The organism is Cedecea sp. FDAARGOS_727 (assembly GCF_012273235.1).
Classification (GTDB): Bacteria; Pseudomonadota; Gammaproteobacteria; order Enterobacterales; family Enterobacteriaceae; genus Cedecea; species Cedecea davisae.
This window is the reverse complement of the sequence record NZ_CP050966.1, coordinates 2,073,075-2,188,417: the sequence shown is the minus strand read 5'-3', so window position 1 is coordinate 2,188,417 and position 115,343 is coordinate 2,073,075. Positions and strand designations below refer to the sequence as shown.

99 protein-coding genes (2 of these 99 cut by a window edge) are annotated in these 115,343 nt (G+C 55.7%); 34 read left to right on the top strand and 65 right to left on the bottom strand.

Annotated elements, in window-relative coordinates:
• From FOC35_RS10360 to FOC35_RS10270, 19 genes are all read right to left on the bottom strand, one after another.
• Nucleotides 1-789, bottom strand: the 5' portion of a protein-coding gene (locus FOC35_RS10360) for a YhfT family protein (protein WP_016538504.1). Its footprint begins 516 nt before the window's first position; 789 of the gene's 1,305 nt are visible here — the first part of the coding sequence; the start codon lies at nucleotides 787-789; its stop codon lies off the left edge, out of view.
• A gap of 10 nt (nucleotides 790-799) precedes the next feature.
• On the bottom strand, nucleotides 800-1,153 hold the full coding sequence (locus FOC35_RS10355) for a DUF2620 domain-containing protein (protein ID WP_016538505.1): 354 nt from the start codon (nucleotides 1,151-1,153) through the stop codon (nucleotides 800-802).
• A 9-nt stretch (nucleotides 1,154-1,162) separates the two neighbouring features.
• Nucleotides 1,163-2,053 carry a phosphotriesterase-related protein gene (locus FOC35_RS10350; protein WP_172568866.1) on the bottom strand — a complete coding sequence of 297 codons (891 nt, stop codon included), beginning with the start codon at nucleotides 2,051-2,053 and terminating at the stop codon, nucleotides 1,163-1,165.
• Complete coding sequence (locus tag FOC35_RS10345) at nucleotides 2,040-3,284, bottom strand: phosphopentomutase (RefSeq protein ID WP_172568865.1); 1,245 nt, start codon at nucleotides 3,282-3,284, stop codon at nucleotides 2,040-2,042. Before FOC35_RS10345 ends, FOC35_RS10350 begins: the two co-directional genes overlap by 14 nt.
• A complete protein-coding gene (locus FOC35_RS10340; protein WP_172568864.1) occupies nucleotides 3,277-4,449 on the bottom strand; it encodes a YhfX family PLP-dependent enzyme in 1,173 nt (390 codons plus the stop codon). The genes FOC35_RS10345 and FOC35_RS10340 overlap by 8 nt, the downstream gene beginning before the upstream one ends.
• A 90-nt stretch (nucleotides 4,450-4,539) precedes the next feature.
• Entirely contained in the window at nucleotides 4,540-4,896 is a 357-nt protein-coding gene (locus FOC35_RS10335; protein WP_172570350.1) for a PRD domain-containing protein, read from the bottom strand.
• A gap of 14 nt (nucleotides 4,897-4,910) precedes the next feature.
• Nucleotides 4,911-5,816, bottom strand: a complete 906-nt coding sequence (gene yhfZ, locus FOC35_RS10330) for a GntR family transcriptional regulator YhfZ (protein ID WP_016538510.1) — start codon at nucleotides 5,814-5,816, stop codon at nucleotides 4,911-4,913.
• 136 nt (nucleotides 5,817-5,952) lie between these two features.
• On the bottom strand, nucleotides 5,953-6,957 hold the full coding sequence (gene trpS / locus FOC35_RS10325; RefSeq protein WP_016538511.1) for a tryptophan--tRNA ligase: 1,005 nt from the start codon (nucleotides 6,955-6,957) through the stop codon (nucleotides 5,953-5,955).
• Entirely contained in the window at nucleotides 6,950-7,663 is a 714-nt protein-coding gene (locus FOC35_RS10320) for a phosphoglycolate phosphatase (RefSeq protein ID WP_172568863.1), read from the bottom strand. Before FOC35_RS10320 ends, trpS begins: the two co-directional genes overlap by 8 nt.
• Nucleotides 7,656-8,333 (bottom strand): ribulose-phosphate 3-epimerase, encoded by a 678-nt coding sequence (rpe, locus tag FOC35_RS10315; protein WP_172568862.1) that lies wholly within the window; start codon nucleotides 8,331-8,333, stop codon nucleotides 7,656-7,658. Before rpe ends, FOC35_RS10320 begins: the two co-directional genes overlap by 8 nt.
• A 46-nt stretch (nucleotides 8,334-8,379) precedes the next feature.
• Nucleotides 8,380-9,204 carry an adenine-specific DNA-methyltransferase gene (gene dam / locus FOC35_RS10310; RefSeq protein ID WP_172568861.1) on the bottom strand — a complete coding sequence of 275 codons (825 nt, stop codon included), beginning with the start codon at nucleotides 9,202-9,204 and terminating at the stop codon, nucleotides 8,380-8,382.
• 63 nt (nucleotides 9,205-9,267) lie between these two features.
• The gene (gene damX, locus FOC35_RS10305; protein WP_172568860.1) at nucleotides 9,268-10,572 is read right to left on the bottom strand and encodes a cell division protein DamX; all 1,305 of its coding nucleotides are present in this window, start codon (nucleotides 10,570-10,572) and stop codon (nucleotides 9,268-9,270) included.
• Nucleotides 10,573-10,645: 73 nt separating this feature from the next.
• The gene (aroB, locus tag FOC35_RS10300; RefSeq protein WP_016538516.1) at nucleotides 10,646-11,734 is read right to left on the bottom strand and encodes a 3-dehydroquinate synthase; all 1,089 of its coding nucleotides are present in this window, start codon (nucleotides 11,732-11,734) and stop codon (nucleotides 10,646-10,648) included.
• 57 nt (nucleotides 11,735-11,791) lie between these two features.
• Nucleotides 11,792-12,313 (bottom strand): shikimate kinase AroK, encoded by a 522-nt coding sequence (gene aroK, locus FOC35_RS10295; RefSeq protein ID WP_016538517.1) that lies wholly within the window; start codon nucleotides 12,311-12,313, stop codon nucleotides 11,792-11,794.
• Between the two features lie 317 nt (nucleotides 12,314-12,630).
• On the bottom strand, nucleotides 12,631-13,878 hold the full coding sequence (pilQ, locus tag FOC35_RS10290) for a type IV pilus secretin PilQ (RefSeq protein ID WP_172568859.1): 1,248 nt from the start codon (nucleotides 13,876-13,878) through the stop codon (nucleotides 12,631-12,633).
• Entirely contained in the window at nucleotides 13,817-14,203 is a 387-nt protein-coding gene (locus FOC35_RS10285) for a HofP DNA utilization family protein (RefSeq protein ID WP_172568858.1), read from the bottom strand. Before FOC35_RS10285 ends, pilQ begins: the two co-directional genes overlap by 62 nt.
• Nucleotides 14,190-14,660, bottom strand: a complete 471-nt coding sequence (locus FOC35_RS10280; protein WP_172568857.1) for a hypothetical protein — start codon at nucleotides 14,658-14,660, stop codon at nucleotides 14,190-14,192. Before FOC35_RS10280 ends, FOC35_RS10285 begins: the two co-directional genes overlap by 14 nt.
• A complete protein-coding gene (locus tag FOC35_RS10275) occupies nucleotides 14,644-15,198 on the bottom strand; it encodes a PilN domain-containing protein (protein ID WP_172568856.1) in 555 nt (184 codons plus the stop codon). The genes FOC35_RS10280 and FOC35_RS10275 overlap by 17 nt, the downstream gene beginning before the upstream one ends.
• Nucleotides 15,198-16,013, bottom strand: a complete 816-nt coding sequence (locus FOC35_RS10270; protein WP_172568855.1) for a pilus assembly protein — start codon at nucleotides 16,011-16,013, stop codon at nucleotides 15,198-15,200. Before FOC35_RS10270 ends, FOC35_RS10275 begins: the two co-directional genes overlap by 1 nt.
• Before the next feature lie 142 nt (nucleotides 16,014-16,155).
• Here FOC35_RS10270 and mrcA point away from each other — a divergent pair, with 142 nt between their 5' ends.
• Nucleotides 16,156-18,708 carry a peptidoglycan glycosyltransferase/peptidoglycan DD-transpeptidase MrcA gene (gene mrcA / locus FOC35_RS10265; RefSeq protein ID WP_172568854.1) on the top strand — a complete coding sequence of 851 codons (2,553 nt, stop codon included), beginning with the start codon at nucleotides 16,156-16,158 and terminating at the stop codon, nucleotides 18,706-18,708.
• 52 nt (nucleotides 18,709-18,760) lie between these two features.
• On the opposite strand, the gene nudE is transcribed toward mrcA, so the two are convergent.
• Nucleotides 18,761-19,321, bottom strand: a complete 561-nt coding sequence (nudE, locus tag FOC35_RS10260; protein WP_016538524.1) for an ADP compounds hydrolase NudE — start codon at nucleotides 19,319-19,321, stop codon at nucleotides 18,761-18,763.
• Between the two features lie 336 nt (nucleotides 19,322-19,657).
• Between nudE and FOC35_RS10255 the strand changes: the two genes are divergently transcribed.
• The 4 genes from FOC35_RS10255 to hslO all read left to right on the top strand — a co-directional run bounded on the left by FOC35_RS10255 (nucleotide 19,658) and on the right by hslO (nucleotide 23,855).
• Nucleotides 19,658-21,793, top strand: a complete 2,136-nt coding sequence (locus tag FOC35_RS10255) for an intracellular growth attenuator family protein (RefSeq protein WP_172568853.1) — start codon at nucleotides 19,658-19,660, stop codon at nucleotides 21,791-21,793.
• Nucleotides 21,794-21,868: 75 nt separating this feature from the next.
• Complete coding sequence (gene yrfG, locus FOC35_RS10250; RefSeq protein ID WP_172568852.1) at nucleotides 21,869-22,549, top strand: GMP/IMP nucleotidase; 681 nt, start codon at nucleotides 21,869-21,871, stop codon at nucleotides 22,547-22,549.
• Complete coding sequence (gene hslR, locus FOC35_RS10245) at nucleotides 22,549-22,950, top strand: ribosome-associated heat shock protein Hsp15 (protein ID WP_016538527.1); 402 nt, start codon at nucleotides 22,549-22,551, stop codon at nucleotides 22,948-22,950. The genes yrfG and hslR overlap by 1 nt, the downstream gene beginning before the upstream one ends.
• Nucleotides 22,951-22,976: 26 nt before the next feature.
• Nucleotides 22,977-23,855, top strand: a complete 879-nt coding sequence (gene hslO / locus FOC35_RS10240; protein ID WP_172570349.1) for an Hsp33 family molecular chaperone HslO — start codon at nucleotides 22,977-22,979, stop codon at nucleotides 23,853-23,855.
• Between the two features lie 38 nt (nucleotides 23,856-23,893).
• Here hslO and FOC35_RS10235 read toward each other — a convergent pair whose 3' ends face one another.
• Both FOC35_RS10235 and FOC35_RS10230 read right to left on the bottom strand, forming a co-directional pair.
• A complete protein-coding gene (locus FOC35_RS10235) occupies nucleotides 23,894-25,642 on the bottom strand; it encodes a DUF4153 domain-containing protein (protein ID WP_172568851.1) in 1,749 nt (582 codons plus the stop codon).
• A 198-nt stretch (nucleotides 25,643-25,840) separates the two neighbouring features.
• Complete coding sequence (locus tag FOC35_RS10230; RefSeq protein WP_172568850.1) at nucleotides 25,841-30,877, bottom strand: inverse autotransporter beta domain-containing protein; 5,037 nt, start codon at nucleotides 30,875-30,877, stop codon at nucleotides 25,841-25,843.
• Between the two features lie 875 nt (nucleotides 30,878-31,752).
• Between FOC35_RS10230 and pckA the strand changes: the two genes are divergently transcribed.
• Nucleotides 31,753-33,372 carry a phosphoenolpyruvate carboxykinase (ATP) gene (gene pckA, locus FOC35_RS10225; RefSeq protein ID WP_172568849.1) on the top strand — a complete coding sequence of 540 codons (1,620 nt, stop codon included), beginning with the start codon at nucleotides 31,753-31,755 and terminating at the stop codon, nucleotides 33,370-33,372.
• Nucleotides 33,373-33,434: 62 nt separating this feature from the next.
• Here pckA and envZ read toward each other — a convergent pair whose 3' ends face one another.
• The gene (gene envZ / locus FOC35_RS10220) at nucleotides 33,435-34,784 is read right to left on the bottom strand and encodes a two-component system sensor histidine kinase EnvZ (RefSeq protein ID WP_016538533.1); all 1,350 of its coding nucleotides are present in this window, start codon (nucleotides 34,782-34,784) and stop codon (nucleotides 33,435-33,437) included.
• Nucleotides 34,781-35,500 carry a two-component system response regulator OmpR gene (gene ompR, locus FOC35_RS10215; RefSeq protein WP_006177890.1) on the bottom strand — a complete coding sequence of 240 codons (720 nt, stop codon included), beginning with the start codon at nucleotides 35,498-35,500 and terminating at the stop codon, nucleotides 34,781-34,783. Before ompR ends, envZ begins: the two co-directional genes overlap by 4 nt.
• A gap of 238 nt (nucleotides 35,501-35,738) precedes the next feature.
• Between ompR and greB the strand changes: the two genes are divergently transcribed.
• From greB to feoC, 5 genes are all read left to right on the top strand, one after another.
• Nucleotides 35,739-36,218, top strand: coding sequence for a transcription elongation factor GreB (gene greB / locus FOC35_RS10210; protein ID WP_172568848.1), 480 nt, complete (start codon nucleotides 35,739-35,741; stop codon nucleotides 36,216-36,218).
• A 112-nt stretch (nucleotides 36,219-36,330) separates the two neighbouring features.
• Nucleotides 36,331-38,664, top strand: a complete 2,334-nt coding sequence (locus FOC35_RS10205; RefSeq protein ID WP_172568847.1) for a Tex family protein — start codon at nucleotides 36,331-36,333, stop codon at nucleotides 38,662-38,664.
• A 462-nt stretch (nucleotides 38,665-39,126) separates the two neighbouring features.
• The gene (feoA, locus tag FOC35_RS10200) at nucleotides 39,127-39,351 is read left to right on the top strand and encodes a ferrous iron transporter A (RefSeq protein ID WP_016538536.1); all 225 of its coding nucleotides are present in this window, start codon (nucleotides 39,127-39,129) and stop codon (nucleotides 39,349-39,351) included.
• 52 nt (nucleotides 39,352-39,403) lie between these two features.
• Nucleotides 39,404-41,722 carry a Fe(2+) transporter permease subunit FeoB gene (gene feoB / locus FOC35_RS10195; protein WP_016538537.1) on the top strand — a complete coding sequence of 773 codons (2,319 nt, stop codon included), beginning with the start codon at nucleotides 39,404-39,406 and terminating at the stop codon, nucleotides 41,720-41,722.
• Nucleotides 41,723-41,732: 10 nt separating this feature from the next.
• Nucleotides 41,733-41,969, top strand: coding sequence for a [Fe-S]-dependent transcriptional repressor FeoC (gene feoC, locus FOC35_RS10190; protein ID WP_016538538.1), 237 nt, complete (start codon nucleotides 41,733-41,735; stop codon nucleotides 41,967-41,969).
• Nucleotides 41,970-42,015: 46 nt separating this feature from the next.
• On the opposite strand, the gene FOC35_RS10185 is transcribed toward feoC, so the two are convergent.
• Together FOC35_RS10185 and bioH are read right to left on the bottom strand one after the other, a co-directional pair.
• Nucleotides 42,016-42,294, bottom strand: a complete 279-nt coding sequence (locus FOC35_RS10185) for a YdgH/BhsA/McbA-like domain containing protein (protein WP_016538539.1) — start codon at nucleotides 42,292-42,294, stop codon at nucleotides 42,016-42,018.
• A 130-nt stretch (nucleotides 42,295-42,424) separates the two neighbouring features.
• Nucleotides 42,425-43,201 (bottom strand): pimeloyl-ACP methyl ester esterase BioH, encoded by a 777-nt coding sequence (gene bioH / locus FOC35_RS10180; protein ID WP_172568846.1) that lies wholly within the window; start codon nucleotides 43,199-43,201, stop codon nucleotides 42,425-42,427.
• A 38-nt stretch (nucleotides 43,202-43,239) separates the two neighbouring features.
• Here bioH and gntX point away from each other — a divergent pair, with 38 nt between their 5' ends.
• Complete coding sequence (gene gntX / locus FOC35_RS10175; protein ID WP_055696379.1) at nucleotides 43,240-43,923, top strand: DNA utilization protein GntX; 684 nt, start codon at nucleotides 43,240-43,242, stop codon at nucleotides 43,921-43,923.
• A gap of 58 nt (nucleotides 43,924-43,981) precedes the next feature.
• Entirely contained in the window at nucleotides 43,982-44,557 is a 576-nt protein-coding gene (gene nfuA, locus FOC35_RS10170) for a Fe-S biogenesis protein NfuA (RefSeq protein ID WP_016538542.1), read from the top strand.
• A gap of 122 nt (nucleotides 44,558-44,679) precedes the next feature.
• Here the strand turns inward: nfuA and malQ are convergent, their stop codons facing one another.
• Complete coding sequence (malQ, locus tag FOC35_RS10165; protein WP_172568845.1) at nucleotides 44,680-46,758, bottom strand: 4-alpha-glucanotransferase; 2,079 nt, start codon at nucleotides 46,756-46,758, stop codon at nucleotides 44,680-44,682.
• 9 nt (nucleotides 46,759-46,767) lie between these two features.
• Nucleotides 46,768-49,170, bottom strand: coding sequence for a maltodextrin phosphorylase (malP, locus tag FOC35_RS10160; RefSeq protein ID WP_172568844.1), 2,403 nt, complete (start codon nucleotides 49,168-49,170; stop codon nucleotides 46,768-46,770).
• A 421-nt stretch (nucleotides 49,171-49,591) separates the two neighbouring features.
• Here malP and malT point away from each other — a divergent pair, with 421 nt between their 5' ends.
• The gene (gene malT / locus FOC35_RS10155; protein ID WP_172568843.1) at nucleotides 49,592-52,297 is read left to right on the top strand and encodes an HTH-type transcriptional regulator MalT; all 2,706 of its coding nucleotides are present in this window, start codon (nucleotides 49,592-49,594) and stop codon (nucleotides 52,295-52,297) included.
• Between the two features lie 713 nt (nucleotides 52,298-53,010).
• On the opposite strand, the gene glpD is transcribed toward malT, so the two are convergent.
• The gene (glpD, locus tag FOC35_RS10150; RefSeq protein ID WP_172568842.1) at nucleotides 53,011-54,519 is read right to left on the bottom strand and encodes a glycerol-3-phosphate dehydrogenase; all 1,509 of its coding nucleotides are present in this window, start codon (nucleotides 54,517-54,519) and stop codon (nucleotides 53,011-53,013) included.
• Between the two features lie 195 nt (nucleotides 54,520-54,714).
• Between glpD and glpE the strand changes: the two genes are divergently transcribed.
• The 3 genes from glpE (at nucleotide 54,715) to FOC35_RS10135 (ending at nucleotide 56,715) form a co-directional block, all read left to right on the top strand.
• Entirely contained in the window at nucleotides 54,715-55,041 is a 327-nt protein-coding gene (gene glpE / locus FOC35_RS10145; protein WP_016538548.1) for a thiosulfate sulfurtransferase GlpE, read from the top strand.
• 76 nt (nucleotides 55,042-55,117) lie between these two features.
• A complete protein-coding gene (glpG, locus tag FOC35_RS10140) occupies nucleotides 55,118-55,939 on the top strand; it encodes a rhomboid family intramembrane serine protease GlpG (protein WP_172568841.1) in 822 nt (273 codons plus the stop codon).
• Nucleotides 55,940-55,956: 17 nt separating this feature from the next.
• Nucleotides 55,957-56,715, top strand: a complete 759-nt coding sequence (locus FOC35_RS10135; RefSeq protein WP_039899456.1) for a DeoR/GlpR family transcriptional regulator — start codon at nucleotides 55,957-55,959, stop codon at nucleotides 56,713-56,715.
• Nucleotides 56,716-56,778: 63 nt separating this feature from the next.
• Here the strand turns inward: FOC35_RS10135 and glgP are convergent, their stop codons facing one another.
• The 6 genes from glgP to asd form a co-directional block, all read right to left on the bottom strand.
• A complete protein-coding gene (glgP, locus tag FOC35_RS10130) occupies nucleotides 56,779-59,226 on the bottom strand; it encodes a glycogen phosphorylase (RefSeq protein WP_172568840.1) in 2,448 nt (815 codons plus the stop codon).
• A 26-nt stretch (nucleotides 59,227-59,252) separates the two neighbouring features.
• Nucleotides 59,253-60,686, bottom strand: a complete 1,434-nt coding sequence (gene glgA, locus FOC35_RS10125; RefSeq protein WP_039898903.1) for a glycogen synthase GlgA — start codon at nucleotides 60,684-60,686, stop codon at nucleotides 59,253-59,255.
• Between the two features lie 111 nt (nucleotides 60,687-60,797).
• A complete protein-coding gene (gene glgC, locus FOC35_RS10120) occupies nucleotides 60,798-62,081 on the bottom strand; it encodes a glucose-1-phosphate adenylyltransferase (RefSeq protein WP_039898904.1) in 1,284 nt (427 codons plus the stop codon).
• Nucleotides 62,082-62,094: 13 nt separating this feature from the next.
• A complete protein-coding gene (gene glgX, locus FOC35_RS10115) occupies nucleotides 62,095-64,077 on the bottom strand; it encodes a glycogen debranching protein GlgX (protein WP_172568839.1) in 1,983 nt (660 codons plus the stop codon).
• A complete protein-coding gene (gene glgB, locus FOC35_RS10110) occupies nucleotides 64,074-66,260 on the bottom strand; it encodes a 1,4-alpha-glucan branching enzyme (protein WP_039898905.1) in 2,187 nt (728 codons plus the stop codon). The genes glgX and glgB overlap by 4 nt, the downstream gene beginning before the upstream one ends.
• 259 nt (nucleotides 66,261-66,519) lie before the next feature.
• On the bottom strand, nucleotides 66,520-67,626 hold the full coding sequence (gene asd / locus FOC35_RS10105) for an aspartate-semialdehyde dehydrogenase (protein WP_016538558.1): 1,107 nt from the start codon (nucleotides 67,624-67,626) through the stop codon (nucleotides 66,520-66,522).
• Nucleotides 67,627-67,800: 174 nt separating this feature from the next.
• On the opposite strand from asd, the gene FOC35_RS10100 reads away from it, so the two are divergent.
• The gene (locus tag FOC35_RS10100) at nucleotides 67,801-68,394 is read left to right on the top strand and encodes a YhgN family NAAT transporter (RefSeq protein ID WP_016538559.1); all 594 of its coding nucleotides are present in this window, start codon (nucleotides 67,801-67,803) and stop codon (nucleotides 68,392-68,394) included.
• 76 nt (nucleotides 68,395-68,470) lie between these two features.
• Here the strand turns inward: FOC35_RS10100 and FOC35_RS10095 are convergent, their stop codons facing one another.
• The 6 genes from FOC35_RS10095 to FOC35_RS10070 form a co-directional block, all read right to left on the bottom strand.
• Nucleotides 68,471-68,905 (bottom strand): hypothetical protein, encoded by a 435-nt coding sequence (locus FOC35_RS10095; protein WP_172568838.1) that lies wholly within the window; start codon nucleotides 68,903-68,905, stop codon nucleotides 68,471-68,473.
• Between the two features lie 116 nt (nucleotides 68,906-69,021).
• Nucleotides 69,022-70,362, bottom strand: coding sequence for a gluconate transporter (gene gntU / locus FOC35_RS10090; RefSeq protein ID WP_039898906.1), 1,341 nt, complete (start codon nucleotides 70,360-70,362; stop codon nucleotides 69,022-69,024).
• Nucleotides 70,359-70,892: a gluconokinase gene (gene gntK, locus FOC35_RS10085; protein WP_172568837.1), complete on the bottom strand. Its 534-nt coding sequence runs from the start codon at nucleotides 70,890-70,892 to the stop codon at nucleotides 70,359-70,361. Before gntK ends, gntU begins: the two co-directional genes overlap by 4 nt.
• A gap of 149 nt (nucleotides 70,893-71,041) precedes the next feature.
• Nucleotides 71,042-72,037 (bottom strand): gluconate operon transcriptional repressor GntR, encoded by a 996-nt coding sequence (gene gntR / locus FOC35_RS10080; protein WP_016538563.1) that lies wholly within the window; start codon nucleotides 72,035-72,037, stop codon nucleotides 71,042-71,044.
• A 94-nt stretch (nucleotides 72,038-72,131) separates the two neighbouring features.
• Entirely contained in the window at nucleotides 72,132-72,827 is a 696-nt protein-coding gene (locus FOC35_RS10075) for a pirin family protein (RefSeq protein ID WP_172568836.1), read from the bottom strand.
• Nucleotides 72,828-72,950: 123 nt separating this feature from the next.
• Entirely contained in the window at nucleotides 72,951-73,988 is a 1,038-nt protein-coding gene (locus FOC35_RS10070; protein ID WP_172568835.1) for an oxidoreductase, read from the bottom strand.
• Between the two features lie 551 nt (nucleotides 73,989-74,539).
• Here FOC35_RS10070 and FOC35_RS10065 point away from each other — a divergent pair.
• Entirely contained in the window at nucleotides 74,540-75,037 is a 498-nt protein-coding gene (locus tag FOC35_RS10065; protein ID WP_172568834.1) for a GNAT family N-acetyltransferase, read from the top strand.
• Nucleotides 75,038-75,147: 110 nt separating this feature from the next.
• Here FOC35_RS10065 and ggt read toward each other — a convergent pair whose 3' ends face one another.
• Nucleotides 75,148-76,890, bottom strand: coding sequence for a gamma-glutamyltransferase (ggt, locus tag FOC35_RS10060; protein ID WP_172568833.1), 1,743 nt, complete (start codon nucleotides 76,888-76,890; stop codon nucleotides 75,148-75,150).
• Nucleotides 76,891-77,011: 121 nt separating this feature from the next.
• Here ggt and FOC35_RS10055 point away from each other — a divergent pair, with 121 nt between their 5' ends.
• Nucleotides 77,012-77,374 carry a DUF2756 family protein gene (locus FOC35_RS10055; RefSeq protein ID WP_172568832.1) on the top strand — a complete coding sequence of 121 codons (363 nt, stop codon included), beginning with the start codon at nucleotides 77,012-77,014 and terminating at the stop codon, nucleotides 77,372-77,374.
• Nucleotides 77,375-77,377: 3 nt separating this feature from the next.
• Here the strand turns inward: FOC35_RS10055 and ugpQ are convergent, their stop codons facing one another.
• The 10 genes from ugpQ to livK all read right to left on the bottom strand — a co-directional run bounded on the left by ugpQ (nucleotide 77,378) and on the right by livK (nucleotide 87,403).
• Nucleotides 77,378-78,118: a glycerophosphodiester phosphodiesterase gene (ugpQ, locus tag FOC35_RS10050; protein WP_172568831.1), complete on the bottom strand. Its 741-nt coding sequence runs from the start codon at nucleotides 78,116-78,118 to the stop codon at nucleotides 77,378-77,380.
• Nucleotides 78,115-79,185: a sn-glycerol-3-phosphate import ATP-binding protein UgpC gene (locus tag FOC35_RS10045; RefSeq protein ID WP_016538570.1), complete on the bottom strand. Its 1,071-nt coding sequence runs from the start codon at nucleotides 79,183-79,185 to the stop codon at nucleotides 78,115-78,117. The genes ugpQ and FOC35_RS10045 overlap by 4 nt, the downstream gene beginning before the upstream one ends.
• Before the next feature lie 3 nt (nucleotides 79,186-79,188).
• The gene (gene ugpE, locus FOC35_RS10040) at nucleotides 79,189-80,034 is read right to left on the bottom strand and encodes a sn-glycerol-3-phosphate ABC transporter permease UgpE (protein WP_172568830.1); all 846 of its coding nucleotides are present in this window, start codon (nucleotides 80,032-80,034) and stop codon (nucleotides 79,189-79,191) included.
• Complete coding sequence (gene ugpA, locus FOC35_RS10035) at nucleotides 80,031-80,918, bottom strand: sn-glycerol-3-phosphate ABC transporter permease UgpA (RefSeq protein WP_172568829.1); 888 nt, start codon at nucleotides 80,916-80,918, stop codon at nucleotides 80,031-80,033. Before ugpA ends, ugpE begins: the two co-directional genes overlap by 4 nt.
• 88 nt (nucleotides 80,919-81,006) lie before the next feature.
• Complete coding sequence (ugpB, locus tag FOC35_RS10030) at nucleotides 81,007-82,323, bottom strand: sn-glycerol-3-phosphate ABC transporter substrate-binding protein UgpB (RefSeq protein WP_172568828.1); 1,317 nt, start codon at nucleotides 82,321-82,323, stop codon at nucleotides 81,007-81,009.
• A 225-nt stretch (nucleotides 82,324-82,548) separates the two neighbouring features.
• Nucleotides 82,549-83,262: a high-affinity branched-chain amino acid ABC transporter ATP-binding protein LivF gene (livF, locus tag FOC35_RS10025; RefSeq protein ID WP_172568827.1), complete on the bottom strand. Its 714-nt coding sequence runs from the start codon at nucleotides 83,260-83,262 to the stop codon at nucleotides 82,549-82,551.
• Between the two features lies 1 nt (nucleotide 83,263).
• Nucleotides 83,264-84,031: a high-affinity branched-chain amino acid ABC transporter ATP-binding protein LivG gene (gene livG / locus FOC35_RS10020; protein WP_016538575.1), complete on the bottom strand. Its 768-nt coding sequence runs from the start codon at nucleotides 84,029-84,031 to the stop codon at nucleotides 83,264-83,266.
• Entirely contained in the window at nucleotides 84,028-85,305 is a 1,278-nt protein-coding gene (locus tag FOC35_RS10015) for a high-affinity branched-chain amino acid ABC transporter permease LivM (protein WP_172568826.1), read from the bottom strand. Before FOC35_RS10015 ends, livG begins: the two co-directional genes overlap by 4 nt.
• Nucleotides 85,302-86,228 (bottom strand): high-affinity branched-chain amino acid ABC transporter permease LivH, encoded by a 927-nt coding sequence (livH, locus tag FOC35_RS10010; protein WP_008457946.1) that lies wholly within the window; start codon nucleotides 86,226-86,228, stop codon nucleotides 85,302-85,304. The genes FOC35_RS10015 and livH overlap by 4 nt, the downstream gene beginning before the upstream one ends.
• Nucleotides 86,229-86,293: 65 nt before the next feature.
• Nucleotides 86,294-87,403: a high-affinity branched-chain amino acid ABC transporter substrate-binding protein LivK gene (gene livK, locus FOC35_RS10005; protein WP_172568825.1), complete on the bottom strand. Its 1,110-nt coding sequence runs from the start codon at nucleotides 87,401-87,403 to the stop codon at nucleotides 86,294-86,296.
• A 398-nt stretch (nucleotides 87,404-87,801) separates the two neighbouring features.
• On the opposite strand from livK, the gene panM reads away from it, so the two are divergent.
• A complete protein-coding gene (gene panM, locus FOC35_RS10000; protein ID WP_016538579.1) occupies nucleotides 87,802-88,182 on the top strand; it encodes an aspartate 1-decarboxylase autocleavage activator PanM in 381 nt (126 codons plus the stop codon).
• Between the two features lie 79 nt (nucleotides 88,183-88,261).
• On the opposite strand, the gene FOC35_RS09995 is transcribed toward panM, so the two are convergent.
• From FOC35_RS09995 to FOC35_RS09985, 3 genes are all read right to left on the bottom strand, one after another.
• Nucleotides 88,262-89,365, bottom strand: coding sequence for a branched-chain amino acid ABC transporter substrate-binding protein (locus tag FOC35_RS09995; RefSeq protein WP_072145787.1), 1,104 nt, complete (start codon nucleotides 89,363-89,365; stop codon nucleotides 88,262-88,264).
• 256 nt (nucleotides 89,366-89,621) lie between these two features.
• Entirely contained in the window at nucleotides 89,622-90,866 is a 1,245-nt protein-coding gene (locus FOC35_RS09990) for an amino acid permease (protein ID WP_172568824.1), read from the bottom strand.
• Between the two features lie 149 nt (nucleotides 90,867-91,015).
• A complete protein-coding gene (locus FOC35_RS09985; RefSeq protein WP_172568823.1) occupies nucleotides 91,016-92,281 on the bottom strand; it encodes a 4-aminobutyrate--2-oxoglutarate transaminase in 1,266 nt (421 codons plus the stop codon).
• 118 nt (nucleotides 92,282-92,399) lie between these two features.
• Between FOC35_RS09985 and FOC35_RS09980 the strand changes: the two genes are divergently transcribed.
• Nucleotides 92,400-93,890: a PLP-dependent aminotransferase family protein gene (locus FOC35_RS09980; RefSeq protein WP_039898915.1), complete on the top strand. Its 1,491-nt coding sequence runs from the start codon at nucleotides 92,400-92,402 to the stop codon at nucleotides 93,888-93,890.
• Between the two features lie 37 nt (nucleotides 93,891-93,927).
• On the opposite strand, the gene rpoH is transcribed toward FOC35_RS09980, so the two are convergent.
• The 4 genes from rpoH to ftsY all read right to left on the bottom strand — a co-directional run bounded on the left by rpoH (nucleotide 93,928) and on the right by ftsY (nucleotide 98,425).
• Nucleotides 93,928-94,782, bottom strand: a complete 855-nt coding sequence (gene rpoH, locus FOC35_RS09975) for an RNA polymerase sigma factor RpoH (RefSeq protein ID WP_016538584.1) — start codon at nucleotides 94,780-94,782, stop codon at nucleotides 93,928-93,930.
• Between the two features lie 256 nt (nucleotides 94,783-95,038).
• The gene (ftsX, locus tag FOC35_RS09970) at nucleotides 95,039-96,094 is read right to left on the bottom strand and encodes a permease-like cell division protein FtsX (RefSeq protein WP_039899458.1); all 1,056 of its coding nucleotides are present in this window, start codon (nucleotides 96,092-96,094) and stop codon (nucleotides 95,039-95,041) included.
• A complete protein-coding gene (ftsE, locus tag FOC35_RS09965; RefSeq protein WP_016538586.1) occupies nucleotides 96,087-96,755 on the bottom strand; it encodes a cell division ATP-binding protein FtsE in 669 nt (222 codons plus the stop codon). Before ftsE ends, ftsX begins: the two co-directional genes overlap by 8 nt.
• A 2-nt stretch (nucleotides 96,756-96,757) precedes the next feature.
• A complete protein-coding gene (ftsY, locus tag FOC35_RS09960; RefSeq protein WP_172568822.1) occupies nucleotides 96,758-98,425 on the bottom strand; it encodes a signal recognition particle-docking protein FtsY in 1,668 nt (555 codons plus the stop codon).
• A gap of 181 nt (nucleotides 98,426-98,606) precedes the next feature.
• Between ftsY and rsmD the strand changes: the two genes are divergently transcribed.
• Together rsmD and FOC35_RS09950 are read left to right on the top strand one after the other, a co-directional pair.
• Nucleotides 98,607-99,194 (top strand): 16S rRNA (guanine(966)-N(2))-methyltransferase, encoded by a 588-nt coding sequence (gene rsmD, locus FOC35_RS09955; protein WP_172568821.1) that lies wholly within the window; start codon nucleotides 98,607-98,609, stop codon nucleotides 99,192-99,194.
• A 5-nt stretch (nucleotides 99,195-99,199) separates the two neighbouring features.
• A complete protein-coding gene (locus FOC35_RS09950) occupies nucleotides 99,200-99,469 on the top strand; it encodes a DUF1145 family protein (protein ID WP_115586373.1) in 270 nt (89 codons plus the stop codon).
• Here the strand turns inward: FOC35_RS09950 and FOC35_RS09945 are convergent.
• The gene (locus tag FOC35_RS09945; protein ID WP_172568820.1) at nucleotides 99,457-99,828 is read right to left on the bottom strand and encodes a DUF2500 domain-containing protein; all 372 of its coding nucleotides are present in this window, start codon (nucleotides 99,826-99,828) and stop codon (nucleotides 99,457-99,459) included. The two genes, FOC35_RS09950 and FOC35_RS09945, sit on opposite strands and share 13 nt — an antisense overlap.
• A gap of 122 nt (nucleotides 99,829-99,950) precedes the next feature.
• Here FOC35_RS09945 and FOC35_RS09940 point away from each other — a divergent pair, with 122 nt between their 5' ends.
• Nucleotides 99,951-100,577 (top strand): lysoplasmalogenase, encoded by a 627-nt coding sequence (locus FOC35_RS09940; RefSeq protein ID WP_172568819.1) that lies wholly within the window; start codon nucleotides 99,951-99,953, stop codon nucleotides 100,575-100,577.
• 2 nt (nucleotides 100,578-100,579) lie between these two features.
• On the opposite strand, the gene FOC35_RS09935 is transcribed toward FOC35_RS09940, so the two are convergent.
• The 3 genes from FOC35_RS09935 to FOC35_RS09925 form a co-directional block, all read right to left on the bottom strand.
• Nucleotides 100,580-101,950, bottom strand: a complete 1,371-nt coding sequence (locus FOC35_RS09935) for a PTS transporter subunit EIIC (RefSeq protein ID WP_254065387.1) — start codon at nucleotides 101,948-101,950, stop codon at nucleotides 100,580-100,582.
• A gap of 55 nt (nucleotides 101,951-102,005) precedes the next feature.
• Nucleotides 102,006-103,076 carry an SIS domain-containing protein gene (locus tag FOC35_RS09930; RefSeq protein ID WP_172568817.1) on the bottom strand — a complete coding sequence of 357 codons (1,071 nt, stop codon included), beginning with the start codon at nucleotides 103,074-103,076 and terminating at the stop codon, nucleotides 102,006-102,008.
• Nucleotides 103,077-103,239: 163 nt separating this feature from the next.
• Nucleotides 103,240-104,286, bottom strand: a complete 1,047-nt coding sequence (locus FOC35_RS09925) for a LacI family DNA-binding transcriptional regulator (protein ID WP_172568816.1) — start codon at nucleotides 104,284-104,286, stop codon at nucleotides 103,240-103,242.
• Between the two features lie 184 nt (nucleotides 104,287-104,470).
• On the opposite strand from FOC35_RS09925, the gene zntA reads away from it, so the two are divergent.
• From zntA to FOC35_RS09910, 3 genes are all read left to right on the top strand, one after another.
• On the top strand, nucleotides 104,471-106,684 hold the full coding sequence (gene zntA, locus FOC35_RS09920) for a Zn(II)/Cd(II)/Pb(II) translocating P-type ATPase ZntA (protein ID WP_172568815.1): 2,214 nt from the start codon (nucleotides 104,471-104,473) through the stop codon (nucleotides 106,682-106,684).
• 144 nt (nucleotides 106,685-106,828) lie between these two features.
• Nucleotides 106,829-107,140: a type II toxin-antitoxin system HigB family toxin gene (locus FOC35_RS09915; protein ID WP_172568814.1), complete on the top strand. Its 312-nt coding sequence runs from the start codon at nucleotides 106,829-106,831 to the stop codon at nucleotides 107,138-107,140.
• Nucleotides 107,137-107,547, top strand: a complete 411-nt coding sequence (locus FOC35_RS09910) for a type II toxin-antitoxin system HigA family antitoxin (RefSeq protein WP_016538597.1) — start codon at nucleotides 107,137-107,139, stop codon at nucleotides 107,545-107,547. Before FOC35_RS09915 ends, FOC35_RS09910 begins: the two co-directional genes overlap by 4 nt.
• Nucleotides 107,548-107,553: 6 nt before the next feature.
• Here FOC35_RS09910 and tusA read toward each other — a convergent pair whose 3' ends face one another.
• Nucleotides 107,554-107,799: a sulfurtransferase TusA gene (tusA, locus tag FOC35_RS09905; protein ID WP_008458604.1), complete on the bottom strand. Its 246-nt coding sequence runs from the start codon at nucleotides 107,797-107,799 to the stop codon at nucleotides 107,554-107,556.
• Nucleotides 107,800-107,973: 174 nt separating this feature from the next.
• On the opposite strand from tusA, the gene FOC35_RS09900 reads away from it, so the two are divergent.
• The 3 genes from FOC35_RS09900 (at nucleotide 107,974) to FOC35_RS09890 (ending at nucleotide 110,450) form a co-directional block, all read left to right on the top strand.
• A complete protein-coding gene (locus tag FOC35_RS09900; protein WP_016538599.1) occupies nucleotides 107,974-108,639 on the top strand; it encodes a 7-cyano-7-deazaguanine/7-aminomethyl-7-deazaguanine transporter in 666 nt (221 codons plus the stop codon).
• 72 nt (nucleotides 108,640-108,711) lie between these two features.
• Nucleotides 108,712-109,269, top strand: a complete 558-nt coding sequence (locus FOC35_RS09895) for a DcrB family lipoprotein (protein ID WP_016538600.1) — start codon at nucleotides 108,712-108,714, stop codon at nucleotides 109,267-109,269.
• A gap of 131 nt (nucleotides 109,270-109,400) precedes the next feature.
• Nucleotides 109,401-110,450: an AI-2E family transporter gene (locus FOC35_RS09890; RefSeq protein ID WP_172568813.1), complete on the top strand. Its 1,050-nt coding sequence runs from the start codon at nucleotides 109,401-109,403 to the stop codon at nucleotides 110,448-110,450.
• Nucleotides 110,451-110,457: 7 nt separating this feature from the next.
• Here the strand turns inward: FOC35_RS09890 and FOC35_RS09885 are convergent, their stop codons facing one another.
• On the bottom strand, nucleotides 110,458-111,099 hold the full coding sequence (locus tag FOC35_RS09885; protein ID WP_172568812.1) for an FMN-binding negative transcriptional regulator: 642 nt from the start codon (nucleotides 111,097-111,099) through the stop codon (nucleotides 110,458-110,460).
• A 96-nt stretch (nucleotides 111,100-111,195) separates the two neighbouring features.
• Between FOC35_RS09885 and FOC35_RS09880 the strand changes: the two genes are divergently transcribed.
• From FOC35_RS09880 to FOC35_RS09870, 3 genes are all read left to right on the top strand, one after another.
• Entirely contained in the window at nucleotides 111,196-112,725 is a 1,530-nt protein-coding gene (locus FOC35_RS09880) for a PLP-dependent aminotransferase family protein (RefSeq protein WP_216845786.1), read from the top strand.
• A complete protein-coding gene (locus tag FOC35_RS09875; protein WP_039898919.1) occupies nucleotides 112,703-113,308 on the top strand; it encodes an ATP-dependent Clp protease proteolytic subunit in 606 nt (201 codons plus the stop codon). The genes FOC35_RS09880 and FOC35_RS09875 overlap by 23 nt, the downstream gene beginning before the upstream one ends.
• Before the next feature lie 177 nt (nucleotides 113,309-113,485).
• Nucleotides 113,486-115,343: the 5' portion of a TonB-dependent receptor gene (locus tag FOC35_RS09870; protein ID WP_172568810.1), read on the top strand. 710 nt of this gene lie beyond the right edge of the window; only the first 1,858 of its 2,568 coding nucleotides appear in the window; the start codon lies at nucleotides 113,486-113,488; its stop codon lies off the right edge, out of view.

Sequence of the window (115,343 nt, the reverse complement as noted above, 5' to 3'; positions counted from 1 at the left end):
TTTGTAGGCTTTCTCCAGCGTGAAGATAGACACCTCGCTACCGGCGAACAGCTTCATGCTGGCAACGGCGGCGATCAGCCCGCCAACGATGGCGATATATGGCAGATTTTTAATTATCCTGGAGGTTCGCTCCTCGAATACCGACTGCCCGTGAGCGTCATGCTCATTCTCGCCGCGAGAACGCAGATCCTGAACAATGGCGATAGCCAGCAGCATAATCATGCCGACGAAAATCTCGATAGACTCCGGGTTAAGCAGCGGGAAGAAACGCACCACCAGCACGCGGGTCAGCAGCACGACAACCGCCGCGAACAGGCTGTTCTTCCAGCCGAACTGATAAAAAATCGCTACCAGCGGGAAGAGTGCAAAAGCCGAAACAACCGGAGAGCTTAGCTCGCCTAGCGAGCCGAGAACGTCCACCGGCAGCGCGGTAAGCAGGTGGTTAACCGGCACCAGGCAGGTGAGGATCAGCACGCCCCAGATGGCCCCAAGCCCGAATGCCAGCAGGCTGTTAGCCGCCAACACGCCGAGAATATCTGTAGGCAGGAACAGCAGCCAGCTATTCAGCAGCCCGGTCTTCAGGGTGAACGAAATACCCACCGAAGCCACAAAGCCGATGCTCAGACCAAAGGCGATGCTCCCCGCCTCGCGGCGGTTCATATTGCCTTCAATCAGCTGCGGCAGGATCGGACGAATACCGTCGTGAAATACCGCCGCAGAGCGATGCGCCAGCAGCGCCGTCATCCCGGTGAGCAAGGCAACAACTACAAGGTGAAGGTAAAATTCCATACGGATGCCTTTATTTTAAATGGTTAACCAGCAGCGGAATGGCATGCTCGATATGTTCGACGGAGAGGCCAAATGCCACCTTGCCTTCGGACACCAGGCGGGCAATTTGCTCCTCTTTTGCTTTAATGCCGGGCTTGGCAATGGTGCAGCTGCGGTTATAGCCAATCACCGCGATGGCAATCGACAAGGCCGCACCTGCCCCGGTATTGCAGGCGCCAATGTAGTAATCAAGCTGGCCGGATTTCACCTTCAGCGCGGCATCCATGTCGTTATAGATAAACACTTCGAAGCAGCCCGGAGCGGCCGTTTCGATGGTTTGTTTGATGAGTTCGCGCTGTAAGCCAGCGACACCGATCTTTTTCATGGAAAATCCTTACTTAAAGAAGACAGAGGGGTTGTCACGCAACATCAAATCGATATCTGGCTGGCTGAAACCGGCCTCCAGCAGCATCGGCACAAACGTGGTAAGCAAATATTCAAAACCGGGACCGCCGTTGGCTTTCAGATGAGAGCGGCGGGTAATATCCATCGACAGCATGACATGGTCGAGCAGCCCACGATTCTTTAGCTCGCTCAGCATCCAGATGCGCTTCTCATCCGGGTAATAGCTGTTTTTTCCGATGGTATCGAACTGAACGTAGGCTCCCTGGTCAATCATCCGCAGGATGTTGTCGAGGTTATCTTTCAGGTCGCAGTGGCCGACGGTGACGCGGGAAAGATCCACGCACCACGATTTCAGCAGCGCCAGCTGCTCAAGCCCCATGGTGCTGAAAGAGGTATGGGTCGAAATCGGTCTGCCTGTTTCGTGATGAGCAATAGCCGCCGCCTGGAAAACGCGGGCTTCAACGGGCGTGATGACATCCACGCTGGAGCCAATTTCCGCGATAATCCCGGCTTTTAACTCCGTGCCGTCGATACCGATTTCAATTTCGTCGATCATCTCCTGAGCCAGCACCTTTACCGGCGTCGTCGCCACATGCGGCGGGAAGAAGTCGTGCTGATAGTAGCCAGTGCAGGCCATCACATTGATGCCGGTATCACGCATGATATCCAGCATAAACTGAGGGTTACGCCCCATATAGCGGTTAGTCATCTCAATGATGTTGCGCACGCCCCGCTGGTAAAGCACCTTCATTTCCCCGCAAATCAGCTCATACCGATCGAGGCGGCAATCAATGTTGTCCTTGAAGCTGGAAAGGTCGATGTGAAGATGCTCATGGGCATAGGTATAGCCCGATGGATCGATATGCTTATGCCCCGTCATGATTGACTCCACTTGCAGAAGAGAGATTCAGCAGCGGCAGGAACGAAACGCCGTTCTGCGGCGCTGCCGCCCGGAAAAAGTCACAAACCGTCGCGCCTACATCAGAAAGCGTAGCGCGTGCCCCAAGATGAGCGCCGACGATGCCCGGCTGCCACACCAGCAGCGGGACGTTTTCACGCGTGTGTTTGCTGTGGCCGATGGTCGGGTCGTTGCCGTGGTCGGCCATCACCACCAGGCAGTCTCCGGCCTGCATATCCGCCATCAGCAGAGCCAGATTTTTATCAACCAGCTCCAGCCGCTCGGCGTATCGTTCGACGTCCTGGGCATGGCCCGCCAGGTCGGTTTCCTGGATATTGGTGCAAATAAATACGTTACCGGGCTTATTCAGCTCATCCCGCGTGATATCGAGAATCGCCTGCGAGTCGACCAGGTTTTGGTAGCTGACGCCATGCGGATTAATCGCGATATCGGCAACTTTGCCGACCAATACCGTTTTTACCCCGACCTGATGCAGCTGCTGCGGAGCCTGAACGCTGGCGTCAACGCCATAGCCCATATGCACGACCTGGAACCCGCTTTTATATACCCCGGAACGCGGCGCATTAATGCCGATATAACGGCCCTGTTTTTCTTCAGCGGCTTGAATCAACTGTTCGCTGCTCTCAAGCAGGCCGCCAAAGGCAATCACCCGCCCGACTTTAACGCAGCGGCGCACCACTTCGCCAATCGCCCGCACCTGCTCAAACGGCACGGCGTTAAGATTGGCGCTGATATTAAAAACCTGCCCGAGATCGGCCTCGAGGTTATCGCCAACGGCCACCGCCTGGTTTACCCAGAGGAATTGCAGCTCCGCGCCTTTTCGTTCCGTATGCCAGCCCTCGGCCAGCAGCGCTTGCTCTACCTGGTCGATAACTTCTGAGAACGGCATGCGCAGAGGCGTTTGCGGGCGCGTACCCAGAATTTCCTGGTGCCCCATAAAGGTGTCGCCGCCTTCATGCTGTAGCGCTGCGGTGCCATAAACCGCGTCGGCGTTTGGCTGCATTACGTTAGCCGCAAAGCCCAGAGCGTTGATCAGCCCCAGCTTTTCCAGGGTCGGCAGGCGCAATTGCGGGAGGTGCTGCAAAATATGCCCGCAGGTATTCGCCCCAACATCCTGGGGGCGGACTTCAGGTACATCGTCCATCGCCCCCACGCCGAAGCTGTCTATCACCAGAACCAAAAACTTACTCATGCTGCCCTCCCGAAATGGGGTGCCCAAGGCTGTCGTACAGCGCTTCCAGCACCGGGTTTCCGCTCTGAATGCCGGAAACCAACGCTACGTCGCTGCGGGTAACAAAAATCTGGGTGCGGAAACACATCACCACCGGGCTGCCCACCGGATAGCTACCTTCGAGCGCCAGATGGTAATCAATACTGGTGTCGTCTATCGGCAGCAGGCGTGCTTCAACCGGCGTATCGGGGGCGGTAAACACCAGCGCTTGCCGGGCGTGCCCCCGGCGATAATAGCCGCCGCCGAAGCAGTAGCTCTTGCCCTGAAACTGGTGAGAAACCTCGGTCAGATAAAGCATGGCTATAGCTTCAGGCTGGTCGCCGTGCTGGTTAGCCGGAATTGTGCCGGTCAGCGCATGGCCCGGTTCGGCATGGGTAACGCCGTACTGCGCCAGAATCGGCAGCGTGCTGCAACTTGAAGCCGAGGGAGCATTGATCTGCTCAACCGCAATCCCACGCTCTTTCAGCAGGTCACGAGCCTTTAAGAGCGTCATCAGGTTGCGGGTCGGCTGCGTCTGCTGTTGCTCATCGTTCCACAGCAAGCAGGGAAAATGCGTCAGGCCGGTCAGCCGAATTCCCGGCATCGCAAGGATTTCACGCACGACATCGTCCAGCTCTTTTAGCGGGAACCCCGCTTCCTGGCCTGGATAAAGGCGGTCATATTCGGCAAAAACTTTCAGCATCACCGGCTGAACCCGCCCGCAGGCCAGCGCGGCGGCAGAAACCTCGCGTGCTTTTTCGAGCGAGAATAGCGTGATAATTTCCGTCGAGCCGCTGACGCTTTCTTCCACCTGCGCCACGGGAACCTGTACTAAATGGCCGACGTGGGAAACCGCTATCCCGGCGTCACGCAGGGTTCTGGCCTCTTTGAAATCCACCGCCACCGCCCCGTGAAACCCCAGCTCGATAAGTTTCCCGGCAAGCCACGGGTTACGCCCAATCTGCTTGGTCATAAAATAGAGCGTGATGCCGTGGCGCTGCGCGGCGGCGAGCAGCTTACGCCCGTTATCCAGCAGTCTATCGACGTCGATAACATAAGTGTCCGGCAGGATTTCGCCCCGCTGCCAGAGGGCCTGAGCCGCCTTAATTAGCGCCGGATTCTGTGCCTTGAGTGCCTCAATAAACATGCCTTGCCTCGCGACCTGGGAAACAAATCAGCCTAAATAATCATTTTTTTGAATATTTAAATTAAGAGATACTGCCGCAAACAACATCCGTTAGCTCTTGTGGATCAGCCACAGGCTGAACAGGTTTGCCAGCAGGTAACCCTCTTCATTCGGGTGCAGCTGAACGCTAAACGGCACCAGTAAAGCGTGGTGTACCTGTTCAACTTCGCCAAACACGCTGTCGGCTTTAATCTCCGCCAGCAGCTCGGGATCCAGCGGGCCAACCTCTTCTCCACGACGGCTGCGCATCAGCGCGTTCGCCATATGGGTGATGGCCATCGTGCCCTGGTCATTTTGCAGCGGAATGGCCCAGCGGGTTTCCAACTGCGCCACCACCTGTTTCATGCCATCGCAAATATCCCGGTCGATGACGCCTGCATCACATAGCAGGTTGAGCCGGTCTTCCATACTGATTACCTCTGTCAATAGCTCGGTTCCTGTTCGCCGCTCAGCACGCTTTGCTGATGGGCCAGCAGTTCATTCTTATCCACCACCGTTCTCAGCAACTGCTGGATAGGGATATCTTCGCTTCGCGTCAGCACCACCGCCTCTGAAGCCTCAAGGAAACAGGCATCGCCGCTGAGCGGCAGCGCGGTTAGCCCCAGGGCCTCCAGGCTCGACTCATTGCTGACGTTCCAAATCACCGCATCCACGTCGCCTTTAGCAATCCGGTGCAAGCATTCGTGGTAAGAAACATCCAGCAATTCAACATCCTGCCCGGCAAAATAAACGCCCGTCATGATGCGCTGGTCGGCAGAGCGCGGGTCAATGCCGATGCGGCGAATCTTATCCTGCTGCCCGGTTCGGCAAATCAATTTGTGCTCGCCGACATAGGTATGTGGCCCGAGGGACAGCGCGATAAAAATCTCAGGGTTGCTGAGGTAACTTTGCGCCGCCAGCCGGGAGACCACCGCCAGGTCATAAACGCCGTTCAGCAGGCACTCCACGCGCACATCCGACCCTCGCATATGGGCGTAGTAAAACGGAATGCCGTCAAACTGCGCCTTCAGGCCGCTGGCCAGCCCTTCATAAAGCCGGGTGTACGGCAGCGGCATAGCACACACTACATTGCCGATATCGGCGAACGCTAATAGGGCTTTGTTATCCATGCTCATCAGGTAACTACCGTTGCGCCCCCGGCGCTCAACGGCTACCGCTCCTGCCTTCTCCAGCGTCTTTAAAGCCGCCTGCGTCAGGCCAACGGAGAAACCGCACTCACCCGCCAGTTCATCGATGGTTTTCAGTCGGTTACCACATTTTTCACCCAGTAAATAACGGGCCAGACTGGATTGGGCTACGCCCTCTTTTTTTATAAAGCTGCGGCTCATTGGTTATCTTCAATTTATTGAATGAATATATCTTCATAAAATTGAATATAGATGGCAAAGGGGAAAATGACAAAAGGAGAATGGGGTCACAAAAAAGAAATAACCCGCCTGGCGACGGGTTATGCATAGGGAAAAGTTATGGCTGGGCGACGAAACCTATCGCTTCGTACACCTTTTTCAGCGTCTCGCTGGCGCGAGCGCGGGCTTTCTCAGCACCCTCTTTCATCACCTGCTGCAGGAAGGCTTCGTCGTTACGATAACGGTGATAGCGCTCCTGAAGCTCGGTCAGCATGCCGGATACGGCTTCCGCCACTTCGCCTTTCAGGTGACCATACATTTTACCTTCGAAGCTGGCTTCCAGCTCGGCAATCGGCTTGCCGGTCACGCCGGAGAGGATATCAAGCAGGTTAGAAACGCCGGCTTTTTCCTTCACGTCATAACGCACCACTGGCGGCTCTTCGGAGTCGGTTACCGCACGTTTAATTTTCTTCACCACCGACTTCGGATCTTCCAGCAGGCCGATAACGTTATTGCGGTTATCGTCCGACTTGGACATCTTTTTGGTCGGCTCCAGAAGGGACATTACGCGCGCGCCGGACTTAGGAATAAACGGCTCAGGCACTTTGAAAATATCGCCGTACAGCGCGTTGAAGCGGCTGGCAACATCGCGGCTCAGCTCCAGATGCTGCTTCTGGTCTTCGCCCACCGGCACCTGAGTGGTCTGGTACAGCAGGATATCTGCCGCCATCAGCACCGGGTAGTCGAAGAGACCGGCGTTGATGTTTTCTTCATAACGTGCGGATTTGTCTTTGAACTGAGTCATGCGGCTCAGCTCGCCGAAGTAGGTGTAGCAGTTCAGCACCCAGCTCAGCTGCGCGTGCTCCGGTACGTGAGACTGAACGAAAATGGTGCTTTTCTTCGGGTCGATACCGCAGGCAAGATACAGCGCCAGCGTATCCAGCGTGGCTTTACGCAGCGCGGCCGGGTTCTGGCGAACGGTGATAGCGTGCTGGTCAACGATGCAGTAAATGCAGTGATAATCATCCTGCATATTCACCCATTGACGCAGCGCACCCATGTAGTTACCGATGGTTAATTCACCTGAAGGCTGTGCGCCGCTAAAGACGATGGGCTTACTCATGTTCTGCTTCCTGATTTGCTAATGGTGGTAGCCCGAAAGCGGGCAGTAATTCATCGAAACGGTTAAACACAACGTCCGGTTTGCTCAGTTCAATCGCTTCGCCATAGTTATAACCCCAGGTCAGCCCGACGCTCGGGCAGCCTGCCGCCTGCGCGGCCTGGATATCATTGCGGGAATCGCCAACAAAAAGCAATTCGTCCGCGGCCAGACCCATGTTTTCCATCACCTTGAACAGGGCTTCCGGATGCGGTTTTTTCTCTTTCACATCGTCGCCGCCGATGATGACCTGGAAGTACTGCGCAATGCCGAGATCTTCAAGCATCGGCACCACAAACGGCGTCGGTTTGTTGGTCACCACGCCAAGCGGTAGCCCCTTTTGCTTCAGGGCCGCCAGCGTATCCGCTACGCCCGGGAACAGGAAACTCCCCTGTTCAACCGTTTCGGCGTAATAGCGATCAAACAGTTTGCGCGCAATATTCAGCTGAGCGAGATCGGGTTCTTTATCTTTCAGCGCCCACTTCAACGCCCTTTGCATCATGACATCCGCGCCGTTACCCACCCAGGTCACGACACGCTCTTCTCCCGCCGTCGGCAGTTCAAGCGCATAAAGCGCCAGATCCACCGCCTGGCTCAGGCCAAGTGCAGTGTCGATTAACGTGCCGTCAAGGTCGAAGGCGATACCGCGAATTTTTTGAAACTTATCCATGACTTACCTTAGCCAGTTCAGAGCGCATGCGGTCGATAACCGTTTTATAATCAGGCTGGCCGAAGATAGCAGAGCCGGCAACGAACATGTCGGCACCCGCCGCTGCGATTTCGGCGATATTATCGGCCTTCACGCCGCCGTCTACTTCGAGGCGAATATCATACCCGGAGGCGTCAATACGCTCGCGCACCTGACGCAGCTTTTCAAGCGTGTGGGGAATAAACGACTGACCGCCAAAGCCCGGGTTCACGGACATCAGCAGGATAACATCCAGCTTGTCCATAACGTGGTCAAGCCAGGAGAGCGACGTCGCCGGGTTCAAGACCAGGCCAGCTTTACAGCCGTGTTCTTTAATCAGCTGCAGGGAGCGGTCAACGTGCTCGGAGGCTTCCGGATGGAAGGTGATAATGCTGGCACCGGCGGCGGCAAAATCGGGAATGATGCGATCGACCGGCTTCACCATCAGATGCACGTCGATAGGGGCGGTCACGCCGTAGTCGCGCAGCGCTTTGAGCACCATCGGCCCCATCGTCAGGTTGGGAACATAGTGGTTGTCCATGACGTCAAAATGGACGACGTCGCCACCTGCGGCCAGCGCTTTAGCCGTGTCCTCGCCCAGGCGGGCGAAGTCGGCAGAGAGGATTGAGGGGGCAATCAAATACTGTTTCATCCGCTTCTCCATGAGTCATTCATCTTTCGGCGGCGGGCGAAACGGCTCAGGCAAGCTTTACTTTATAAAGCGCCAGAAGTTCGTCCACCTTGTTACGGGCTCCACCGTTTCGGCTGATGCTGCGTCTTACCTGCAGCTTGCGGAAATCGGTAGCATTCTTATACCACTCGCGAGTGAGTTCGGTGTCGTGATTGGAAATCACCACCGGGATGCTCTGCTCGCGCAGTTTTTCAGCCAGGTCCGCCAGATGTTTCTGCTGTACCATGCTGAAGCTGTCGGTGTGATAAGCGGTGAAGTTGGCGGTTGCGGAAAGCGGCGCATAAGGCGGGTCGCAATACACTACCGAACCTGCGGCAACGTTTATCATACTGACGTCATAAGACTGGCAGAGAAAAGTGGCATTTTTGGCCCGTTCGGCAAAGTGGTACAGCTCCTCCTCAGGGAAGTAAGGCTTGCTGTAGCGGCCAAACGGAACGTTAAATTCACCGCGCAGATTATAACGGCACAGACCGTTGTAACAATGGCGGTTGAGATACAAAAACAGCACTGCACGGCGGAATTCATCCCGGCATTGATTAAATTCGGTGCGAAAACCGTAGTAGGTGGCCTCTTCATTCATCGCTTTGGTGAATAGCTGGCGAGACTCCCGCACGTATTCGTCCGCGCGGTTTTTTACGATGTTGTAGAGGTTAATCAGGTCGCTATTGATATCCGCGAGGAGATAGCGCTGATAGTCGGTATTGAGGAATACCGAGCCCGCACCAACAAAGGGCTCGATTAGACAGTCGCCTTCCGGCAGATGCTTTTTTATATCGTCCAGCAGGGGGAATTTCCCCCCTGCCCATTTCAGAAAAGCGCGATTTTTTTTCATGCTGTCTTACTATTTACACCTTATCCAGCTGTGGAAAGGCTCCGACAGCGACTGCGCTTATTTTCACTTGAGGTCAGACTGCACCTGATGAATAGGTTTTGCCCACGGGTTTTTCGCCTGCACGTCTGCCGGTAGCGTAGAAACCGCGCGTTTAGCGTCATCCTTGGTTGCATAAACACCACTTACCAAGACATACCACGGCTGGCCGTTACGCTGAGTCTGATAAACCACATAGTGCTGCAGGTTCTCTTTCTTCGCCCAGGCATTCAGGTTAGCCGAGTTGGAAGAGGAGCTAAGTTGCAGAGTGTAATGGCTACCCGGAGCGCCTTTAATCGCGCTGGCATCGCCGGTCACGCTGGCACCCGCTGGTGCCGCTGCAGCAGATTTAGGCTCGGCCTTAGCTTCAGCTTTTGGCGCTACAGAAGCCGTGGCTTTCGGTGCCTGAGTCGGAGCCGCTGCGCTGGTAGATGGCGCTTTCACCGGAGCAGATACCGCCGGAGCAGGTTCGCTATGCTTAGCGGTTGCTACAGGCTTGCTTTCGGCTTTAACCTGCTGCTTAGGCTCAGCTTTACGCACCGGCTCAATGACCGTTTTCTTACGTTCTGGACGCGACTCAACGTTACGGGTCGGCTCCTGAGTCCCGGCCAGCTTACGCGGCTCGGTTTTGACACCGGCAATCGGCGCTACGGTTGCAGGCTCGGTTGGCAGCGTGGAGTTGCTGACCACGTTATCAATCTGACCCTGCTGCTGAGGCTGAGTCAGCGCATTATTCAGATTCCCCGGGACTTCAACGCGCTGCTGGCCTTCCGGCTGCGGCTGGTTTTGAGCCTGGGTCGGGGTAGAAGAAATCGGCGGCAGGGAAACATCCTGCGGGTTCTGCTGACCAGAGGCTGGAGCAGTGCCCGGCTGAGGCTGCGCGCCGTTAGCCTGGTCCGCCGGAGCCGCAGAACTGGAGCCGGAGAGATCGATGCTCTTTTCAGCGCCCGGCTTCTGCTCGGCGCTATCAGGGCTGGATGAAGGTGCTTTAAGGGCAGAACCGATGCCAATAATCAGCAGCAGCAGAACCAGAATACCAATCCCCATCATCATATGCTGGCGTGAAACTGGCACCTTCTGTTTTGCTGCCTTTTTGCGTCCACGAGCAGGACGAGGTTCTGCGGCCATGCCGTCATCACCTTCGTACTCGTCTTCAACTTCTTCTTCACGCTCGCGGCGTGAACGAGAAGGACGACGTTCGTCAGCGTCAAGATCGACGTCATCAACGTTGATCTGCGGCTCTTTATCAAACTCGTCAGGTTTGCGGGAACGCCCAGGACGACGATCGCTCGGATCGGGTTTCAGCTCGTCTTCTGGTTTGAACTCATCCATTTAACACCCCACTCAAAGACGCATGCCCATGTCCGCATAGCGCCCGAAGTTAAAAACTATAAGATTCTAATTGTTAAGCCTGCTGGCAATCAGCAATGGCTGACAGAACAACGTCGTGCGGTACTCCACCGCGCACTTCACTCTTCCCTATCGCCAGCGGCAGGATTAAACGCAGCTCACCGGCTAATACTTTTTTGTCACGCATCATGTGGGGCATATACGCGTCAGGCGACATTTCCTGCGGCCCGTTAACCGGCAACCCGGCACGCAGCAGCAGCGCGATAACTCGCTGAACTTCAGCCTCACTGAACTGACCAAGGCGCTGAGCGGTACGCACCGCCATCACCATTCCGGCTGCGACGGCCTCACCGTGCAGCCAGTTGCCATAGCCCATTTCGGCTTCAATGGCATGGCCAAAAGTATGACCCAAATTCAGTAAAGCACGTAAGCCGCTTTCGCGCTCGTCGGCAGCGACAACTTCGGCTTTCAGCTCACAACAACGGCGAATACAGTAAGCCATCGCCTTGCCGTCAAGCTTCAGCAGCGCGTCGATATTCTCTTCCAGCCAGTCAAAGAACTCGCCGTCGAGAATGATGCCGTATTTAATGACTTCGGCCAGGCCAGAAGCCAGCTCCCGCTTAGGCAGTGTAGAAAGGCAGTCCAAATCAACCACAACCGAAGCCGGCTGGTAGAAGGCGCCAATCATATTTTTACCCAGGGGATGGTTGACGGCCGTTTTGCCGCCTACGGAAGAGTCCACCTGCGACAGCAGCGTGGTTGGAACCTGAATAAAGCGCACCCCGCGCTGATAGCTCGCCGCAGCAAAACCGGTCAGATCGCCCACCACGCCGCCGCCTAAGGCAATCAGTGTGGTATCACGACCGTGAGGTTTTTCCAGCAGCGCCGTAAACACGGTATCGAGCACCGAGAGGCTTTTAAACTGCTCGCCATCCGGAAGAATGACGGTATCGACTTTAACGCCTGCCTGTTCCAGAAGACCACGAACCCTGTCCAGATACAGCGGTGCCAGAGTTTCGTTAGTGACCAGCATAGTCTGGTCGCCAGCTTTTAGCGGCCAAAAGGAAGCCGGGTCATTAAATAACCCGGCGGCAATGGTAATAGGGTAACTACGTTCCCCGAGAGTGACTGTCAGCCTCTCCATTACGCGGAGCCCACCTTATGTTGCTTTGCCCGCAGGCGTTACTTGATTAAGCCAGAATCAGTTGCTTTCCAGCATATGAATAATCTGGTTGGCAACCACTTTGGCGCTTTGGTCGTCAGTGCGAATCGTCACATCGGCAATCTCTTCGTACAGAGGATTGCGTTCGTGCGCCAGCGCTTCCAGAACTTCACGAGGTGGAGTCTCAACCTGCAGCAGCGGACGCTTTTTATCGCGCTGAGTACGAGCAAGCTGTTTCTCAATAGTGGTCTCAAGGTAAACCACTACGCCACGGGCGGAAAGGCGGTTACGGGTTTCGCGAGACTTCACAGAGCCGCCACCGGTAGCCAGCACAATGCCCTGTTTTTCAGTGAGTTCATTGATGATTTTTTCTTCGCGATCGCGGAAGCCTTCTTCGCCTTCAACGTCGAATACCCAGCCCACATCAGCTCCGGTACGTTTCTCAATCTCTTGATCAGAATCGAAAAATTCCATATTGAGTTGCTGAGCTAACTGACGCCCAATAGTGCTTTTGCCGGCACCCATAGGCCCAACCAGAAAGATATTGCGTTTCTCTGCCATTTTTTCGGTACTACTAAGACAATTCGTTGATGATAAACCCGCCCGATAACAACCTGCTGTGGCGGGACATGAACTGAAACCTCATAAGCGTGAGTGCGAGAATCAGACTAAAAATTATCTCAACACTCAAGGGGGTTTGGCAACCGAATAAATCACCACCGCCCGGCTCGGGGCGAAAAGCGTGCTTCGGCTTCCCGGCCGCAGGTTCTCTTTACCCTGCCTCCCGAAACGGTACACCTTGTAAGCTAATTCCTCTCTGCCGTCAAACACCTGGCGTCCGTTTAGCAGAAAAATACCCAGACTGGAGAAGAAACGCGCTAGGGCGCGGCAATCAGTCTTGGGGTGATAAACACCACTAATTCTCGACGTTGGCGTTTTTTACCCTCATGCTGGAACAATTGGCCAATAAGGGGAATATTGCCCAACAGCGGCACGCTATCACGGGTGTTATTGCTCTGCTGCTGGAAGATCCCGCCCAGCGCCAGGGTCTCGCCATCCTGCACCTCCACCTGTGTTTCAATTTCCTGTTTATCGATAGTCAGCACTTCGCCATCCACATGCTGGATGCTGCGGCCTGGCATATTTTGGCTAATGCGTAATTTCAGGCGAATACTGCCGTGCTGGCTAATGGTCGGCGTCACCTCCATCCCCAGCACCGCTTCTTTAAATTCCACTGAAGTGGCTTCATTTTTACCGTTTGAGACCTGGTAGGGAATTTCGGTACCCTGCTTAATACTGGCCGAGTGCTGGTGCGCAACCAGCAGACGCGGGCTGGCGATAATCTCCAACTGGTGCTGCTGTTCAAGTGCGCTAAGCTCCAGCTCCAGCATGCGGCCATTCAGCCGCCCGATGTTAAAACCAAGCGTAGTGGTTGCCGCCGCAAACGCCAGGTTGCTGGAGACGGTTGTCGACTGATACAGACCGGGCGCGCTTTCTGCCTCGGCTGCGCTCCACTTCACGCCAAGCTCTCGCAGCTTCTCCCGATTGATGGTGACAATATGCGCCGACAGCTCCACCTGCCCCATCGGCACGTCCATGTCGGCTACCCAGGCGGCAATTTGCTTTTGCGCCTGCTTGTTGTCCCTCACAACCAGCCGATTGGTGCGCTTATCAACGGTTACGTTGCCGCGCGGCCCAAGCAATTTTTCGCCGCTGCCTTTGAGCCCTGCCGCCAGTTCCACAACGTCCGCATAGCGTGGCATATAAACTTGTTGCACTAACGGCTGCTCAAGTGCTCTCTGTTTGCGTGTCGCCTCCTGCTGGGCCCGCAGCATAGCCGGGTCCTGCTTTGGCTGGATCTGTAACACATTCCCCACTTTTGAAGCGCTAAGATCTGCCAGCTTGAGCATCAGTTGAAACGCCTGCTCCCACGGAACCTCAACCAGGTGCAGAGAGAGCTTGCCCTGCACGCCAGGGGCTACCACGACGTTCAGCTTCTGCTGCTCTGCCAGCATCTGCAACACCTGAACAACCGGAGCTTCATCAATCATGAGCGTCACGGTTTTATTTGCCCAGCCCGCCAGCGGCAATAGCGTCAGCGCGAATACTGCGACGATCCTTATCATTGATTCCTCCCGGTAAACTCCAGTGGTAGTAACTTGCTTCGCACGCTCCACTCAGGGATGCGGTTACCCGCTGCCCGGCAATCGCCAAAACCCGAACGCCCGGCTCAAGCTCCTGCCACGTGCGCACTCTGCGCCATTGCTGCGCTGGCAGGCCAAGCAGCGCCATACTGTTTCCCGGCTGATAAAACACGCCGCGTAATTGCCAGCGGTCAAGGCGCTTCAACAGCGCCTCACAGGGGGATGAAAGTGCGATAAATGGATTTCGTGGCTGCGCATATGAAACCGAGCACAGGAGCAGAACCAAAAGCCCGCTAGCTGCTTTCATCGATGAACTCCAGCGTCAGCACGACTCTGACCCGCTCTCCGGCTGCGCCTAAATCGAAAGCAGGCAGCCTTAGCCGCTGGTAGCCCGCCAGTTGCTGAAAGAGTGCCGGGACTTTTCGCCACGGCAGCAAAATCTCCAGCAAAGAGTGTTTTATGCCCGGTTGCCATTTCACCAATCTCCCTCCCGACTGCCTGACCGCCTCCATTGCTGAAAACGGCTTTGCCGGAGCAGCGGCAGGCAGGGGGTCAATGCCTGGTAATGTTGCAATGCTTTTTTGCAGCGCCGCAGTCTGCTGCGCGGCCTGCTGGCATTGCGATATCAGCTCAAGCCTCAAGTGCCGCTGGGGCTGAACCAGCAGCCATTGGCAGATAAAAGCCACGGTGAGCAGGCAAACCAGCAGGGCGGAGATACGCAGGCCGAAATACCTGCCGGGAAGCCGTTTAAGGTAGCGGTTCACTCGCTTCTCCTTCCGGCTCTAAGATGAAATTAAAGGAAACGCCCTTATTTTCCTCGTCGCGTAACTCCCCGGGTTTAATCGTAAAATTCCCCGGCAAAGCGCTAAGACTCGCCTCGAACCGGCTCAGCTCGCCGGCATCCCCCGCTACGCCCTGTACGGCGACCTTTCTGTTGCGCCAGCTCAGGCTGCTAAGCCAGCTGTTTTCCGGCAGCCCGGCCGCCAGCGCGTTAAGCACCTTTTCCCAGCGGGAAATATTTGCCCTTACAGCCTCTGCGACCCGCAGCCGCTCCCGCGACTGTTGAGACTCTTTAAGCGCACGCTGGCGGCTTTGCAGCAGCACCTGCAACGTCTGCTGCTGCAAAGCCATACTGCTGCCCTGAACACGCAGCAGTCTAACCTCCAGCTTCAGCAGTTGCGTATGCCAGGCCGCCAGGGTAAGAACCAATAGCATGCCGAGCAGCGTGGTTCCGCCCCACAGCCTCAACCTTCTCTGCCGCCTTTGGCTGCGCCACGGCAGCAGGTTGATAAGCGCCGCCATTAGCGACTGAGCCCCAGCGCCAGACCCAGCGCGATGGTATATAGCCCGCCGTGAACCGGCAGCGGCGGCTGATGGCGTATAATCGGCTGCCAGGCATTCAGGATTTTTGCATCGGCGGGCATAGCACCGGTACCGTTCGCACGGCTAATCGCTACCTCCCCTGCGCTTACGCCCAGTTGCAGGCAGAGCGCCGCAAAATCAGCCACCTGCCGCTTATCAAGCCAGCCGGAGCGCCCCGGTTCCAGAACCGATGCCCACAGCCAGTATCGTTCTTCTTCATGAGCTAAAAAGCGGCAATCCGCCGGATAACATGCCGCTGGCAAAGCGCTAAGCGCCTTGTCTCCGGGCGTGATGCATGCGGGAAATAATTTTGCGTTTGCCAGGCTCGCCAGCAGGTTTTTCAGATCCTGCTGGCGGGCAGCCGTTACGTTCAGCGGCTCGCCGTAATCCGGGTAGTCATAGCAAAGCTGTGAGGCAGGCATTTGCAGCTGGCGAGCGGTAGCACCGGCGATATACTTCTCTTGTGCCGACTCCTGCAGGCGGCTGTCCGGCGCGGGAACCTGCCGCTGCAAAGTGCGCTGAACGGGAAAGCCTACCCGCAAGTGATGGCGTATCGGGATCTCTTTGCGCCATGCGCTAAGCGCCTCGCACAGCGTGCCGGGTTCGGGTAACATGCCGTCCGCAAGTCCCTGTTCCGGGAAGGGTAAAAACCACCAATGCCGCAATTGCCACCCTTGCCGGTGCCATTGCACCGCCGCGGCGCGTACGCCCTCCGCCTGGATGTCCAGGCCAATCCGCCAACCAGGAAACATCATGGTTTCGATCTCCTTATCAAGCTAGTGATGAAAGGCTCTGATCCCGAAACGGCAACGGGTATATCAAAGCTCCAGGCTTGCCTTTATACTACCGCGCGGTTGATTAGAAACTGCCCAATTGAAACCTAATGGGAAATTTAAGGTGAAGTTCGTAAAGTACTTATTAATCCTTGCAGTCTGTTGCGTTCTGCTGGGAGCTGGCTCGATATTCGGCCTATACAAATACATTGAGCCGCAGCTTCCCGACGTCGCGACGTTAAGAGACGTGCGGCTGCAAATTCCAATGCAGGTTTACAGCGCTGACGGAGAGCTTATCGCCCAATACGGCGAGAAACGTCGTATTCCGCTGACCCTGAACCAAATCCCACCGATTATGGTAAAAGCGTTCATCGCCACCGAGGACAGCCGTTTCTATGAACACCACGGCGTTGACCCGGTAGGGATTTTCCGCGCCGCAAGCGTAGCGCTCTTCTCCGGCCATGCTTCTCAGGGGGCGAGTACCATCACCCAGCAGCTGGCACGTAACTTCTTCCTTAGCCCTGAACGCACTCTGATGCGTAAGGTCAAGGAGGCGTTTCTCGCCGTGCGTATTGAGCAGATGCTGAGTAAGGATGAAATCCTTGAGCTGTATCTGAATAAAATCTATCTCGGCTACCGCGCTTACGGCGTAGGCGCCGCCGCTCAGGTCTACTTCGGCAAGACTGTCGATCAGTTGACCCTAAGCGAGATTGCGGTGATTGCCGGGCTGCCTAAGGCGCCTTCGACATTCAACCCGCTTTACTCCATGGATCGTGCCGTCGCGCGGCGCAACGTAGTGCTCTCGCGCATGCTGAGCGAAGGCTATATCACCCAGGCGCAGTATGACGAAGCGCGTAGCCAGGCTATCGACGCCAGCTACCACACGCCGGAAATTGCTTTCTCCGCGCCTTATCTGTCCGAGCTGGTGCGCCAGGACCTGGTAGCCCGCTACGGCGATAAAGCCTATGAAGATGGCTATAAGGTTTACACCACTGTCAGCCGTAAAATTCAGCAGGGCGCGCAGGAAGCGGTTCGCAATAACGTCATGGCTTACGACATGCGCCACGGCTATCGCGGCCCGTCAAACGTGCTGTGGAAAGTGGGTGAAAGCGCGTGGGACGAGAAGAAAATCATCGACTCTCTGAAAAACCTGCCGGTTTATGGTCCGCTGTTCCCGGCAGTTGTTACCCGCGCAACGGCAGAAGAAGCCACGGCTTTACTGGCGGACGGCAGCTCCGTCTCGCTGGGTATGGAAGGCATGCGCTGGGCTCGCCCTTATCGCTCCGACACCGCTCAGGGCTCTACCCCGCGTAAAGTGACCGACGTGGTTCAGGCCGGCCAACAGATTTGGGTTCGTAAAGTTGATACCGCCTGGTGGCTTGGTCAGGTGCCGGATGTTAACTCCGCGCTGGTTTCGCTTAACCCACGCGACGGTGCCGTACTGGCGCTGGTCGGCGGTTTTGACTTCAACCAGAGTAAATTTAACCGCGCTACCCAGGCGCTGCGCCAGGTAGGTTCTAACATCAAGCCGTTCCTCTACACCGCGGCGATGGATAAAGGCCTGACGCTTGCCAGCATTCTTAACGACGTGCCGATTTCGCGCTGGGATGCGGGTGCAGGCTCCGACTGGCGGCCGAAAAACTCCCCGGCGCAATATGCAGGGCCAATTCGACTGCGCCAGGGCCTCGGCCAGTCTAAAAACGTCGTGATGGTGCGCGCGATGCGTGCGATGGGCGTAGATTACGCGGCAGAATATCTACAGCGCTTTGGCTTCCCGGCGGCAAATATCGTTCACACCGAATCACTGGCGCTGGGTTCAGCTTCATTTACGCCAATGCAGGTTGCTCGTGGCTATTCGGTAATGGCCAACGGCGGCTTCCTGGTTGATCCGTACTACATCACCAAAATCGTCGATGACACCGGCAATACCGTGTTTGAGGCAAAACCAAAAGTTGCCTGTGCCAGCTGCGACCTGCCGGTTATCTACGGCGACACGCCGAAATCAACGGTGCTGGAAAATCAGGATGTGGAAGACGTAGCAGTTTCGCAGACGCCGCAAAACAGCAACGTGCCGATGCCTCAGCTGGAGCAGGCGAACAAAGCGCTGGTGGAAAAAGTTCAGGGCGAAGAGTATGCCCCGCACGTGATAAACACCCCGCTGTCGTTCCTGATCAAAAGCGCGCTCAACAGTAATATTTATGGCGAACCGGGTTGGCAAGGTACTGGCTGGCGAGCGGGGCGTGATCTGAAACGCCGGGACATCGGCGGTAAAACCGGGACCACCAACAGTTCGAAAGATGCCTGGTTCTCCGGCTATGGACCGGGTGTGGTGACTTCGGTATGGATTGGCTTTGACGATCACCGCCGCGATCTTGGCCGCACCACGGCTTCAGGCGCAATCAAAGATCAGATTTCAGGTTACGAAGGCGGCGCGAAGAGCGCTCAACCAGCCTGGGACGATTTTATGAAGGTCGCCCTTTCCGGCGTACCGGAAGAGCCGCTAACGCCACCGCCGGGAATTGTCACCGTAAATATCGACCGCAGCTCCGGTCAGTTAGCCAACGGCGGTAACAGCCGTGAGGAATACTTTATCGAGGGCACCCAGCCTACTCAGCAGGCCGTGCATGAAGTAGGCACTACGATTATCGACAATGGCGAAGAACACGAGCTGTTCTAAACCAAACAAAAGGGCCGCTTCTCGCGGCCCTTTCTCATTCTCTCTTTGTTAACTAGAGCCTGCCCTGTTGTTTTAACCACTCGCGTACCAGGAACAGAGCGCTGACGTTGCGCGCCTCGCTGAAGTCTTCTTCATTCAGCAAATCCAACATTTTTGCCAGCGGCCAGCGCTCCTGCACCAGCTCTTCCGGCTCGTCCCCTTCCAGCGACTCTGGGTAGAGATCCTCAGCGATAACGATGTTCATTTTGCTTGAGAAATAGGACGGCGCCATGGTCAATTTTTTCAGGAATGTCAGCTGGTTTGCACCAAAGCCAACTTCCTCTTTCAGCTCGCGGTTAGCGGCTTCAAACACCGTTTCACCCGGGTCAATAAGGCCCTTAGGGAAACCCAATTCATAGGATTCGGTGCCTACGGCGTATTCACGAATAAGGATCAGGTGGTCATCAACAATAGGCACGATCATCACCGCCTCACGCGAGGAAGGTCGCATCCGCTCGTAAACGCGGCGCACGCCATTGCTAAACTCCAGATCCACCGTTTCGACGTTAAAAAGTCGCGAACGCGCCACGGTTTCTACATGTAAAATCGTTGGTTTTTTAAGAGATTTGCTCATGTGGCTGGGATCAACAGTGAAAGAGGTAAGTTATTGTGCGGCATGCCGCACATATTGCGCAACGAGCATTGGCTATTATTTACATTTTTGCAACTTGATGTTTTTCCAAAACACGTAATGCGCGCCCCTGTCAAGACAGGTAGTATGGAATAGGAATTTACTTGTATTTCAGACGAAGTCGCTTTGCTAACATTGTGTTACTGCAGGTTGTTTATTATAAAAACAGCTTAAGTTAGCACTCTCACCTGCCGATAATGATTTCTGATCTCTTAACCTTTTGAAGGGCCGATCTTTTGCCGCGCTTGATGAAAAAGACGATTGTTTGATGGGGAAAGCATGAGCACCTTATTATTTCTGTTAGCTGCTATGCTGGCCTGCGCCCTGATTGCCGGATGGCTAATCTGGCGGAGCCTGAGGCTGCGCGCCCGGGTTCCGCGTGAACATTCGTTCCCCGGAGCCACAACCCGCAAACTGACTCCGGAAGAGCGTATTGCCGTCGAAAATTATCTTGAGCGCTATTCACGCACCCAGGAGCTGATTGGCCCCTCAGGTGCAAGCAATCCGCCGCCAAAACTGACGCTGACCGCGCAAAGCAACACGGTTATCTCACTTACCCGCTCGATTACCCGCTACGGTCTGTCTGCCGACGACGCCAATAAATGGCGCTACTATCTGGACTCGGTTGAAGTCCATTTGCCGCCGTTCTGGGAACAGTACATTACCAACGATAACGACGTGGAGCTTATCCGCACCAGCACTATTCCGCTGGTTATCTCTCTCAACGGCAATACGTTGCAAAATGACGCTCTGGACAGCCAGCAATATGCTATCGAAGGCTATTCCGGCACGCAGGCCTCGATTCGCGGTGAAGAAAGCGAGCAAATTGAGCTGCTGAATATTCGTCAGGAAACCGAGGAAGAGTATTCCCTGAGCCGCCCGGACGGGATCCGCGAGGCCGCGCTTATCTGCGTCGCATTCATTATGCTGTTCCTGAGTCTGGTTACGCCGCCGGTATTTCTGCCGTGGCTGCTCGGTGGTTCAGCGCTGCTGGTAGCCGCTGGTTTGTGGGGGCTGTTTGCGCCACCGGCCAAAAATGCGCTGCGCGAGATCCACTGCCTGCGCGGTACGCCCAAACGCTGGGGGCTGTTTGGCGAGTCCAATCAGGAGCAGGTCAACAATATATCCCTCGGCATTATCGACCTTATCTATCCGCCGCACTGGCAGCCTTTTGTTACCCAGGATCTCGGGCAGAAAACCGATATTGATATCTACCTCGACCGCCACGTTGTGCGCCAGGGGCGCTTCCTCTCGCTGCATGACGAGGTGCGCAATTTCCCGCTTCAGCACTGGGTGCGCAACCTGCTGATCGCCTCCGGTGCGCTGCTGGTTCTGCTGATGATGACGCTTTGGGTGCCGCTGGAGATGCCCATCAAGCTCAGCGTTTCCTGGTTAAAAGGCGCGCAGTCCATCGAGGCAACTAGCGTTAAAGAGCTGGAGCAATACAAGCTACAGGTTGGCGACACGCTGAGAGTGAACGGCACCGGCATGTGCAACATCCATACTCCGGGCGGGTACAGTTCGCGTCAGAGCTTCCCGTTCACCCCGTTCGACTGCTCGCAAATTATCTGGAATACCGCGCGCCCTCTTCCGCTGCCGGAGTCCGAGGTCATGAACAAGGCGGTTGCGTTGACGAAGGCGGTTAGCGGGCAAATCCACCCTCAGGGCGACGAAGCCGACAGCAAGGTTAACCCGCAGCTGGCGGATGCTATCCAGAAGTCGGGCATGGTGCTGCTGGACGATTTCGCCGGTATTGTGAAAAAGACACAGGCGCTGTGTACCGCAGAAGATGAATGTGTACGCCTGAAAAATGCGCTGGTGAATTTGGGCAACACCAAAGACTGGGACTCGCTGATAAAACGGGCAGATTCGGGCAAGCTGACCGGCGTGAACGTTCTGCTGCGGCCGGTTAGCGCCGAATCGCTGGATAATCTGGTCACGACGTCCACCGCGCCATTCTTTATTCGTGAAACCGCGCGCGCCGCGCAGTCGCTGAACAGCCCGGCGCCGGGCGGCTACGTGATAATTAATGATGAAGGTGGCGACCTTGTCGATCAGCCGCTGCCGCCGGTTTCACTGTATGACTTCCCGGCCCAGGAGCAGTGGACAGAGTTCCTTCGCCTGGCGGATATGCTGCTGCAAACGCCTTTCCACGCCGAGGGGATAATCACCGGGGTCTATACCGATGCCAACGGCACTCAGCACGTTACCCTGCACCGTATCTCCGACACGCATAGCCTTTGGAGCTACATCAGCATTTCTCTGATGCTGATAGCGATGCTGGCATGTTTCGTCATCAATACCGTGCTGGCTATTACCCGCTATCGCCGCGCCAGCACAAGACTGGCCGAAATTCATCGCTACTACGACAACTGCATCAACCCGACGCTGACTCCGCCATCCCTTTTGCGGTAGCCGTTACGGGTAAACTTTGCGTACCGGGTTGTGCTACCCTGGTACGCAAATTTTCCTCTACCGAGACTGAAACCTATGCCTGGTACAATAGCCTGGCAGGACGTTGACACCCTGCTGCTGGATATGGACGGGACCCTGCTGGACCTGGCCTTCGATAACCATTTCTGGAAAAAGCTGGTGCCGGAAACCATCAGTCTTAAGCGAGGCATTCCGCTACAGGAAGCCCATCAGCTCATATCGCATGAGTACCACGTCGTACAGCATACGCTAAACTGGTACTGTCTCGATTACTGGAGCGAAAAGCTCGGGCTGGATATCCGCGAGATGACAACGGAACAGGGGCCAAATGCCGCGCTGCGCGATGATACGGTGCCGTTTCTGGAGGCGTTAAAAGCCAGCGGAAAACGCCGTATTCTGCTGACCAACGCCCATCCGCACAACCTGGCGGTGAAACTTGAACATACCGGTTTAGACCAGCACCTTGATTTATTGCTTTCGACCCACACATTTGGTTATCCGAAAGAAGATAGACGTTTATGGCAGGCGGTGGCCGGGCATACCGGATTCGATCCGGCCAGAACGGTGTTTATCGACGATAGCGAAGCGATTCTTGATGCCGCGGCAAATTTTGGTATTCGTTACTGCTTTGGCGTGCTGAACCCGGATTCCGGTGAAGCGGAAAAAACCTTCACCCGCCATCCCGGCCTTAGCGATTACCGAACTCTGATCCCATCGCTTTCCGTCAAGGAGGCGTGATGAAAGACAAAACGGCCGAAGGTGTGCGCCTGGATAAATGGCTGTGGGCCGCCCGTTTCTATAAAACCCGAGCCGTGGCGCGGGAGATGATTGAAGGCGGCAAAGTGCATTATAACGGGCAGCGTAGCAAACCCAGCAAGCTGGTGGAGCTGAATGCGGTTCTCACGCTGCGCCAGGGTAACGACGAGCGCACCGTTAACATCCTCGCGATTACCGAACAGCGTAGGCCGGCGACTGAAGCCACCCAGCTTTATGAAGAGACGGCGGAAAGCATCGCCAAACGGGAAAAAGTGGCGCTGGCGCGCAAGATGAATGCGCTGACCATGCCGCATCCCGACCGCCGCCCGGATAAAAAAGAGCGCCGGGATTTGATGAAATTTAAACACGGTGGCGAGGAGTAGCCCGCCCACCAGCAAGAGAGATGACGATGACTCAACACGACCAACTACACCGCTATCTGTTTGAAAACTACGCCGTACGCGGCGAGCTGGTGACGGTTTCTGAAACCTGGCAGCAGATCATGGAAAACCATGATTACCCGCAGCCGGTCAAAAAAATCCTCGGCGAGCTGCTGGTTGCGACCAGCCTGCTGACAGCCACCCTGAAGTTTGACGGCGACATTACCGTTCAGCTGCAGGGCGATGGCCCGATGACTCTGGCGGTGATCAACGGCAATAACAAACAGCAGATGCGCGGCGTAGCTCGCGTTCAGGGTGAAATCCCGGCTGAAGCCGAGCTGAAAGACCTGGTAGGCAACGGCTATCTGGTTATCACCATCACTCCGAGCGAAGGCGAACGCTACCAGGGCGTTGTAGGCCTGGAAGGCGACACGCTGGCGGCATGCCTTGAAGATTACTTCATGCGTTCAGAGCAGTTGCCAACCCGCCTGTTCATTCGCACCGGCGAATTTGAAGGGAAAGCGGCCGCTGGCGGCATGTTGTTACAGGTCCTTCCTGCGCAAAATGCCCAGACCGACGACTTTAACCACCTGGCAACGCTGACAGAAACTATCAAGGCTGAAGAGCTGCTGACGCTTCCGGCTAATGATGTGCTGTGGCGCCTGTACCACGAGGAAGAAGTCACCCTGTACGATCCGCAGGCGGTAGAGTTCAAGTGCACCTGCTCCCGCGAGCGCTGTGCGGACGCGCTGCGCACTCTCCCGGACGAAGAGATCGACAGCATCCTCGCGGAAGATAATGAAATAGACATGAACTGTGATTACTGCGGTAGCCACTACGTGTTTGACGCTATGGATATTGCGGCTATCCGCAAAAATGCCTCTCCGGCTGACCCTCAGATCCACTAAATCTGTTAAACGCCTCCGCCAGCGGAGGCGTTTTTTCCTTAGCGGTAGTAATCAACCTTGACCCGCTGACCATCCACCATCACGTCCTGCCATGCCTTCGGGGCCGCCGTTAACTTACCTTCCGTTGCCGCCTGTTTCAGGGCCGCCATCATCTGGTTTTTATCCAGGTCTCGGGCCTGGCCAATGTCCTTCCAGCCGCCGTCTATTTTCCCATACACTTTGCAGTAGCTCATTTCCGGCTGGCAAAGCAGCCATTCGTCCTTGCCGTCGCCGTTAAGATCCATCCCCACCAGCAGGCATTTGTCATCGTCGTCCAGACACTCTCTTGCCTGGTAGCTTTCGTCTTTTACCATTGCCTGCCACCAGGCGTTTTCCGGTACGCGGTTCTTATCCGCCAGTACAATGCGCTGGCGCAGCGATTCAACCGTAAGTTTCGCGGCGGCAAAGCCGTTCGCCTTACTGTCGCTTAAAATCCTGGCGAGCTGCCTTTTACGTTCCGGGCTGGCGCCGAATAGCGGGTCTTTTTGCAGCTCACGCATTGCATCGTAACCGCGCCGCCCGGAGGATTGCAGCATCGACAAGCTCAGTTTCTCCGGCTTCAGCACGCCGCTGTGGTAGCGAGCCATTTGATTGTTCACGCTAATGCGATAAGGGTCGAGCAACGGGGAGTTAACGGCAACCAGCAGGGCAAGAGCCAGCAATAAAACCGCACGGTTAATATAACCTGGCTGCAAAATAGCTTCACGGCGGTGGCGAATAAGAGTCACCGCATAGCCGAAGGCCCACACCACGACAGCTAAGGTTATCAGCGCTGCATATACCCGGGCAGGTGTCCAACCGTATGCCGAAACGCGCTGCCAAAGCGCATAACTTGCCAGCAGGGCATAAACCGGAGAAAGCAGCAGCGAGAGCTTAATCAGGCCATCCAGCCAGGTCGGGTAAGGCCGCGCCTCTCTTTCCGGGTGCCAGACCACTGCGGCGGTAACCATCACCATCAGCGTCAGGGTGTTCAGCAGCGCGTTGCAGGAAACGTGCTGTGAAATGGACCCCAACCCGACCACCGGCAGCGTTGCCAGAAACATCAACGCAATCAGCGACAGCAGCGGCAGAAGGCCGGTGGCAAACACGCTGAAGAAGTGCCTGACAGCGCTAATTGCCCGCTTCTGATCGCGGCAGAGGGTAACCGCAAGCGCCGCCGCCGTACAGGAAGCAATCCAGGCAAAAGCTGGCGTGCTAAAAAACAGACGATCGAAAAAGGTAATATCCACCAGCTTGAAGAGCACGGCCCATAGCGCCAGCACGCCCCAGAAAAAGAGCACCAGCAGCCCGGTCAACAGCAGCGTTATCCCGTTACGCCACAGCTGGCTGTAAAACTCGCGCCAGCTTCCCCAGCAGTTACCCGGGCGCAAGCGCCCCTGCAACCACGGCAGCGCCAGCAAGACCATCGCCACGAGCGTGCACTGGTAGCCAAGAAGAACATCATGACGAACCCAGCGCTCCAGGCCGTGGGCATTCCAGTTGATCCAGCCGCTCATCAGCGCTACGAAAGGCAGCGGCAGCAACGCCAGCCCCCAAAATCGCCGATCGCCAAACCGCACGACAAGAAGCGCTACCGTAGTAGCCAACACGACCGAGAGGGTACGGAGATACAAAGCCAGATTTTCTCCCGGCAGCCACAAACCGCTCTCGCGGCCAAAATCGGTGAGATACAGCACGATACCGAGGAGAAATCCTGCCAGCAGAATACCCCAGCGGGTTGCCCTGGGCAGCGGTTCAGACAAGAACATGGTAGCAATCCTTTGTTAGTCAGATTCAGTGTTGATTGTAGAGGGTCATTCCCCGCCAGAGTTCATTGTGCGGTATTAAAATGTACGTTAGTAGGGAGGGCCACGCTTCAAAAGCACGTTAGCTGGCAGGCATAAAAAAGCTTCTGGCAGTTTGCACCGCCAGAAGCTATAGATAAGCTACTTTTGCTCTATATTACATTATAAATGCCAATTTTGGCCTTTATTCGCAGCAGACTGAGAGTTACCCGAAATACCCACGCTAAAGACGGTTGTATCTTCCGAGCGGCCATCAAAAGTAATAGAAATCTTTGAATTAAATGTTCTTTCGTGGTCCATCCAGCAGTCTTCCTGCAGCGCAGGATAGCTTAATGGATCACGTTGATTGCTTGCATCACTGCTTGCTGACAACTCGGCAAAAGTCTGCGCCCCGCCCCCAGACTGCGGGATAACGCCTGATAATGTGGCTGCTATCGGAGCAATCAACGTCTTACCGTTCAGATTTATATCTATACGGCCTTTTCCACGCCAGTCCACCGCGTTACTCGTCAGTGCCCCTCTACAATACGTCGTAGCGGCCCCATTCTGGTATGTCGTGTAGACAGACGTCGTACCTGAAATGAAGGTCTTAATATCATCAATTGTTGGTGTAGATACAAAAATAGCGCTGCCGCTCGAAGCACTGGCTTCCAGGTCGTCATATCCTTTTGCTAATAGCTCAACGCGAATACTTTCGCCCCAGAAATCTCGCGAAGGTGCAAACTGGGTCGTCACACTTCCAGAGGGAGAGCGCTCGGTCTTATATGTCAATGTTCTACCGGCACTGTTTTTCAACGTAATCACAACACTCTCTGGTACAGTAAATTTATTGGACGTATCAGCGCTCCACGTTACAGAGAAGCCATCAGTGGTATAGAGCGGCTTCCAGCTACCAGAACTGCTTGTCGAACCTTTGCTGGTATAGCTGATATTACCCATGCTTATCGAGGGCTTACTATAAACCAGGACATCGTAGTAACCAACGCTGGCGTTATAATAATCGTTGGCGACAATATTGAGCGTTAACCGGGACTGGCCTTTACTCACCTTGCCCTGAATAGCACCTGATTTGGAGAGGCTTACAACGCTACTGTCGCTGGACTCCCAGACAGTTTGTGCATCTGAAGGTATAGTTCTGGCGGGCTGCTGGAGTGTAAACGTTTGTTCATCCTTCATTTTTACTTCTGGCTTGCTAAAGCCGATGTTGAGGGAAGCCTTCTTAAGTACATAGCTCACCTCAACTGACTCACCATAAAACTGTTCCGTTTCCGGAGTAGTAAACGTAACGGTCGTTTCACCCGGTTTAATCGCCTTTAATACTCCTTCGCCATCAACCGTCACAACGCTGGTATTATCACTCACGTATTTTGGGGTGAGAGTAGTTGCCGCATCACCGTTAGTGAACTTCGCCTTCACCGTATAGTTTTTGCTGTCAGCCCATTCAGCCGTAACCAGGCTCCCACCTTCTGCACTCATTCCCGGACGCGCTTTGTCTACGACCAGGTTATAGCTGGCCATTGCAGGGTTATATTGCTCACTTCCTGGTGTGGTAACAGTAATATTCGCTTCACCAGACTTCAACAAGGTCACCGTCCCTTTTTCACTGTCCACGCTCGCAATATCGGGAGCCGAGCTTGACCAGTGCTGCGTTAACCCATCCGGTATACCGCGAACAGACTGCGACTGCGTATAGTTGCGGGTATAGACCGCCTGCTGCTGTGCGTTGTCGAAGCGTAGATCAAGGGTTACTGCTCCAACGACCACATCAATTGATGATCCAATTTGTTTACCCTCGGAGCTGGCACTTAGCGTCACCTTCCCCTTAGAGGTTGAAGTTGCCTCAGATGTATAGGTCCCATCCTTATTATCGACCACTTTAGAAAGGTTAAACCCGGAGAGTGCAGAGCCGCCGCCCAGCGTTATCGTTTTACCCACGATGGCGTTATCGTAGCTATCCTTAAGCACTACCGTCAGGCTCGACTTCTCTTTACCATCCGCGCCAATGGTTGTTTTATCTGCGGTAAATGAAGAATGTGCTAAATCTATGGCCGCAGCTTTGACTTCCACAGGCCCAGCCTGAAGGTTATTTCCCATATCAAGCCAGGCTTCCATCATCAACGTACCAGCGGTATTACTTTTCACCGTGGTGGCCGCAACCCCTTCCGAGTTTGTCCGTGAAGTAGGTTCAAAACTCTCTGATGCCCCTTTCAACTGCCAGGAAACCACCACGTCAGAAAGTTTGTTGCCAAATCCGTCCGTCACCGTCGCGCTGTAGGTCACGCCTTTGGCGTCACCGGCCACAAAGCTAGTGGTATCTGGCTTCACGCTGATAATCTTCCAACTGCTGGTATCGGCCGAGGCTTCAACGGGCAGCGTCTCTTTTTGCCCATTTGCCAGACCGGCCGTAACTAAAATACTGCCCGATTTTTTTGTGACCAGCGTGGCTTTGATGAGCCCGTTTTGATCGGTCTGCGGCGCAAGCGGCGTTAGCGTGGCACCGCCATTAGCCGACAACGTGACCGGGATATTTGGCAGCGGATTCCCCAGCGAATCGGCAATTTTGGCCGTAATAGTGGCGCTATCTTTACCATCCGCAACAATCGCAGGCTTATCGCTTACCAGGCGGGCAATCAGGCCCTTAGTGATGTCGGCAACGAAGGTAATGGGGTCCGCCGTTTTTGATGAGGCATTGGTGAAGGCCGTGATGGAAACCGGGTAGGCGCGCGTGCTGGTAACGTCAGTTTTGGCTATCCCTTTATCATCAGTTACGGTTTGCAGGGCGCTAAATTTAACTTCTTTACTGTCCCTGTCGGACTTCCAGTCCACCGCGATATTCGGCAGCGGGTTACCGTTATCGTCATTAATCAATGCGCTAAAGGTCACGGCCGATGCCCCATCCGCCGTATATGGAGGGTTGGCCGGAGTCACCTGAACCACCGAGGCCTTATCGCTATTACCGGTAAACATCGTGTCTTTCGTAACGCTGTGTTTGTTCACCTTCACCGTCACCTGAGAAACACCGGCAGTCAGGCTGGTTAAGCTTGTTGTGGCCTCTCCCTGCGCATTTGTTTTCAGCGAAGCGTCTTTCAGCTTTGCGTTATTGCTGGCGCTCAGCGCGACGGTAACATTGGGCACTGGGTTGTTTTTTGCATCGGTCACCAACACGCTTACCGTTTTTTCTGCTTTGCCGTTGGCAGATGAAATCTCCGGCGTTACCGCCAGATTGCCGCTGGCGATCTGCGCGCTTCCCTCATCAGCAACAAACACAACCTTTGCCGTTTTACTTTCACTGCCCTCGAACCCTGCCGTTACCGTCACTTCACCGGAGCGGACATGGGTCAGCGATACCGCAGCCTCGCCTTTGCTGTCGGTCGTTACGCTTTTAGCAATAATCGCCCCATCGCTGGCCGCTAAATTAACGATTTGAGACGGGACTTTATTGCCTGCCCCATCAATGACCACAACGCTGAGCTGATTCTGGTCTTTACCGTCAGCTTTAGCGTTGTCATGCACGACGGATAGTTCCCGGACATGGGCAGTTGTGCTATCCGCGCTAATCGCCACACTGGCCGCAGCCAGGCTCATGTTGCGCACCACGGGGGTCATGGTGAACGTTTCCGCCATAGTCCCGGCGGTGAGCGTAGCAACATATTCTCCTGCTGCGCGGCGGGTGAAGGCCGTCAGTGAGTGGTCAACGCTATCCTGCGGCTTAATCCCGGCCTTCTGAGGACTTTGGGTCTGTTGTGCCTGAGTTTTCACCGTTATTTCATCGGCAGCGATGTCAACGGGGCTTCCGTCCTTATCGCTTACCTTCAGGACAAACACCTGCTGCGCCGTTCCGTTGGCGGTAAGCGTCGCATCCGTTGGCGTTAGCGAACTGCTGTTTACGCTGATCGCCGCCTGGGTCACCGTTACCTGGGTCTCGGCACGCTCTGAAGCATTGCCTTTTTTATCAAAAGCTATCCCGGAGACAGTGTAGGTGTTCACGCCGCTCTCACCCGGCTGCCAGCCCGGCAGGATAACGCTGTAGCTGGCTTCGCTTTCCCTGAGAATTTGCCCACCGGCCGCGAGCAGCGAAGGCGCAGCCCACTCGATCCTGTCCAGCCCGTTCTTCGCGTTAACCGAGACATTTAGCGACTTCTGCTCACCCGCATAGCCCGCCAGAAGATCCGCAGTTTGTAAGCGGATAACCTCTTTTTTGCGGTACTCCAGCACGATGTTGTTATTGCGATCGACCAGATCGTAGCGGCTGCCCGCCAGGCTACGCATGCTGCCAACGGCATCCGGACTGATTTGCTGCTGCCACGGCATACCGAACTGATAATTTAGCTGTACGCCAAACTGCGTCGCCTGTTCACCCGCTTTACCCTGCCGCTGATCTACATTGAAAGTGACGAGCGGAACCGGCGTGTAGCTCAGCCCCGCAGTGAGAGCATAGGGGTCGCTCTGGCGATTATCTTTGCCAAAGAGCGCGACTTCTTTGCCGTAATATTGCTCATACGTCAATTTCCCGCCCAGCTGTGGTAAAGCCGGCAACCAGCCTTCTGCGCGAAGATCCCATCCGTTTGCCGGGCGTTCTTCGTAATCTTCGATATCTTTGGAATTCTTCCAGCCGGTTAAACGCAGATAGCTGTTGGCGCTGAGCTTTAAGAAATCTCGCCAATACTCCCCCCCCAGGCCAAGGCGCGCATGCGCCCGCGACCAGTCATAGTCGAGGAAGGTGTTACCCCCCAGCATATAACCATCGTTAAACCAGCGCAGGCCTGCCCCTAAATTCGATTGCAGCCGGTCGTCCGTCTCATGCAGGCTACCCTGGGCAAAAAGCAGTTTGTTTTCCTGTTCATACCATGGAATCAAAAGGTCGAGCTGGGAGTTTTCGAGCGAGAAGTTTTTGTCGGCATTAAGCTGTACGCGAGCGGTACCAAATTGGCTAAGCCATTGCTGGAGATGGCTGCTGGCCTCGCCTGTTGCCATACCGCGTGCCATTGAACTCGCGGCATCACCGTCAGGATTTGCCGATAAAAAAGCCCCGGTACGGCTCGCCAAAGAGGCCCACTTTTGTACCTGGGCCTCTTTCTCCGCAGAGGCACTCTCATCCGAACGCCACTTATCTGCCGGAAGCGGCGCAAGAGGAACGACGAGGGTGTCGCCGGACTTAACGTTGTTAAATCCTTTAGCAAAAACCTGCGACTGATTCATTACACGTAATGACGCCAGGCTCATATTATATTTTCTGGCAACGGATGCCGCATTCTCACCCGGTTGCAGAATATATAATTCCGTAGCCGCTTGAGAAACAATTGATTTTTGAGCTGCAGCTCCGGCCGATGCGGGTGCCAGCGTACAGGCGAGAGGAAACAAAATCTGTACACCGATCTGCAGCCAGGCAAAGGATTTAAGATAAAACGGAATGGGGATTTCTGTATGCTTGTTCACTGCGCTAACCTTCACTAAGTCCTTATGAAAGTACGGCCCTCCATGGGTCATTATTTATAGCAGTAAGCACTTCATCCGTATGGGAAATATGATATCTTACAGACCGGCTACGATGTTCGGAGAGCGACGTTTCAGGGAGTTTATAATGGAAGGCGAAATCTAGCCCGGCCATTAATTCCTAACTATAAAAAAACGCTCATTAAAAATATATCGCAGAAAAATAAAAAATAAAAAAACAACTCAAAACACTGATAAACAATGAGTTCTCATTCAAACATGATGCAATAATCATCAAAAAAAAACGCAACAACAACAAATATTCATTATAATTATTGAGTTTCTCTATCCACCTCCCAAAATAAACAAAAAGCAATCGCCCAGCGCTATTAACAAATAGAATATTAAATTAATATTTACTTTGAATACAAACATCAATTAAATACTTTTAAATACAATTAAATATTAGAACAATAAAACGACAGCAAGGCACAACCGTTTCAGCCTGCAATTAATCTTATTTATTGATTCGAAATATCAATTTTTTGGCGGATCCCCAAATCTATGATGATGGTCGCGGTTAACAACCCCTAAACAATTCTACAATATTGGGCACTATAAATTGGCTAAGGAGCAGTGAAATGCGAGTTAAAGGCATAACCCCGCAAGATCTCAAGGCTTATGGCATTAATGATGTTAGCGAAGTCGTCCACAACCCCGATTATGACACCCTCTACCGCGAAGAGCTCGACCCCAAACTGGAAGGTTACGAGCGTGGCGTAGTGACAAATTTAGGCGCAGTTGCCGTCGATACCGGGATCTTCACCGGCCGCTCGCCGAAAGATAAATACATCGTTCGCGATGACACCACCCGCGACACGCTCTGGTGGGCCGATAACGGCAAAGGCAAAAACGATAACAAACCCCTTTCTGAAGAGACCTGGCATCAGTTGAAAGGCCTCGTCACCGGGCAGCTTTCCGGCAAACGTCTGTTTATTCTCGATGCATTCTGCGGCGCCAACGCCGACACGCGCCTCTCGGTCAGGTTTATTACCGAAGTCGCCTGGCAGGCTCATTTCGTTAAAAATATGTTCATTCGCCCGACCGACGAAGAACTGGCAACGTTCGAGCCGGATTTTGTGGTGATGAACGGTGCAAAATGCACCAACCCAAACTGGAAAGAGCAGGGCCTGAACTCCGAAAACTTCGTGGCGTTTAACCTTACTGAACGCATGCAGCTTATCGGCGGCACCTGGTACGGCGGCGAAATGAAAAAAGGGATGTTCTCTATTATGAACTACCTGCTGCCGTTGAAGGGTATTGCCTCTATGCACTGCTCGGCAAACGTTGGCGAGAAAGGCGATGTGGCCGTGTTCTTCGGCCTCTCCGGTACCGGTAAAACCACCCTTTCTACCGACCCGAAACGCCGCCTGATTGGCGATGATGAGCACGGCTGGGACGATGACGGCGTATTCAATTTCGAAGGTGGCTGTTACGCCAAAACTATTCGCCTGTCGGAAGAGGCCGAGCCGGATATCTACCACGCTATCCGCCGCGACGCGCTGTTGGAAAACGTCACCGTTCGGGCAGATGGTACGATCGATTTTGATGACGCATCCAAAACGGAGAACACCCGCGTCTCTTACCCGATTTACCACATCGACAATATCGTTAAGCCGGTTTCGAAAGCGGGTCACGCGACCAAGGTTATCTTCCTGACGGCGGATGCATTCGGCGTACTGCCTCCGGTCTCACGCCTGACGGCAAACCAGACCCAGTATCATTTCCTGTCCGGCTTTACCGCCAAGCTCGCGGGCACCGAGCGCGGCGTTACCGAGCCAACCCCCACCTTCTCCGCATGCTTCGGCGCAGCCTTCCTGTCGCTGCACCCAACACAATATGCCGAAGTGCTGGTTAAACGCATGCAGGCCGCTGGCGCGCAGGCTTACCTGGTCAACACCGGCTGGAACGGCACCGGCAAACGTATCTCAATTAAAGATACCCGCGCCATCATCGACGCTATCCTCGATGGCTCGCTGGATGATGCCGAAACCTTCACCCTGCCGATGTTTAACCTGGCTATCCCGACCTCGCTAGCCGGCGTGGACAGCCATATTCTGGACCCGCGTAATACCTACGGCTCCCCGGAACAGTGGCAGGAAAAAGCAGAACAGCTGGCGAAACTGTTTGTAGAAAACTTCGAGAAATACACCGATACCCCTGCCGGGGCGGCGCTGGTTGCGGCCGGTCCTAAGCTTTAATTAGCTGATACAGGCGAAAAAAAACGAACCCTTCGGGGTTCGTTTTTTATTTAGCCTGGCGATTAACTTTCGCGATGAGCCACCACGCGGACTATTGGCAGCGGTAAATAAGCACGAATACGCAGCCCACCCCGCTCGCTTTTCCCTAAGTCCAACATCCCGTTATGGTTATCGATAATCCGCTGTACGATGGCTAAGCCAAGCCCGGTGCCGCTGGTACTGCGAGCGCTATCGCCGCGCACAAACGGTTGGAACAGATGCTGGAGCTGATCCGGCTCAATGCCCGGGCCATCATCCTCCACCTGGAACCAGGCGCGATTTAGCTCGCTGCCGCTGCTAACCTTGATCCAACCGTTACCGTAGCGGGCGGCGTTAACCACCATATTCGCCACCGCGCGCTTAATTGAAAGCGGGTGAATATTAAGGCGAATTTCCCCGTCCATCAGGTCGGTATCAATTTCGCGCTCATAGCCACTCTCGGCGGCAATCACTTCGCCCAGCACGCTGTTAAGATCGGCCATTTCCAGCGGCATTTCCTGCCCGGTGCGCAGGTAGTCGATAAACTGCTCGATAATCGCATTACACTCTTCGATATCTTTGTTTATCGACTCCGCCAGATAGCCATCTTCCTGGCCCATCATTTCCGTCGCCAGGCGAATACGCGTCAGCGGCGTACGCAGGTCATGGCTCACGCCCGCCATCAGCAACGTGCGGTCATCGGCAAGCTGCTTAACGCCCGCGGCCATGTGGTTAAACGCCCGGGTTACCGACCTCACTTCCGAAGCCCCGTATTCACGCAGCGGCGGAGGAATTATGCCTTTACCGACCTGCAGCGCTGCGTGCTCCAGGTCGACCAGCGGTCGGTTCTGTATTCGGATAAATAGCCAAGCCCCGCCGATTGCCAGCAGCATAATCGCCAGCGTATAGCGGAACAGCGGGGAGAAATCGCCCTGATGGATTTCGGTAAGCGGCACCCGCACCCAGATATTTGGCGACAGCCAGGTTTTCAGCCAGACGACCGGCGAGCTTTTGTTAACCTCAACGCGTACTTCCGTCGGGCCGCCAAGCTGCTGCGCCATCTGCTGGCTGAGAAACTCATAATGCTGCGCCCAGCGCAGGCCTGCATCTTCCGCCGCCTCGTTAGAGTAAAGCGAAATCCCCAGCTCGCGGTAAATCTCACGACGAAATGCAGGCGGCACCACAAGCTGGGTGCCGTCTTCAAGCTGCAGTTTGTCGGTCATCAGCATCCTGACTTCGTACGCCAACACCTTATTAAACTGCTGCAGGCTCGGCAAAATCGCGAAGTTCAGGACCACAAGATAGGTCGTCACCAGGCTGACGAACAGCAAGGTGACGATCAGCAACAGCGTACGGGCAAACGAGCTTCTGGGTGAGAAGCGGACTCGCCTCATGCCTTAGCGCCGTCCGGGACGAATACGTAGCCAAGACCCCAAACGGTCTGGATATAACGCGGATGCGCCGGGTCCTCTTCCACCATGCGGCGCAGGCGGGAGATTTGTACGTCGATGGAACGTTCCATCGCGGAGTATTCACGACCGCGCGCGAGGTTCATTAACTTATCGCGGGACAGCGGCTCACGCGGGTGGCTCACCAGTGCTTTCAGCACCGCAAACTCACCGCTGGTCAGCGGCATAGGCTCGTCTTCGCGGAACATTTCGCGAGTACCGAGGTTCAGCTTGAATTTACCGAACGCAATAACCGCTTCTTCCTGAGAAGGCGCGCCCGGCAGTTCATTGGCCTGACGGCGCAGCACGGCACGGATACGAGCCAGCAGTTCACGTGGGTTAAACGGCTTAGGAATATAGTCATCCGCGCCAATTTCCAGGCCAACGATGCGGTCGACTTCTTCGCCCTTGGCGGTCACCATGATAATCGGCATCGGGTTGCTCTGGCTGCGCAGACGGCGGCAGATAGAAAGGCCATCTTCGCCCGGCAACATCAGGTCCAGCACCATCAGGTGGAAGGATTCGCGGGTCAGCAGGCGATCCATTTGTTCGGCGTTGGCTACGCTGCGAACCTGGAAGCCCTGCTCGGTGAGATAACGCTCTAACAGCGCGCGCAGGCGCATGTCGTCATCGACGACCAGAATTTTATAGTTCTCTTGCATCGTAAGTACTCCCAAAGGCTCGAACAGTTGAGTGTCTATTCTTAAAAAACTGCGTTAATACGACCAGTCAATTCTGGTATACATTCTAGTCGAAATTGTTACAAAGCATATTAAACAGTAGGTTATCAACGTTTTAAATCAAAATTTGGTGACTTGCTTCCCAAATTACGGCGGTTGCATTCCTCATTGAGCATCGGTTTAAATCACACTCTGATTTTACAGGCAGCAGGGCAGAAAAATGAAAACGCCGTTAATCACCCGTGAAGGCTACGAAAAGCTCAAAAAAGAGCTGGATTATCTGTGGCGTGAAGAGCGCCCCGAAGTGACCAAAAAAGTCACCTGGGCGGCAAGCCTCGGCGACCGCAGTGAAAACGCCGACTACCAGTACAATAAAAAGCGGCTCCGCGAGATAGACCGTCGGGTTCGCTATATCACCAAATCCCTTGAGCGGCTGAAAATCGTCGATTATTCGCCGCAGCAGGAAGGCAAAGTCTTCTTTGGCGCCTGGGTCGAAATTGAAAACGACGACGGCAACCTGCTGCGCTTTCGCATCGTCGGTTACGACGAGATTTTTGGCCGCAAGGATTACATTTCTATCGATTCACCGATGGCCCGCGCCCTGCTAAAGAAAGAAGTCGGCGACCAGGCCGTGGTGCAAACCCCGTCCGGGGAGATGCAGTGGTACGTCAATGAAATTGAGTACCCTAAGCCAGAATAACGAGCGGCAAAACAGTCCGAAACCCGATATTCGTCGGTCGGCGGCTGGCAATTTTGCGCCCCTATCCGTATAACTGTTTGCTGAATTTTCCGTATTACACAGATGAAAAGCCATGATGAATGATTCGCTTTGCCGCATTATTGCGGGTGAGCTTCACGCCAGAAACGAACAGGTAGAAGCCGCCGTTCGCCTGCTGGATGAAGGGAATACCGTGCCGTTTATCGCACGTTATCGTAAGGAAGTCACCGGCGGTCTGGATGACACGCAACTGCGTCAACTGGAAACTCGTCTTAGTTACCTGCGTGAACTTGAAGAGCGCCGTCAGACCATCCTCAAGTCGATTGCCGACCAGGGTAAACTGAGCGACGAGCTTGCAGGGGCGATTAACGGGACTTTAAGCAAAACCGAGCTTGAAGACCTCTACCTGCCGTATAAACCGAAACGCCGCACCCGCGGGCAAATCGCCATTGAAGCGGGCCTTGAGCCGCTGGCCGACTTGCTGTGGAACGAGCCTTCCCACGAGCCGGAACAGGAAGCAGCCCGCTTCGTTGATGCCGATAAAGGTGTTGCCGACGTCAAAGCCGCGCTGGATGGCGCACGCTATATCCTTATGGAGCGCTTCGCGGAAGACGCTGGGCTGCTGGCCAAAGTGCGTGACTATTTGTGGAAAAATGCCCATCTGGTTTCCGTTGTTGTCAGCGGTAAAGAGGAAGAAGGCGCTAAATTCCGCGACTACTTCGACCACCATGAACCGATTTCTACCGTACCCTCACACCGCGCGCTGGCGATGTTCCGTGGCCGCAACGAAGGTATTTTACAGCTGTCGCTCAACGCCGACCCGCAGTTTGATGAGCCGCCGCGCGAAAGCTACTGCGAGCAGTTGATCATCAACCATCTCGATCTGCGCCTGAATAACGCGGCGGCAGACGCCTGGCGTAAAGCGGTTGTCAGCTGGACGTGGCGCATTAAGGTGCTGATGCATCTGGAAACCGAGCTGATGGGCAGCGTGCGCGAACGTGCGGAAGACGAAGCGATTAACGTCTTTGCCCGTAACCTTCACGATCTGCTGATGGCCGCTCCGGCCGGGCTGCGCGCCACAATGGGCCTCGACCCTGGCCTGCGTACCGGCGTGAAGGTGGCGGTAGTTGACGCCACCGGCAAACTGGTCGCGACCGACACGATTTACCCCCATACCGGCCAGGCGGCCAAAGCGGCTGTCGCCGTTGCGGCACTGTGCGAGAAGCACAACGTCGAGCTGGTCGCCATCGGCAACGGCACCGCTTCCCGCGAGACAGAACGTTTCTTCCTCGACGTGCAAAAACAGTTCCCGAAGGTCACGGCGCAGAAAGTTATCGTCAGCGAAGCTGGAGCTTCCGTCTACTCGGCTTCAGAGCTGGCCGCGCTGGAATTTCCGGACCTGGATGTGTCTATTCGCGGCGCTGTTTCCATCGCCCGCCGCCTGCAGGACCCGCTGGCAGAGCTGGTGAAAATCGATCCAAAATCTATCGGCGTTGGCCAGTACCAGCACGACGTGAGCCAAACGCAGCTGGCGAAGAAGCTGGATGCGGTGGTGGAAGACTGCGTAAACGCCGTTGGCGTAGACCTGAATACCGCCTCCGTTCCGCTGCTGACCCGCGTTGCAGGGCTAACGCGCATGATGGCGCAGAATATCGTGAGCTGGCGTGATGAAAACGGCCGCTTCCAGAACCGCCAGCAGTTGCTGAAAGTCAGCCGTCTGGGGCCAAAAGCCTTCGAGCAATGTGCGGGCTTCCTGCGTATTAACCACGGCGACAACCCGCTTGATGCTTCTACCGTCCACCCGGAAGCCTACCCGGTGGTCGAGCGTATTCTGGCTGCAACCCAGCAGGCGCTTGCCGACCTGATGGGCAACAGCAACGGACTGCGCGACCTGAAGGCCAGCCAGTTCATCGATGAGCGTTTCGGGGTGCCAACCGTCACCGACATCATCAAAGAGCTGGAAAAACCGGGCCGCGATCCACGCCCTGAGTTTAAAACCGCGCAGTTTGCTGAAGGCGTTGAAACCATGAACGACCTGACGCCGGGCATGGTGCTGGAAGGTGCGGTGACCAACGTCACTAACTTTGGCGCTTTCGTGGATATCGGCGTTCATCAGGACGGGCTGGTGCATATCTCGTCCCTGTCCGACAAGTTTATCGACGACCCGCATAAAGTGGTGAAAGCAGGCGATATCGTGAAGGTCAAAGTGCTGGAAGTCGATTTGCAACGTAAACGCATCGCTTTAACCATGCGCCTTGACGAGCAGCCGGGCGAAAGCGGTAGCCGTCGCAGCAGCAGTAACAGCGCCCCTCGCGAGCAGAAAGGCCGCCCTGCGGCACAGCCGAAACCGCGCGGGCGTGACAACGCCAGCGGCGGCAACAGCGCAATGATGGATGCGCTGGCGGCGGCAATGGGCAAGAAGCGTTAAATCATGCTCCTCTTCCTGCAAAGGGAGAGGAGTTATTTTCATTTGCGGTGTAAAGACGAAAAAAATAAGCCTGGCTTGATCTAAATCAATTCTCAATAAATACTCAACGCGGAAACCAGCAATTATCACCTTCGTAACATCAGCGATACCTGAATAACATCGCAATAATAATTTAACGCCACAAATTAAAAATAAATTATAACTATTCAAATAGTTACAGATAACCCCCATCATCAATGCATTACGCCCCCTCTCTAATCATCAGAAAAAAATAATTAAATTCGTTAAATCCGGCCTCAAAAATAAATATTGTGGGCGGTAACCATTCTCATTATCATTGCATTGAACGTTATTTCTTCTCTTTCTCCCGACAGTTTAATTGGCATTCATCGTGCGAATACATCGCCATTGAAACGAGAATTCAGCCAGAGTCAATGCAGAGCCCAGCTCTAAGTAGGTCCTATGCAATTCTTACCGAATAGCGCGTGGAAAATTACCGGCTTCGCCCGCGAAATCAGTCCGGCTTATCGCCAGAAATTATTGTCCCTCGGCATGCTTCCGGGTTCCTCGTTTAACGTGGTACGCGTAGCCCCACTCGGCGACCCCATTCATATCGAAACTCGCCGCGTTAGCCTGGTGCTGCGCAAGAAAGATCTCGCGCTGGTTAATGTCGAAGCCGTTTTCTAACGGCAGGTGAGCGCTCGCGCTTGTTCCAAACTCAACGAAGTCCACGAATAAAATGAAAAACTTAACCATTGGTTTAATCGGTAATCCCAACTCGGGGAAAACCACGCTCTTCAATCAGCTGACGGGTGCCCGGCAGCGCGTGGGCAACTGGGCTGGCGTGACCGTAGAACGTAAAGAAGGTCAGTTTTCCACCCTTGAGCATCAGGTGACGCTGGTTGATTTACCCGGCACCTATTCACTCACCACTATTTCGTCCCAGACTTCTCTTGATGAGCAAATCGCCTGCCACTACATCCTCAGCGGCGATGCAGACTTGCTGGTAAACGTGGTTGATGCTTCCAACCTTGAGCGCAATCTGTACCTCACCCTGCAACTGCTGGAGCTGGGTATTCCATGCGTAGTCGCGCTTAACATGCTCGATATCGCCGAGAAGCAGGCCATCCGTATTGATATCGATGCCCTCGCCGCACGCCTGGGCTGCCCGGTCGTGCCGCTGGTCTCAACCCGCGGTCGCGGCATCGAAAGCCTGAAGCTCGCCATCGACCGCAAACAGCCCAACCAACAAAGTGACCTGGTGCATTATCCGCAGGTCTTGTTGCAGCAGGCAGACAGCCTGGCCGCAGACATGCCGCAGGAGATGCCCGCCAAACAGCGCCGCTGGCTGGCGCTTCAAATGTTGGAAGGCGATATCTACAGCCAGGCTTACGCTGGCAACGCTTCCGACAAGCTGGAAATTGCTCGCGCCCATCTCGCGGAGACGATTGAAGATCCGGCCCTGCTGATTGCCGATGCGCGTTATCAGAGCATTGCTTCGGTATGCGAGGCGGTCAGCAACAGCCTGACGGCGGAGCCAAATCGCCTGACCGTAGCGATGGACAAAGTCATCCTCAACCGCTATCTCGGCCTGCCGGTATTTATGCTGGTGATGTATCTGATGTTCCTGCTGGCGATTAATATCGGCGGCGCGCTACAGCCAATATTTGACGCAGGCTCGGTCGCTATCTTTATCCACGGCATTCAGTGGCTGGGGTATACGCTGCACTTCCCGAACTGGCTCACCGTCTTCTTAGCTCAGGGCGTGGGCGGCGGGATCAACACCGTGCTGCCGCTGGTGCCGCAAATCGGCATGATGTATCTGTTCCTCTCCTTCCTTGAGGACTCCGGCTACATGGCTCGCGCCGCATTTGTGATGGACCGCCTGATGCAGTCTCTCGGTCTGCCGGGCAAATCATTTGTGCCGCTAATCGTTGGCTTCGGCTGTAACGTGCCTTCGGTTATGGGCGCACGTACTCTGGATGCCCCACGCGAACGCCTGATGACCATCATGATGGCACCGTTTATGTCCTGCGGCGCTCGGCTGGCAATTTTCGCGGTATTTGCCGCTGCCTTCTTCGGCCAGCAGGGCGCGCTGATTGTGTTCTCCCTTTATATTCTCGGCATCGTGATGGCGATTCTCACCGGCCTGATGCTGAAACACACCATCATGCGCGGCGAGGCGACCCCTTTTGTTATGGAGCTGCCGGTTTATCACGTTCCGCACCTTAAGAGCCTGCTGCTGCAAACCTGGCAACGCCTGAAAGGCTTTGTACTGCGTGCCGGTAAAGTGATTGTCATCGTCAGTATTTTCATCGGCGCGTTGAACAGCTTCTCGTTCAGCGGCAAAGCGGTAGATAACATCAACGACTCGGCTCTGGCATCCGTCAGCCGTGTGTTAACACCGCTGTTGAAACCTATCGGCGTGCATGAAGACAACTGGCAGGCTACCGTTGGGCTGTTTACCGGCGCGATGGCAAAAGAAGTTGTGGTCGGTACCCTGAACACCCTTTACACCGCCGAAGATATTCATAACGAAGAGTTCGACGCGGCCAGCTTTAATCTGGTTGACGAACTCGGTGCCGCCGCCGATGAAACCTGGCAGAGCCTGAAAAATACCTTCAGCCTCAGCGTGCTGGCAAACCCGATAGAGGCCAGCAAAGGCGATGGGGAGATGTCCTCCGGCCCGATGGGCGTGATGAGCAGCAAGTTTGGCAGCGAAGCCGCGGCCTACAGCTACCTTATCTTTGTCCTGCTCTATATCCCGTGCATCTCCGTAATGGGTGCGATTGCCCGTGAGTCCAGCCGCGGCTGGATGACCTTCTCGGTGCTTTGGGGGCTGAACATCGCCTATTCGCTCTCCACTCTGTACTACCAGAGCGTCACCTTCAGCGCCCATCCTCGGTTTAGCCTGGTCTGTATTCTTGCGGTGGTGCTCTTCAACGTGCTGCTGCTTGGCGGCCTGCGCCGCGCCCGCAGCCGGGTTGACGTGTCGCTGTTGGCAACCAGAAAAACGCCGTCCACCTGCTGCCAGAGCAGCGCGGGCGACTGCCATTAAGGAGCTAATCATGGCGAGCCTGATTGATATCCGCAACGCGTTGGCGCTCCAGGGCCGCCTGGAAGCCTCGCAGATAAGCCAGCAGCTCGCTACGCCCCTGCCAATGGTTACCGCCATGCTGGGGCGACTTGAAGCCATGGGCAAAGCGATGCGCATCAGCGAAGACCCGAGTAGCTGCCTGACGGGGAGCTGCAAAAGTTGCCCGGAAGGAAAGAAATGCGTGCGGGAGCTTTGGGCCTTACGCTAGATAAAAAAAGGCGGGTCATCCCCGCCTTGCTTCATTCCTGAGTTTGTTACTTCGCTATTTTGTACACGTCCGCAGTGGCATGCACGTTTTTGGTGTATTTCTCAGCGCTGGTCACGACAAAGTAGTCCCCGCCCAGCTTATCGGCCTTTTTGGTTAGATCTCTTCTTGCGTCCATCGGCGCGGAGGTTTTATCCGTCACGATAGTGCCGATTTTAGTTAACTTCATGCCTGCAACTTTATCTTTTTCAAGTTCTTTAGCCGCAAAAGCGCCAAAGGAAACAGCACTAACCAACAATGTCGTAACGATGCCTGTTATCAATTTCATAGCCAGCACTCTCCGTAGGTATCTGTTTTTTTCAACCGGGATTCACCCCGTAACGGTTAATTATTCACCCTTTGCACGGTGAATAATTGAGTATTGGCACAAAATGATTTTTTCGCCACGGATGAACAGGTTACTCCTCGAGCTGTTGATTAAGCTCAAGTAGCGTCTGGCAAAACTCATTCGGATGAGAGATAAACGGCGCATGAGCCGCTTTAGCGAATATCTGCGAACGCGACTGCGGCCAAAGTTCGTCGAGCAAAGGTACGATTTTGCGCGGCACCAGCCCGTCCAGGCGACCATACAGGCGTAAATGTGGAATGGTTGAATGAGCCAGAGCGGCTCGCAGGTCGGCCGTTCTCAGGATCTCCAGCCCGCCGTTTAATACTTCAACCTCCGGCATCGGCTGCTCAAGCACCACCGATTTAAGCAGGCGCGCGTCCTGGCGAGCCGTTTCCGTACCCATAGTTTGCAGCGCGAGGAAGCGCTCGACCGTGCGCTGAAAATCTTCGCTAAGCTGCTGCTGGAAACCGGCCAGCACCTCAGGCTTGATCCCCGGCCAGTCGCCGCTGGCGGTGAAGCAGGGAGAGGAAGCTACGGTAACCAGACCCCGCACTCGCTCCGGCTGTAAAAGCGAAATCTGGCTTGCCACCAGCCCACCCAGACTCCAGCCCAGCCAGATAGCGCGCTCCGGTGCCTGAGCCAATACGATTTCCGCCATTTGCTCCAGGGTTAACGAGCCAAAACCTTTGCTCCTGCCGTAGCCCGGCAAATCAACAAGGTGAAGCCGGAAATGCGAGCCGAGTTCCGCCGTAATGTTATGCCACACTCCGGCATTCAGTCCCCATCCGTGCAACAGCACAAGATCGTCTTTTCCTTCACCTTTTGTTTGCCACCACAGGTCGCTCATCAGTTACCGTTCTCGTTTTAATCCGCAAGGAGGCCGCTATGCTAACAATCCCTGGCCGCTGTTGGCTATGCCAGTTACCGCTCGCGTGCCCAGGGTGGGGAATTTGCTCACGCTGCACCGGCTCGCTTCCACAACCTCCGCCCTGCTGCTCGTGCTGCGGCCTGCCCGCATTAAGCGGAAAATTGCTCTGCGGGCGCTGCCTGCAAAAACAGCCGGAGTGGGACAAGCTAACCTTCGTGACAGATTACCTTCCGCCGCTGAATAAGCTTATCCACCAGCTAAAATTTAACGGTTCACCTTCCCTCGCCCCGGCGCTGGCCCGGCTTTTACTGCTGAGCGTGCTGGCCGCCAGGCGCGAAGGCAAAATTAGCCTGCCGGACCTCATCCTCAGCGTGCCGCTGCACCACACCCGGGCATGGCGGCGCGGCTATAACCAAAGCGCACTTATTGCCACCCCGCTGGCACATTGGCTGGGGCGAGAACATTTGCCTTTTGCTATCAAACGTATACGTTCATCACCCGCGCAGAGCCGGCTGACGGCCAGGCAGCGAAAGAAGAATTTGAAAGGCATCTTTAGGGTTGAAATCCCGGTGGCAGGTCGCCATATCGTTGTTGTGGATGATGTCGTGACGACGGGTAGCACTGTTGCGGAGATAGCGCGCATGCTGAAGAGGCAGGGCGCGGCGACTGTCCAGGTATGGTGCCTGTGTCGAACCTTGTAGACCCTCGACGATGGGCGTATTATAACCGACTAAAATAGTCAACTATTGAGCAATCGTTATGATCCGTATTTCCGATGCTGCACAATCCCACTTTGCCAAACTGCTGGCAAATCAGGAAGAAGGGACGCAAATCCGCGTATTCGTAATCAATCCTGGCACCCCAAATGCGGAGTGTGGTGTGTCTTATTGTCCGCCGGATGCGGTTGAAGCTACCGATACCGCCCTGCCGTTTGAGCAGTTAACCGCTTATGTGGACGAGCTGAGCGCACCTTATCTTGAAGATGCCGAAATTGACTTCGTCACCGACCAGCTTGGCTCCCAGCTGACGCTGAAAGCGCCAAACGCGAAGATGCGTAAAGTTTCCGACGATGCGCCGCTGATGGAGCGCGTTGAGTATATGCTGCAGGCCACCGTTAACCCACAGCTGGCAGGCCACGGCGGCCGCGTAACGCTGATGGAAATCACCGACGAAGGCTACGCTATTCTGCAATTTGGCGGCGGCTGTAACGGCTGTTCAATGGTAGACGTAACGCTGAAAGAAGGGATTGAGAAGCAGCTGCTGAACGAGTTCCCTGAGCTGAAAGGCGTGCGTGACCTGACCGAGCACCAGCGCGGCGAGCACTCTTATTACTAATTAGATAAACCCCTCACCCCGGCCCTCTCCCCAAAGGGGAGAGGGAGGAAAGAGATCTCGTAGGTTTCACCATGCTGTTCCCTCTCCTTTCCAGGGAGAGGGTTAGGGTGAGGGTCGTCAAATCACATTTTCTTACGCCGTTTATCTAAATCCTTCAGCAGCTTATTCACTCTCTCATCGCCAAACATCTGCTCAAGCGAATGAGTTAACTTGCGACGCCAGTTTTTATACTGATCGCTGGTTCCCGGAATATTCACCGGTTCCGCCATATCCAGCCAGTCTTCCGGCTGGAGCCCAAGTAAGGCGCTGTTGCTGTCGGCTATATAGCGCTGCATCCCGCGACTTAATGTATCGGTCATGGTCATCAAGCTGGCTTTGTGCCCTGCGCGTTTCGGCAGGCAGCCGTACTTATGCAGGCTGTCCAGCAGGCCCTGTTTAGCCCTTTCGCGATCCTCATACAGTCCTTTCAGAACGGCTTCATCGGGATAAAGCCCGAGCGTTTTGCCGAGCGTTAAATCGCCGCTGTTCCAGTAGCCCCGCAGGGTCGGCAAGTCGTGAGTCGTTGCGACCGCCATAGACTGTTTCAGCCACGCGGCAGGTGCGCGGAACTGCTTCTCGCCGTCATGTTCGAAATACAGCACTTTGTACGAGTAAACCCCGCTGTCGCGCAGCTTGCCGATAATTTCCACCGGCACGGTTCCCAAATCCTCGCCAATCACCATGCAGCGGTGCCGCTGGCTTTCAAGGGCCAGAATGGCAAGCAGATCGTCTATCGGATACTGAACGTAAGCCCCTTTATCCGCCGTTTCGCCGTAAGGGATCCACCACAGCCGCAGCATAGACATAACGTGGTCTATGCGTAACGCGCCGCAGTGCGTCATATTGGCACGCAGCAATTCGATGAAAGGCTGGTAGGCACGAGCCACCATCACATGAGGATCAACCGGCGGTAGCCCCCAGTTCTGCCCAAGCGGCCCGAGAATATCAGGCGGCGCGCCCACGGAGGCTTTCAGGCAGTAGAGTTCACGGTCGCACCAGGTTTCAGACCCGCCTTCCGCCACGCCTACCGCCAGATCGCGGTAAAGGCCAATCGGCATGTTATAGCCCTGGCTCAAGTCCCAGCAGGCTTTAAACTGACGCCAGGCAAGATATTGCAGCCAAAGCCAGAAGTTAACCTCGTCGCGATGTTCCTCGCAGAACGTCTTAACGTCGGCGCTGTGGGCATCACGATAGCCTTCCGGCCAAACCGGCCAGCCCCAGCGCATTGTGTCCTGCTTCACCTGGTTTGCATGCAGCGCGTCATAAGCCGCCTGATAAAACAGCCCTTCACCGCCGTCGGCAACAAACTGGTTAAACGCCGCAACCTGCGGGTCTTGAGCCTTCCGCTGAGAAAACTGCTGCCACGCCATGCGCAGAGCGGAAATCTTGAGCGCCGTAACGGCAGAATAATCTACCCACTCGGCGTCCCTGGCCGCACGAAGCTGCTGCTGAGTCGAGCTTTTTTTCCACCACGCCTGCGCCTCTTCGCTGCTCTTAAAATCTTCAACCGCGTTAACGTCGATATAGATAACGTTCAGCCAGCGGCGAGATGAAGGACTATACGGGCTGGCGCTCTCCGGGTTCGCCGGGTATAAAGCATGGATAGGGTTAAGGCCGATAAACGATCCGCCGCGGGCCGCAACATCTGCCAGCATGCGCTTTAAATCGCCAAAGTCCCCAATTCCCCAGTTTGCGTCGGAGCGCAGAGTGTAGAGCTGCACGCAGGCGCCCCACAGTTTTTTATCCTGCAATAAAGCATCCGGCTCATAGCAGCGCTGCGGCGCAACGATAACCCGGCAGGCCCAGCGGCGGCCACCCTGCTCCACCCTCAGGTCGTGATAACCTTCAGGGAGTTTGGCTGGCAGCACCAGGTTCTTCCCGGCCACCGCGCTGCCGTGATGCTGCTCTCCGTCTTCGGTCGTCAGCAGCCAGCTAAATTCCCCTTCGCCCACCAGCGCCAGCTGCATACGCTGCCCGGCGGTAAAGACCTTAACGCCTGCCACCGGGCCAGGCCCGGATTCAGGTGCCGCAGTGCGGTTCATCGCCTCCAGCAGACGCCTTTTAGTGTCCTCAGGAATATCCTGCGGCTTACCGTGCGCGTTGATGTAGTTCGGGCTAATTCCTGCCGCCAGAGCAGCATTATCAAGGCGTTTGCGTTCCATGGCGCTCCCTTAGCGTTTTGCCTGCCAGATACGTTGCTGGTAATCGCGAATCGAGCGATCGGAGCTAAACATTCCGCAGCGGGCGCTGTTCAGAATCGCCGCACGAGTCCAGGCTTCCTGGTCGAGATAGAGCTTGTCGGCAAGCTTTTGCGCTTCGGCGTAGGCGCTGAAGTCCGCCATCACCAGATACGGGTCGCCGCCTTCTTTACCCATGCTGTGCAGCATCTGATCGAAAGCGTGTTTATCGCCGTCGCTATATTTACCCTGCTCAAGTTCTTTGAGCACCGCATCCAGCACCTTGTCTTTCTTGCGCCATTTCAGCGGATCATAGCCTTTCGCTTTCAGCGCTTTAACCTGCTCCACCGTATGGCCGAAGATAAAGATATTCTCGTCGCCGACCTTCTCGGCAATCTCAACGTTAGCGCCGTCCAGCGTGCCGACCGTTAACGCGCCGTTAAGCGCCAGCTTCATGTTGCCGGTACCGGAGGCTTCTTTGCCTGCGGTAGAAATCTGCTCTGAGATATCCGCCGCCGGGATCATCACTTCCGCCGCTGAAACGCAGTAATCCGGCAGGAACACGACCTTCAGCTTGTCTCCAACCAGCGGATCGTTATTCACCGCTTCGGCCACTTTGTTAATCGCGAAGATGATATTTTTAGCCAGGTAGTAGCCCGGCGCGGCTTTCGCCCCAAACAAATAGACGCGCGGCACGCGGTCTGCATTCGGGTTTTCACGGATTTCTTTGTACTGCGCCAGGATATGCAGCAGGTTCAGGTGCTGGCGTTTGTACTCGTGCAGGCGTTTTATTTGCACATCAAACAGCGCGTCCGGGCTAATCACAATTCCGGTTCGCGCCTTCACGAACGCGGCCAGCTTCACTTTGTTCTGGTATTTAATCTCGCGCCAGGTCTGGCGGAATTTGGCGTCATCGGCGTATTTTTCCAGCCCTTCCAGCACGTCGAGATTGTTGGCCCACTCTTTTTTCAGCGTTTTGTCGAACAGCGCGGCCAGCGCCGGGTTGCACTGCTTGATCCAGCGGCGCGGCGTAATGCCGTTGGTCACATTGTGGAATTTGTTCGGCCAAAGCTGGTGATACTCAGGGAACAGATCTTTTACCACCAGCTCAGAATGCAGCGCCGCAACGCCGTTCACCGCGAAGCCGCCCACTACGCAAAGGTTAGCCATGCGCACCTGTTTGTTGTGCACCACGGCAAGCTTCGCCCAAACGGCTTCGTCACCCGGCCAGGTTTTATCGACCAGCACTTTAAACCGCTTATTGATTTCAGTGATTATCTGCATATGCCGCGGCAACAGCGCCTTAACCAGCTTTTCATCCCAGCACTCGAGCGCTTCCGGCATCAGAGTGTGGTTGGTGTAGGCGAAAGTTTTGCTGGTGATTACCCAGGCGTCGTCCCAGCTCAGCTGATGCTCGTCAATCAGCACGCGCAGCAGCTCAGGGATAGCGATAGTCGGGTGCGTGTCGTTCAACTGGATAACTTCGTAATCCGGCAGCTCGGCAAGCTTGCGGCCCGCCAGATGATGACGGCGAAGAATGTCTGCCACCGAACAGGCGCACTGGAAATACTGCTGCATCAGGCGCAGCTTTTTGCCGTTCAGGTGGTTGTCGTTCGGGTAAAGCACTTTAGTCAGCTTTTCGGCATCAATGCCCTGCTGCTCGGCCTTCAGGAATTCGCCGTCGTTAAATTTAGTCAGATCGAACGGATGGGCGTGTTTGGCCTGCCAGAGGCGCAGCGGCTGAGCCACGCCGTTACGGTAGCCAAGCACGGGCAGATCCCATGCTTCACCGTGAAAAATAAAGGCTGGCTCCCAGCGCTGAATTTTCCCGGCTTTCACTACTTTGCCTCCCACGCCAACCTGGACGTCAAGCTGGGTATTATGGCGGAACCAGGGATAGCTTCCGCGCAGCCAGTCGTCCGGGGCTTCCATCTGCTTGCCGTCCTTGAAGGACTGGCGGAACAGGCCGTACTGATAGTTAAGGCCATAGCCAATTGCCGACTGCCCAACCGTCGCCATTGAATCCAGGAAACAGGCTGCAAGCCGCCCCAGTCCGCCGTTACCCAGCGCCGGGTCAATCTCTTCTTCCAGCAGGTCGGTGAGGCTAATCTGGTGCTCCTGAAGCACCTCACTTACCTCAGAGAACCAGCCCAAATTAAGCAGGTTATTTCCCGTCAGGCGGCCAATCAGAAACTCCATAGAGATGTAGTTTACATGGCGCTGTTTAGCTGCGGGTTTGGCGGCAGGAGAAGCAGCCAAAAGCTCGGCCAGCGCTCCGCTAACCGCATGCCACCACTGGCTACGGGTCATTTCACCGGCATCATGAAGCCCATAACGCTGCCACTGACGCGTCAGAGCGGCCTGAAACTGTTGTTTACTGAAGATCGGCTGTGACATAGGAAATCGGTCCTGTAATGTTCGAAAATCATTACCCGTTAGTGTGCCGGGCAGCCTGGTTGACTTCCTCATCCCGCTGCGGATTAGGCGGGGAGGAGTAGCGAGGATGAGCGAAAAATGTGATCTCTGCCACCCGCCGACTCGATGTAACAGGTTTCATTCGTTCCGGAGCAAGGAGTGAGCAATCGCATTCATGAAAAAATGGAACTGTGACAGGGTGCAACTTACCGAGCACGGAAAGTTCAACAATCTTGCAATAAAGAACGTTCTGGTCGACCTTATCCGTAAGCATTAATTACGAAGCGTAAAAAAAATCGCATCCTTGAACATTTTCCCTCCTTTATTGTCTACGCGGCCGCGCGAAACGGCGCTGCTGCGTGCAATATGTCGGGGAAATTTATACACAGTGAAGTGATCAACTATGTTAATCCCATCCAAATTAAGTCGCCCTGTTCGGCTGGAAAACACTGTGGTTCGCGACCGCCTGTTGGTGAAGCTTTCGACTGCCGCCAACTACCGGCTGGCGCTGATCGCCAGCCCCGCAGGTTACGGTAAAACTACCCTGGTCTCACAGTGGGCGGCGGGGAAAAAAGAGCTGGGCTGGTACTCCCTGGATGAGGGGGACAACCAGCAAGAGCGCTTTGCCAGCTACCTGATCGCCGCCGTTCAGCACGCCACCGGCAGCCACTGTGTCAGCAGCGAAATCATGGCGCAAAAACGCCAGTACGCCAGCCTTTCGTCGCTATTTTCCCAGCTGTTTATCGAGCTGGCAGGATGGGATAAACCGCTGTATCTGGTGATTGATGATTATCACCTGATAAGCAACCCGGTTATCCACGAAGCGATGCGTTTCTTTATTCGCCACCAGCCGGAAAACCTGACGCTGGTTATTTTGTCGCGTAATTTACCCCAGCTTGGTATTGCCAACCTGCGGGTGCGCGATCAACTGCTGGAAATCGGCAGCCAGCAGCTCGCCTTTACCCATCAGGAAGCCAAGCAGTTCTTTGATAACCGTCTGGCGAGCCCGATAGAGCACGCCGACAGCAGCCGTCTGTGCGATGACGTTGCCGGATGGGTTACCGCCCTCCAGCTTATCGCCCTTTCCGCACGCCAGAGCAACACGCCCGCCCAGCATTCGGCGCGCCGCCTGTCGGGTATCAACGCCAGCCATCTGTCGGACTATCTGGTAGATGAGGTGCTGAATAACGTAGACGCGGATACCCGCAACTTCCTGCTGCGCAGCTCTATTTTGCGCTCGATGAACGACGCGCTGATTGTCCGGGTCACCGGCGAAGAAAACGGCCAGATGCGCCTGGAAGAGACCGAGCGCCAGGGCTTGTTCCTGCAGCGCATGGACGATTCGGGAGAATGGTTCTGTTTCCACCCGCTGTTCGGCAGCTTCCTGCGTCAACGCTGCCAGTGGGAGCTGGCCGCTGAACTGCCCGATATTCACCGCGCGGCGGCAGAAAGCTGGATGGTTCAGGGCTTCCCGAGCGAGGCGATTCACCACGCGCTGGCGGCCGGTGATGCCAATATGCTACGCGATATCCTGCTGGGCCACGCCTGGGCGCTGTTTAACCACAGCGAACTGACGCTGCTGGAAGAGTCTCTCAAGGCGCTGCCGTGGGAAAGCCTGCTTGAGAACCCGAAGCTGGTGCTCCTCCAGGCCTGGCTGATGCAAAGCCAGCATCGTTACAGCGAAGTAAATACCCTGCTGGCTCGCGCCGAGCAGGAGATGGATTTAGTCATCGACGATACGCTACACGGCGAATTCAACGCCCTGCGCGCTCAGGTGGCGATTAATGCTGGCGACCCGGCAGAAGCCGAGCGTCTGGCGATGGTGGCGCTGGAAATGCTGCCCCTGGCCAATTTTTACAGCCGCATAGTGGCAACCTCCGTTCATGGCGAAGTGCTGCACTGCAAGGGCGATCTCACTAAGTCGCTCTCGGTAATGCAGCAAACCGAGCAGATGGCGCGCCGCCACGATGTCTGGCACTACGCGCTTTGGAGCCTGATCCAGCAAAGCGAAATTCTGCTGGCGCAGGGCTTCCTGCAGGCGGCCTGGGAAACCCAGGAAAAAGCCTTTGTCTTAATCCGCGAGCAGCATCTTGAGCAGCTCCCGCTGCACGAGTTCCTACAGCGTATTCGCGCTCAACTGCTTTGGGCGTGGGCGCGACTGGATGAAGCAGAAGCCGCCGCTCGCTGCGGGATGGAGGTGCTTTCCAGCTTCCAGCCGCCTCAGCAGCTACAGTGTCTGGCACTGCTGGTTCAGTGCTCGCTGGCCCGAGGCGACCTGGACAATGCCCGCAATCACCTTAACCGTCTTGAAAATTTACTCGGGAACGGTCCCTGGCACAGCGACTGGGTGTCTAATGCCGACAAGGTACGAGTTATCTACTGGCAAATGACCGGCGACAAGAAGTCGGCCGCCAACTGGTTGCGCCAGACGCCGAAGCCGGAGTTCGCCAATAACCACTTCCTGCAAAGCCAGTGGCGCAACATCGCCCGGGTGCAGATCCTGCTCGGCGAATATGATCCTGCGGAAATGGTGCTGGAAGAGTTAAACGAAAACGCCCGCAGCCTGCGCCTGATGAGCGATCTCAACCGCAACCTGCTGCTGCTGAACCAGCTTTACTGGCAGGCTGGGCGTAAGAGCGACGCCCAGCGCGTTCTGCTTGAGGCGCTGGCGCTGGCAAACCGCACCGGGTTTATCAGCCACTTTGTGATTGAAGGTGAGCCGATGGCCCAGCAGTTGCGCCAGCTGATCCAGCTCAATACGCTGCCGGAGCTGGACCAGCACCGCGCCCAGCGTATTCTGCGCGAAATTAATCAGCATCATCGCCACAAGTTCGCGCACTTCGACGAAAGCTTTGTTAACCGCCTGCTGAATCACCCCGAGGTGCCGGAGCTTATCCGCACCAGCCCGCTTACCCAGCGCGAATGGCAGGTGCTGGGGCTGATTTATTCTGGTTACAGCAATGAGCAGATAGCGGGCGAGCTTGATGTCGCCGCGACCACGATAAAAACGCACATTCGTAATTTATATCAGAAGCTTGGCGTGGCACATCGCCAGGAAGCGGTGCTGCACGCGCAGAAATTGCTGAAGATGATGGGATATGGGGTTTAAATAGGGCGCATTCAATGCAGCTCCAGGCATACATTGGCCTGGCTTTCAGAAATGTGTAAATAGCAATAATCTAAAGGCATTGCCTCTATAAGCCTGCAATTTTTCCGTTCACCCGTAGTACTTTTCCCCTGCACGTTCCGCGAACGGTGAACGTGTCAGGGGGAAATACGCCTTTCCCCCTGACCACCCCCGGCGCCGGCAAGCTCATCGCCGCTAAAGCGGTAAACCCCCGGCTATCACCCAAACATTCGGGGTCGTTCGCGATCCGTTCCCGACGATCGCTCTCTTTCGCTGCTCCCGGCAGCTCAACCCCGCCTGTTTGGGTCAAAGCCGGGGGCGCTGAGAGCCGGGGACAAGGGCGTGGCTTTTGGACTTAACGCGACGTGGAGTTTCAGAGTGGCTGTGGGCTTAAAGCGCGGCACTTGTTCCGGCTTAAATCGCCTCCGTTTTCTCTCCGACTGACCAGGGTCCGGGCGTCCGGAACGACCGGAGGCTGTGAGTGTCGGGAACGCATCTCAGCCGACCCAGGGCTGGGAGATAAAACGGGGGTTTACCGCTTGCGGCGATTTATCTCGCCGGGAGTCCGGGTTCTCAGGGGAGTGACGGTGACTCCCCTGAGACGTTCACCGGTTCGGTGGCTACTTAAGAAGCAGCGCTGGAAGTGAACGGAACATTTGCAAGACAGATATAAACGTCAGGGAATACCCACAGTTTTAAGACGCCAACGACAACCCAGCTTTAGCCGCGCGCTTTACCAGCCACTGCGACACTCGAGTTTGCTGCTCTTCATCCAGCCACATCCCCAGCTTGGTTCTGCGCCAGAGCGCATCTTCCGCGCATTTCACCCATTCGTGATCCGCAAGGTAACGCAGCTCGGCTTCGTAAAACTCATGGCCAAAATCTTCGCCCAGGTCGCTCACGCTGGTTGCTTCCCCGAGGACTAAATCGCTGTTGCTGCCGTAGGTACGCGCCAGGCGGCGAGCCAGGCTCTCGGTCAGGAAGCCGTAACGGCGGCGCAGTTTTGCCGCGTAATCATCACGGTCACCGCCGATATCCCCGCCGGGCAGGCGGCTTTCTTTGGTCCAGGCCGGGCCGATGTTCGGGTAGTAACGCTCCAGCTTATCAAGCGCATGCTCGGCGAGCTTGCGGTAGGTCGTCAGCTTGCCGCCAAACACCGACAGCAGCGGAGCCTTGCCGTTTTCGTCGTGAATATCCAGGGTGTAATCACGGGTTACGGCCTGCGGCGAGTCGGACTCATCGTCACACAGAGGGCGAACACCGGAGTAAGTCCAGACAATATCTTCTTTGCTCAGCGACTTTTTAAAGTGCGCGTTATAGACGTTCAGCAGATAGTTAATTTCTTTGTCATCAATCTGCACCGCTTTCGGGTCACCGTGATATTCAACATCGGTGGTGCCGATGATGGAGAACTCATCCATCCACGGAATAACAAACACGATACGTTTATCTTCGTTTTGCAGAATGTAGGCCTGCTTCTGGGTATGCACGCGCGGCACCACGATATGGCTGCCTTTAATCAGGCGGATACCGTAAGGAGATGGCAGCTCCAGCCCTTCATCAAAGAAGGTTTTCACCCACGGGCCGGTCGCATTGACCAGGCCTTTCGCACGCCAGGTAAAGGTTTCGCCGGTATCGATATCCTGAGCCTCAACCACCCAAACGCCATTTTCGCGGGTCGCTTTGGTAGCCCGGGTACGGGTTTTCACTTCACCGCCTTTGCGGGTCACCATCTGGGCGTTTGCCAGTACCAGGCGAGCATCATCAACCCAGCAGTCAGAATATTCGAAACCGCGCACGATTTCCGGCTTCAGCACCGAGTCCGCGCCAAAACGCAAGCCGGTGGAGGCCGGCAGGCTGGTGCGTTTCCCGAGATGGTCGTACATAAACAGACCGGTACGGATCATCCACGCGGGGCGAAGATGCGGGCGGTGCGGTAAGCGAAAGCGCATAGGGAAGGCAATATGGGGAGCCATTTTCAGCAGCACTTCACGCTCGGCGAGCGCTTCGCTCACCAGACGAAATTCGTAATGCTCCAGATAGCGCAGGCCACCGTGGATAAGCTTGGAACTGGCGGAAGAAGTGGCGCACGCCAGATCCTGCCCTTCCAGCATTAACACGGATAACCCGCGGCCCGCGGCGTCGGCCGCAATACCGGCGCCGTTTATGCCACCGCCAATTACAATCAGATCTTTGGTTTCCATGTTGCCCTCACGCACTTTCGTTAAAGCTCAAAAATGTTCGATATCGCTCATAATAGCAATTGTTCATCCGCTTTGGTAACGAAATAAAAACATTTCTACGTGATATGGATAACATATTGGCGTTAATATCAGCGCCAGCGGGGTGCAATGCCTTAACATGCCCCTTGTTTCCTTTCATTCTCGACGAGTAAAACCATGGATCAATTTGAATGTATTGGTGTGGAAGAAGCCCACCAGAAACTCCAGCAGCAGCAGGCGGTATTAGTGGATATCCGCGATCCGCAAAGCTTTGCCATGGGACACACGCCGGGGGCTTACCACCTCACCAACGACACGCTGGTGACTTTTATGCAGCAAGCCGACTTCGACACGCCGGTAATGGTGATGTGCTACCACGGCAACAGCAGCAAAGGCGCGGCTCAGTATTTGCTGCAACAGGGCTACGACCAGGTGTATAGCGTTGACGGCGGTTTCGACGCCTGGCACCGTCATTTTCCTGCCGAGGTCGCTCACGGCTCGTAAAGTTCAGCGTTTGCGCTCACTCCGGGTATACTGCTTGCCTTTGTACGGCTTTAAAGACGAACTTGGTTAAACTTTCATGATAATGATCACCTCTTTCGCCAACCCGCGCGTGGCGCAGGCTTTTGTCGACTATATGGCGACCCAGGGCGTTATTCTTACCGTTCAGCAGCATACTCAGAGCGACGTCTGGCTGGCAGATGAAAGCCAGACTCAGCTGGTTCGTGCCGAGCTGGAACGTTTTCAGGCCAACCCCGGCGACCCGCGTTATCAGGCTGCCAGCTGGAGTACCGGCCACAGCGGCGTTGGCTTCAGCTATAAACGCTATCCTTTTTTTGCCACTATCAAAGAGCGCGCCGGGCCGCTGACCCTTGGCGTCATCTTTGTCTGCATCGCGCTGTTTGTACTGCTGAACCTGGTCGGCTTTGGCCCGGTAATATCGCTGCTTGGCTGGCCGCTTGACCCGAGCCAGCGCTTTGAGTTCTGGCGCTACTTTACCCACGGCCTGCTGCATTTTTCCTTTATGCACATCATCTTTAACCTGCTGTGGTGGTGGTATCTCGGCGGAGCGGTGGAAAAACGCCTCGGTACCGGCAAACTGCTGACGCTGACGCTCATTTCCACCCTGCTGAGCGGCTTTATGCAGGCTAAATTTACCGGCCCGCTGTTTGGCGGCCTGTCGGGCACGGTGTTTGCCCTGATGGGTTACGTCTGGCTGCGCGGCGAACGAGACCCGGACAGTGGCATTCAGATGCAGCGAGGCCTGCTGACATTTGCCATTATCTGGCTGGCTATCGAAGTCTTTACTCAATCTGCGGTGATCCCGGCTCACCTGACCGGTATGCTGGTTGGTCTGGCTATGGCGCTGGTCGACACCCTGAATGCGCGAAAACGAACATAACAACGCTGGAGTAGATGGTGAAGCAAACACAACGTCATGACGCGATTATTGAGCTGGTTAAGCAGCAGGGATACGTCAGTACCGAAGAGCTGGTGGAGCAGTTTGCCGTCAGCCCGCAAACCATTCGCCGCGATCTGAACGATCTCGCCGACCAGAATATGATCCTGCGCCATCACGGCGGTGCGGCCCTGCCTTCAAGCTCGGTAAACACCCCGTGGCACGACAGGAAGGCAACACAAACCGCCGAGAAAGAGCGTATTGCGCAAAAGGTTGCCAGCCAAATTCCTAACGGCGCGACGCTGTTTATCGACATAGGCACCACGCCGGAAGCCGTTGCCCATGCGCTGCTGGGCCATAGCAACCTGCGCATCGTGACTAACAACCTCAACGTGGCTAACACGCTGATGGTAAAAGAAGACTTCCGCATCATTCTGGCAGGCGGAGAGTTGCGCAGCCGCGACGGCGGCATCATCGGGGAAGCGACGCTCGACTTTATCTCCCAGTTCCGCCTCGACTTCGGCATTCTCGGCATCAGCGGCATCGACAGCGATGGCTCGCTGCTGGAGTTCGACTACCACGAAGTCCGGACCAAACGCGCAATCATCGAAAACTCACGCAGCGTCCTGCTGGTTGTGGACCACTCGAAGTTTGGCCGTAATGCGATGGTTAACCTGGGCAGCATCAGCCTGGTGGACACGGTTTATACCGACGTGATGCCTCCGGCAGGCGTGATGCAGGTGATTAAAGAGAATAACGTGCAGCTGGAGCTGTGCTGAGTTTTTACCCTCACCGTTTAGTCCCCTCTCCCCGCGGGGAGAGGGTTAGGGTGAGGGGCAGAACTACAATCTCACCGGCTTGATATGCCAAATCTCATCGGCATACTCCTGAATCGTCCTGTCGGACGAGAAGTAGCCCATATTGGCAATATTATGCATAGCGCGGATGGTCCACTCCTCCGGGTGCTGATAAAGCTGGTCGACCTTTTCCTGGCAGTCAACATAGCTGCGGTAATCCGCCAGCACCTGGTAGTGATCGCCAAAGTTAATCAGCGAGTCCACCAGGTCACGATAGCGGCCGGGCTCCCCCGGGCTAAACGCGCCGGTGGCGATTTGCGTTAGCACCTGGCGCAGCTCTTCATCCTGCTCATAATATTCACGCGGGTTGTAGCCTTTACGCCGCAGCTCCTCCACCTGTTCCGCGGTATTGCCGAAGATAAAGATATTCTCCTCGCCAACGTGATCCAGCATCTCAACATTGGCGCCGTCCAGCGTGCCGATGGTGAGCGCCCCGTTGAGGGCAAACTTCATATTACTGGTCCCAGAAGCCTCGGTTCCCGCCAGAGAAATCTGCTCGGAAAGATCCGCCGCCGGAATAATCAGCTGGGCCAGGCTAACGCTGTAGTTGGGAATAAACACCACTTTCAGCTTATCTTTCACCTGCGGATCGTTGTTGATAACCTCCGCCACGTCGTTGATCAGGTGGATTATATGTTTCGCCATGTAGTAGGCAGAGGCCGCCTTCCCGGCAAAGATATTCACCCGCGGCACCCACTCCGCCTGCGGATCGGCCTTGATGCGGTTATAGCGGGTAATCACGTGCAGGACGTTCATCAGCTGGCGCTTGTACTCGTGAATACGCTTAATTTGCACGTCAAACAACGCATCCGGGCTGACCACCACGTTCAACTGCTGGCCAATGTAGGTTGCCAGCCGTTTTTTATTGGCTAGCTTGGCCTTGCGCACCGCCTCATGCACCGTCGGGTAATCAATATGCTGCTTCAGGTCATTAAGCTGGCTGAGATCGGTGCGCCAGGTCTGGCCGATGTTTTCATCCAGCACGTCAGAGAGCGCAGGGTTCGCCAGCGCCAGCCAGCGCCTCGGCGTAACGCCGTTTGTCTTATTACTAAAGCGCATCGGGAAGATGCTGGCGAAGTCGGCAAACAGCGACTGCACCATCAGGTTGGAGTGCAGCTCGGAAACGCCGTTCACCTTATGGCTCACCACGACTGCCAGCCACGCCATACGCACGCGCCTGCCGTTGGACTCATCAATAATTGACGCTCTGCCAAGCAGCCCGGTGTCGTTGGGATACTGCTCCTGCAGGGTCTTCATAAAGTAGTCGTTAATCTCGAAGATTATTTGCAGGTGGCGCGGCAGGATTTTACCCAACATATCCACCGGCCAGGTCTCCAGCGCCTCGCTCATTAAAGTGTGGTTGGTGTAGGAGAACACCTGGCATGTCACCTCGAAGGCCTCTTCCCACGAAAATTTGTGCTCATCAATCAGCAGCCGCATCAGCTCCGGAATCGACAGTACGGGATGGGTGTCATTCAGGTGGATGGCCGTTTTTTCGGCCAGATTGGCGTAGGTTTTATGCAACTGATAGTGGCGGCTCAGAATGTCCTGCATCGTCGATGAAACGAGGAAATATTCCTGGCGCAGGCGCAGCTCGCGGCCGGAGTAGGTTGAGTCATCCGGGTAAAGCACGCGGGAAACGTTCTCGGAGTGGTTTTTATCTTCCACCGCGGCAAAGTAATCGCCCTGGTTAAATTTACCGAGGTTGATTTCGCTACTGGCCTGGGCGTTCCACAGCCTCAGCGTGTTGGTGGCATCGGTATCGTAGCCGGGAATAATCTGGTCGTAGGCCACGGCGAGGATCTCTTCCGTTTCCACCCAGCGGGACCTTCTGCCCTCCTGCTGAATACGCCCGCCAAAGCGCACCTTATATCGGGTGTTGTGGCGCTTAAACTCCCACGGGTTGCCGTACTCAAGCCAGTAGTCGGGCGACTCTTTCTGGCGGCCATCAACAATGTTTTGTTTGAACATGCCGTAGTCGTAGCGGATACCGTACCCACGCCCCGGCAGGCCAAGAGTTGCCAGCGAATCGAGGAAGCAGGCGGCGAGGCGGCCAAGACCGCCGTTACCGAGCCCGGGGTCGTTCTCCTCGTCAATCAACTCTTCAAGATCCAGCCCCATATCTTCCAGCGCGTTCTTCACATCCTCATAAATACCGAGCGAAAGCAGAGCGTTGGATAACGTCCGGCCAATCAGGAACTCCATCGACAGATAATAAACCTGTCGCACCTCCTGGGAGAGCTGGGCGCGGTTGGAGCGCAGCCAGCGCTCTACCAGCCTGTCCCGTACCGCAAAGAGCGTGGCGTTGAGCCACTCGTGTTTATTGGCGATGGCAGGGTCTTTCCCCACCGTAAACATCAACTTATAGGCAATCGAGTGTTTTAGCGCCTCGACGCTCAGCGTGGGTGATGCATAGGAAAAGGGTGCATTCATATCAGTGATTCCTGGTGTATGGGTAATTACATCAAGCGTTGATAAAGGTCGCGGTATGCCTGCGCCGCTACCTGCCAGCTAAAATCCATATTCATCGCCTGCCGCTGCACAAAACGCCACAGCGACGGGCGGGACCACAGCACGAAAGCACGCCGGATCGCACGCAACAGCGACCAGGCATTACTGTCTTCAAACACAAAACCGGTAGCCACGCCGTCCGCCAGATTTTCCAGCGACGTATCGGACACGGTATCGGCCAGCCCGCCGGTTCTGCGCACCAGCGGCAGCGTGCCGTACTTCAGGCCATAAAGCTGGGTTAAGCCGCAGGGTTCAAAGCGGCTCGGCACCAGAATCACGTCCGCGCCGCCCATAATTCGATGAGAGAACGCTTCGTGATAGCCAATCTGCACCCCGACCTGGCCCGGATGCTCGGCCGCCGCGGCAAGGAAGCCTTCCTGCAAGACGGAATCTCCAGCCCCCAACAGCGCCAGCTGTCCGCCCTGCTCAAGCAGGCCAGGCAGCGCCTCCAGCACCAAATCAAGTCCCTTCTGGCTGGTTAAGCGGCTGACCACTGCAAACAGCGGCACCTTGTCATTCACCTTAAGCCCCATCGCGACCTGAAGCTGACGTTTGTTTTCCGCCTTCTCCTCCAGCGTGTCACGGGTGTAGCGCGACGCCAGCAGCAGGTCGCCCGCCGGGTCCCAAATCTTGTCGTCCACGCCGTTGAGAATGCCCGACAGCCGCCCTTCACGCTGGCGCTGGCGCAGCAGCCCTTCCATGCCGTAGGCGAAATGCGGGTCGGTTATCTCCCGAGCGTAGGTCGGGCTGACGGCGGTAATATGGTCGGCGTAGTACAGCCCGGCCTTGAGATACGAAATCTGGCCGTGGAACTCCAGGCCGTTCATATCGTAAAACGACCAGGGCAGGTCAATTTCACTTAAGTGATGGGCGTAAAACATCCCCTGGTAGGCCAGGTTATGCACGGTAAAAACGGACTTCGCAGGGCGGCCACGCGCCTCAAGATAAGCCGGAGCCAGACCCGCATGCCAGTCGTGGGCATGCACCACATCCGGATGCCAGAACGGATCCAGCCCGCAGGCCATCTCCGCGCCCACCCAGCCCAACAGGGCAAAGCGCAGCACGTTATCCTGATAAGCAAACTGGTTAGTATCGTGGTACGGGCTTCCCGGCCGTTCATACAGGTGCGGGGCATCAATCAGGTAAATGCCAACGCCGTTATACTGGCCGTAAAGCAGGCGCATCGGGCCCGCGAAAGTCTGACGATGCGCCACCACCTGAGCATCGCTAATGCCCCGCCGGATATCTGGAAAAGCGGGTAACAGCACGCGAGTATCCACTCCGCCGGCAATTTGCGCCGCCGGTAAAGCCCCGAGCACATCCGCAAGGCCGCCGGTCTTCAGCAGTGGAAACATCTCGGAACAGACATGTAAGACCTGCATTATCGCTCCCATATGGAAAGTCGCGGCGCTGTGTCTCAATCATCAGGCAACGCCAAACGATAAAAAACCGCCGCACGGCAGCGCCGTGCGTAGGCCAATTTATTGCGCGCATTAGCTCTGCAATTTCGCCAGCATCTCGCGCGTAACCAATACAATGCCCTCTTCAGAGCGGTAAAAACGGCGGGCGTCTTCTTCCGCATTCTCCCCAACGACCATCCCCTCAGGGATGACGCAGGCGCGGTCGATAATGCAGCGCCGCAGGCGACAGGAGCGGCCAACGATAACGTCCGGCAGCAGCACCGAAGAGTCGATATTGCAAAATGAGTTAATGCGCACCCTCGGGAACAGCACAGACTGCACCACCACCGACCCGGAGATAATGCAGCCGCCGGAGACCAGCGAGTTAAGCGTCATGCCGTGGCTACCGGAACGGTCCTGCACAAATTTAGCCGGCGGCAGCGGCTCCATATGGGTACGAATAGGCCAGTTCTGGTCATACATATCCAGCTCCGGCATGACGGAAGCCAGGTCAAGATTAGCCTTCCAGTATGCTTCCAGCGTCCCTACGTCCCGCCAGTAAGGTTCCGAGTTGGGGTCAGACTGCACGCAGGAGAGCGGGAAGGGGTGAGCATAAGCCTCGCCCGCACGGGTCACTTTCGGAATGATGTCTTTCCCGAAGTCGTGGCTGGAGTTTTCATCCTTATCGTCTTCTTCCAGCAGCCTGAAAAGGTAATCGGCGTCAAAGATGTAAATCCCCATGCTGGCCAGAGATTTGCTGCTGTCGCCGGGCATCGTAGGCGGGTTGTCCGGCTTTTCGACAAACTCGATAATTTTCTCGTCAACATCTACCGCCATAACGCCGAACGCCGGTGCCTCATGCACCGGCACCGGCAGGCAGGCCACGGTGCAGCGCGCGCCCTTCTCTACGTGGTCGATAAGCATGCGCGAGTAATCTTGCTTGTAGATGTGGTCCCCGGCGAGGATGACCACGTATTCGGCATCATAGCGACGAATAATATCGAGATTCTGGGTGACCGCATCCGCCGTACCGCGATACCAGTTTTCACCGTGAACGCGCTGCTGAGCCGGGAGCAGATCGACAAATTCGTTCATCTCTTCGCTAAAGAACGACCAGCCGCGCTGAATATGCTGCACCAGGGTGTGTGATTGATACTGAGTAATGACCCCGATACGGCGAATACCTGAGTTGATGCAGTTGGAGAGCGCAAAATCAATAATGCGGAACTTGCCGCCAAAATGAACGGCAGGTTTGGCGCGGGTCGACGTAAGATCCTTCAGGCGAGTTCCGCGGCCTCCGGCCAGAATTAATGCGACGGACTTGATGGGCAGTTGTCGAGCCAGCATCAACGGATCGTTTTTCTCAAACCTAACCATGACTAACTCCTTTTCATGACTTTTGGAACACGCAAACTCCGTGCGCAGGACCATGCCATACAGCCATCACTACCGGGTTATCCTCTCCGGCAAACGGAGGAACGGCGTGCCATTCCCCTTCAGGTAGCACTATTTCTGCCACTTCTTCGGTGGCGTTAATGGCTATCAGCCAACGGTCAGACAGCTGGATTTGCAGGCGATGCACTCCGGTCTGCCATTCGTCGACGTTCAGAGGCTGCGCCTCTTTATTCAGCCAGCGGACGTTGCCGTCCCCCTCTTCCCACCAGCGGTTTGCCGTCAGGGCCGGGATGGTCTGGCGCAGATGAATCAGTGCCGCGGTAAAAGTCGTTAAGCCGTCATTCCCCTGCTCCCAGTCGAGCCAGGTCAACACGTTGTCCTGGCAGTAGGCATTATTGTTGCCGTGCTGGCTGTGGCCGTGCTCATCCCCGGCCAGCAGCATCGGCGTGCCCTGGGAAAGCAGTAACGTAGTCAGCAGCGCGTGCACGCTGTCGCGCCGTCTCTCCTTGGTCGTCGGGCTGGCTTCCAGGCCTTCAAAGCCATAGTTATTGCTGAAATTGCTGTTGGTGCCATCGCGGTTATCTTCTCCGTTGGCTTCGTTATGCTTTTGGTTAAAACTCACGCAGTCGCGCAGGGTAAAGCCGTCGTGGGCGGTGACTAAATTTATACTGGTGGACGGCAGCCGCTCGCCGTGGCGGTAAACATCGCTCGACCCGGCAAAGCGGCAGGCGAACCCGCCCAAGGAGAGATCCTGCTGCAACCAAAAGCGGCGCATGCCGTCGCGGAAATGATCGTTCCATTCCGCAAACAGCGGCGGGAAGTTGCCGACCTGATATCCGCCCTGCCCGATATCCCACGGCTCGGCTATCAGCTTGACCTGCGAGAGCAGAGGGCAGTTTTTGATCGCCTCAAACATCGGCGCATCCTGCCGGAATTCCGGCGTTCTCCCCATAACCGAGGCAAGATCGAAGCGGAAGCCGTCAATATGGAAACTCTCTACCCAGTAGCGCAGGCAATCCATCATCTGGGCCACTACGCCGGGAGTGCTCAAATTCAGCGTATTGCCGCAGCCCGTCCAGTTCTGATAGTCGCCGTTGTCCATTAACCAATAATAGCTACGGTTGTCGATTCCGCTCAGGGACAGGGTCGGGCCGTCCTTATCCAGCTCCGCGCTATGGTTGAGCACGATATCGAGCAGCACCTCAATACCGGCTTCGTGCAGGGCCTTAATCGCGCCCCGCAGCTCGTTGGCCGCTTTATGAGGGTTTTGATCCACCGCGTAATAGCTTTCTACCGCATAAAACGCCCGGGGGTTGTAGCCCCAATAGTTACTCAGCCCAAGCTGCGAGATCCTCGGTTCGGTAACGAAATGCGCCACCGGCAGCAGCTCCAGCGCCGTGATCCCCAGCCGTTTGAAGTAGTCGATCATCACCGGGTGACCCAGCGCGGCGTAGGTTCCGCGTAGCTCCTCGGGAATACCGGGATGCAGCAGCGTTAACCCGCGAACGTGGGCTTCATAAATAACCGTGCTGCCCCACGGCGTACGTGGCGGCTGATCTTCTTCCCAATCAAAATGCTCCCTGACCACCACGCATTTGGCCATGTGAGGGGCGCTGTCTTCAGGATTCGGTTGCTCATAGCCGCAGTGAAAGTGCGGGTGATCTTCTGCCCCGCCGACGACAACCCGCGCGCAGGGGTCCAGCAAGAGCTTGGCGGGGTTAAAGCGATGGCCATTTTCAGGCTCCCACGGCCCATGAACGCGGTAGCCGTAAACCAGGCCGGGTTTGCCATCGGGCAGATAGCCGTGCCAGATGTCGCCGCTGCGCGACGGCATGTCGTAACGCCGCTCGTGGCCGTGCTCGTCGAACAGGCACAGCTCCACTTTTTCCGCGTTGGCAGAGAACAATGTAAAGTTCACGCCTTTGCCGTCGTAATGGGCTCCGTAAGGCTCGGGGCGTCCCTTAGCAAGCTGCGTCATTCGCCCTCCCGGATCAGCCAGAGAGTGGACAGCGGCGGCAGCGTCAAACATAGGGAATGCTCCCGCCCATGGCTTGGCTGCGGCTCGCTGCGCACCGTTCCGCTGTTACCGGCATTGCTGCCGTGGTAGTGCATGGAGTCGGTGTTTAACTCTTCGCGCCAGCGCCCCGGCTGGTTGATACCGAAGCGATAATGGTAGCGCGGCACCGGCGTGAAGTTGCTGGCGACAATCACCTCGTTACCCTGCGCATCGCGCCGCACAAAGATAAATACCGAGTTGGCTTTATCCTCCACCACCAGCCATTCAAAACCGTAATTATCGAAATCCAGCTGATGCAGCGCGGCGTGCCGCCGGTAGGTGTGGTTCAGGTCGCGCACCAGCCGCTGCACGCCGTGGTGCCAGTTATCGCCGCCCTGCAACAGGTGCCAGTCGAGGCTGGTATCGTGGTTCCACTCGCGGCCCTGGGCGAACTCATTGCCCATAAACAGCAGTTTTTTGCCGGGGAAGGCCCACATCCAGCCGTAGTAGGCACGCAGGTTGGCGAACTTCTGCCAGGCGTCGCCGGGCATTCTGTCCAGAACGGATTTTTTGCCGTGAACCACTTCGTCATGCGACAGCGGCAGGACAAAGTTTTCGGTGCCGTTGTAGAGCATGCCGAAGGTCATTTTGTCGTGATGATGCTGGCGATAAACCGGGTCGAGCTTCATATAGTCGAGCGTGTCGTGCATCCAGCCGAGGTTCCACTTAAACCAGAAGCCGAGGCCGCCCATGCTCGGCGGACGCGACACCCCGGCGAAGTCGGTAGACTCTTCCGCCATGGTGACCGCCCCCGGCGTTTGCTCGCCGATGATGCGGTTGGTGTTACGCAGAAACTCAATGGCCTCGAGGTTTTCTCGCCCGCCGTATTCGTTCGGCAGCCATTCGCCTGGCTGGCGGCTGTAGTCGCGGTAAATCATCGAGGCGACCGCATCCACGCGCAGGCCGTCAATGCCGAAGCGTTCAATCCAGTACAGCGCGTTACCCACCAGATAGTTGCTGACTTCCCGGCGGCCATAGTTGTAGATAAGGGTATTCCAGTCCTGGTGATAGCCTTCGCGCGGGTCTCCGTGCTCGTATAGCGCGGTCCCGTCGAACTTCGCCAGCCCCGAGTCATCCGTCGGGAAGTGGCCCGGAACCCAGTCCAGCAGCACGCTCAGCCCGGCCTCGTGGGCAGCATTGATGAAGTAGATAAACTCATCCCGCGTGCCGAAGCGCCGCGTTGGAGCATAGAGCCCCTGCGGCTGGTAGCCCCAGCTACCGTCGAACGGATGCTCATTAATCGGCAGCAGCTCAATGTGCGTGAAGCCCATGTCCTTGACGTAAGGCACCAGCTGTTCAGCAAGTTCGCGGTAGCTGAGCCAGAAGTTATTGTCGCTGTGCCGTCGCCACGAGCCGAGATGCACCTCATAAATAGAGATCGGCTGGTCAAAACCGTTGGCCTTCTGGCGCTCGGGGCTGAGAGTGGTTTTCTCCGGCAGGCCGCAGATCAGGGAGGCAGTGTCGGGGCGCATTTGCGCTTCGAAAGCGTAAGGATCTGCCTTAATGCGCAGATGCCCGTCGGCATCCACCAATTCGAACTTATACAGCTGCCCGTTGTGCGCACCGGGGATAAACAGCTCCCAAATTCCGCTTTCGCGGCGCAGCCGCATCGGGTGGCGACGGCCGTCCCAGTAGTTAAACTGACCAACAACGGATACCCGGCGGGCGTTAGGAGCCCAAAGCGAGAAGCGCGTTCCGGTCACGCCATCCATCGTGGCGGCATGGGCGCCTAATGTTTCATACGGGCGAAGATGGGTGCCTTCGGAAAGCAGCCAGCTATCGAGTTCCTGAAGCAGCGGGCCGAAGCTATAAGGGTCGTCAATCAGGTTTTCCTGACCGTGCCAGACCACGGCGAGCTGGTAGCGAAAAGCATTTTTACGGCGAGGAAGAAGCCCGCAAAAGAAACCGCGGGAGTCGAGACAGTCGAGTTTGCTCACTTTGCGCCCGGTTTTCAGTTCGATAACCCAGACTTCGGTGGCGTCAGGCAGCAGCGCGCGGACTTCAAGCCCGGCTTCTGTTTGGTGCATTCCCAGCAGGGAAAACGGATCGGCAAAGTGACCCGTAATTAGCGCATTAATCACGTCTCTTTCCGGAAGAACAGACATGGCATTTTCCTTTTTTATGTGTCACTTATGACCCGCGCTACGCCTGCGCGCAGGTACGACACTTATCATTGACCCCGGCGAAAGGCACCCAACTCCTGTAAGCCCATTCGCCCAATACTCGCCCAACGCTTGCGCGTTATGACTTAAGCATAGCCAACGCTTTATTGACTCCTCGTGAAATAAATTAATTACCCCGTTTTACTCCATGTAAAACGCAAAAAAAGAGGGGCAACAATGCCCCTCTGCTAAATTCGCTTGATTATGCGAGCGCCCGTAACATTCTGCGCAGCGGTTCGGCAGCGCCCCACAGCAGCTGGTCGCCGACGGTGAAGGCCGAAAGATATTCAGGCCCCATATTCAGCTTACGCAGGCGGCCAACCGGAGTAGACAGCGTGCCGGTTACCGCGGCAGGCGTCAGCTCGCGCATGGTGATATCGCGGTCGTTTGGCACCACTTTCGCCCATGGATTATGCGCGGCCAGCAGCTCTTCAATGGTCGGGATGGAGACGTCTTTCTTCAGCTTGATGGTGAACGCCTGGCTGTGGCAGCGCAGCGCGCCAACGCGCACGCAAAGGCCATCAACCGGAATAACCGAAGAGGTCGCAAGGATCTTGTTGGTTTCCGCCTGGCCTTTCCACTCTTCGCGGCTCTGCCCGTTGTCGAGCTGTTTGTCGATCCACGGGATCAGGCTGCCCGCCAGCGGCACGCCAAAGTTATCGACCGGCAGGTTGCCGCTGCGGCCCAGCTCGGTCACTTTACGTTCGATGTCGAGAATAGCCGAAGCCGGGTTAGCAAGCTCGGTTGAAACTTCGTTATACAGCTGGCCCATCTGGTTCAGCAGTTCGCGCATGTGGCGCGCGCCACCGCCGGAAGCCGCCTGGTAGGTTGCCACGGAAACCCAGTCAACCAGGTCGTTGGCAAACAGGCCGCCGAGGGACATCAGCATCAGGCTGACGGTGCAGTTGCCGCCCACGAAGGTTTTCACGCCTTTGTTCAGGCCGTCCTGAATGACGTGCTGGTTAACCGGGTCGAGGATAATAATCGCGTCATCTTTCATGCGTAGAGAAGAAGCTGCGTCAATCCAGTAACCCTGCCAGCCGCTTTCACGGAGCTTTGGATAGATTTCGTTGGTATAATCGCCGCCCTGGCAGGTCACTATGATATCCAGCGCCTTCAGCGCTTCCAGATCAAAGGCGTCCTGCAATGTAGTGCCGGTAGCGCCGGCAAACGTAGGGGCAGCCTGCCCAAGCTGGGAAGTGGAGAAGAAAACCGGACGAATGGCGTCAAAATCGCGCTCTTCCACCATGCGTTGCATGAGTACAGAGCCGACCATACCGCGCCAGCCAATAAAACCAACATTTTTCATAGCGACTTAATCCTGCAGAGATGATTGCGTGTGTAAGCGCTGGCAGTGAGCCAGAACATCACTCCACCTTACAAAATGCAGCCAAAGTCGCAAGTGAAATTAATCAATGATATCCGCCGTGTCAGAAACAAATCTTATTAACAGAAATAACTTGCCAGATTTTGGGGAAAACAGATGACAGAAATCATATCCGCTGCGGTTCTACTGATCCTGATTATGGACCCGCTCGGCAACCTGCCGATATTTATGTCGGTACTGAAGCATACCGAGCCTAAGCGCCGCCGGGCAATTATGATCCGCGAACTGCTGATTGCCCTGCTGCTGATGCTTATCTTCCTGTTTGCCGGGGAAAAAATCCTCGGTTTCCTGAACCTGCGGGCGGAAACCGTCTCCATTTCAGGCGGGATTATCCTGTTCCTGATAGCGATTAAGATGATTTTCCCGACTCAGGAAGGCAGCTCGTCCGGCCTGCCCGCCGGTGAAGAGCCGTTTATCGTACCGCTGGCTATTCCGCTGGTTGCCGGCCCTTCTCTGCTGGCGACGCTGATGCTGCTTTCGCACCAGTATCCAAACCAGATGGGGCATTTAGTGGCCGCGCTGATGCTGGCCTGGGGCGGCACCGTGGCAATTTTGCTGCAATCGTCGCTGTTCCTGCGCCTGCTGGGAGAGAAAGGGGTTAACGCCCTTGAGCGCCTGATGGGCCTGGTGCTGATTATGATTTCCACCCAGATGTTCCTGGATGGGATTCGCACCTGGATGCGTGGGTAAAGCAAACCCTCACCTCTTATTTTTCCCCTCGCCCCTCCGGGGTGAGGGGCAATCCTGGAAAATGGCGTATCCCCCCTCACGAACACATATATCGATATGGCCCCGGCTCGCATGCACGCAGCCAGAGGTGAAGGTTTTCCTGCTTCAGCGTATACATGCCGCCAAAAAACGGATCGACAACCAGCCATCCCGGCACGCCGAAGAAAATAATGTTGCCGAACAAATACCAGTGGCTTAAACGGGTTTCCAGCGGAAGGGACATCGAGTAATACCCTTCATGCTTTAGCGTCAGCGTGTAGTTTTTCTTCCCGAAGTAGCTGCCATCCGTCTTTTTAAGCGTAACGGAGCCTGGCGTGGTGCCCTGCGCGGCGATGTCACCTTTGTCATCAAAAATCGTGAAGGCTGCGCTGGCTGGCGTGCTGTCGATATAAACCGTGGCGTCATTGTTACTCACTAGCGTTGCACAGCCGGTTAGCAGCGGGAATAACAGTAAGAAGAGTAATTTTTTCATTCGGACGCTCTCTCTTTAATAGGGAGTAATAGCGTCACGATGAGAGGCAAGCTTAATCGTAGAAAACAAAACACCCGGCAATAGCCGGGTGTTTTGAAGCAAGATTGGACGCGCGATTAAGACAGCAGGCTGAACGCAATCATCCCGACAATCGCCCCGGTGGTGCCGAGGATGGTTTCCATCATCGTCCAGGTCTTCAGCGTTTGCGCTTCGGTCGCGCCGGTAAACTTGCCGAACAGCCAGAAGCCCGCGTCGTTTACGTGGCTCACCACGATAGACCCACCCGCGATACAGATAGACAGAGCGGCCATCTGCGCGCCGTTATAATGCAGCTGTTCGATAACAGGCATCACCAGGCCAACGGCGGTCAGGCAGGCTACAGTCGCGGAACCCTGAATAATGCGTACCGCAGCGGCCAGCACGAAGCAGGTGATAGCAATAGGCAGGCCCATGCCGGTTAGCGCTTCACCCAGAGCGGGACCCACGCCGGAGTCGACCAGTACCTGTTTGAACACGCCGCCCGCGCCGATAACCAGCAGGATGATACCCGCAGGCTGCAACGCCTGGCCGCAAACCGCCATCACCTTCTCTTTTTCCATGCCCTGCCGGTAGGCCAGACCATAAATCGCTACCAGGCAAGCAACCAGAATCGCGGTGAACGGGTGGCCGATGAACTCGAGCCATTCGTACAGCGTGGAGCCAGGCGCGGTAAAGCGAGCGGCGATTGTTTTCAGGCCAACCAGCACCAGCGGCAGCAGAATAAGCGACAGGCTGAAGCCAAACGACGGCAGTTTGCCCTCGCCTAAATGCGGCTCGGAGATGTCCTCCGGGATTTTCAAATCAACAAATTTGCTGATAAAGCTGCCGAACAACGGCCCGGCGATAATCATGCCCGGGATAGCGGCGCACAGACCAATCAGGATCATCCAGCCAAAGTCGGCGTGCATCTGGGAAGCCAGCAGCATTGGTGCAGGCCCCGGCAGCAGGAACGCAGCGGCGGCGGCAACGCCCGCAAATAGAGGAATAACCAGCTTCACAAGGTTGGTGCCGGTGTGGCGAGCCATGGAGAACGCGACGCTAATCAGCAGCACGATAGCCACTTCAAAGAACAGCGGCAGCGCGCAAATCAGACCGGCCAGACCAATCGCATAGTGAGCGCGGCTGTGGCCGAAAGATTTCAGCATCTTGACGGCAATCTGATCCACCGCACCGGTTTCATGCAGGATCTTGCCGAACATCGCGCCAAGCGCGACGACAATGGCCAGGAAGCCCAGCGTGCCGCCCATGCCTTTTTGCATAGTGTCAGCGATTTTGTCGAGCGGCATCCCGGAAAACAGGCCTGCGCCAATAGAAACCACCATCAAAGCAACGAAGGCATGCATACGCGCCTTCATTACTAAAAACAGCAGTAACAGCACGGAGCCGACTGCCGTTAAAACAAGCGTTAATGTACTCACTCTGCGCTGCCTTGGTTAATTAATGCGAGGGTGCTGGCGACAACGCCGTCCAGCGGCTGGTCGATATTGACGACCAGAACATCTTTTTCATCCGCCTGCGGCTCTTGCAGGGTTTCGAATTGGGTCACCAGCATCTGGGTTTTGAAGAAGTGGCCTTTGCGAGCTTTCAGGCGGCTTTCAATCACCTCGAAATCACCCTTCATATAGATAAAGGAGAGATTCGGGTTGCCGTCGCGCAGCAGGTCACGGTAGTGCTTTTTCAGCGCCGAGCAGACGATCAGCGAAACCTTATTGGTACGCTGCATGGCGAATGCCGCGTCGTTTAACGCCTTCAGCCATGGAGTGCGATCGTCGTCGTTCAGCGGTTCGCCGGAGGCCATTTTCAGGATGTTGCTGCGAGGATGCAGGAAGTCGCCGTCCAGGAACGCAGCGTTCAGCCGATGGGCAACTTCGCTGGCAACGGCGGATTTACCGCTGCCGGAGACGCCCATCAGGACGTAAATATGGTGGTCGTGATTAGTAGTGCTCATGATGGCTCCGACTCTGACACAAAACTTTGCGTCTAAATTTGTTACGGGTAACAGTTACCGATAACATTTTCCGGGCTGGCTGCACAATAAGCAATAACCATTAGCTTGCAAAGTGTATATCTGTGAGCTACATCAAATAAAAAAATAGACTAAATCGAGCCGCCGGGCGACAGCGTAAAGCCTAAATCGAGCATTTGAGGTGTGATGGTTTCACCGCGAATACGCGCCAGCAGCCGCTCGGCACCGATGCGCCCCATGCGTTCGCGCGGGGTCAGCACGCTGGCGAGGCGCGGCTCCATGACCTGGCCAATATCGTGGCCGTGGAAACCGGCAATCGCCATATCCTGAGGAATGCGCAGGCCCTGGCGCTGGCACTCAAAAGCCGCGCCGATCGCTAAGTCATCGTTGGTGCAGAAGATGCTGTCGAGCTGCGGGTACTCACGTTTTGCCTGGCGCAGCAGCTCAATACCGGTGGAATAAGAAGAGGAGTTTTCAATCATCACGCTGTAGGGGGTCAGCCCCGCATCGAGCATCGCCTGCTCGTAGCCTTTTTGCTTGATAAGGGTACGTTCATCGAGACGCGCCCCAAGGTAGGCCACATGTTTGTGGCCCCGGGCGATAATAGCCGCCGTCATCTGGCGAGCTGCTTCAAAGTTATCGAACCCCACGGCGATGTCCAGGCAAGGCGACACGCTGTCCATCAATTCCACCACCGGTATACCGGCGACTTCAATCATCTTCAGCGTTCTGGGAGTGTGGTTGCGCTCGGTCAGGATCAGGCCGTCGATGTTCCACGAAAGCATCGACTCCAGGCGCTCCTGCTCCAGCTCGGGCTTGTAGCCATAGTGGGCGAGCATAGTCTGGTAGCCGTGGGCATCAATAACGTTTTCAATCCCGCGCAGCACTTCGGCAAACACCTGGTTGGTGAGCGAAGGAAGCAGGACGCCAATAGCGCGGCTGGTTGAATTAGAAAGGATATCCGGCGCACGGTTCGGGATATAGCCCAGTTCATCTAACGCGGCGGCAATTTTAACCTGCAGCGCGGCAGACACCTGGTCAGGATTGCGTAAGAAACGGCTGACCGTCATTTTGGTCACGCCTACGCGATCTGCAACATCCTGTAGTACCGGTCTTTTCTTTTTCATCGTCCTGCCTGGCTTGTAAAGTTTCGACAGCCGAGTTTAGCACGGACAAAAGAAAACCCGCCCTTTTTCAGGGGCGGGTTGTGACGGGTAACGTTTATACCGACGGCAGATCGAACAGCAGTATTTCGCTCGCTTCGTTGGCATGAACAGAAATAGCCTGCTCATCCCACACGGCTATCGCATCACTGGTTTTTGCCTGCGTGCCGTTGATGGAGACATCGCCTTTCACGACCTGGATCCACACGCGGCGATCGGCCGGAATTTGGTACACCGACGGCTCATCTTTCGCCAGCGCCCAGCGCGACAGTTCCATATCCTGATAAACCTTCAGGGAGCCGTCACGGGCATCCGGGGAAAGCACCAGCTGGCGGCCCTGCGGCGCATCAAAACGGCGCTGATCGTAACGCGGCGTAATCCCGGTTTTTTCCGGAATGATCCAAATTTGGTACAGGCGCAGCGGTTCGGTTTCGCTGGCGTTGTACTCGGAGTGACGGATGCCGGTCCCAGCGCTCATAATCTGGAATTCACCGGCAGGCACGCGTTCTTTATTGCCCATGCTGTCCTGGTGTTCTACCGCGCCTTCCAGCACGTAGGTCAGGATTTCCATGTCTTTGTGCGGGTGAGTCCCGAACCCCTGGCCGCCGTCGATAACATCTTCGTTAATCACGCGCAGCGCCGAGAAGCCCATAAAGTTAGCATCGTAATAGTCGGCAAAAGAGAAGGTATGCCAGCTATCCAGCCAGCCGTGATTAGCGTGGCCGCGGTCCTGTGCTTTTCTTAAATAGATCATGATATGTCCTCCGCAATTCGTTTGATGGGATAAGTGTGGACCCATTTAGCGGAGGATCATAGAGGGTGAAAATTGACTCCTCTGTTCAAAAAAAATGAATAAGTCAGAGAAGCCAAAATACCATCAGGAGAGGCTTATAGCGGCGGGAGACGGCTGTTCAAATCCGCATTCCAGAATTTCCAGATTGGTGAGAACTTCAATTTCACTGACGTAATTCGGCTTGCCGTTTATCAGGGTTTCATACAGCGCATCGTAAACGCGGCCATAGTCGCCCTGCTCCGGCTTCCACTCTTCACGTACCGTTTCTCCGGATTCGTTCACATACTCAAGCTGCGCCACGCTGCTGTCGGCGGCGAAGCCCGGTTCGCCCGGCATGATGTACGCCTTGAGGCTGGTTTCCTGCTGGTCGATACCATATTTCACAAACGAGCCTTTGGTGCCGTGAACGATAAATTTCGGGTAGTCGATTTTCACCAGATGGCTGGTTTTCACGATGGCCTTCAGGTCGCCATAGAACAGCTGGGCTTCAAAGGTGTCGTCCGGATTGGCTTTATTACGCAGGCTGCGAATGTCGTAGGCAACGTGGTCGGGGCGGCCAAACAGGGAGATGATTTGGTCCATGGTGTGCACGCCAAGGCCGTAGAATGCGCCGTCCGCAGGTTTGCCCGGGTTAGCGGCCGCCTCAGGGCGATACATATCAAAGTGGCTTTCGATTTCCACGATTTTGCCAAGCTTGCCGCTCTCGATGGCTTTTTTCATGGTCAGGAAGCAGGAATCAAAGCGGCGGTTCTGATACGGCGAAACAACAAGCCCTTTTTCCTTCGCCAGCGTCAGCAATTCACGCGCCTCGGCAAGCGTTGGGGTAAACGGTTTTTCCACCAGCACGTTTTTACCCGCTTCCAGCGCTTTTTTTGCGTACTCAAAGTGGCTGTCAACGTGGGTACAAATCACCACCAGCTTCACTTCAGGATCGTTGAGAATATCGTCCAGCTGGCTGGTAAAGTGGATGCCCGCGTATTGCGGTTGCTGCTCCAGCTCCGGCTTTTCGCTGCGGCGGAAGATGTGGGCAACGTGGAGCTTATCTTTGCGGACCAGAACGAACGGGAGATGGTAGCGGGTGGTGCTTTTACCGAAGCCGATAAAGGCGCAGTGTAGGGTCATTTCATTGTCCTTTTTGATTTGAGCTGCCTTTACCTTACTGCATTTTTCACCCGTATTTTATTAAAACTGGACAAAGGTTTGCCCAAATTAGTTGGAGTTGTAGCAAGGCGGAAAGGGAAGGCATCCCGATGAGCTTACTTAGGTAAGTGATTCGGGTAACTGAGCGCAGCCAACGCAGCTACGGCTTCAAATAAGAAAGACTGAGGTTTGCCCACATTAGTTGGAGTTGTAGCAAGGCGGCAAGGGAAGGCATCCCGATGAGCTTACTTGGGTAAGTGATTCGGGTAACTGAGCGCAGCCAACGCAGCTACGGCTTCAAATAAGAAGGGCAAAAAAAAAGCCAGCACCCGGCTGGCTAAAGTAATACTGGAAGCAATGTGAGCAATGTCGTGCTTTCAGGATGTCTCCGTAGGGGTCTCCCCTGAACGCATGGCAATAATAATCATTATCATTCGCACTTGTAAAGTTTTTTTTGAAAAAAATGGCATTGACTTGAACTTCAAAGTCAATGATGTTTAAAAGGTTTTCCATAACCCATTGAGGAGAAAAGGATGAAATCTGTTGTCGTGCGTCACGCCGAACCCGGCGATGCGGAAGCTTTACAGAAAATGTATGCCCATCCGGCGCTTTACCGCGACACGCTACAGCTACCTCATCCTCCTCTAAAAGCCTGGTATGACCGAATTACTGACCCCAAACCGGGCAGCCGGCATCTGGTGGCCTGCGTTGGAGATGAGATTGTCGGGCAACTGACGCTGATGGTGGAGCAGTCTCCGCGCCGCAGCCATGTGGCAACATTTGGCATGGGCGTGCATGCCGATCATCAGGGCAAGGGCGTTGCTTCGGCTCTGATTCAGGAGATGGTTAACCTGTGTGACAACTGGCTGCGCATCAGCCGTATTGAGCTAACGGTGTATACGGATAATGCACCCGCGTTGGCGGCCTACCGCAAGTTTGGCTTCGAGGTGGAAGGCACCGGCAAGCGCTTCGCCCTGCGCGACGGCGAGTATGTGGATGCTTACTTTATGGCACGTTTTAAACCGGAGTAATTTTTACCCTCACCCCGCCCCTCTCCCTAACAGGGAGAGGGAGAAAGAAAAACTGGCTTCAACTTGAACGCACCCCTCTCCTTTTTAGGGAAAGGGGAAAGTAAGAACAATCAGTACCCTGCCGCTAAATCATCTACCGAGCGTGGGTCTGAAGCGCCGTAAAGCTTGCCGTCCGGCGCGACCATAATGCTTTGCGTACTGCCCATAGCCGCCTTCACTTCGACGTTTTGCCCCTTCTCTTTAAGCAGTTTTAGCGTATCCGGGCTAAAGCCCTTCTCCACCCTCAGCTCGTCCGGCAGCCACTGATGATGGAAGCGCGGGGCATTGGCCGCTTCGGCAACGTTCATTCCAAAGTCGATGCTGTTGACCACCATTTGCAGCACGGTGGTGATAATGCGGCTACCGCCCGGGCTACCGGTCACCAGCCATGTTTTACCGTCTTTCACCACAATCGTCGGCGACATAGAAGAAAGCGGGCGTTTATGTGGCCCCACGGCGTTGGCCTCCCCACCTACCAGCCCGTAAACGTTGGGCGTGCCGGGCTTGGCGGAGAAGTCATCCATCTGGTTATTCATCAGAATGCCGGTATTACCCGCAACGATGCCGGTGCCAAATACGGTATTGAGCGTATAGGTTACCGCCACGGCGTTGCCGTCTTTATCCACCACCGAGAAATGTGTGGTCTGGTCGCTTTCATAAGGGGCAAGTTTGCCGGGTTTGATTTCACTCGACGGGCGGGCTTTGTTGATATCGATTTTCTCGGCCAGTGATTTCGCATAGGCCTTGCTGGTCAGCGCCTGCCAGGGCACCTTCACAAAATCCGGATCGCCGAGATATTCCGAGCGGTCGGCGTAGGCATATTTTTCAGCCTCGGCCATAACCTGCATCGCATCGGCGCTGCCGAAGCCATATTTCGCAAGGTCGAAGTTTTCGAGAATATTCAGGATCTGCACGATATGAATACCGCCGGAAGACGGAGGCGGCATGGAGTAAACCTCATAGCCACGGTATTCGCCGCTAACGGGCTTGCGTTCCACCGCCTTGTAGTTAGCAAGATCCGCCTTGCTTATCAGCCCGCCGTTTTTTGCCATCTCTTCGGCAATCTGGTCGGCAATCGCGCCTTTATAGAAAGCATCCGGCCCCTGCTCAGCAATCATCTCCAGGCTTTTTGCGAGGTTTGCCTGCACCAGCTTATCGCCTTTTTGCAGCGGCTGGCCGTCAGCTTTCCAGAAAATGGCCTTGCTGTTTTCGTGGTTCGGGATCACTTCCGCACCGTACTGCTTGAGATCGTCCGCCAGCGCATCGTTGACGGTAATACCATCACGCGCCAGCTTGATCGCAGGCTGCACCACTTTGTTCAGCGGCATAGTGCCGTATTTCTCCAGCGCCAGGCTAAAACCGGCCACGGTGCCGGGCGTGCCGGAGGCCAGGTGTGAGGTCAGCGATTTTTTGCTGTCTGCATTACCTTTATCATCCAGGAACATATCGCGGCTGGCTTTCTCAGGCGCCATTTCACGGAAGTCGATGGCGACGGTTTTGCCGTCTTTCGTTCGCAGCATCATAAAACCGCCGCCGCCAATATTCCCCGCCTGCGGGTGCGTGACCGCCAGCGCATAACCCACGGCGACTGCGGCATCAACCGCATTGCCGCCCTGCTTTAAAATCTCAACGCCAACCCGGGTTGCCGCCGCATCCTGAGAAGACACCATTCCATGTTCGGCTACAACAGGATGGTGAACATCCACTTCCACGCCGTAAGAAACCGGCGGAGGAGCCGCAACACCCGGCAGGCATAGCCCAATTAACAACGCCGGGATAGCGGCCCAGCTCAGCTTTTTCCACTGTTTTATCATCGTTATATCCTCATTTACCCGGGGAAAGTCCCCGCTTAATCCTGGTTCACAAATCCGAAATAATCACCGTGTGAAGGGAAACGGAGTAAACTTAAAAAGCCCCTGACGGGAGGAGATGACGATGAAAAAAGTATGGCTTTTGGCAGCACTGCTGCCCTTAACGGCGCTCGCCCAGCCGCTGAACACCACCAATAATCCAAACCTGCCTGGCTACCAGAATCCGAGCCAGCAGCGCATGCAGTCGCAAATGCAGGCTCAGCAAATTCAGCAGCAGGGGATGCTCAAACAGCAGCTTCAGACGCAGAGCCAGCGTCAACAGCAGCAGCTACAGACGCAGCTCAACAACAACTCGCAGCGGGTTTTACAATCTCAGCCGGGGATAAGGGAGCAGCCGCTACCGAGCGGCAAAAACGGGATGTTGAAGGGAGGAAACGGCGGCATGCTGAATCAAAATAGCTCAACCCTGCCGCCCGTTACGCCGTAAAACTCAGGCGCTAAAATCAGGGCCAATCTCGTCGATGCGATCGGTACAGATGGCATCGACGCCCCACTCCAGCAGCACCGCTGCACGATGGGGAACGTTCACGGTATACACCAGAATATATAAGCCCGCCGCTTTCAGCTCCTTCACGCGAGCCTCATCCAGCAGTTGATGATTCAGGTGAATCGACACGCACTGTAAACGGGTGGTCAGTTCGCGCCAGTCGTCACGCCATTCGTCCAGCAGCAGCCCGCGAGGCAGCTCAGGTGCAGCCTGCTGCGCGGCTTCCAGCGCCAGGATTTCAAAAGACGAAAGCAGCGGTGCGATTTGCCCGGCCCACAATTCGCGGGCGGCCAATGCCACCACTTTACCGGTTTCCGTTTCCAGGCCGGTGGTCGGCTTGATTTCGATATTGGCCATCATGCCGTGCTGCCTACAGCGCTCGGCAACCTGAGAGAGCAGCGGCAGCGGCTCGCCGGCAAATTCGCGGCTGAACCAGCTACCCGCATCCACTTTCAGCAGGTTATCCCAGTTCAGCTCTCCGGCAACGCCCCAGCCGTTGCTGGTGCGCTCCAGGGTATCGTCGTGCAGCAGGAAAATTTGCCCATCGCGTGACAGCTTGGCGTCAAACTCAATCATGGTGTGGCCGTAGCGCGCCCCCACGTCGATTGCCGCGAGGGTATTTTCCGGTGCCAGTTTACCGCCGCCACGGTGGGCGACGATTTTTGGATAGGGCCAGTTGCTCATAAGCGTTGTCCGTTTTTACCATCAAAGAAGTGCAGATGTTCTTCCGGCAGATGGACCCACAGCGTGGTTCCCGGCTGAGGACGCTCCTGGTGTGAAAGGCGAATAACCACCTTTTGACCGCCCCAGCGGCCGTGCACCAGGTTATCGGCGCCGAGCATTTCCAGGGTTTCAACAACAATGGGAATGCCGCCTGCAGCCTGTGAGCTTATCGCAATATGTTCCGGGCGGATACCCAGCGTCATCGGACGGCCAACCCACTGTAAATGCTGGCTGCCAATTGGCAATACGTCACCGCCATCCAGCTCAAAGCGCGAGCCGTCGATGCTGATTTTGCCCTCCAGCAGGTTCATCGCAGGAGAGCCGATAAAGCTGGCAACAAAGCGGCTGGCCGGGCGCTCATAAACTTCAACCGGAGTACCAATTTGCTCCGCTATGCCTTTGTTCATCACCATCACGCGCTGGGCGAGAGTCATGGCTTCGACCTGGTCGTGCGTAACGTACAGGCTGGTGGTTTTCAGGCGGCGATGCAGCTGCTGTAGCTCAAGGCGCATCTGCACGCGCAGCTTGGCGTCGAGGTTGGACAGAGGTTCATCGAACAGGAATACCGCCGGGTCACGCACGATGGCGCGGCCCATAGCCACACGCTGCCGCTGGCCGCCGGAAAGCTCGCGCGGGCGGCGGGTTAACAACGCATCCAGCTCAAGAATACGGGCGGCTTCCAGTACCTTCTGGCGGATTTGCTCTTTGCCCAGACCGCGAATTTTCAGCCCCCACGCCATGTTCTCTTCCACCGTCATATGCGGATAGAGGGCGTAGTTCTGGAACACCATCGCAATGCCGCGTTCTTTTGGCTCCATGTCAGTGACGCGCTGGCTGTCAATCCAGATGTCGCCGCTGGTGACCTGCTCAAGCCCGGCGACCATACGCAGCAGCGTAGATTTACCGCAGCCCGACGGCCCAACCATGACGATAAACTCGCCGTCCGCTACGTCAACGGTCAACGGCTGGATAACCTGGGTCTTGCCGTCCCAGCTCTTACTTACTGCCTGTAACTTTAAACCTGCCATGGGCTATTTCTCACTATCAACCAGGCCACGCACAAACGCGCGCTGCATTACTAAAACGATAACTACCGGAGGAACAAGAGTCAGCAGCATTGCCGCCATAACCTGGTTCCACTGCGTCACGCCATCACCGCTGGCAATCATTCCTTTGATACCCGCCACGGCGGTTCCCAGGTCAGCGTCGGTGATAATCAGCAGCGGCCAGAGGTACTGGTTCCAGCCGTAGATAAAAGTGATCACGAACAGCGCGGCCAGATTGGTTTTGGACAGCGGCAGTACGATGTCAAAGAAAAAACGCATCGGCGAGGCGCCGTCGATGCGGGCCGCTTCCATCAGCTCGTCTGGCAGCGTCATGAAAAATTGGCGAAACAGAAACGTGGCGGTAGCCGAAGCCATCAGCGGCAGCGTCAAACCGGTGTAGCTGTCGAGCATTTTCAGGTTAGAGATAACCTCTACCGTAGGGAAAATACGCACTTCAACCGGCAGCATCAGGGTGATAAAGATCATCCAGAAGAACAGGTTGCGCAGCGGAAAGCGGAACCAGACAATGGCGAAGGCCGACAGCATAGAGACGGCGATTTTGCCAATGGTTATCACCAGCGCCATCACCGAGCTGTTAAACAGCATCCGGCTAAAAGGCGCGCTGTTCACCGCCACGCCGTTGTTCCAGATATAGCTAATGTTTTCCCACAGATGAGTGCCGGGGATAAGCGTCATCGGCGTATCAAAAACCGCTTTGTTATCCAGCGTCGCGGCGACAAACGCCACGTACAGCGGGAACAAAATCACGATAATGCCGAGGATGAGCAGAGTATGGCTGAAGATAGTCAGCCCGCGACGGTTCTCAATCATTGGTAGCGCACCTTACGTTCAACGAAGCGGAACTGAACCACCGTCAGGACAATCACCAGCAGCATCAGCACCACCGATTGCGCCGCCGAGGAAGAGAGATCCAGCCCAGCAAACCCTTCGCGATAAATCTTGTAGATAAGCGTGGTGGTTGCCTGAACCGGGCCACCGCCGGTTGCCGCGTCGATAACCGGGAAGGTATCGAAGAAGGCATAAACCAGGTTCACCACCAGCAGGAAGAAGCTCACCGGGGCGATAAGCGGCAGCGAAATAAAGAAGAAGCGGCGCACCGGGCCAGCTCCGTCAATGGCTGCGGCTTCCACCAGCGAACGAGGGATCGACTGCAGGGCGGCGAAGAAGAACAGGAAGTTATAGCTAATCTGCTTCCACACGGAGGCGAACACGACCAGGAACATGGCCTGGCCGCTGTTCTGCGCGTGGTTCCAGTTATAGCCAAACTCTTCCAGCACGTGGGTAATCAGCCCGCGTCCCGGGTTGAACAGGAAGATCCACAGCACCGCGGCGATGGCGGGTGCAACAGCATAGGGCAATAGCAGCATGGTTTGATAGAAGCGGCTACCGCGCACCACGTAATCGACCAGAGCGGCAAAAAACAGCGAAACCAGCAGGCCGCTGCCTGCCACCAGGCCGCTAAAAATCATCGTGGTGTAGAAAGAGTCCAGATAGTAGCTATCGTGGAACAGCTGCACGAAGTTATCCAGGCCAACAAAGTGGCTGGACAGACCAAACGGGTCAAGGTTTTGCAGCGAGTACCAGAGGGCTTCGCCCGCCGGCCAGATAAAGAAGATGACGGTGATAATCAACTGCGGCAGCACCAGGGCGTAGGGGAGCCAGCTTGAGCGAAACACCGGGCGAGATGATGACATAGAGTTACTCGGTTTATGTTGATACGGGTGGAGCTATGCCCCTCATCCCGCACTCTCTTTCAGGGAGAATGCGGGATGGGGGTAGATCTTATGACTTGGTAGACTGCTCGAAGCGGCGCAGCAATTGGTTACCACGCTCAACGGCGGTATCCAGAGCCTGTTGTGGCGTCTTCTTGCCGGTCCATACGGATTCCAGCTCTTCATCAACCACGGTACGGATCTGCGGCATGTTGCCCAGGCGCAGGCCTTTAGTGAACGGCAACGGCGGCTTGTTCAGCATCTGGCGGGTTGCGGTATCCGCACCCGGGTTCTTGTCGTAGAAGCCGTCTTTACGAGTCAGGTCGTAAGCCGCGGTGGTGATTGGCAGGTAACCGGTTTTCTGGTGCCATTCAGCGGCGATTTCCGGCTTAGCCAGGAACTGCATGAACTCGGCAACACCTTTATACGTTGGCTTGTCTTTGCCCTGCATAACCCACAGGCTTGCACCACCGATGATGGCGTTCTGCGGAGCGCCTTTCGCATCTGCATCGTAAGGCATCATGCCTACGCCGTAGTTGAATTTCGCGTACTGGCGGATATCAGCCAGAGAGCCGGAAGAAGCGGTGGTGATTGCGCAATCGCCGTTGTAGAACTTCTCGGTAGACTCGTCTTTACGGCCGAAGTAGGTGAAATCGCCCTTCTTGTTCATCTCTTCGAGCATCGCAATATGTTTCACCTGCTCTGCTTTATTGAACTCGAGAACTGCGTCAGTGCCGTCGAAGCCGTTGTTTTTAGTCGCAAACGGCAGGCCGTGCCAGGCGCTGAAGTTCTCCAGCTGGATCCAACCCTGCCAGCCGCTGGCGTAGCCGCACTTCATGCCGGCCGCGCGCAGTTTGGCGCTGTACTCGGCAACGTCCTGCCAGGTTTTAGGCGGCTGGTCCGGGTTCAGGCCCGCTTTCTTGAAAGCGTCTTTGTTGTAGTACAGCACCGGCGTGGAGCTGTTGAAAGGCTGGGACAGCAGGTGGCCCGTTTTGGAGTCAGTGTAGTAACCGGCAACGGTCGGCACGAACTGGGATTCGTCGAAGCTAATCCCTGCATCTTTAAATACTTCGTAGACCGGCTTGATAGCTTTAGAAGCCATCATGGTCGCGGTGCCAACTTCATAAACCTGCAGGATGGCTGGCGCGTTACCGGAGCGGTATGCCGCAATGCCCGCAGCCAGGCTCTGCTCGTAGTTGCCTTTATAAACCGGCACAATTTTAACGTCAGGATGCGTTTCGTTGAAGCGTGTAGCCAGAGAATCAACTTCTTTACCCAGTTCCCCGTCCATTGAATGCCAGAAAGGGATGGTGGTAACGGCCATCGCCTGGCTGGCAAATGCCAGACCCAGCGTCAGCGCCAAAGCTGTGTGTCGTAACGATGTCATTCGGTTATCTCTCTTGTTGTGCCGGATGCGCGAAATCACGCGTTTTATGCTCGCGAGGTAACATGACACGCTCGAATGACAGAAAAATAACGGTCGGATGACAGAATGGTTACAGCAAGGTGAATGAAATGTTTCTTTGGATCGGGGAGGATATATTTTCTTCGCCCCTCTGAGCAGGGGGGGCAAACAAAAAAAACGGCAACCGAGGTTGCCGTTTTGCTTTTATTAACCGCCCAGATAGGCGCTTCTTACCGCTTCGTTCGCCAGCAAGGCCTCGCCGGTGTCTTCCAGCACAACGTGGCCGTTTTCCAGCACGTAACCCCGGTCGGCCAGCTTCAGCGCCTGGTTGGCGTTTTGCTCAACGAGGAAAATGGTCATCCCTTCGCTGCGCAGCTGTTCGATGGTGTCGAAGATTTGCTGGATGATGATGGGCGCCAGGCCAAGCGAAGGTTCATCCAGCAGTAACAGACGTGGCTGGCTCATCAATGCCCGGCCAATCGCCAGCATCTGCTGCTCGCCGCCGGACATGGTGCCCGCCCGCTGAATGCGGCGCTCATGCAGGCGCGGAAACAGTTCATAGACGCGCTTGATGCGCTCCTGGAACTGGTCACGCTCGGCAAAAAATCCGCCCATCGCCAGATTTTCTTCTACCGTCATGCGGGAGAAGACGCGGCGGCCTTCCGGCACGATGGCTACGGCCTCACGCATGATGCGCGCGGTGTGCCAGTCTGTAATATCTTTGCCATCAAATACCACACGGCCACCGGTGGCCCGCGGATCGCCGCACAGCGTGCCGAGCAGCGTGGTTTTACCGGCCCCGTTGGCGCCGATCAGGGTAACGATTTCACCCTGTTTAATATGCAGACTGACTTCGTGCAGCGCCTGGATTTTTCCGTAGTGGGCGCTCACCTTGTCAAACGACAGCATTATATTTTCCATCTTATGCCTCACCCAAATAGGCGCGAATGACGTCAGGGTTGTTGCGGATTTGCTCCGGCGTGCCGTTTGCCAACGGCGTTCCCTGGTTCACCACGTAGATACGGTCAGAAATGCCCATTACCAGCTTCATGTCGTGCTCAATCAGCAACACCGTAGTGTTGTGGTGATTACGCAGCTCCATGATCAGCTCATCAAGCTCATGGGTTTCTTTCGGGTTAAGGCCGGCAGCAGGCTCATCCAGCATTAAAATTTCCGGCTGAGTGACCATGCAGCGGGCAATCTCCAGGCGACGCTGATCGCCGTAGGCCAGGTTACTTGCCTGGCGGTTAGCGTGCTCGAGCAGGCCAATTCGCTCAAGCCAGGTTGCCGCACGGTCCAGGGCTTCGCTCTGGGCGCGACGGAAGCCAGGGGTTTTCAGCAGACCGGAGAAAATACCGGTTTTCAGCTGCTGATGCTGAGCCACCAGCAGGTTTTCAATCACCGTCATTTCGCGGAACAGGCGCACGTGCTGGAAAGTTCGCACCACGCCCATACGAGCAATCTGCTGGCCCGGCAGCCCTTCAAGATGCTGGTCACGCAGCATGATGGTGCCGCCGGTCGGCTTATAGAAGCCGGTGAGGCAGTTAAACACCGTGGTTTTACCGGCGCCGTTGGGGCCGATAAGTGAAACGATTTCCTGAGGATGCAGCTCCAGAGAGACATTGTTGACGGCGAGCAGGCCGCCGAAACGCATCATCAGGCCGCTGACGGATAACAATGGCTGACTCATGCCTGCTCTCCTTTCACTTGCTCTTTCTTCAATTTCAGATGCGGGCGCGTCATCGGCAGCAGGCCCTGCGGACGCCAAATCATCATCAGCACCATCAGGCCACCGAGCACCAGCATGCTGTATTCGTTCAGGTCACGCATCAGCTCGCGGGAAACCACCAGCAGCACGGCCGCCAGAATAACCGCAAACTGAGAGCCCATCCCGCCCAATACCACAATCGCCAGCACAAACGCCGACTCGGCAAAGGTGAAGGACTCCGGGCTGACAAAGCCCTGGCGCGCGGCAAACAGCGTCCCGGCAAAACCGGCAAACGCGGCGCTGATGGTAAACGCGGTCAGCTTAATACGGGTCGGATTCAGACCCAGCGAGCGGCAGGCGATTTCATCTTCGCGCAGCGCTTCCCACGCGCGACCCAGCGGCATACGCAGCAGGCGGTTAATCACAAACAGCGACAGCACTACCAGCAGCAGCGCCACCAGGTAAAGAAAGATAACCCTGTCGCTGGGATCGTAGGCCACGTTGAAGAAGTTGCTGAAGGTATCCCAGCCGCCTTCACGGGCGGTACGGCTAAATTCGAGGCCAAAGAAGGTTGGTTTTGGAATTTGGCTGATGCCGTTCGGGCCGCCGGTTATCTCGGTGTTATTCAGCAGCAGGATACGGACGATTTCGCCGAAGCCCAGCGTCACAATCGCCAGATAATCACCACGCAGGCGCAGTACCGGGAAGCCAAGCAGGAAACCGGCGGCGGCGGCCACCAGGCCCGCCAGCGGCAGGCAAGTCCAGAAGCCAAGGCCGTAATAGTGGTTCAGCAGCGCAAAGGTATAAGCGCCAATAGCGTAGAAGCCGCCATAACCCAGCACCAGCAGGCCGGACAGCCCCACCACCACGTTCAGCCCCAGGCCGAGGATGATGTAAATCATGGTTAACGTGGCGATGTCTACCGTACCGCGCGAAACCAAAAACGGCCACGCAACGGCGGCAACCAGCAGCGCCACCAGGAACAGCTTCTGCTTAACCGTTGAGCCATCCAGCGCGGGCAGCACAAACTTCGGCCCGGAAACTTTCTTCATGCCTTTCAGGAACAGCGGGCGCAGCAGCTGGAACACCAGCACTACGGCGGTGCCGATAAGCACCCATTCCCAGCGCACAGAAGCGGCGCTGTTTACCACCAGTTTGGTACCGTCCAGGCTCAGCTGAACGCCCATAAATACCGATGCCAGAATAAAGAACATGGCCGCAGAGAGCAGCGAAAAGACAACATGCATCGGCTTCATACTTTCTCAACCTCCGGACGACCGAGGATACCGGTCGGCATCACCAGCAGCACCACTATCAGCAGAGCGAAGGAGACAACGTCTTTATATTCAGTGCTCAAATAAGCGGAGGTCAGCGCTTCGGCAACGCCGAGGATCAGGCCGCCAATCATGGCACCAGGAATGCTGCCGATACCGCCCAGAACCGCCGCGGTAAAGGCCTTCATCCCGGCCATAAAGCCGATATAAGGGTTGATAACGCCGTAGAACTGGCCGAGCAGAACGCCCGCAACCGCCGCCATCGCAGCGCCAATCACGAAGGTCAGGGAGATAACGCGGTCGGTATTAATCCCGAGCAGGCTCGCCATTTTCAAATCTTCAGCACAGGCGCGGCAGGCGCGGCCCATACGGGAATAGCGGATGAACAGCGTCAGCGCCAGCATCGCCAGGAAGGTCACCACCCAGATAACCAGCTGCATAGTAGTAATGGTGGCGGTGAAATTATCACTCGCACCCACTATCCACTGGCCGTTAAACAGGCTTGGCAGCGCGATGTCACGCGAGCCTTCGGTAAGGCTGACGTAGTTTTGCAGGAATATAGACATACCGATGGCGGAAATAAGCGCAATCAGGCGCTTGGAGTTGCGCACCGGCTTATAGGCGACGCGCTCAATGCTCCAGCCATAGGCGCTGGCAATAATAATCGCACCGATAAAGCCTGCGCCTACCAGCATCCAGCCAACATCAATTCCGAGCATCATTAGCGCGGCGATTATCATGAAAGAGACATAGCTGCCGATCATATACACTTCGCCGTGGGCGAAGTTGATCATGCCGATAATGCCGTACACCATCGTATAGCCGATAGCTATCAGCGCATAAGTACTACCCAGCGTGACGCCGTTAAACATCTGCTGCAGGAAGTAGAGAAACTGCTCGGACATAACTTAACCTTTTAATGACCCCCCGGCAGAAAGCCGGAGGGTGGGATGACTATAGAGTCGTCGCCTTATTTCGCCACGCTGGACGAACCATCGGCGTGCCACTGGAAGACACCGAATTCAAATCCTTTCAAATCGCCTTTTTCATCCCAGTTCAGCGGCCCAATAACGGTGTTCGCGCCATGCGCTTTTAAATCTTTAACCAGCGCGGCAGGATCCTTGCTGCCGGTACGGTCCATCGCGGTTGCCAGAGACTGAACCGCCGCATAGGTTATCCAGACATACGGGCCGCTCGGGTCTTTCTTCTGTGCTTTCAGCTCATCCACGATAGCTTTGTTGGCAGGCTCCTGGTCATAGCGCTTAGGCATAGTCACCAGCATTCCTTCACCCGCCGGGCCAGCGATGTTGGACAGAGAAGCATTGCCCACGCCTTCCGGCCCCATAAACTGAGTTTTCAGACCCACGGCGCGCGCCTGGCGCAGGATCTGACCCATTTCCGGGTAGTAACCGCCGTAGTAAACGAAGTCGATATTTTCTTTTTGCAGGCGAGCCACCAGAGTGGAGAAGTCTTTATCGCCCGCGGTGATGCCGTCGAAGAAGACGATGTTAGCCCCGCCTTTCTTCAGGCCGTCCTGCACGGAGCGCGCCAGGCCTTCACCGTATTGCTGCTTATCGTGAATGATGGCAACGCGCTGCGGCTTAACGTGCTCGAGGATGTATTTGGCCGCGGTCGGGCCCTGGGAAGAGTCCAGGCCAGCGGTGCGCATAATCATGCCGTAACCACGCTGGGTCAGCTCTGGGTTCGTCGCGCCCGGGGTAATCATCAGGATGCCTTCATCTTCATAGATGTCGGAGGCTGGCTGAGTAGAGGAAGAGCAAAGGTGGCCGATAACGTATTTCACGCCGTCGTTCACGATTTTGTTCGCTACCGCTACGGCCTGTTTCGGATCGCAGGCGTCGTCGTATTCTACGGCAACAAGCTTGTCCCCTTTGATGCCGCCTTTGGCGTTGATGTCTTTAATAGCCTGGCGGGCACCGTTAAATTCCATGTCACCCCACTGCGCTACCGGGCCTGACATTGCCCCGACAACAGCCACTTTAATATCTCCAGCGGTTGCCGCGTGAGACATCGCCAACGCAACCACTCCGGCGAGTAATGTCTTCGCGTTCATCTTCATCCGTTCCATCCCCATAACGTGGTTAAAAAGCACTCAGTGCTTTTTTTAATCAATGACCATTTTTATCATTGCCTTGAAGGAGTTAGCGGCAAAATTTACAATTTATCCGGCTAAACTCTCTATTTTTCAGGCGATTAAGTAGAGATAATATTCTGTATTTCGCCATAGTTAAACAAAAAAAAGCACTGAAATCAGCATAAAATAGCGGTACAAAGAGCCGAACAATTCACTGGATTTTAGTGCTTTATCCTGGTCAGGATTCAATCTGCCATTTTTAAGGCTGGCTTAGGTTTGCCACAAAAAGTAATCAACTGCTCAGCGGCATAAAAAAGATAAAGCGTCTGGGGCAAATAAATTGGTTACACTCGACGTTTTCCCGCTTTTTGGTTAGGTCACTTATGAAACTCACCATCATTCGTCTGTTTGAGTTTAGCGCTCAGGATAAAATTGACCTCGGCAAGATCTGGCCGGAATATTCCAGCGCCTCGCTGACGCTGAGCGATAACGAAAGGATCTACGCCGCAAAATTTAACGATCGCCTGCTCGGGGCGGTACGCGTCACGTTGACCGGTTCACAAGGCGCGCTGGATTCGCTGCGGGTGCGCGAGATCACCCGTCGCCGCGGCGTGGGGCAGTACCTGCTGGAAGAAGTGATGCGGGATAACGCGGCGATTAACCACTGGTGGCTGGCGGATGTTGGCGTGGAAGACCGCGAAGCGATGGCGGCGTTTATGCAGGCTTCGGGGTTCCGCGCACAGAGCGGCGGCTGGGAGAAATAGGAGCCCCCTCACCCCGTCCCTCTCCCTAAGGGAGAGGGAGTAAACACTAAAACGGCAACCAGAGGTTGCCGTTTGCTGTTTATTTTGCGTCGGTCGCTGTACCGTTGGCATGCCAGGTAAACACGCCGAACTCAAAGCCCTTCAGGTCGCCCTTCTGGTCCCAGGACAGCGGCCCCATTACGGTGTTAACGCTATTAGCCTTCAGCCATTCAGAGATTTTTGCCGGGTCTTCACTCTGGTTCAGACCAGCCGCCAGAGACTGCAACGCGGCGTAGGTAGTCCAGACGAATGCACCGCTCGGATCCTGTTTCTTAGCTTTAATCGCGTCCACAACCGGTTTGTTAGCCGGAACCTGATCGTAGTTCTTAGGTTTGGTAACCAGCAGGCCTTCAGCAGAATCACCGGCGATGTTAGACAGGGATACGTTCGCTACGCCTTCCGGACCCATGAACTGGGTTTTCAGGCCAGCAGCGCGGGACTGACGCAGGATCTGCCCCATTTCCGGGTGGTAGCCGCCGTAATAAACGAAGTCGATGTTCTCTTTCTTAAGGCGCGCCACCAGGGTAGAGAAATCTTTCTCACCGGCGGTAATGCCGTCGAAGAACACGACGTTAGCGCCGCCTTTTTTCAGGCCATCCTGCACCGAACGCGCCAGACCTTCACCGTACTGCTGCTTGTCGTGGATTACCGCAATTCGCTTGGGCTTAACGTGGTCAAGAATGTATTTTGCTGCGGTCGGACCCTGGTCAGAGTCCAGGCCGGTGGTGCGCAGAGTCAGCTTATAGCCGCGTGACGTCAACTCCGGAGCGGTTGCCGCCGGGGTGATCATCAGAATACCTTCGTCTTCGTAGATATCAGACGCTGGCTGAGTGGAAGAAGAGCACAGGTGGCCGATAACGTATTTAACGCCGTCGTTGACCACTTTGTTGGCTACCGCTACCGCTTGTTTCGGGTCACAGGCATCGTCATATTTGGTGATAACCAGTTTGTCGCCTTTGATCCCGCCTTTTGCATTAATATCGGCAACCGCCTGCTCGGCACCGGTAAATTCCTGATCGCCATACTGGGCAACCGGGCCAGACATCGCCCCCACTACCGCGACTTTAATATCTTTTGCCAGCGCCGCGTGGCTCATTGCCAGTGCAATGCATCCTGCCAGTAAGGCCTTACCCGTCATTTTCATCCTGAGAGTCCCCATTGTTATGGTTATTGCATTTGTTGTGTTGTTGTTTGTTAGCGCATTATTCTGATTGTATGCATAAGAAAAGCATATGATAGCTAACTTAAGGGCGGCCACCCGCGCCAGGGCAGCACACTATGCTAAACATAGCGTCATTTGCGATAATTTGGAAAGACATATTTGAAGGTTAGATAAAGGAAACGTGACAAAGAAATGACCGCGCCGGACGAGGCTCCGGCGCGGGTAGTCGAAACCAGAATTACCAGCCGGCTGGCAAATAGCCCAGGGCAGAAGCTATTGCATAAACCGCGCTACACAGATAAAGCAGTACGATGAAAATCTGAATCAACGGATGGGTCATAAATGCCGGACAGGTCCAGCCGGGCGTGATATCGCCATGACGGCGGGCGCCTTTAATCATCAGGATCGGCATAATCGACAAAATCACGCCGCTGAATACCCCCGCAAAATAGAGCGCGTTAACAAACGACACCAGCCCGCTGTAGGCCAGAATAAAAGGCGGCACGGCCACCACCAGCAGCACCAGGAAACGCTTCATCGAAGGCTCGTCGCTGCCGAGGCGAAATCTGTCGAAAATATTAGTCAGGAAGCTACCACCCAGCCCCCAGTACGAGGTCAGCATGGCGCACAGCGCGAACAGGTTGGCCGAAAAGAATGCCCACTCCCCCAGCGCTTTACCCCAGGAAATGGTCGCGACCTCAGAGATATTGTCCAGCCCGTTAAGCATAATGACCGACATCGGCACCAAGGCCAGCAGGCTAAAGGTAATAACCATGCCGACGATAATCGCCTTTGGCAGCTTCTCGGGTTTGTCAGCAAAGCCGCGCGCCATCTCCGGCACGATGTACTGCGCCGAGAAGCAGAACACCACAACGTTGAATACCGGCACCATATAAAGCCAGTTGCCTTCCAGCAAATAGCTCACGCTGGTCGTCTCTTTGAGCAAAGTGGCGGCCACCAGGATGGCAATCATCACCACCATGCCGACGCTAATAAATTTTTCACCCCGGCCAATCGCTTTTAGCCCCATGTACAGTACGCCTGCCGCAGGGATGAAAAACAGCACGCTGCCCAGCGCCGGGGAGATACCGAGCAAAGAGTGCAGCAGCTTGCCGCTGCCGGTCATATAGGCTGTCAATGCGCCCACGCTGTTCACACAAACCGAGAGGAACATCATCAGTGCGCCAAACTTGCCAACGTAGCGCAAAGACAGCCCGCTAAGCTGCAAATGCTGGCGGGTGCGCAGAGTCGTTTCTGCTACATAGAGCATGGTTACGGTAGTGAGACTGCCCACCAGTACCAGCCAGAATAGCAGCGGCCAGAAGCCTGCTTTACTTGAGGCATAGGCGATAGAAAGCACGCCCGCGCCAATATTAGTGCCGACAATCATCGACACGCCTTCAACAAAACTCAGGGATTTTCCAGGGACAGCCGTTCGCTCCCCGCGCGCAACGGCGGGAGAGAAGGTGGAGTTTTCAGACATAATATTTTCCAGATTACTCCGGCGGAGAGCCCCGCCGGAAAACAGGTGATATCAGGGTGATAAACCACTCACGCTGAGCAAAAAGAGCTACGCGGCCGCCTTATATTGATGATGGGCTTCCGTGGCGCCGCAGAAATTGGCCGGGCTGGTTAGCCCTTGAGCACCCGCGCAAGAATAGCCAGCGCTTTAGTGAACTGCGCATCGGGGATGGTGAGCGGGTAGAGGAAGCGAATCACGTTGCCGTAAACGCCGCAGCTCAGCAGCAGTAAACCCTGCTCCTGGGCCTTTTGCTGGATTTCTCGGGTAATTTCCGGGGAAGGTTTTCCGCTTTGCGGGTCGTTAAACTCCACCGCAACCATCGAACCTTGCCCACGCACGTCGGCAATCGCCGGGCAGCTCTGCCGGGCCTGGTTCAGCACCTCTTTCAGGTGTTCGCCCAATTGGGTTGCACGTTTGCACAACTGCTCCTCGGCAATAACATCCAGAACAGCATGTGCGGCAGCAACGGCTAGCGGGTTACCTGCATAGGTTCCCCCCAGGCCACCCGGAGCCGGAGCATCCATCACTTCCGCGCGGCCAACCACGCCGGACAGCGGGAAGCCGCCTGCCAGGCTTTTCGCCATAGTCATCAGATCGGCTTTGACATCGTAATATTCCATCGCAAACAGCTTGCCGGTACGCGCAAACCCGGTCTGCACTTCATCGGCTATCAGCAGAATGCCGTGGGTGTCGCACAGCTCACGCAGCGCCTGCATAAACTCCGGCGGCGCAACGTTAAAACCGCCTTCGCCCTGAATCGGCTCCAGCACGATGGCCGCCACCTGGTCCGCCGCAATATCCGCTTTGAAGATGCGATCCAGGCTTTTCAGTGCATCCCCGGTGGTTACGCCATGCGCGGCATTAGGGTAAACCGCGTGGTAAACGGAACCGGGGAACGGGCCAAAGCCAATTTTGTAAGGAGCCACTTTGCCGGTGAGCGCCATCGTCATAAAGGTACGGCCATGGAAGCCGCCACCGAAGGTAATCAGGCCAGGGCGTTTGGTGTAAGCGCGGGCAATTTTTACCGCATTCTCAACGGCTTCTGCGCCGGTGGTGAAAAATGCGGTTTTGGCCGGGCCTTCAATCGGCGCCAGCTCGTTGATGCGCTCGGCAAGGGAAACATAGCTTTCGTAAGGAACAATCTGGTAAGCCGTGTGGGTAAAGGCCTGCAGCTGTTTTTCTACAGCGGCAATGACTTTTGGATGGCGATGTCCGGTGTTCAGCACCGCAATCCCTGCGGCAAAATCAATAACCTCGTTGCCTTCTACATCCCACAGAGTGGCGTTCTCAGCCTTCTCTGCAAAGTAGCTACACATCACGCCCACGCCGCGAGGGGTGGCCTGTAAACGACGCTGGTTCAGCTCTGCACTTTTCACCCTGGTCTCTCCTGTTATCTCAGTCACTTTATCGCAACAAATCAGAAACAATGTCGTTTATTTACACAGGTATTGGCTCTATAATCGAGTACCAATTCAGATTATCTGAGGGATCCAATTGCGAGATTTAGTGGGTGATTTGATTCTTGTCAGGCTGCAGGAAGAGAGCGATAACCTGCTGCATAAGCGCCTTTACAACGCGCTTCGGCGCTCAATTCTGGATGGCTCACTCCCCTCCCACAGCCGCCTGCCTGCTTCTCGTGACTTAGCCAGTGAACTTAACATCTCACGCAACACGGTATTAACAGTTTACGAACAGCTGATGACTGAGGGCTATGTTGCCTCCCGCCAGGGCAGCGGAACATTTGTTGAAAAAACGCTGCCGGATCGCTTCACCTCCGCAGGCAAGGTTGGCGAAAGCGGCGCGGCTTCCGCCACGGAGGTTTCAATCTCCCGCCGCGGCCTGCATCTTCTTTCCCGGGTCAGCGCCAGCCCGCGCCAGTGGGGAGCCTTTATTCCCGGCGTCCCGGACGTTAACGCTTTCCCACATCCGCTGTTCAGTAAGATCCAGGCTCGCATCAGCCGTCGGCCTAAGCCGGAGCGCCTCAGCTATAGCTGCAACGGCGGCACGCCGGAGCTACAGCATGCGCTGGTTGACTACCTGCGGGTTTCTCGAGGCGTAAACTGCCAGGTTGAGCAAATTCTTATCACCGAAGGGATCCACCAGGCTATCGACCTGGTGACACGAATGCTGTGCGACAGGGACGACCTAGCGTGGATCGAAGAACCTTCCTACTGGGGCATTCGCCACGTACTGGCGATGAACGACGTGCGGATTACACCGCTGACCGTCGATGCTAACGGCCTCTGCCCACCGGAGACGATAACCGAAGCGCCGCGCCTGATCTTTGTCACGCCTTCACACCAATATCCGCTGGGCGCGGTGATGAGCCTGGAGCGTCGCCAGCGGCTGCTGGCCCTGGCCCGCCAGCACGGCAGCTGGATTATTGAAGACGATTACGACAGTGAATTTCGCTTTTCAGGCCAGCCTATTCCCGCTTTGCAGGGGCTGGCCGACGAAGCGCCGGTGGTTTACATCGGTACCTTCAGCAAAACGCTTTATCCAGGGCTAAGGCTCGGCTATGTGGTGCTGCCGCGCCCGCTGGTTAGCGACCTGAAAACCGCTCATGCGGAGCTGTATCGCGGCGGCCACTCGCTTATCCAACAGGCGCTGGCGGAGTTCATAACCGCCGGGCACTACTCGGCCCATATACGCCGTATGAGGCTGCTTTATGGCCGTCGCCGCGCTTTTTTAACCGAGCTAATTTCCCGCCATTGCGGCCCGCAGGCGCTGTCAGATTTCAGCGACAATGCCGGGCTGCATCTGATTTTGAACCTGCCGGATGAAGCGGATGATGTGGCAATTGCGCAGTGCGCCAACGCCAGAAATATTCTGGTGCGCCCGCTGTCGCGCTATTACCTGACGGAGCGGCGTAAGAAGGGATTGTTGATGGGGTTTGCCAGCCTGCCTGAGAGTGAAATGGAGGCGGCGTTTGCCGCGCTGTTGGAATGTATGCCGGAGGCTAAAAAACAAAACGCCCCAGCATAAAGTGGGGCGTTCTCGGGGCGGCACTGCAATGTCGGCTTTATGCTTCTATCGCAGCTCGCAATTTTTTCATCGCGTTCTTTTCAAGCTGGCGTACACGCTCGGCGGAAACGCCATAACGGTCTGCCAGTTCTTGCAGCGTGCTCTTGTTGTCTTCATCCAGCCAGCGTGCGCGAATAATCTGCTGGCTACGCTCGTCAAGGCCCTGCATCGCGTCGCTCAGCTTGTCGGCAGCGTGCGATTCCCAGTTATCGTCTTCAATGCCGTCGGCAAAGTTGGACGATTTGTCCTGCAGGAACAGCACAGGCGCCATCGGCTGGCCGTCTGAGTCGTCATCGTTGGACATGTCGAAGGTCATATCCTGCGCCGCCATGCGTGATTCCATCTCAAGCACGTCTTTGCTGGACACGCCAAGCTCGTTGGCAACCATTTCGACTTCGTCCTGATTAAACCAGCCCAGACGCTGCTTGGTTTTACGCAGGTTAAAGAACAGCTTACGCTGTGCCTTGGTGGTCGCGACTTTCACGATACGCCAGTTACGCAGCACGTATTCATGAATTTCGGCTTTGATCCAGTGCACGGCAAAGGAGACCAGGCGAACGCCGACTTCCGGATTAAAGCGGCGCACCGCTTTCATCAGGCCGATGTTGCCTTCCTGGATAAGGTCTGCCTGCGGCAGGCCGTAGCCGGAATAATTACGGGCAACGTGAACAACAAAGCGCAGGTGAGACAGGATCAGCTTTTTCGCTGCTTCCAGACTACCCTGGTAATGCAGCTTTTCAGCCAGCTCCTTCTCTTCCTCAGCCGTTAACATCGGCCAGGCGTTTGCAGCCCGGATATACGACTCCAGGTTACCAACAGGGGCTAAAGCTAAATTTTGCATTTCTTTGGTCATTCAAACCCTCTCTTAGAGACTGACGTACAGGTTGCCATCTACTGGCGGCGGCGCGCCTGCAATGCAGCGAGCGCCAAACCGTATCATCCACTGTACTCTCAGACAGTGATGTTATCCACAAGTTCAATGTAAAGCTGTGAATAGATTACACACAAAGTGTGACGGTTATTGCAGCATGGCAGGGGGCACTGCGGAGTAAAACTCATCCCCTGCTGACGACGTTATCGTAGCAGAAGATGAGTATACCAAAAACTTTTTACTGTGGGGTAAAACGGCGTAAATGTTGAACAGTGGCAAGCCAGGCTGCCAGCCAGCCGATCATCGAGGAGACCAGCAGCAGCAGCAGGCATTCGTCAAAACCTAAGCCGCTGATATCGAACTTAGTGCCGAACACCTGCGCCACTTCGGTCACCGCCGAGGACAGACGCATCACCAGAATTTCCGACAGAATAAGCGACAGGAACGCCCCGCTAAAGCCGAGCAGCGCCCCGCCATAAAGGAACGGACGCAGAATAAAGCCGTCCGTCGCGCCAATCAGCTTTTGCACGTTGATGGTATCGCGGCGGGCAAAAATGCTCAGGCGAACCGAGTTGCCGATAACCAGGAATACCGCGGCCACCATCAGAATGCCTATCATCGCCGCTACGCGACCCACCAGCCCGGTCAGCGCCGCAAGGCGGGCAAACCAGCTATCGTCCATGCGCACTTCATCCACGCCGTGGATCTTCGCCACGCGGTCACGCAGCGTATTGAGGTGGTCGGTACTCTGGAAATCCAGCTTAGGGTTAACCACCGCAACCGCGGGCAGCGGGTTCTCTTCCAGCATATCCAGCGCGCCGCCAAAGCCCGACCAGTTGCGGAATTCGCCCAGCGCTTCTTCGCGGGAAAGGTAGTTAACTTTATCTACGCCCTCTTCCGCCTGAATTGCGCCCACAACCTGCTGCGCGGCGTTGTCGTCCAGCGCCTTATCCAGATAAACGGTAATTTGCGGTGAAGGATAATACTGCGTCGCGGCCTGGTTGACGTTTTTGTAAACCATATAACAAACGCTCGGCAGCGTGAGGGAGATGGCAATTACCATCACCGTCAGGAACGTCGCCAGAGGCTTGCTCTTTAAATCTTGTAGCGCGCCTTCCCAGGCATAGCGGAACTGTTCATTCACGCCACCCTTGAGGGAGCGGCTTTTCGACTGCGGCCCTTTGCCACGCTTTTTCACCGAGCGGCCCAGATCGCCAAGCTTGTTCAGCTTGTTGAATTTATCCAGCTTGTTGCTGAAGCGCTTAATATGGTTGAGCGCACTGTTTCTATTCACCTGCCAGGCCTCCATGCAAATGGCCGTCGCTTAGCGTCAACATACGGTAGTTGCGGCGCGAGATTAGCCCCATGTCGTGGGTTGCCATCAGAACCGTCACGCCGACGCGGTTAAATTCTTCAAACAGGCGCAGAATGCCTTCCGACAGCGCATCATCCAGGTTACCGGTCGGTTCATCCGCCAGCAGCACCGCAGGCTTATTCACCACCGCACGGGCAATGCCCACGCGCTGCTGCTCACCGCCGGAGAGTTGGATTGGGAAATTTTTCGCTTTGTCCAACAGCCCGACCTTATCTAATGCCGCCGAGACGCGACGGCGAATATCTTCGCCGCTGGCGCCGGCGATGATCAGCGGAATGGCCACGTTGTCGTAAACGGTTCTGTCCATCAACAGGTGGTGATCCTGGAAAATCATGCCGATCTGGCGCCGCAGGAACGGCACCTCACGACTCTTCAGGCGGCTAATATCGTGGCCGCCGAAAGAGATCTTCCCGGCGCTTGGCCGCTCGATACCACAGATAAGCTTGAGCAGGGTACTTTTCCCTGCGCCAGAGTGGCCGGTCAGAAAGGCCATCTCGCCCGGTTGCATATGGAAGGTGACTCCCTGCAACGCTTGTCTCCCACCGAGATAGGCTTTACTGACGTGTTCAAAGCGAATCATTGTTAATCCTCTCGGGCAAAAAGTGCCTCTATAAAGTCGCCCGCATTAAACGGTCGCAAATCAGAAATTTGTTCGCCGACGCCAATGTAGCGAATCGGAATACCGAACTGGTCTGCCACAGAGAAGATAACGCCACCCTTGGCGGTCCCGTCCAGTTTAGTCAGGGTGATGCCCGTTAGCCCCACCGCTTCGTGGAACAGTTTAGCCTGGCTTACCGCATTCTGACCGGTGCTGGCGTCGATGGTGAGCATAACCTCATGCGGGGCGTCTTCGTCCAGCTTTTTCATAACCCTGACAATTTTCTTCAGCTCTTCCATCAGGTGCGCTTTATTTTGCAGGCGCCCTGCGGTGTCGGCTATCAGGACGTCAACATTACGCGCCTTCGCCGCCTGGATAGCATCGAAGATAACCGAAGCGGAATCCGCGCCGGTATGCTGAGCCACCACCGGAATATTGTTGCGCTGGCCCCAAACTTGTAGCTGTTCAACCGCCGCCGCGCGGAAGGTATCGCCCGCCGCCAGCATCACGGATTTACCCTGCTGCTCAAACTGGCGTGCCAGCTTGCCGATGGTCGTGGTTTTACCCACGCCGTTAACGCCAACCATCAGGATAACAAACGGCGTTTTGCCTTCAACATTCAGCGGCTCGTCCACTTTGGCGAGGATATCGCTCATCTCTTCCTTCAGCAGGCCGTATAACGCCTCGGCGTCACGCAGCTGTTTGCGGCTTGCGCCTTCCGTCAGGTTGTTGATGATTTTACGGGTGGTTTCCACCCCAACGTCGGCAATCAGAAGCTGCTCTTCCAGCTCTTCAAACAGATCATCGTCGATTTTTTTGCCGCGGAACAGACTGATAAATCCGGAACCGAGGTTTTGTTTGGTTTTGACCAGGCTGCGCTTCAGGCGCGCAAAGAAACCTTCTTTGGTTGGCTTCTCTTGTTCCTGCTGGACCGCTGCCGGAACCACTTCTTCAACCGCTTCCGGTTCGGCTTCATCAACGGTTTCAGGCTCGGCCTCTGGCTCTACGAGCTGTGCTTCGGCGAACAAAGCTTTTGCTTCGGCCACTTCTTCTTCAATGATTTCGTCCTGCTCGGCCTGCCATTCGTCCGGCTGTGCTGCGCTTTCAGTAACGTCTTCCGGCAGCGGCAGAACTTCGTGCTCTACGGCGGCAACTGGCTGCTCGATAACTTCTGGCTCAACGGCAGCCACCACAGGTTCGATGATTTCCGGCTCTGGCTCGGCAATCACTTCCGGCTCGACAACCGCCTCGGGTTCGGCAATAACCTCAGGCTCTACAACCGCTTCGGGTTCAGCCACGACCTCAGGCTCTACAACCACTTCGGGTTCAACAACGGCCTCAGGCTCGGGGGCGACTTCCGGTTCAGGGATGATTTCCGGCTCGGCAACGGCGGCATCTTCTTCCACCAGCAGCTGATTAACCTCAACCACCTCCCGGGCAAATTTTTCGGACTCATCCAGTGAGTGCTCACTAACTAAATCCTGGGTTTCTTGTTCAGCAGCCAGGGGCTGTTGAGGCGCTTCCTGTTGTGCAGCCTGTTCAGTAACCGGTTGTTCTTCTGCTACTTTTTGTTCTGTTTCTGCTTCCGGTTGTTGATCTTTCTGGCCAAATCCCAGCCAGGAAAAAAAGCCACGTTTTTTCTCTTTCGCCATTTGCGACTACACTCCTCGCTGTTAACTCATGGCACAGACCCGATTCTGCTTGCCACGGGCATAAAAAATAGTGGGCTAGTCTACCACTTTCCCGGCGCGGCATCACTCCGGTGGAATAAGGTTTCCTGGCCGGACATGCGCCGCTAGAATAGCCGCAAAATTTAGCATCGCAGTGAGAGCAATGAAGAAACCCCAATCCGCTGGCTCCGGCCAGATCCGCATAATCGGCGGCCAATGGCGTGGCCGAAAACTCCCGGTTCCCGACAGCCCGGGCCTGCGTCCGACTACCGACCGGGTACGCGAAACGCTGTTTAACTGGCTGGCGCCTTCAATGGTGGACTCACATTGCCTCGACTGCTTTGCCGGTAGCGGCGCACTTGGCCTGGAGGCGCTATCGCGCTATGCCGCCAGCGCCACGTTGATTGAAATGGATCGTGCCGTCTCCCAGCAGTTGCAAAAGAACCTGGCGACCTTAAAAGCCAATAACGGCAAAGTGCTGAACGCCAATACGCTCAACGTGCTGGCGCAGCCGGGTACACCGCATAACGTGGTGTTTGTTGACCCGCCGTTCCGCAAGGGGCTACTGGACGAAACCCTCGCCCTGCTGGAGAAAAACGGCTGGCTGGCGGACGAAGCGCTCATCTACGTTGAAAGTGAAGTGGAAAATGGTCTACCCGCAGTGCCAAAAAACTGGGCGCTGCATCGTGAAAAAGTGGCAGGCCAGGTTGCCTACCGTCTGTTTATTCGTGAAGCTCAAGGAGCCGCATAATGCCGATTCTGATTAACTTTGGCCGCCTGCTGATGCTGTGCGTGTGGGGCTTTCTGATTTTCAACCTGTTTCATCCATACCCGCGCCCGCTCAACATCTTTGTGAACGTCGCGCTGATATTTATGGTGATAATGCATGGCCTGCAGCTCAGCCTGCTGAAGGCGACCCAGCCTAAAGACGGCCCGGCGCTGCCTCGCATCGAGCAAATTAAAATCTTCGTGTTTGGCGTGTTTGAACTGCTGGTCTGGCAGAAGAAGCTGCGTCAGGGCAAGTGAGGCGCTTCGGGGGCGAAGCTGACAAAGCGCGTCCCCTTATAGCTTAGCTGCCCTTTGTCTCCCACCGTCACCTGATTGTATTCCGCCGCGGTAACGCGCATTTTCATCTCCATGCCGCCGCTCTGTGGCGCGAACCAAATTTCGTAACGCATTGAGTCCTCGGCGGGGATCACTTCCCTCTGGCGCGAGCGCCGGTCATTGAGAGGCTTTTCTCGCTTCGTTGCCACCACCACCTTTTTCACGCTCAACGGGGCCGCATCGTTTTCCATATTCTGGCGTCGCTGATGCAGGTAGCGGAAGGAAGCTGCGACCACGATTAACACGATGATCGCTATGATGAAAACGGGCGGTTTGCTCATGGCTTTGTCTCAAGTTGTCAGGCACTTTTAAGCATAACCCTGGCGCGACGGCGTTGTCATCTGCGCCGCTTAACCACTAGACTGAGCACAGTGACACCTGACAATTAAAATAAGGACATATCATGCTTTGGTCATTTATTGCAGTTGCTTTATCAGGTTGGATTTATATCGACGCCTCCTGGCGAGGCCCCGCCTGGCAGCGCTGGGTTTTCAAGCCTGTGACCCTGCTGCTCCTGCTTTTGCTTGCCTGGCAAGCGCGGATGTTTGAAGCCTCCGGCTACCTGATTGTCGCCGGTTTGCTGGCAACCCTGGTGGGCGATGCGTTAACGCTGTTGCCGACCCAGCGCCTGCTGTACGCCGTTGGCGCTTTCTTCCTTTCACACCTGCTGTACACCATCTATTTCGCCAGCCAGATGACCTTCGCTATCTTCTGGCCGCTGCCTCTGGCGCTGCTGATTATCGGCACGCTGCTGGTCGCCACTATCTGGACCCGGCTGGAAACACTGCGCATGCCGATCCTGACCTTTATCGGCATGACGCTGGTGATGGTATGGCTGGCCGCCGAGCTGTACTTCTTCCGCCCGACCGCTAACAGTTTCTCCGGGTTTATCGGTGCCAGCCTGCTGCTGCTCGGCAATATTGTCTGGCTGGTTAGCCACTATCGTCATCGCTTCAGAGGCGACAGCGCAATCGCCGCCGCCTGCTATTTTGCCGGGCACTTTATGATTGTTCGTGCCCTTTATATCTGAGCTTAGCGCCTCTCTTCTACGAGAGAGGCGGGTTCCAGCCTGCGGGTTTTACCGTAGATAATGGTCAATACCGCAGGCACCGTGAACGCCACCGCGATGGCAAAGACTTCATAAATCATCTTCGAATCAGGCCCGCTGAATAACCCCAGCTCGAACACGTTGAGCACCGGCAGGAAGCTGTAGGTTTTTACCCCCAGCAGCCCGGTAATGCCGCCCCCAAGCGCTGCCCCAATGCAGCCAAACACAAACAGCATGCGGTATTTGAGGTTCACGCCGTACAAAGCAGGCTCGGTAATGCCGAAGAAGGCGGAGAGCGAAGCAGAGATAGCGATCTGCTTATCTTTGAGGTTGCGGGCGATAAATATCGCGCCGAATACCGCGCCAAACTGCCCCATCACCGCCGACATAAACATCGCCATAATGGTGTCGTAACCGTTGACCTGAATATTGATAAGCGCCAGCGGGATGATGCCCCAGTGCACGCCGAATACCACGAACAGTTGCCCAATCCCGGCCAGTAATGCCCCGGAGATAACCGGGCTGAGGTTGTACAGCCACGCATAGCCGTTCGCGATACCCACGCCCACGTAATCCGCCACCGGGCCTATCACGGTAAACACCACAAACCCGCTGATAATCAGCGACAGGCAGGGAACAAATACCAGCGCCGCAATCTCAGGAATGACCTTCTTCAGCCAGCGTTCCACGTAGCTCTGGAACAGCACGGCAAACACCGCCGGAATAACCGCTCCGCCGTAGATTTTAACGTTCAGCGCCAGACCCATTACGTGAAACGCGCCGGGTACGCTGGCATCCGTCAGCGGGAATATCATCGCCGCCGTTAGCGCCAGCGCGCTGAATTTATTGGTTTTAAACCGCTCTGCCGCGGTAACGGCGATAAACAGCGGCAGCATCACAAATACGCCGCTGGAAAGCGCATTAAACACGGTGAAAATATAGGAATGAGTGTCCACCAGGCTCATGGTTTGCAGCAGCACCACGATCCCTTTCACCACCCCAACGCCCGCCAGCACGCCGATGTACGGGGTAAAAATGGCCGACAGCGTAGCCAGCAGGCGGTTGATAACCGAGCCCTTCGGCGCTGCCGCCTCGTCCTGGTTTTGCTCACCAAGCTGCGCCGTTATCTCCAGAAATACTTTTTCAACCTTCGGCCCGATGACAATCTGAAACTGCCCCGGGTTTTCAACCAGCTTGACTACCTCCGGTAATTTATAAAGCTCGTCTTTATTAATCTTAGTTTTGTCTTTAATAGTAAAACGCAGACGCGTGGCGCAGTGGGTAAGATGCTCTATATTTTCTGCTTCACCGACGTGCTTAATTATCTGCCGGGCAAGTTGACCGAAGGTAGCCATAGTCATTCCTCAGTAGCAAGGTATGGAAATTATTTTATGTAGGGTACAGCCCGTATCAGGCGTAATCGCCCGGTTTGGTTTTACTTTTTACCGCAACGCCAAAATCGGTGAAAATGCGTTGTGGAAGGTTATTCCCTTTCGCCTCGGCAATATGATGAGCCAGGATCTGGAACGGGATCACCAGGATCAGCGGCGCAATAAATTCATCAATCTCAGCATTAACGCTAAGCGTGCGGGGATCGTTGTCTTCACCTAATTTAACTGTGTACACATAGTCGGTATATTTTTGCTCATAGGCTTTCAGCAATAATAATCTTTCACGTGCTACGCCCGGCGTATCAATAAAGAACATGCGGTGGTTACCGTTCACCTCGAAATAAGGCCCGTGCATGAAGGTTTCCAGCTCTACGCCCTGAGAAGGCACGCGAATAGTCTCGGCAAATTTGGTCTCCATCTCTTTAATCACGCCAACGCCCGGCCCAAAGCCAATCGCGGTAAAGCGCGGCGAAGCGACCAGCTCATCCTGCCATTTGCTAAAGAAAGATTCTGTAGCGGAGATAACCGCCGGAATCGCCTTCACCGCTTTTTCCAGTTTCGCCAGTTCGACGGCTTCCTGCTCCGCGCTCAGTTTGCCGCTTCGACGGGCGGAAAAAATGCCCAGCAGCATAAATTTCAAAATAGTGGCAACGTAGCCTTTAGTGACATAGCCCACCCGCTCTTCGCCAATTTCGATATCGACAACATGATCAACGGTACGCGCCAGTTCGCTGCCCATTTTGCTTGTTATGCCGAGGGTTTTTACCTCATGCGACCGGCGAATATGTTGGATAGCGTTGATGGTGGAAGTGCTCTCCCCGCTCTGGGAAACGCCAATCACCAAGTCCGTAGTTTCGGCAAATTTTTCGTAATGCTGGAAATGAAAAGGCTCCTCCACCGTAATGCGCACATCCGCCAGCTTCTCCACGTAATATTTGGCGCTTTTGATGGCGTTAATGCTGGAACCGGTCGCCAGCACCAGCCAGTTTTTTTGCCCGTTAAGCACCGGCAGGTCGGACGGATAGCGGGCAATCATGGCGCTAAGCGTCGCCTGTTCCTCGTGGATGTAGGTCATCATTGTCGGTTTCATCGGCTCTCCTGTAATCAAAACCTGAAAACGTTTTCAGGTTTTAGGCTAGAGGAGTCAGATGAGGCTTGTCAACGCCAGATCGTGCAATTGCTAGCGGGATCAAAAAATGGAGTGAAGGGCGGCTACAGGCGGAGGCAAGGTAATATGCCTCCGCCGTTGAAAATTAACAGGATTCGCCTTTTACCAGCTTAAGAGGCGTTTTTTCCGACGCGCTTACAATATTATCCTGATTAAGAATTGCCATTAAACGTGCCATTACCTCTTTACCGATCAGCGCATTTTGATGGTCAACCGTGGTGATACGGGGAATAAAATATTCGCTACCTGGAAAATATTCACAGCTGACAATGGCGATATTTTCAGGTACCGATATATTTTTATCTTTTAATGCCCGAATAGCACCTTTAGCGACATGATCGTTAATCGCGACAATGGCATCAGGCAGTTTTTCATTCCCGGAAATTAATTTCTCAATGGCTTCATAGCCGTGCTGTAAATAGAAATTATTAAGCACGATTGAACTTGTATTAACCGGTAAACCGGCCTGTTCCAGCTCTTCTCTGAATACGGCTTCACGCTCGCGGGTAATATAAACATTTTTCGAGCCGCCAATAAAACCAATATGCCGGTAGCCTTTAGCAATGAGATGCCGGGTCGCCAGCCTGACGCACCCGGCCTGATCGCGCTCAACGCAGGCGTACTCGACGCCCGGGAGCCTGCGGCCAACCACCACTACCGGCACGGTGGCAATCAGCTTTTTCAGCTCCTGCATATAAATTGCCGAGATATCGTTGTAGTCAATGTTGCCACCCAGAATGATAACGCCGTCAATCTGGCTGTCGGTAATGGAATTGAAAATATGCTCTTCTGGCACCACCGGTGCCTCGCGGGAGCTTTTATTCGCCGACTGAGTATCGTAGAGCGTGACCTTATAACCCAGCCGCAAACTTTCGTGCTCAATCTGCGCCACCAGCGTAACAAAATAAGGGTTGCTGATGTCCGAAACCACGATAGCCAGAGTCTGGGTTTTCTTCGAAATCATCCCTCGCGCCAGCAAATTAGGGCTGAAGTTATGCTCCTGGATAACTTTTTCCACCCGGCTGCGGGTTTTATCCGCCACCCAGCTATTGTTATTCAACACCCTCGAGACCGTGGCGATAGAAACCTGCGCCAGCTCGGCAATATCTTTGATTGTCAGCGGTTTTTTCATTATTACATTCTCATCCCGACCTGCGCTTAATACTAGGGGAAGCGCCAAAGGGAAGCAAAGAGCAATCCCGAAAAGTGCCGTCCGGGTGCAATTAACCGCCTGTGGCAAAAATCCCTCTTGACTCTGGAGTTGGCTCCAGAGTGTAACATCGGTAATGAGAAAATTATCATTACCGGAGGGCGCCATGCTCAACACATCTCAAGACGGCAAAAAACCACCGCAGTTTGCGCTAGCCAAACTTAGCCCGCTGCAGGCGGAAGGCCCCTCCTGCTGCGCAGATGAAACCTGTTCTTCCGCAGTACCTGAGCCAGAAATCGCCGACGGCGGCAGCCGCTACAGCTGGCACGTTGAGGGTATGGACTGCGCGGCATGCGCCCGCAAAGTCGAAAATGCCGTGAAGCAGATTAGCGATGTACGGCAGGTGCAGGTGCTGTTCACCACCGAAAAATTGCTGGTCAACTCGGAGCGGGATATTCGCGCGGATGTAGAAAAGGCGGTAAAAGCCGCCGGTTACACTCTGAGCGACGCCAATGCGCCGAAGCAGGAAAAAAGCGCTGGATGGCGCGAGAACCTGCCGCTGATCCTGCTTATCGTCCTGATGGTCATTAGCTGGGGGCTGGAGCAGGTTAATCACCCGCTTGGCAATCTGGCCTTTGTTGCCACAACGCTGGTAGGCCTGTGGCCGATTGCCCGCCAGGCCGTGCGCCTGATGCGCAGCGGTAACTGGTTCGCCATCGAAACGTTGATGAGCGTCGCGGCCATTGGCGCCCTGTTTATCGGTGCCACCGCCGAAGCGGCGATGGTGCTGTTGCTGTTCCTGATTGGCGAGCGTCTTGAATCTTACGCCGCCAGCCGCGCACGCAGGGGAGTCAGCGCCTTAATGGCGTTAAAGCCGGACGTCGCTATTCGCCTCCGGGACGGCGAGCGCGAAACCGTCGCCCAGGCCGACCTGCGCCCGGGAGACATTATTGAAGTTGCAGCGGGCGGGCGCCTTCCTGCCGATGGTCGGTTGCTGAGCGAATTTGCCAGCTTCGACGAAAGCGCCCTTACCGGCGAGTCTGTGCCGGTCGAACGCCAGAGCGGAGAAAAGGTCGCGGCCGGCAGCACCAGCGTTGACCGTCTGGTACAGCTGGAAGTGCTTTCCGAACCGGGCGACAGCGCTATCGACCGCATCCTGCGCCTGATTGAAGAGGCGGATGAACGCCGTGCGCCAATTGAACGCTTTATCGACCGCTTCAGCCGTATTTATACGCCGATAATCATGCTGCTCGCGCTGCTGACCGCGGTCATTCCGCCGCTGTTCTTTGGCCTGGGCTGGGAGCCGTGGATTTATAAAGGCCTGACGCTGCTGCTGATTGGCTGCCCTTGCGCGCTGGTCATTTCTACGCCTGCGGCCATTACCTCCGGCCTGGCGGCCGCCGCTCGCCGTGGGGCGCTGATTAAGGGCGGTGCCGCGCTGGAAAGGCTCGGCCAGGTACAGCAGGTGGCGTTCGACAAAACCGGCACGCTGACCGCGGGCAAACCGCAGGTTACGGGTGTTACGGTTAATGGAGTTATTGAGGAAAACGCTTTGCTGGCGCTGGCCGCAGCGGTAGAGCAAGGCTCAACTCATCCGCTGGCACAGGCGATTGTGAACGCCGCTCAGCAGCGGAACCTCTCGCTGCCGGTAGCGCAAAATCACCGTGCGCTGGCGGGCGTTGGCGTGGAAGCCAATATCAGCGGTGAAACCGTGCTGCTCAGCTCTCCGTCTAAACTAACCGCTGGCGAACTGAATGACACATGGCAGCAAAGCATTGCTCAGCAGGAAGAACAGGGCCAGACGGTGATCGTCGTGCTGCGCGCCGGGCAATTACTCGGCACAATAGCCATGCGGGATACGCTGCGTAGCGACGCCCGCGAGGCGGTTGCGGCTCTGCGTGAACTGGGGATTCAGGGCGTAATGCTGACGGGCGATAACCCACGAGCGGCGGCGGCCATTGCCGGAGAATTGGGCATCGACTACCGCGCCAGCCTGCTACCGGCGGATAAAGTAGCGGCGGTGAACAAGCTGAATGTGGCAGCGCCGCTGGCAATGGTTGGCGACGGCATTAACGATGCCCCAGCGATGAAAGCGGCGACTATCGGCATCGCGATGGGCAGCGGCACCGATGTGGCGCTGGAAACCGCAGATGCGGCATTAACCCACAATCGCCTGACCGAACTTGCCGGAATGGTGAAACTCGCCAGAGCAACCCACAACAACATTCGCCAGAACGTGACGATAGCGCTGGGCCTGAAGGGGATTTTCCTCGTCACTACGCTGCTCGGCCTTACCGGCCTTTGGCTGGCGGTACTGGCCGACTCTGGCGCAACCGCGCTGGTCACCGCTAACGCCATCCGACTACTGCGTAAGAAATAGATATCGAGGCATCTCGCAGCGTTTACACGCTAAATGGAGGCAAGGATGCCTCTCTGCAACAATAGAAATCCCTCATTCGCTAGTTGACTGATTGGCAACTAGCGAGCATTATTGTTGCCAATCAGTCAACTTCAGGAAGAAGTTATGCATCTGATTACTCTCAAAGCGCTAATCGAGGCCAGCCTTCGATTTCCCCAACATAAGCAAGAGCTGCTGATGCTCGGGAAAGTGGTTGAAAAAGGATACTTTCCAACGCCGGATGCTCTCAGGAAAATCTATCCGTCGCTGGATAATTTTAAATATCTCGATAAGCATTACGTGATTAACATCGCGGGAAATGAATTGCGGCTTATCGCACTTATTTTTTTTGCCAGCCAAAAATTCTATATCCGCAACATCATGACCCACAGTGAATACATCAAGTTCACTGAAAAACACCGGGGTAAAAAGAGATGATTGGCGACGCATTAAAAGCAGGTGAAGCCCTGAAAAAAGCGGTTCCACTGCTGGCCGAAAGCGCCAGTGAAAAAGATTACCTTGCCGCGCTGGAGCTGGTTGAATACCTGCTGCTTAACGACCCTGTAAATCCTCTGCTTGAACTGGTCAGCACCAAAATTACGGCGTATGAAAATAGCCAGCCCGAGGTTCAGGCGTTTCGTGAAGAGATGCTGGCGATCCCCGCAGGCGTGGCCATGCTGAAAACCTTGATGGAGCACCACCAGCTAAAACAGAGTGACTTTCAGCAGGAGATTGGCAGTAAATCAATGGTGTCCCGAATACTGAAAGGCGAACGTCAGCTAACCACCGAACACATCCGCCGGCTTTCCCGGCGCTTTGGCATATCACCTGCCCTCTTTTTCTGAGGGATATCAGTGGCTCTTACGCAGCAAATAGCGGTAAGGCAGAGCGTCGGTCTCGCTGGCGACCAGTTCGTGCTCCATAAAACGGCAGAAGCCGGGGATGTCACGCGTGGTTGCCGGGTCGTCGGCAATCACCAGCAGAGTTTCGCCTACGGGCATGTTGCGCACGGTTTTGCGCACCATCATCACCGGCTCCGGGCAGCGCAGCCCAAGGGCATCCAGCGTATGATCGGGGGTTGCGAACAAATCGGTCATAGCAGTCTCAAGTCGTGAAAAACCGCGCTAGTTTACGCCGGGTAAAATCTGGCGCAAGCCGCGTGAACGATTGCGTTAAAATTAACCATTGCAATGAAAAGCCAAAGCAGTATCATCCCCGCGCTTTACATTTTTGACTGGGTTCCCTCACCCCACTACTAAAAAGGCTACAACATGATGCAGTTCAGCACTCGTCAGCGCACTAATGCGCTGTTTTGGCTATCGCTATTCCATTTGCTGGTGATAACGTCCAGCAACTATCTGGTACAGCTTCCGGTGTCGGTATTCGGCTTTCATACCACCTGGGGCGCGTTCAGCTTCCCGTTTATCTTCCTGGCAACCGACCTGACGGTACGCATTTTTGGCGCGCCGCTGGCACGTCGCATTATTTTCGCCGTGATGATCCCGGCGCTGGTTATCTCCTACGGCATTTCCGCCCTGTTTTATATGGGCAGCTGGCAGGGATTCGAAGCGTTAACCCACTTTAATCTGTTCGTCGCCCGCATCGCGATTGCCAGCTTTATGGCCTACGCGCTCGGCCAGATCCTCGACGTACACGTCTTTAACCGCCTGCGCCAGAACCGCTGTTGGTGGCTTGCGCCTACCGCTTCAACGCTGTTCGGTAACGTTAGCGATACGTTGTCGTTCTTCTTTATCGCCTTCTGGCGCAGCCCGGACGCGTTTATGGCCCAGCACTGGGTAGAAATCGCCGTGGTCGATTACTGCTTCAAAGTCCTTATCAGCCTGATTTTCTTCCTGCCGATGTACGGCGTACTGCTGAACATGTTGTTGAAACGCCTCGCAGATAAATCCGAAATCTCCGCGCTACAGCCTGGTTGAGGGCGGCCAGAATTTCTTGTGTTAAGATGCAAGAATTAGCCTTTTGGCTTGCTAACGGAAAGGAATAACGCGATGCGCAACCTGGTAAAATATGTCGGTATTGGCCTGCTGGTAGTGGGTCTTGCCGCCTGTGATAACAACGACAGCAAAACCGCCACCGCCGGTAGCCCGGCAGCAAGCAGCGCCAGCGGCCAGCCGGTAGAGCTGCTGGACGGTAAGCTGAGCTTTGCTCTGCCTGCGGATATGACCGACCAGAGCGGCAAAGTGGGCACTCAGTCCAATAACATGCACGTTTACTCTGACGCCACCGGCCAGAAAGCGGTTATCGTCATTGTCGGGGATAACACCACCGACGACCTGGCCGCGCTGGCAAAACGCCTGGAAGATCAGCAGCGTGCGCGCGACCCGCAGCTTCAGGTTGTGACCAACAAATCGATTGAGATTAAAGGCCACGAATTGCAGCAGCTGGACAGCGTTATCTCCGCTAAAGGGCAGACCGCCTGGTCCTCAATCATTATTGGGAAAATCGACGATAAACTGCTGACCATGCAGATAACGCTGCCTGCGGACAACCAGCAGCTCGCCCAGACCAGCGCGGAAAACATCATTAATACCATCACCATCAAGTAATATCTTGTGGATGAATAAACGGCCTCGCAACCTGCGGGGCCTTTTTTTACCTGCATTTTCAGACTGACCGCCACCGCCCGGTTCCGGGGAAGCACTACACTAAAAGCATCTTTTCCTGACTGGACGTCTCAATGACCGCCCCACAACTCGATAAAACCGGGCTACACATTCTGCTCAAACTCTCCGCTCTGGTGATTATTCTCGCCGGTATTCACGCCGCCGCCGACATCATCGTCCAGCTGCTGCTGGCGCTGTTTTTTGCCATCGTTCTCAACCCACTGGTCACCTGGTTTATGCGCCGGGGTTTTAGCCGCCCGCTGGCCATTTCCATCGTGGTGCTGGTGATGATCATTGCGCTCACGCTGCTGGTTGGCGTGCTGGCAACCTCGATGAATGACTTTATGGAACAGTTGCCGCAGTTCAATAAGCTGCTGACCCAGAAGGTACGAGAAGTCGAGCACGCTATGCCGTTCCTCCACCTGCCGCTGTCGCCGGAGCGCCTGCTGCAAAAGCTGGACTCCGACAAGCTGATGACCTTCGCCACCGCATTAATGGCCGGGCTTTCCGGGGCGATGGCCAGCATTCTGCTGCTGGCAATGACGGTGATTTTTATGCTGTTTGAGGTGCGCCACGTACCTTATAAGCTGCGCTTTGCGCTGGCTAACCCGAAGATCCATATCGCCGGAATGCACCGCGCGCTGAAGGGCGTGACCCATTACCTGGCGCTGAAAACCTTTATCAGCCTGCTGACCGGGATAATCGTCTGGCTGGGGCTGAAGCTGATGGGCGTGCAGTTCGCGCTAATGTGGGGCGTGCTGGGTTTTCTGCTCAACTACATTCCCAATATCGGCTCGGTGATATCCGCTATTCCGCCGATGATTCAGGCCTTCTTGCTTAACGGCACTTATGAAATGCTGATGGTGGGCGCGCTGTTCCTGGTGGTACACATGGTGCTGGGCAACATTCTCGAGCCGCGCATGATGGGACGCGGGCTGGGCATGTCCACCTTTATCGTGTTTCTCTCGCTGCTGTTCTGGGGCTGGCTGCTCGGCCCGGTGGGAATGCTGCTTTCGGTGCCGCTCACCAGCGTGTGTAAAATCCTGATGGAATCTACCCAGGGCGGTGCGAAGCTCGCTATTCTGCTCGGCCCCGGCAGGCCAAAAAGCCGGCTGCCGGGGTAACAGAGGCCTATTCCGAACGCCTTTTTGCGATGCTGGCCAACATAGCCTCGCCTATGGCCAGCTCGCCTTTTGCCATCAGCCCTTGCGCCGCTCCGGCCTGGTCAGCCAGTTTCTTGTTCTGGCCGAGCTTGGTCTTGCCGGTTAGCTCGCTCACGGCAATCTCCAGCCCGACCACGGCCTTAACCATCGCCTCAATAAATTCCGGCGGCGCGTCGCTAATCTGCCAGGGGATTTCCATCTGCGCTTCCTGCTGGCGTGTCAGGCTGGCTATTTGCTGCAACACAAAATCAGCCTCATCCCGCACGGTTATCCTGCCGCGCGCCTGCACCACCTGATAATTCCATGTCGGCACCTCTTTATGGTGCTCCTGCTTGCCCGGGTACCAGCCCGGCGAGATGTAGCCCTGCGCCCCACGAAACACCACCAGCACTTCTTGCTCTGGCTGGAGGTTGCGCCATAGCGGGTTGGCCCGGGCGATATGGGCGCGCAGCGTTGTTCCGCCCTCCGGGTCCAGGCAAAGCTCAAAGGGAATATCAAAGGCCTCCAGCGAGCCTTCAACCTGAGCCGCCAGCAGCCCCAGCGGATTAGCCCGAATGAGATCGTAAAGCGCCGGGCGCTCCTGCTCCTGGAAATGACGAGGAAGATACATTTTAACTCCTGAACCCGCGGTGATTTACCCCAGCTTATGGCTAAAGTGGTTTATGATGAAGAACCAGATTCAGCTAATAATGCCGGGCCACATTCCATGTCACGCAAAGCCAGAGCCACCGAAATCCCCGCCATTGGCGAACTTGACCGCCAGGCCGGGCAGCTTAGCCTCCAGCTTGCGAAGGCGCTAAAAAACGCCATTCATAAAGGCGAGCTGAAAAGCGGCGACCAGCTCCCCTCCACCCGCGTTCTGGCGGGCGCGTTAAGCCTTGCACGCGGCACCGTGCTGGAGGCCTTCGAACAGCTGGTTGCCGAAGGCTTTTTAGAGTCAAAACACGGCTCCGGCACCCGCGTTGCTTATGCCCCGGAAGGCCCTCACCCCGCCCTCAAGGAGACAGCCGGGGAAAAAATCCCGCTGTCCGCTCAGGCACGGGCTTTTGCCAAAGTTGGCGACCAGATGAAAACGCTCGCTCCTGAACCTTTTGCCGTTTCGGTGCCAACCGGCGACACCGCCCCGGACGATATATGGCGCAGGCTCGGCAACCGCCTGCGCGCTCGCGGCCCCGGCGCACCTTCAGGCTATGGCGACCCGCAGGGCGCGCTGGTGCTGCGGGAAGCAATATGCGAGTACGTTCGCAAGTCCCGCTCGGTACGCTGTAGTGCTGACCAGGTGATTATTACCTCCGGGAACCAGCACGGCCTGTACCTCACGCTGCAAATCCTGCTGGACGCCGGTGACACGGTCTGGATGGAGGAGCCGGGTTATCCGGGCGCAACTTCGCTGTTTGAGACCATGTTCCGCGACCGCAAAATGGTCAGGGTTGCGGTCGATGAAGAGGGCATGGACGTTGAATCAGGAATAAAGCTGGCTCCCCACGCCAAAGCCGCCTTTGTGACCCCTTCGCACCAGTACCCTCTGGGCATGCCGCTCAGCATGTCGCGCCGTGCCGCACTGCTGGAGTGGGCGCAGGCTAATCAGGCCTGGATAATCGAGGATGATTACGACAGCGAGATGCGCTATGCGGGCCACCCTTTCCCGGCGTTACAGGGGCTGGGGCCGGATAACGTTATCTACCTCGGCACCTTCAGCAAAATTCTGTTCCCGTCCCTGCGCCTGGGCTACGCGGTAGTGCCGAAGCAGCTGGTTCCGGCCTTTTGCGGAGCACGTATCCTGATGGACAGGCAGCCGCCGGGAGCCGATCAATACGTGCTGGCGAGCTTTATCTCGGAAGGCCACCTCGACCGCCACCTACGGAAAATGCGCAGCGTTTACGCCGAAAAACGCCGGGTGCTGATGGCCGCGGTCAACGAATATATCGCGCCGGAGGTGGCGTGGTTGCAGCCCTGCGATCAAGGCATGCACATGGTGCTGTGGCTGCGCGACGGGCTGGACGACCATCTGGTTGTTGACCGGGCAATGCAGGCCGGGGTTGCGGTACGTGCGGTGTCGCATATGTTCACCCCTGAAAACCGTAAATCCGGCATCCTGCTTGGGCTGGGAGGCTACAGCGACGAAGAGATAGTCCGCGCCGTGCAGCGGCTGAATGAGGTGCTATGCTTCAGTGCATCCCTGATTACGCCACAAAACCGGCAGGAGCCTGATTATGCTAACATTTTTAGAAAATGATGATTCTGAAGAGAAAACCGCCCCGTCCAATGTGTCAGGGTTAATGCAGCAAAAGATGCTGGATTCACGTTCGATTATTATCTCGGGCGAGATAACCCAGGCCATCACTAAAGAAGTCGTTTCCCAGCTGTTGCTGCTGCAAAGCATTAACGACAAGCCGATTAAACTTTACCTGAATAGCCAGGGCGGCCACGTTGAGGCGGCGGACACCATTCACGACGTGATTAAGTTCATCAAGCCTGAGGTGCATATCATCGGCACCGGCTGGGTTGCCAGCGCCGGGATCACCATCTTCCTCGCGGCGGACAAAAAGCACCGCTATTCGCTGCCAAACACCCGCTTTATGATCCACCAGCCGCTGGGCGGCGTGCGCGGCCAGGCGACGGATATTGAGATTGAGGCCAAAGAGATTATTCGCATGCACGAGCGGGTGAATAAAATGATCTCCGATGCCACCGGCCAGCCGCTGGAGAAGGTCAAGCAGGACACCGACCGCAACTACTGGATGTCGCCGAAAGAGGCCATTGATTACGGCATCGTCGGCAAAATCATCACCAGTTTCGCGGAACTGAATATCGACTAGCCCCATAATGAACCGCCTCCCCGGCGGTTCACTCCCGCCAGCATCAACCCAGAAGCGGCGGCTGGCGTGAAGATAAGAATTAATCTCATCGGATAACAACTTTTTTCTGCCTGATTTCCCGTCTCGCGTGACCTCTCTGATGCAGTGTTTATCGTTATTCACCTTCAGGGATACATCATGACCACAAAATATAACGGAAAGGCTACGGCCATTTCCGGGGCCACACCGCCTGCGGCGCAGAAGTTCCGGCTTCGTCGCCCCCGCCTCACTTTGGGAGCGGCCCTCTCCTGCCTGCTTATCTTGACCACCAGCCTGCCAGCGGCATCCTGGGCGGCACAGCAGCCAGCCGGAGCGGCAACCATCTCCTTTGCCGTGCCTGCCGGGCCGCTTAGCGGAGCGCTCCAGACTCTGGCAAACGACGCCAACGTAATGCTCGTTTTCACGCCTGAGCAAACCAACAATAAAACCAGCCAGGGTCTGCAAGGCAACTATTCGGTCGAAAATGCGTTTGACCGCCTGCTGGCGGGAAGCGGGCTGCGGGCCGTGCGCGAGGGGAGCGGCTACCGGCTGATAAACGTTAGCGTGGCGCAGGCACATGCCGCGCCGATTATTGTCCCGGAGCTCTCCGTAGTCAGCGGCCAGCAGGACAGCGTGGTTGCCGGGCGCTCAACGCTGAAGAAAGAAAACATCGAGCGTATTCAGGCCGACAACGTGGCCGAACTGCTGGATAAGCTCCCCGGCGTTTCTTCCGCCGGTTCCCCACGCCCCGGCGGCCAGAGCCTGAACATCTGGGGCATGGGTGGGATGGAGGACATCAAAGTCACGCTGGACGGCGCGCCGAAAGGCTTTGAGAAATACCGCCAGGGCTCGGTCTTTATCGAACCCGAGCTGATTAAACAGATAGATGTCGATAAAGGCCCCTTCAATCTGGCTAACGGCAACGGCGGCTTTGGCGGCAGCATCAAAATAGTCACCAAAGACGCGGCCGACCTGCTGCTGCCCGGTGAAGATTTTGGCGGCATGATGAAATACAGCTACCACACCAATGATAATCAGAACATATACAGCGGCGCGCTGTATGGCAGAACGCCCGAAGGCTTTGCCGATGGCCTGCTGTACGTCAACAAACGCGACGGCGGCAATATTACCCGGCCGGACGGCACGCATTTTGACTACTCCGCCAATCGCCAGGGCACCTGGCTTGCAAAAACCAACCTATATCTGACCGACTCGCAGACTCTGACCCTGTCGGCTATGCGCTCAGAGTCCGACGGCTGGCAGCCGTTCGCGGCAAAACGCGATGATATCGCGGCCCCCAGCCAGGCGGATATCGACAAATACGGGCTCAATGAAGCGTGGCGCCGCAAGCTGGTTTACCGCAATCAAACCGATGAAAACTACTCGGTCAAATGGAACCTGGCTCCGGCGGATAATCCGTGGATAGACCTCACGCTCAACTACGCTTACTCCAATACCAAACAGCACGACACCCGCCCGAACAGCGCCTCTACGGCCAGCTATCTGGGTACGCTGGGGAATGAAAGTTGGGTGGACTATAAAGACAACCTGGTGGAGATAAGCAATAAAAGCCGCTTCAGCACCGGGCCGGTGGAGCACCTGCTGGAAGTGGGCGCAAGCTGGCATAAAAATAAGCGCGACACGTTAATGTACTACCCGAGCTACAAGAAGAATCCGGCCTATAACTACGGCTATTTCCAGCCCTACTATATGCCCGCCGGGGAGCAGCAAACGCGCGGCCTTTACCTTCAGGACAGCATGACGCTCGGTAGCGTCACCGTTACGCCGGGCGTGCGCTACGATAGCGTGAGCAACACCGGGCAGCCGAACATTGCCCCGATGTATAACAACAGCAATCCTAAATATGGTCACGACTACAGCACCAAAAGCTATCACGGCTTTACGCCAGCGCTTGGCGTAGTCTGGAAAGCGACGCCGAATGTGTCGCTGTTTGCCGATATCACCCGCACCTGGCGCGCGCCGACGATTGACGAGCAGTACACCGTGCAATATGCAC

What these genes read in the sequence shown, in the direction of transcription:
- malP (WP_172568844.1), bottom strand. Translation starts at nt 49,170, where the DNA reads ATGTCACAGCCGATCTTCAGTAAACAACAGTTTCAGGCCGCTCTGACG.
- FOC35_RS10070 (WP_172568835.1), bottom strand. Translation starts at nt 73,988, where the DNA reads ATGACCCTACACTGCGCCTTTATCGGCTTCGGTAAAAGCACCACCCGC.
- FOC35_RS09925 (WP_172568816.1), bottom strand. Translation starts at nt 104,286, where the DNA reads ATGAAAAAACCGCTGACAATCAAAGATATTGCCGAGCTGGCGCAGGTT.
- ggt (WP_172568833.1), bottom strand. Translation starts at nt 76,890, where the DNA reads ATGATAAAACAGTGGAAAAAGCTGAGCTGGGCCGCTATCCCGGCGTTG.
- gntX (WP_055696379.1), top strand. Translation starts at nt 43,240, where the DNA reads ATGCTAACAATCCCTGGCCGCTGTTGGCTATGCCAGTTACCGCTCGCG.
- yrfG (WP_172568852.1), top strand. Translation starts at nt 21,869, where the DNA reads ATGCCTGGTACAATAGCCTGGCAGGACGTTGACACCCTGCTGCTGGAT.
- FOC35_RS09995 (WP_072145787.1), bottom strand. Translation starts at nt 89,365, where the DNA reads ATGAAAATGACGGGTAAGGCCTTACTGGCAGGATGCATTGCACTGGCA.
- FOC35_RS10065 (WP_172568834.1), top strand. Translation starts at nt 74,540, where the DNA reads ATGAAATCTGTTGTCGTGCGTCACGCCGAACCCGGCGATGCGGAAGCT.
- hslO (WP_172570349.1), top strand. Translation starts at nt 22,977, where the DNA reads ATGACTCAACACGACCAACTACACCGCTATCTGTTTGAAAACTACGCC.
- FOC35_RS09895 (WP_016538600.1), top strand. Translation starts at nt 108,712, where the DNA reads ATGCGCAACCTGGTAAAATATGTCGGTATTGGCCTGCTGGTAGTGGGT.
- FOC35_RS09940 (WP_172568819.1), top strand. Translation starts at nt 99,951, where the DNA reads ATGCTTTGGTCATTTATTGCAGTTGCTTTATCAGGTTGGATTTATATC.
- ftsE (WP_016538586.1), bottom strand. Translation starts at nt 96,755, where the DNA reads ATGATTCGCTTTGAACACGTCAGTAAAGCCTATCTCGGTGGGAGACAA.
- FOC35_RS09880 (WP_216845786.1), top strand. Translation starts at nt 111,196, where the DNA reads ATGTCACGCAAAGCCAGAGCCACCGAAATCCCCGCCATTGGCGAACTT.
- panM (WP_016538579.1), top strand. Translation starts at nt 87,802, where the DNA reads ATGAAACTCACCATCATTCGTCTGTTTGAGTTTAGCGCTCAGGATAAA.
- ompR (WP_006177890.1), bottom strand. Translation starts at nt 35,500, where the DNA reads ATGCAAGAGAACTATAAAATTCTGGTCGTCGATGACGACATGCGCCTG.
- gntR (WP_016538563.1), bottom strand. Translation starts at nt 72,037, where the DNA reads ATGAAAAAGAAAAGACCGGTACTACAGGATGTTGCAGATCGCGTAGGC.
- feoB (WP_016538537.1), top strand. Translation starts at nt 39,404, where the DNA reads ATGAAAAACTTAACCATTGGTTTAATCGGTAATCCCAACTCGGGGAAA.
- FOC35_RS10270 (WP_172568855.1), bottom strand. Translation starts at nt 16,013, where the DNA reads ATGATGTTTCCTGGTTGGCGGATTGGCCTGGACATCCAGGCGGAGGGC.
- nfuA (WP_016538542.1), top strand. Translation starts at nt 43,982, where the DNA reads ATGATCCGTATTTCCGATGCTGCACAATCCCACTTTGCCAAACTGCTG.
- FOC35_RS10355 (WP_016538505.1), bottom strand. Translation starts at nt 1,153, where the DNA reads ATGAAAAAGATCGGTGTCGCTGGCTTACAGCGCGAACTCATCAAACAA.
- FOC35_RS09890 (WP_172568813.1), top strand. Translation starts at nt 109,401, where the DNA reads ATGACCGCCCCACAACTCGATAAAACCGGGCTACACATTCTGCTCAAA.
- rpe (WP_172568862.1), bottom strand. Translation starts at nt 8,333, where the DNA reads ATGAAACAGTATTTGATTGCCCCCTCAATCCTCTCTGCCGACTTCGCC.
- FOC35_RS10255 (WP_172568853.1), top strand. Translation starts at nt 19,658, where the DNA reads ATGAGCACCTTATTATTTCTGTTAGCTGCTATGCTGGCCTGCGCCCTG.
- envZ (WP_016538533.1), bottom strand. Translation starts at nt 34,784, where the DNA reads ATGAGGCGAGTCCGCTTCTCACCCAGAAGCTCGTTTGCCCGTACGCTG.
- FOC35_RS10075 (WP_172568836.1), bottom strand. Translation starts at nt 72,827, where the DNA reads ATGATCTATTTAAGAAAAGCACAGGACCGCGGCCACGCTAATCACGGC.
- glpE (WP_016538548.1), top strand. Translation starts at nt 54,715, where the DNA reads ATGGATCAATTTGAATGTATTGGTGTGGAAGAAGCCCACCAGAAACTC.
- dam (WP_172568861.1), bottom strand. Translation starts at nt 9,204, where the DNA reads ATGAAAAAAAATCGCGCTTTTCTGAAATGGGCAGGGGGGAAATTCCCC.
- feoC (WP_016538538.1), top strand. Translation starts at nt 41,733, where the DNA reads ATGGCGAGCCTGATTGATATCCGCAACGCGTTGGCGCTCCAGGGCCGC.
- greB (WP_172568848.1), top strand. Translation starts at nt 35,739, where the DNA reads ATGAAAACGCCGTTAATCACCCGTGAAGGCTACGAAAAGCTCAAAAAA.
- FOC35_RS10275 (WP_172568856.1), bottom strand. Translation starts at nt 15,198, where the DNA reads ATGGCGGCGCTTATCAACCTGCTGCCGTGGCGCAGCCAAAGGCGGCAG.
- livK (WP_172568825.1), bottom strand. Translation starts at nt 87,403, where the DNA reads ATGAAGATGAACGCGAAGACATTACTCGCCGGAGTGGTTGCGTTGGCG.
- hslR (WP_016538527.1), top strand. Translation starts at nt 22,549, where the DNA reads ATGAAAGACAAAACGGCCGAAGGTGTGCGCCTGGATAAATGGCTGTGG.
- FOC35_RS09935 (WP_254065387.1), bottom strand. Translation starts at nt 101,950, where the DNA reads ATGGCTACCTTCGGTCAACTTGCCCGGCAGATAATTAAGCACGTCGGT.
- zntA (WP_172568815.1), top strand. Translation starts at nt 104,471, where the DNA reads ATGCTCAACACATCTCAAGACGGCAAAAAACCACCGCAGTTTGCGCTA.
- FOC35_RS10100 (WP_016538559.1), top strand. Translation starts at nt 67,801, where the DNA reads ATGACAGAAATCATATCCGCTGCGGTTCTACTGATCCTGATTATGGAC.
- FOC35_RS09875 (WP_039898919.1), top strand. Translation starts at nt 112,703, where the DNA reads ATGCTAACATTTTTAGAAAATGATGATTCTGAAGAGAAAACCGCCCCG.
- livG (WP_016538575.1), bottom strand. Translation starts at nt 84,031, where the DNA reads ATGAGTCAGCCATTGTTATCCGTCAGCGGCCTGATGATGCGTTTCGGC.
- FOC35_RS10045 (WP_016538570.1), bottom strand. Translation starts at nt 79,185, where the DNA reads ATGGCAGGTTTAAAGTTACAGGCAGTAAGTAAGAGCTGGGACGGCAAG.
- FOC35_RS10335 (WP_172570350.1), bottom strand. Translation starts at nt 4,896, where the DNA reads ATGGAAGACCGGCTCAACCTGCTATGTGATGCAGGCGTCATCGACCGG.
- FOC35_RS10185 (WP_016538539.1), bottom strand. Translation starts at nt 42,294, where the DNA reads ATGAAATTGATAACAGGCATCGTTACGACATTGTTGGTTAGTGCTGTT.
- pckA (WP_172568849.1), top strand. Translation starts at nt 31,753, where the DNA reads ATGCGAGTTAAAGGCATAACCCCGCAAGATCTCAAGGCTTATGGCATT.
- FOC35_RS09945 (WP_172568820.1), bottom strand. Translation starts at nt 99,828, where the DNA reads ATGAGCAAACCGCCCGTTTTCATCATAGCGATCATCGTGTTAATCGTG.
- glgC (WP_039898904.1), bottom strand. Translation starts at nt 62,081, where the DNA reads ATGGTTAGGTTTGAGAAAAACGATCCGTTGATGCTGGCTCGACAACTG.
- FOC35_RS10320 (WP_172568863.1), bottom strand. Translation starts at nt 7,663, where the DNA reads ATGGATAAGTTTCAAAAAATTCGCGGTATCGCCTTCGACCTTGACGGC.
- aroB (WP_016538516.1), bottom strand. Translation starts at nt 11,734, where the DNA reads ATGGAGAGGCTGACAGTCACTCTCGGGGAACGTAGTTACCCTATTACC.
- malT (WP_172568843.1), top strand. Translation starts at nt 49,592, where the DNA reads ATGTTAATCCCATCCAAATTAAGTCGCCCTGTTCGGCTGGAAAACACT.
- livH (WP_008457946.1), bottom strand. Translation starts at nt 86,228, where the DNA reads ATGTCCGAGCAGTTTCTCTACTTCCTGCAGCAGATGTTTAACGGCGTC.
- FOC35_RS10350 (WP_172568866.1), bottom strand. Translation starts at nt 2,053, where the DNA reads ATGACGGGGCATAAGCATATCGATCCATCGGGCTATACCTATGCCCAT.
- ugpQ (WP_172568831.1), bottom strand. Translation starts at nt 78,118, where the DNA reads ATGAGCAACTGGCCCTATCCAAAAATCGTCGCCCACCGTGGCGGCGGT.
- pilQ (WP_172568859.1), bottom strand. Translation starts at nt 13,878, where the DNA reads ATGATAAGGATCGTCGCAGTATTCGCGCTGACGCTATTGCCGCTGGCG.
- FOC35_RS09990 (WP_172568824.1), bottom strand. Translation starts at nt 90,866, where the DNA reads ATGTCTGAAAACTCCACCTTCTCTCCCGCCGTTGCGCGCGGGGAGCGA.
- ugpE (WP_172568830.1), bottom strand. Translation starts at nt 80,034, where the DNA reads ATGATTGAGAACCGTCGCGGGCTGACTATCTTCAGCCATACTCTGCTC.
- FOC35_RS09910 (WP_016538597.1), top strand. Translation starts at nt 107,137, where the DNA reads ATGATTGGCGACGCATTAAAAGCAGGTGAAGCCCTGAAAAAAGCGGTT.
- FOC35_RS10340 (WP_172568864.1), bottom strand. Translation starts at nt 4,449, where the DNA reads ATGTTTATTGAGGCACTCAAGGCACAGAATCCGGCGCTAATTAAGGCG.
- glgA (WP_039898903.1), bottom strand. Translation starts at nt 60,686, where the DNA reads ATGCAGGTCTTACATGTCTGTTCCGAGATGTTTCCACTGCTGAAGACC.
- FOC35_RS10055 (WP_172568832.1), top strand. Translation starts at nt 77,012, where the DNA reads ATGAAAAAAGTATGGCTTTTGGCAGCACTGCTGCCCTTAACGGCGCTC.
- glpG (WP_172568841.1), top strand. Translation starts at nt 55,118, where the DNA reads ATGATAATGATCACCTCTTTCGCCAACCCGCGCGTGGCGCAGGCTTTT.
- FOC35_RS09885 (WP_172568812.1), bottom strand. Translation starts at nt 111,099, where the DNA reads ATGTATCTTCCTCGTCATTTCCAGGAGCAGGAGCGCCCGGCGCTTTAC.
- gntK (WP_172568837.1), bottom strand. Translation starts at nt 70,892, where the DNA reads ATGAGCACTACTAATCACGACCACCATATTTACGTCCTGATGGGCGTC.
- FOC35_RS10205 (WP_172568847.1), top strand. Translation starts at nt 36,331, where the DNA reads ATGATGAATGATTCGCTTTGCCGCATTATTGCGGGTGAGCTTCACGCC.
- glgB (WP_039898905.1), bottom strand. Translation starts at nt 66,260, where the DNA reads ATGTCTGTTCTTCCGGAAAGAGACGTGATTAATGCGCTAATTACGGGT.
- tusA (WP_008458604.1), bottom strand. Translation starts at nt 107,799, where the DNA reads ATGACCGATTTGTTCGCAACCCCCGATCATACGCTGGATGCCCTTGGG.
- ugpB (WP_172568828.1), bottom strand. Translation starts at nt 82,323, where the DNA reads ATGACATCGTTACGACACACAGCTTTGGCGCTGACGCTGGGTCTGGCA.
- asd (WP_016538558.1), bottom strand. Translation starts at nt 67,626, where the DNA reads ATGAAAAATGTTGGTTTTATTGGCTGGCGCGGTATGGTCGGCTCTGTA.
- rsmD (WP_172568821.1), top strand. Translation starts at nt 98,607, where the DNA reads ATGAAGAAACCCCAATCCGCTGGCTCCGGCCAGATCCGCATAATCGGC.
- glgX (WP_172568839.1), bottom strand. Translation starts at nt 64,077, where the DNA reads ATGACGCAGCTTGCTAAGGGACGCCCCGAGCCTTACGGAGCCCATTAC.
- nudE (WP_016538524.1), bottom strand. Translation starts at nt 19,321, where the DNA reads ATGAGCAAATCTCTTAAAAAACCAACGATTTTACATGTAGAAACCGTG.
- ugpA (WP_172568829.1), bottom strand. Translation starts at nt 80,918, where the DNA reads ATGTCATCATCTCGCCCGGTGTTTCGCTCAAGCTGGCTCCCCTACGCC.
- FOC35_RS09930 (WP_172568817.1), bottom strand. Translation starts at nt 103,076, where the DNA reads ATGAAACCGACAATGATGACCTACATCCACGAGGAACAGGCGACGCTT.
- rpoH (WP_016538584.1), bottom strand. Translation starts at nt 94,782, where the DNA reads ATGACCAAAGAAATGCAAAATTTAGCTTTAGCCCCTGTTGGTAACCTG.
- malQ (WP_172568845.1), bottom strand. Translation starts at nt 46,758, where the DNA reads ATGGAACGCAAACGCCTTGATAATGCTGCTCTGGCGGCAGGAATTAGC.
- FOC35_RS10230 (WP_172568850.1), bottom strand. Translation starts at nt 30,877, where the DNA reads ATGAATCAGTCGCAGGTTTTTGCTAAAGGATTTAACAACGTTAAGTCC.
- FOC35_RS09900 (WP_016538599.1), top strand. Translation starts at nt 107,974, where the DNA reads ATGATGCAGTTCAGCACTCGTCAGCGCACTAATGCGCTGTTTTGGCTA.
- livF (WP_172568827.1), bottom strand. Translation starts at nt 83,262, where the DNA reads ATGGAAAATATAATGCTGTCGTTTGACAAGGTGAGCGCCCACTACGGA.
- trpS (WP_016538511.1), bottom strand. Translation starts at nt 6,957, where the DNA reads ATGAGTAAGCCCATCGTCTTTAGCGGCGCACAGCCTTCAGGTGAATTA.
- glgP (WP_172568840.1), bottom strand. Translation starts at nt 59,226, where the DNA reads ATGAATGCACCCTTTTCCTATGCATCACCCACGCTGAGCGTCGAGGCG.
- yhfZ (WP_016538510.1), bottom strand. Translation starts at nt 5,816, where the DNA reads ATGAGCCGCAGCTTTATAAAAAAAGAGGGCGTAGCCCAATCCAGTCTG.
- FOC35_RS10285 (WP_172568858.1), bottom strand. Translation starts at nt 14,203, where the DNA reads ATGAAAGCAGCTAGCGGGCTTTTGGTTCTGCTCCTGTGCTCGGTTTCA.
- ftsY (WP_172568822.1), bottom strand. Translation starts at nt 98,425, where the DNA reads ATGGCGAAAGAGAAAAAACGTGGCTTTTTTTCCTGGCTGGGATTTGGC.
- bioH (WP_172568846.1), bottom strand. Translation starts at nt 43,201, where the DNA reads ATGAGCGACCTGTGGTGGCAAACAAAAGGTGAAGGAAAAGACGATCTT.
- glpD (WP_172568842.1), bottom strand. Translation starts at nt 54,519, where the DNA reads ATGGAAACCAAAGATCTGATTGTAATTGGCGGTGGCATAAACGGCGCC.
- aroK (WP_016538517.1), bottom strand. Translation starts at nt 12,313, where the DNA reads ATGGCAGAGAAACGCAATATCTTTCTGGTTGGGCCTATGGGTGCCGGC.
- FOC35_RS10345 (WP_172568865.1), bottom strand. Translation starts at nt 3,284, where the DNA reads ATGAGTAAGTTTTTGGTTCTGGTGATAGACAGCTTCGGCGTGGGGGCG.
- FOC35_RS09915 (WP_172568814.1), top strand. Translation starts at nt 106,829, where the DNA reads ATGCATCTGATTACTCTCAAAGCGCTAATCGAGGCCAGCCTTCGATTT.
- FOC35_RS10015 (WP_172568826.1), bottom strand. Translation starts at nt 85,305, where the DNA reads ATGAAGCCGATGCATGTTGTCTTTTCGCTGCTCTCTGCGGCCATGTTC.
- feoA (WP_016538536.1), top strand. Translation starts at nt 39,127, where the DNA reads ATGCAATTCTTACCGAATAGCGCGTGGAAAATTACCGGCTTCGCCCGC.
- FOC35_RS10095 (WP_172568838.1), bottom strand. Translation starts at nt 68,905, where the DNA reads ATGAAAAAATTACTCTTCTTACTGTTATTCCCGCTGCTAACCGGCTGT.
- FOC35_RS10235 (WP_172568851.1), bottom strand. Translation starts at nt 25,642, where the DNA reads ATGTTCTTGTCTGAACCGCTGCCCAGGGCAACCCGCTGGGGTATTCTG.
- damX (WP_172568860.1), bottom strand. Translation starts at nt 10,572, where the DNA reads ATGGATGAGTTCAAACCAGAAGACGAGCTGAAACCCGATCCGAGCGAT.